This window comes from Loktanella atrilutea, assembly GCF_900128995.1.
Classification (GTDB): Bacteria; Pseudomonadota; Alphaproteobacteria; order Rhodobacterales; family Rhodobacteraceae; genus Loktanella; species Loktanella atrilutea.
Genome location: NZ_FQUE01000002.1, coordinates 1 through 109,656 on the forward strand (window position 1 = coordinate 1; position 109,656 = coordinate 109,656).

The 109,656-nt window shown below is 64.7% G+C and carries 128 protein-coding genes and 1 tRNA gene (1 of these 129 only partly in view); 85 read left to right on the forward strand and 44 right to left on the reverse strand.

The window, feature by feature from the left end; translation table 11 throughout:
- The 6 genes from BUA54_RS21365 to BUA54_RS05135 form a co-directional block, all read right to left on the reverse strand.
- On the reverse strand, positions 1-627 hold a 627-nt coding region (locus BUA54_RS21365; protein WP_218588272.1), incomplete at its 3' end, for a hypothetical protein.
- A 221-nt stretch (positions 628-848) separates the two neighbouring features.
- Positions 849-1,448, reverse strand: coding sequence for a PRC-barrel domain-containing protein (locus tag BUA54_RS05115; RefSeq protein ID WP_072856168.1), 600 nt, complete (start codon positions 1,446-1,448; stop codon positions 849-851).
- 136 nt (positions 1,449-1,584) lie between these two features.
- On the reverse strand, positions 1,585-2,175 hold the full coding sequence (locus BUA54_RS05120) for a hypothetical protein (RefSeq protein WP_084114136.1): 591 nt from the start codon (positions 2,173-2,175) through the stop codon (positions 1,585-1,587).
- A 4-nt stretch (positions 2,176-2,179) separates the two neighbouring features.
- On the reverse strand, positions 2,180-3,409 hold the full coding sequence (locus BUA54_RS05125) for an ABC transporter permease (protein ID WP_072856647.1): 1,230 nt from the start codon (positions 3,407-3,409) through the stop codon (positions 2,180-2,182).
- Between the two features lie 104 nt (positions 3,410-3,513).
- Complete coding sequence (locus BUA54_RS05130; protein ID WP_072856169.1) at positions 3,514-4,320, reverse strand: taurine ABC transporter ATP-binding protein; 807 nt, start codon at positions 4,318-4,320, stop codon at positions 3,514-3,516.
- Positions 4,321-4,378: 58 nt separating this feature from the next.
- Positions 4,379-5,383, reverse strand: a complete 1,005-nt coding sequence (locus BUA54_RS05135; protein ID WP_072856170.1) for a taurine ABC transporter substrate-binding protein — start codon at positions 5,381-5,383, stop codon at positions 4,379-4,381.
- Between the two features lie 264 nt (positions 5,384-5,647).
- On the opposite strand from BUA54_RS05135, the gene BUA54_RS05140 reads away from it, so the two are divergent.
- From BUA54_RS05140 to BUA54_RS05175, 8 genes are all read left to right on the forward strand, one after another.
- Positions 5,648-7,030 (forward strand): aminotransferase family protein, encoded by a 1,383-nt coding sequence (locus BUA54_RS05140; RefSeq protein ID WP_072856171.1) that lies wholly within the window; start codon positions 5,648-5,650, stop codon positions 7,028-7,030.
- A 112-nt stretch (positions 7,031-7,142) separates the two neighbouring features.
- Entirely contained in the window at positions 7,143-8,921 is a 1,779-nt protein-coding gene (gene xsc / locus BUA54_RS05145) for a sulfoacetaldehyde acetyltransferase (protein WP_072856172.1), read from the forward strand.
- Positions 8,921-9,661 carry a TSUP family transporter gene (locus BUA54_RS05150; protein ID WP_072856173.1) on the forward strand — a complete coding sequence of 247 codons (741 nt, stop codon included), beginning with the start codon at positions 8,921-8,923 and terminating at the stop codon, positions 9,659-9,661. Before xsc ends, BUA54_RS05150 begins: the two co-directional genes overlap by 1 nt.
- A complete protein-coding gene (locus BUA54_RS05155) occupies positions 9,658-10,698 on the forward strand; it encodes an acetate/propionate family kinase (protein ID WP_072856174.1) in 1,041 nt (346 codons plus the stop codon). The genes BUA54_RS05150 and BUA54_RS05155 overlap by 4 nt, the downstream gene beginning before the upstream one ends.
- Positions 10,695-13,529: a molybdopterin oxidoreductase family protein gene (locus tag BUA54_RS05160; protein ID WP_072856175.1), complete on the forward strand. Its 2,835-nt coding sequence runs from the start codon at positions 10,695-10,697 to the stop codon at positions 13,527-13,529. The genes BUA54_RS05155 and BUA54_RS05160 overlap by 4 nt, the downstream gene beginning before the upstream one ends.
- Complete coding sequence (locus tag BUA54_RS05165) at positions 13,514-14,281, forward strand: alpha/beta fold hydrolase (RefSeq protein WP_072856176.1); 768 nt, start codon at positions 13,514-13,516, stop codon at positions 14,279-14,281. The genes BUA54_RS05160 and BUA54_RS05165 overlap by 16 nt, the downstream gene beginning before the upstream one ends.
- A gap of 103 nt (positions 14,282-14,384) precedes the next feature.
- On the forward strand, positions 14,385-15,155 hold the full coding sequence (locus BUA54_RS05170) for a 4Fe-4S dicluster domain-containing protein (protein ID WP_072856177.1): 771 nt from the start codon (positions 14,385-14,387) through the stop codon (positions 15,153-15,155).
- Positions 15,155-16,024 (forward strand): dimethyl sulfoxide reductase anchor subunit family protein, encoded by an 870-nt coding sequence (locus tag BUA54_RS05175; RefSeq protein WP_072856178.1) that lies wholly within the window; start codon positions 15,155-15,157, stop codon positions 16,022-16,024. Before BUA54_RS05170 ends, BUA54_RS05175 begins: the two co-directional genes overlap by 1 nt.
- A gap of 89 nt (positions 16,025-16,113) precedes the next feature.
- Here BUA54_RS05175 and BUA54_RS05180 read toward each other — a convergent pair whose 3' ends face one another.
- Together BUA54_RS05180 and BUA54_RS05185 are read right to left on the reverse strand one after the other, a co-directional pair.
- On the reverse strand, positions 16,114-17,166 hold the full coding sequence (locus BUA54_RS05180; protein ID WP_072856179.1) for an ABC transporter ATP-binding protein: 1,053 nt from the start codon (positions 17,164-17,166) through the stop codon (positions 16,114-16,116).
- Positions 17,167-17,169: 3 nt separating this feature from the next.
- Positions 17,170-17,973, reverse strand: a complete 804-nt coding sequence (locus BUA54_RS05185) for an IclR family transcriptional regulator (protein WP_072856180.1) — start codon at positions 17,971-17,973, stop codon at positions 17,170-17,172.
- 144 nt (positions 17,974-18,117) lie between these two features.
- On the opposite strand from BUA54_RS05185, the gene BUA54_RS05190 reads away from it, so the two are divergent.
- The 10 genes from BUA54_RS05190 to BUA54_RS05235 are packed head-to-tail and all read left to right on the forward strand — an operon-like array spanning position 18,118 to position 29,241.
- Positions 18,118-19,362: an ABC transporter substrate-binding protein gene (locus tag BUA54_RS05190; RefSeq protein ID WP_072856181.1), complete on the forward strand. Its 1,245-nt coding sequence runs from the start codon at positions 18,118-18,120 to the stop codon at positions 19,360-19,362.
- Between the two features lie 58 nt (positions 19,363-19,420).
- Positions 19,421-20,338, forward strand: coding sequence for a carbohydrate ABC transporter permease (locus BUA54_RS05195; protein WP_072856182.1), 918 nt, complete (start codon positions 19,421-19,423; stop codon positions 20,336-20,338).
- A gap of 1 nt (position 20,339) precedes the next feature.
- Positions 20,340-21,185 (forward strand): carbohydrate ABC transporter permease, encoded by an 846-nt coding sequence (locus BUA54_RS05200; protein ID WP_072856183.1) that lies wholly within the window; start codon positions 20,340-20,342, stop codon positions 21,183-21,185.
- 1 nt (position 21,186) lies between these two features.
- The gene (locus BUA54_RS05205; protein ID WP_072856184.1) at positions 21,187-23,265 is read left to right on the forward strand and encodes an alpha-galactosidase; all 2,079 of its coding nucleotides are present in this window, start codon (positions 21,187-21,189) and stop codon (positions 23,263-23,265) included.
- Entirely contained in the window at positions 23,262-24,020 is a 759-nt protein-coding gene (locus BUA54_RS05210; protein ID WP_072856185.1) for an SDR family NAD(P)-dependent oxidoreductase, read from the forward strand. The genes BUA54_RS05205 and BUA54_RS05210 overlap by 4 nt, the downstream gene beginning before the upstream one ends.
- The gene (locus BUA54_RS05215; RefSeq protein WP_072856186.1) at positions 24,017-24,898 is read left to right on the forward strand and encodes a 2-dehydro-3-deoxygalactonokinase; all 882 of its coding nucleotides are present in this window, start codon (positions 24,017-24,019) and stop codon (positions 24,896-24,898) included. Before BUA54_RS05210 ends, BUA54_RS05215 begins: the two co-directional genes overlap by 4 nt.
- Positions 24,895-25,500: a 2-dehydro-3-deoxy-6-phosphogalactonate aldolase gene (locus tag BUA54_RS05220; RefSeq protein WP_072856187.1), complete on the forward strand. Its 606-nt coding sequence runs from the start codon at positions 24,895-24,897 to the stop codon at positions 25,498-25,500. Before BUA54_RS05215 ends, BUA54_RS05220 begins: the two co-directional genes overlap by 4 nt.
- Positions 25,497-26,324 carry an SMP-30/gluconolactonase/LRE family protein gene (locus BUA54_RS05225; RefSeq protein ID WP_072856188.1) on the forward strand — a complete coding sequence of 276 codons (828 nt, stop codon included), beginning with the start codon at positions 25,497-25,499 and terminating at the stop codon, positions 26,322-26,324. Before BUA54_RS05220 ends, BUA54_RS05225 begins: the two co-directional genes overlap by 4 nt.
- 41 nt (positions 26,325-26,365) lie before the next feature.
- Positions 26,366-28,270 (forward strand): beta-galactosidase, encoded by a 1,905-nt coding sequence (locus BUA54_RS05230; RefSeq protein ID WP_072856189.1) that lies wholly within the window; start codon positions 26,366-26,368, stop codon positions 28,268-28,270.
- The gene (locus BUA54_RS05235; protein WP_072856190.1) at positions 28,267-29,241 is read left to right on the forward strand and encodes an aldose epimerase family protein; all 975 of its coding nucleotides are present in this window, start codon (positions 28,267-28,269) and stop codon (positions 29,239-29,241) included. Before BUA54_RS05230 ends, BUA54_RS05235 begins: the two co-directional genes overlap by 4 nt.
- Positions 29,242-29,323: 82 nt before the next feature.
- Here BUA54_RS05235 and uraH read toward each other — a convergent pair whose 3' ends face one another.
- On the reverse strand, positions 29,324-29,683 hold the full coding sequence (uraH, locus tag BUA54_RS05240; RefSeq protein ID WP_072856191.1) for a hydroxyisourate hydrolase: 360 nt from the start codon (positions 29,681-29,683) through the stop codon (positions 29,324-29,326).
- Positions 29,684-29,867: 184 nt separating this feature from the next.
- On the opposite strand from uraH, the gene BUA54_RS05245 reads away from it, so the two are divergent.
- Positions 29,868-29,944, forward strand: a tRNA-Met gene (locus tag BUA54_RS05245).
- On the opposite strand, the gene BUA54_RS21865 is transcribed toward BUA54_RS05245, so the two are convergent.
- From BUA54_RS21865 to BUA54_RS05335, 19 genes are all read right to left on the reverse strand, one after another.
- Entirely contained in the window at positions 29,901-31,508 is a 1,608-nt protein-coding gene (locus tag BUA54_RS21865; RefSeq protein ID WP_072856648.1) for a recombinase family protein, read from the reverse strand. The genes BUA54_RS05245 and BUA54_RS21865 overlap by 44 nt on opposite strands.
- Positions 31,509-31,626: 118 nt before the next feature.
- Positions 31,627-31,908, reverse strand: coding sequence for a hypothetical protein (locus tag BUA54_RS20790; protein WP_143155355.1), 282 nt, complete (start codon positions 31,906-31,908; stop codon positions 31,627-31,629).
- On the reverse strand, positions 31,905-32,606 hold the full coding sequence (locus BUA54_RS05255; protein ID WP_072856192.1) for a hypothetical protein: 702 nt from the start codon (positions 32,604-32,606) through the stop codon (positions 31,905-31,907). Before BUA54_RS05255 ends, BUA54_RS20790 begins: the two co-directional genes overlap by 4 nt.
- On the reverse strand, positions 32,603-33,178 hold the full coding sequence (locus BUA54_RS05260; protein WP_072856193.1) for a hypothetical protein: 576 nt from the start codon (positions 33,176-33,178) through the stop codon (positions 32,603-32,605). Before BUA54_RS05260 ends, BUA54_RS05255 begins: the two co-directional genes overlap by 4 nt.
- Positions 33,171-33,821, reverse strand: a complete 651-nt coding sequence (locus tag BUA54_RS05265) for an HNH endonuclease signature motif containing protein (RefSeq protein ID WP_072856194.1) — start codon at positions 33,819-33,821, stop codon at positions 33,171-33,173. Before BUA54_RS05265 ends, BUA54_RS05260 begins: the two co-directional genes overlap by 8 nt.
- On the reverse strand, positions 33,818-34,057 hold the full coding sequence (locus BUA54_RS05270) for a hypothetical protein (protein ID WP_072856195.1): 240 nt from the start codon (positions 34,055-34,057) through the stop codon (positions 33,818-33,820). Before BUA54_RS05270 ends, BUA54_RS05265 begins: the two co-directional genes overlap by 4 nt.
- Before the next feature lie 29 nt (positions 34,058-34,086).
- Positions 34,087-35,229: an ATP-dependent DNA helicase gene (locus BUA54_RS05275; protein ID WP_072856196.1), complete on the reverse strand. Its 1,143-nt coding sequence runs from the start codon at positions 35,227-35,229 to the stop codon at positions 34,087-34,089.
- Between the two features lie 29 nt (positions 35,230-35,258).
- Entirely contained in the window at positions 35,259-35,606 is a 348-nt protein-coding gene (locus tag BUA54_RS05280; protein WP_143155356.1) for a hypothetical protein, read from the reverse strand.
- A 150-nt stretch (positions 35,607-35,756) separates the two neighbouring features.
- Positions 35,757-36,134, reverse strand: coding sequence for a hypothetical protein (locus tag BUA54_RS05285; RefSeq protein ID WP_072856198.1), 378 nt, complete (start codon positions 36,132-36,134; stop codon positions 35,757-35,759).
- Complete coding sequence (locus BUA54_RS05290) at positions 36,131-36,391, reverse strand: acyl carrier protein (protein WP_072856199.1); 261 nt, start codon at positions 36,389-36,391, stop codon at positions 36,131-36,133. The genes BUA54_RS05285 and BUA54_RS05290 overlap by 4 nt, the downstream gene beginning before the upstream one ends.
- Positions 36,391-37,053, reverse strand: coding sequence for a 3'-5' exonuclease (locus tag BUA54_RS05295; protein ID WP_072856200.1), 663 nt, complete (start codon positions 37,051-37,053; stop codon positions 36,391-36,393). Before BUA54_RS05295 ends, BUA54_RS05290 begins: the two co-directional genes overlap by 1 nt.
- A 124-nt stretch (positions 37,054-37,177) precedes the next feature.
- Entirely contained in the window at positions 37,178-38,170 is a 993-nt protein-coding gene (locus tag BUA54_RS05300; RefSeq protein WP_178352708.1) for a recombinase family protein, read from the reverse strand.
- A gap of 77 nt (positions 38,171-38,247) precedes the next feature.
- Positions 38,248-38,664: a hypothetical protein gene (locus BUA54_RS05305; RefSeq protein ID WP_072856202.1), complete on the reverse strand. Its 417-nt coding sequence runs from the start codon at positions 38,662-38,664 to the stop codon at positions 38,248-38,250.
- Positions 38,665-38,674: 10 nt separating this feature from the next.
- Positions 38,675-39,448 (reverse strand): hypothetical protein, encoded by a 774-nt coding sequence (locus BUA54_RS05310; RefSeq protein WP_072856203.1) that lies wholly within the window; start codon positions 39,446-39,448, stop codon positions 38,675-38,677.
- Positions 39,441-39,755 carry a hypothetical protein gene (locus tag BUA54_RS05315; protein WP_143155358.1) on the reverse strand — a complete coding sequence of 105 codons (315 nt, stop codon included), beginning with the start codon at positions 39,753-39,755 and terminating at the stop codon, positions 39,441-39,443. Before BUA54_RS05315 ends, BUA54_RS05310 begins: the two co-directional genes overlap by 8 nt.
- The gene (locus BUA54_RS05320; protein WP_072856205.1) at positions 39,748-40,710 is read right to left on the reverse strand and encodes a YqaJ viral recombinase family protein; all 963 of its coding nucleotides are present in this window, start codon (positions 40,708-40,710) and stop codon (positions 39,748-39,750) included. The genes BUA54_RS05315 and BUA54_RS05320 overlap by 8 nt, the downstream gene beginning before the upstream one ends.
- Entirely contained in the window at positions 40,707-41,063 is a 357-nt protein-coding gene (locus tag BUA54_RS05325; protein ID WP_072856206.1) for a hypothetical protein, read from the reverse strand. Before BUA54_RS05325 ends, BUA54_RS05320 begins: the two co-directional genes overlap by 4 nt.
- A 112-nt stretch (positions 41,064-41,175) precedes the next feature.
- Positions 41,176-41,409: a hypothetical protein gene (locus BUA54_RS05330; RefSeq protein ID WP_072856207.1), complete on the reverse strand. Its 234-nt coding sequence runs from the start codon at positions 41,407-41,409 to the stop codon at positions 41,176-41,178.
- Positions 41,410-41,818: 409 nt separating this feature from the next.
- Positions 41,819-42,538: a S24 family peptidase gene (locus tag BUA54_RS05335; protein ID WP_072856208.1), complete on the reverse strand. Its 720-nt coding sequence runs from the start codon at positions 42,536-42,538 to the stop codon at positions 41,819-41,821.
- 95 nt (positions 42,539-42,633) lie between these two features.
- Between BUA54_RS05335 and BUA54_RS05340 the strand changes: the two genes are divergently transcribed.
- From BUA54_RS05340 to BUA54_RS05510, 36 genes are all read left to right on the forward strand, one after another.
- A complete protein-coding gene (locus BUA54_RS05340; protein ID WP_072856209.1) occupies positions 42,634-42,879 on the forward strand; it encodes a hypothetical protein in 246 nt (81 codons plus the stop codon).
- 66 nt (positions 42,880-42,945) lie between these two features.
- Positions 42,946-43,380 (forward strand): hypothetical protein, encoded by a 435-nt coding sequence (locus BUA54_RS05345; protein WP_072856210.1) that lies wholly within the window; start codon positions 42,946-42,948, stop codon positions 43,378-43,380.
- 1 nt (position 43,381) lies between these two features.
- Positions 43,382-43,762 carry a hypothetical protein gene (locus tag BUA54_RS05350; protein WP_072856211.1) on the forward strand — a complete coding sequence of 127 codons (381 nt, stop codon included), beginning with the start codon at positions 43,382-43,384 and terminating at the stop codon, positions 43,760-43,762.
- Entirely contained in the window at positions 43,740-44,174 is a 435-nt protein-coding gene (locus BUA54_RS05355) for a hypothetical protein (RefSeq protein WP_072856212.1), read from the forward strand. Before BUA54_RS05350 ends, BUA54_RS05355 begins: the two co-directional genes overlap by 23 nt.
- Positions 44,175-44,263: 89 nt before the next feature.
- Positions 44,264-44,818 (forward strand): hypothetical protein, encoded by a 555-nt coding sequence (locus BUA54_RS05360; RefSeq protein WP_072856213.1) that lies wholly within the window; start codon positions 44,264-44,266, stop codon positions 44,816-44,818.
- The gene (locus BUA54_RS05365; RefSeq protein ID WP_072856214.1) at positions 44,811-45,368 is read left to right on the forward strand and encodes a hypothetical protein; all 558 of its coding nucleotides are present in this window, start codon (positions 44,811-44,813) and stop codon (positions 45,366-45,368) included. The genes BUA54_RS05360 and BUA54_RS05365 overlap by 8 nt, the downstream gene beginning before the upstream one ends.
- Positions 45,369-45,370: 2 nt before the next feature.
- Positions 45,371-47,590 (forward strand): AAA family ATPase, encoded by a 2,220-nt coding sequence (locus BUA54_RS05370; protein ID WP_072856215.1) that lies wholly within the window; start codon positions 45,371-45,373, stop codon positions 47,588-47,590.
- Between the two features lie 65 nt (positions 47,591-47,655).
- On the forward strand, positions 47,656-47,790 hold the full coding sequence (locus BUA54_RS21735; RefSeq protein WP_281250633.1) for a hypothetical protein: 135 nt from the start codon (positions 47,656-47,658) through the stop codon (positions 47,788-47,790).
- Positions 47,790-48,311 (forward strand): MT-A70 family methyltransferase, encoded by a 522-nt coding sequence (locus BUA54_RS05380; protein WP_072856217.1) that lies wholly within the window; start codon positions 47,790-47,792, stop codon positions 48,309-48,311. Before BUA54_RS21735 ends, BUA54_RS05380 begins: the two co-directional genes overlap by 1 nt.
- Positions 48,308-48,805, forward strand: coding sequence for a hypothetical protein (locus BUA54_RS20530; protein ID WP_143155359.1), 498 nt, complete (start codon positions 48,308-48,310; stop codon positions 48,803-48,805). The genes BUA54_RS05380 and BUA54_RS20530 overlap by 4 nt, the downstream gene beginning before the upstream one ends.
- On the forward strand, positions 48,784-49,077 hold the full coding sequence (locus BUA54_RS05390; protein WP_072856218.1) for a hypothetical protein: 294 nt from the start codon (positions 48,784-48,786) through the stop codon (positions 49,075-49,077). Before BUA54_RS20530 ends, BUA54_RS05390 begins: the two co-directional genes overlap by 22 nt.
- The gene (locus BUA54_RS05395) at positions 49,074-49,385 is read left to right on the forward strand and encodes a hypothetical protein (protein WP_072856219.1); all 312 of its coding nucleotides are present in this window, start codon (positions 49,074-49,076) and stop codon (positions 49,383-49,385) included. Before BUA54_RS05390 ends, BUA54_RS05395 begins: the two co-directional genes overlap by 4 nt.
- The gene (locus BUA54_RS05400) at positions 49,382-50,047 is read left to right on the forward strand and encodes a hypothetical protein (RefSeq protein WP_143155360.1); all 666 of its coding nucleotides are present in this window, start codon (positions 49,382-49,384) and stop codon (positions 50,045-50,047) included. The genes BUA54_RS05395 and BUA54_RS05400 overlap by 4 nt, the downstream gene beginning before the upstream one ends.
- 202 nt (positions 50,048-50,249) lie before the next feature.
- A complete protein-coding gene (locus tag BUA54_RS05405; RefSeq protein WP_072856221.1) occupies positions 50,250-50,672 on the forward strand; it encodes a hypothetical protein in 423 nt (140 codons plus the stop codon).
- 199 nt (positions 50,673-50,871) lie between these two features.
- The gene (locus tag BUA54_RS05410) at positions 50,872-51,057 is read left to right on the forward strand and encodes a hypothetical protein (RefSeq protein ID WP_072856222.1); all 186 of its coding nucleotides are present in this window, start codon (positions 50,872-50,874) and stop codon (positions 51,055-51,057) included.
- A gap of 557 nt (positions 51,058-51,614) precedes the next feature.
- Positions 51,615-52,274: a phage tail protein gene (locus tag BUA54_RS05415; RefSeq protein WP_072856223.1), complete on the forward strand. Its 660-nt coding sequence runs from the start codon at positions 51,615-51,617 to the stop codon at positions 52,272-52,274.
- Between the two features lie 216 nt (positions 52,275-52,490).
- On the forward strand, positions 52,491-52,970 hold the full coding sequence (locus BUA54_RS05420) for a hypothetical protein (RefSeq protein WP_072856224.1): 480 nt from the start codon (positions 52,491-52,493) through the stop codon (positions 52,968-52,970).
- Positions 52,888-54,966: a terminase gpA endonuclease subunit gene (locus BUA54_RS05425; RefSeq protein ID WP_072856225.1), complete on the forward strand. Its 2,079-nt coding sequence runs from the start codon at positions 52,888-52,890 to the stop codon at positions 54,964-54,966. The genes BUA54_RS05420 and BUA54_RS05425 overlap by 83 nt, the downstream gene beginning before the upstream one ends.
- On the forward strand, positions 54,967-56,595 hold the full coding sequence (locus tag BUA54_RS05430; protein ID WP_072856226.1) for a phage portal protein: 1,629 nt from the start codon (positions 54,967-54,969) through the stop codon (positions 56,593-56,595).
- Positions 56,585-56,821 carry a hypothetical protein gene (locus BUA54_RS05435; protein WP_072856227.1) on the forward strand — a complete coding sequence of 79 codons (237 nt, stop codon included), beginning with the start codon at positions 56,585-56,587 and terminating at the stop codon, positions 56,819-56,821. Before BUA54_RS05430 ends, BUA54_RS05435 begins: the two co-directional genes overlap by 11 nt.
- Positions 56,818-58,110, forward strand: coding sequence for a S49 family peptidase (locus tag BUA54_RS05440; protein WP_072856228.1), 1,293 nt, complete (start codon positions 56,818-56,820; stop codon positions 58,108-58,110). The genes BUA54_RS05435 and BUA54_RS05440 overlap by 4 nt, the downstream gene beginning before the upstream one ends.
- 10 nt (positions 58,111-58,120) lie before the next feature.
- Positions 58,121-58,486: a hypothetical protein gene (locus BUA54_RS05445; protein ID WP_072856229.1), complete on the forward strand. Its 366-nt coding sequence runs from the start codon at positions 58,121-58,123 to the stop codon at positions 58,484-58,486.
- 13 nt (positions 58,487-58,499) lie between these two features.
- The gene (locus BUA54_RS05450) at positions 58,500-59,561 is read left to right on the forward strand and encodes a major capsid protein (protein ID WP_072856230.1); all 1,062 of its coding nucleotides are present in this window, start codon (positions 58,500-58,502) and stop codon (positions 59,559-59,561) included.
- On the forward strand, positions 59,561-59,935 hold the full coding sequence (locus BUA54_RS05455) for a hypothetical protein (RefSeq protein WP_072856231.1): 375 nt from the start codon (positions 59,561-59,563) through the stop codon (positions 59,933-59,935). Before BUA54_RS05450 ends, BUA54_RS05455 begins: the two co-directional genes overlap by 1 nt.
- 61 nt (positions 59,936-59,996) lie before the next feature.
- Complete coding sequence (locus tag BUA54_RS05460; protein WP_072856232.1) at positions 59,997-60,374, forward strand: hypothetical protein; 378 nt, start codon at positions 59,997-59,999, stop codon at positions 60,372-60,374.
- Positions 60,371-61,132 (forward strand): hypothetical protein, encoded by a 762-nt coding sequence (locus BUA54_RS05465; RefSeq protein ID WP_072856233.1) that lies wholly within the window; start codon positions 60,371-60,373, stop codon positions 61,130-61,132. The genes BUA54_RS05460 and BUA54_RS05465 overlap by 4 nt, the downstream gene beginning before the upstream one ends.
- On the forward strand, positions 61,125-61,649 hold the full coding sequence (locus tag BUA54_RS05470) for a phage baseplate assembly protein V (RefSeq protein WP_072856234.1): 525 nt from the start codon (positions 61,125-61,127) through the stop codon (positions 61,647-61,649). The genes BUA54_RS05465 and BUA54_RS05470 overlap by 8 nt, the downstream gene beginning before the upstream one ends.
- A gap of 11 nt (positions 61,650-61,660) precedes the next feature.
- Positions 61,661-61,837, forward strand: a complete 177-nt coding sequence (locus BUA54_RS21170; RefSeq protein ID WP_178352709.1) for a hypothetical protein — start codon at positions 61,661-61,663, stop codon at positions 61,835-61,837.
- Complete coding sequence (locus BUA54_RS05475) at positions 61,837-62,157, forward strand: GPW/gp25 family protein (protein ID WP_072856235.1); 321 nt, start codon at positions 61,837-61,839, stop codon at positions 62,155-62,157. The genes BUA54_RS21170 and BUA54_RS05475 overlap by 1 nt, the downstream gene beginning before the upstream one ends.
- Complete coding sequence (locus BUA54_RS05480) at positions 62,154-63,029, forward strand: baseplate assembly protein (protein WP_072856236.1); 876 nt, start codon at positions 62,154-62,156, stop codon at positions 63,027-63,029. The genes BUA54_RS05475 and BUA54_RS05480 overlap by 4 nt, the downstream gene beginning before the upstream one ends.
- Positions 63,026-63,589, forward strand: coding sequence for a phage tail protein I (locus tag BUA54_RS05485; protein ID WP_072856237.1), 564 nt, complete (start codon positions 63,026-63,028; stop codon positions 63,587-63,589). Before BUA54_RS05480 ends, BUA54_RS05485 begins: the two co-directional genes overlap by 4 nt.
- Positions 63,586-64,575 carry a hypothetical protein gene (locus BUA54_RS05490; RefSeq protein WP_072856238.1) on the forward strand — a complete coding sequence of 330 codons (990 nt, stop codon included), beginning with the start codon at positions 63,586-63,588 and terminating at the stop codon, positions 64,573-64,575. Before BUA54_RS05485 ends, BUA54_RS05490 begins: the two co-directional genes overlap by 4 nt.
- Before the next feature lie 18 nt (positions 64,576-64,593).
- Positions 64,594-65,163 carry a hypothetical protein gene (locus BUA54_RS05495; protein WP_072856239.1) on the forward strand — a complete coding sequence of 190 codons (570 nt, stop codon included), beginning with the start codon at positions 64,594-64,596 and terminating at the stop codon, positions 65,161-65,163.
- Between the two features lies 1 nt (position 65,164).
- Positions 65,165-65,518 carry a DUF1353 domain-containing protein gene (locus tag BUA54_RS05500; protein ID WP_072856240.1) on the forward strand — a complete coding sequence of 118 codons (354 nt, stop codon included), beginning with the start codon at positions 65,165-65,167 and terminating at the stop codon, positions 65,516-65,518.
- A gap of 89 nt (positions 65,519-65,607) precedes the next feature.
- The gene (locus BUA54_RS05505; protein WP_072856241.1) at positions 65,608-67,017 is read left to right on the forward strand and encodes a phage tail sheath family protein; all 1,410 of its coding nucleotides are present in this window, start codon (positions 65,608-65,610) and stop codon (positions 67,015-67,017) included.
- 13 nt (positions 67,018-67,030) lie between these two features.
- Positions 67,031-67,540: a phage major tail tube protein gene (locus BUA54_RS05510; RefSeq protein WP_072856242.1), complete on the forward strand. Its 510-nt coding sequence runs from the start codon at positions 67,031-67,033 to the stop codon at positions 67,538-67,540.
- 29 nt (positions 67,541-67,569) lie between these two features.
- Here BUA54_RS05510 and BUA54_RS05515 read toward each other — a convergent pair whose 3' ends face one another.
- The gene (locus tag BUA54_RS05515) at positions 67,570-67,842 is read right to left on the reverse strand and encodes a hypothetical protein (RefSeq protein WP_143155361.1); all 273 of its coding nucleotides are present in this window, start codon (positions 67,840-67,842) and stop codon (positions 67,570-67,572) included.
- A gap of 26 nt (positions 67,843-67,868) precedes the next feature.
- Here BUA54_RS05515 and BUA54_RS05520 point away from each other — a divergent pair, with 26 nt between their 5' ends.
- From BUA54_RS05520 to BUA54_RS05580, 14 genes are all read left to right on the forward strand, one after another.
- A complete protein-coding gene (locus BUA54_RS05520) occupies positions 67,869-68,195 on the forward strand; it encodes a phage tail assembly protein (protein ID WP_072856244.1) in 327 nt (108 codons plus the stop codon).
- On the forward strand, positions 68,192-68,320 hold the full coding sequence (locus tag BUA54_RS21740; protein ID WP_281250634.1) for a hypothetical protein: 129 nt from the start codon (positions 68,192-68,194) through the stop codon (positions 68,318-68,320). The genes BUA54_RS05520 and BUA54_RS21740 overlap by 4 nt, the downstream gene beginning before the upstream one ends.
- A gap of 8 nt (positions 68,321-68,328) precedes the next feature.
- Positions 68,329-70,698: a phage tail tape measure protein gene (locus BUA54_RS05525; protein WP_072856245.1), complete on the forward strand. Its 2,370-nt coding sequence runs from the start codon at positions 68,329-68,331 to the stop codon at positions 70,696-70,698.
- 17 nt (positions 70,699-70,715) lie between these two features.
- On the forward strand, positions 70,716-71,141 hold the full coding sequence (locus BUA54_RS05530; RefSeq protein WP_178352710.1) for a phage tail protein: 426 nt from the start codon (positions 70,716-70,718) through the stop codon (positions 71,139-71,141).
- Positions 71,138-71,344: a tail protein X gene (locus BUA54_RS05535; RefSeq protein ID WP_072856247.1), complete on the forward strand. Its 207-nt coding sequence runs from the start codon at positions 71,138-71,140 to the stop codon at positions 71,342-71,344. The genes BUA54_RS05530 and BUA54_RS05535 overlap by 4 nt, the downstream gene beginning before the upstream one ends.
- Before the next feature lie 3 nt (positions 71,345-71,347).
- Complete coding sequence (locus BUA54_RS05540; RefSeq protein WP_072856248.1) at positions 71,348-72,337, forward strand: phage late control D family protein; 990 nt, start codon at positions 71,348-71,350, stop codon at positions 72,335-72,337.
- A 3-nt stretch (positions 72,338-72,340) separates the two neighbouring features.
- Positions 72,341-72,532, forward strand: a complete 192-nt coding sequence (locus BUA54_RS05545) for a hypothetical protein (RefSeq protein ID WP_072856249.1) — start codon at positions 72,341-72,343, stop codon at positions 72,530-72,532.
- Positions 72,532-72,963 carry a phage upper tail fiber protein gene (locus tag BUA54_RS05550; protein WP_072856250.1) on the forward strand — a complete coding sequence of 144 codons (432 nt, stop codon included), beginning with the start codon at positions 72,532-72,534 and terminating at the stop codon, positions 72,961-72,963. Before BUA54_RS05545 ends, BUA54_RS05550 begins: the two co-directional genes overlap by 1 nt.
- A 100-nt stretch (positions 72,964-73,063) precedes the next feature.
- On the forward strand, positions 73,064-73,390 hold the full coding sequence (locus tag BUA54_RS05555) for a hypothetical protein (RefSeq protein ID WP_143155362.1): 327 nt from the start codon (positions 73,064-73,066) through the stop codon (positions 73,388-73,390).
- Positions 73,387-73,683: a hypothetical protein gene (locus BUA54_RS05560; RefSeq protein ID WP_072856252.1), complete on the forward strand. Its 297-nt coding sequence runs from the start codon at positions 73,387-73,389 to the stop codon at positions 73,681-73,683. Before BUA54_RS05555 ends, BUA54_RS05560 begins: the two co-directional genes overlap by 4 nt.
- Positions 73,684-73,775: 92 nt before the next feature.
- Entirely contained in the window at positions 73,776-74,444 is a 669-nt protein-coding gene (locus BUA54_RS05565; protein ID WP_072856253.1) for an NlpC/P60 family protein, read from the forward strand.
- Between the two features lie 12 nt (positions 74,445-74,456).
- Positions 74,457-74,804, forward strand: a complete 348-nt coding sequence (locus tag BUA54_RS05570; protein WP_072856254.1) for a ubiquitination-like system serine protease family protein — start codon at positions 74,457-74,459, stop codon at positions 74,802-74,804.
- Positions 74,805-74,819: 15 nt separating this feature from the next.
- Positions 74,820-75,164, forward strand: coding sequence for a hypothetical protein (locus tag BUA54_RS05575; protein ID WP_072856255.1), 345 nt, complete (start codon positions 74,820-74,822; stop codon positions 75,162-75,164).
- Between the two features lie 162 nt (positions 75,165-75,326).
- Positions 75,327-79,547, forward strand: a complete 4,221-nt coding sequence (locus tag BUA54_RS05580; protein ID WP_072856256.1) for a hypothetical protein — start codon at positions 75,327-75,329, stop codon at positions 79,545-79,547.
- Between the two features lie 45 nt (positions 79,548-79,592).
- On the opposite strand, the gene BUA54_RS05585 is transcribed toward BUA54_RS05580, so the two are convergent.
- A complete protein-coding gene (locus tag BUA54_RS05585) occupies positions 79,593-80,303 on the reverse strand; it encodes a VPLPA-CTERM sorting domain-containing protein (RefSeq protein ID WP_143155363.1) in 711 nt (236 codons plus the stop codon).
- Positions 80,304-80,404: 101 nt separating this feature from the next.
- On the opposite strand from BUA54_RS05585, the gene BUA54_RS05590 reads away from it, so the two are divergent.
- On the forward strand, positions 80,405-80,749 hold the full coding sequence (locus tag BUA54_RS05590; protein ID WP_072856258.1) for a thermonuclease family protein: 345 nt from the start codon (positions 80,405-80,407) through the stop codon (positions 80,747-80,749).
- Positions 80,750-80,777: 28 nt separating this feature from the next.
- Here BUA54_RS05590 and BUA54_RS05595 read toward each other — a convergent pair whose 3' ends face one another.
- From BUA54_RS05595 to BUA54_RS05605, 3 genes are all read right to left on the reverse strand, one after another.
- Positions 80,778-81,569 (reverse strand): sulfotransferase, encoded by a 792-nt coding sequence (locus BUA54_RS05595; protein ID WP_072856259.1) that lies wholly within the window; start codon positions 81,567-81,569, stop codon positions 80,778-80,780.
- 88 nt (positions 81,570-81,657) lie between these two features.
- On the reverse strand, positions 81,658-81,957 hold the full coding sequence (locus tag BUA54_RS05600; RefSeq protein WP_072856260.1) for a hypothetical protein: 300 nt from the start codon (positions 81,955-81,957) through the stop codon (positions 81,658-81,660).
- Between the two features lie 262 nt (positions 81,958-82,219).
- Entirely contained in the window at positions 82,220-83,389 is a 1,170-nt protein-coding gene (locus BUA54_RS05605; RefSeq protein ID WP_072856261.1) for a zinc-dependent alcohol dehydrogenase, read from the reverse strand.
- A gap of 322 nt (positions 83,390-83,711) precedes the next feature.
- Between BUA54_RS05605 and BUA54_RS05610 the strand changes: the two genes are divergently transcribed.
- The 10 genes from BUA54_RS05610 to BUA54_RS05655 all read left to right on the forward strand — a co-directional run bounded on the left by BUA54_RS05610 (position 83,712) and on the right by BUA54_RS05655 (position 94,963).
- Positions 83,712-85,826, forward strand: coding sequence for a catalase (locus BUA54_RS05610; protein WP_072856262.1), 2,115 nt, complete (start codon positions 83,712-83,714; stop codon positions 85,824-85,826).
- Positions 85,827-85,947: 121 nt separating this feature from the next.
- Complete coding sequence (locus BUA54_RS05615; protein WP_072856263.1) at positions 85,948-88,269, forward strand: FdhF/YdeP family oxidoreductase; 2,322 nt, start codon at positions 85,948-85,950, stop codon at positions 88,267-88,269.
- The gene (gene fdhD, locus BUA54_RS05620) at positions 88,266-89,051 is read left to right on the forward strand and encodes a formate dehydrogenase accessory sulfurtransferase FdhD (RefSeq protein ID WP_072856264.1); all 786 of its coding nucleotides are present in this window, start codon (positions 88,266-88,268) and stop codon (positions 89,049-89,051) included. Before BUA54_RS05615 ends, fdhD begins: the two co-directional genes overlap by 4 nt.
- Before the next feature lie 158 nt (positions 89,052-89,209).
- Complete coding sequence (locus BUA54_RS05625) at positions 89,210-89,638, forward strand: DUF2383 domain-containing protein (RefSeq protein WP_084114148.1); 429 nt, start codon at positions 89,210-89,212, stop codon at positions 89,636-89,638.
- An 86-nt stretch (positions 89,639-89,724) separates the two neighbouring features.
- On the forward strand, positions 89,725-89,889 hold the full coding sequence (locus tag BUA54_RS21175; RefSeq protein WP_178352711.1) for a hypothetical protein: 165 nt from the start codon (positions 89,725-89,727) through the stop codon (positions 89,887-89,889).
- Between the two features lie 246 nt (positions 89,890-90,135).
- Entirely contained in the window at positions 90,136-90,657 is a 522-nt protein-coding gene (locus BUA54_RS05630; protein ID WP_072856650.1) for a gluconokinase, read from the forward strand.
- Between the two features lie 252 nt (positions 90,658-90,909).
- Positions 90,910-91,590, forward strand: coding sequence for a ribulose-phosphate 3-epimerase (gene rpe, locus BUA54_RS05640; RefSeq protein WP_072856267.1), 681 nt, complete (start codon positions 90,910-90,912; stop codon positions 91,588-91,590).
- Positions 91,590-92,258, forward strand: coding sequence for a phosphoglycolate phosphatase (gene gph / locus BUA54_RS05645; protein ID WP_072856268.1), 669 nt, complete (start codon positions 91,590-91,592; stop codon positions 92,256-92,258). The genes rpe and gph overlap by 1 nt, the downstream gene beginning before the upstream one ends.
- An 87-nt stretch (positions 92,259-92,345) precedes the next feature.
- A complete protein-coding gene (locus BUA54_RS05650) occupies positions 92,346-93,758 on the forward strand; it encodes an FAD-binding oxidoreductase (protein ID WP_072856269.1) in 1,413 nt (470 codons plus the stop codon).
- On the forward strand, positions 93,755-94,963 hold the full coding sequence (locus tag BUA54_RS05655) for an MFS transporter (RefSeq protein ID WP_072856270.1): 1,209 nt from the start codon (positions 93,755-93,757) through the stop codon (positions 94,961-94,963). The genes BUA54_RS05650 and BUA54_RS05655 overlap by 4 nt, the downstream gene beginning before the upstream one ends.
- Here BUA54_RS05655 and hemC read toward each other — a convergent pair.
- Positions 94,960-95,898: a hydroxymethylbilane synthase gene (gene hemC, locus BUA54_RS05660; protein WP_072856271.1), complete on the reverse strand. Its 939-nt coding sequence runs from the start codon at positions 95,896-95,898 to the stop codon at positions 94,960-94,962. The genes BUA54_RS05655 and hemC overlap by 4 nt on opposite strands.
- A gap of 81 nt (positions 95,899-95,979) precedes the next feature.
- Between hemC and hemE the strand changes: the two genes are divergently transcribed.
- Together hemE and BUA54_RS05670 are read left to right on the forward strand one after the other, a co-directional pair.
- Entirely contained in the window at positions 95,980-97,014 is a 1,035-nt protein-coding gene (hemE, locus tag BUA54_RS05665; RefSeq protein WP_072856272.1) for a uroporphyrinogen decarboxylase, read from the forward strand.
- Positions 97,014-97,631 carry an FMN-binding negative transcriptional regulator gene (locus BUA54_RS05670; RefSeq protein ID WP_072856273.1) on the forward strand — a complete coding sequence of 206 codons (618 nt, stop codon included), beginning with the start codon at positions 97,014-97,016 and terminating at the stop codon, positions 97,629-97,631. Before hemE ends, BUA54_RS05670 begins: the two co-directional genes overlap by 1 nt.
- A 29-nt stretch (positions 97,632-97,660) precedes the next feature.
- Here BUA54_RS05670 and BUA54_RS05675 read toward each other — a convergent pair whose 3' ends face one another.
- The 3 genes from BUA54_RS05675 to hemF form a co-directional block, all read right to left on the reverse strand.
- A complete protein-coding gene (locus BUA54_RS05675) occupies positions 97,661-98,197 on the reverse strand; it encodes a cell wall hydrolase (protein WP_072856274.1) in 537 nt (178 codons plus the stop codon).
- A gap of 164 nt (positions 98,198-98,361) precedes the next feature.
- On the reverse strand, positions 98,362-100,098 hold the full coding sequence (locus BUA54_RS05680; RefSeq protein WP_072856275.1) for a PhoX family protein: 1,737 nt from the start codon (positions 100,096-100,098) through the stop codon (positions 98,362-98,364).
- 208 nt (positions 100,099-100,306) lie between these two features.
- Positions 100,307-101,197: an oxygen-dependent coproporphyrinogen oxidase gene (hemF, locus tag BUA54_RS05685; protein ID WP_072856276.1), complete on the reverse strand. Its 891-nt coding sequence runs from the start codon at positions 101,195-101,197 to the stop codon at positions 100,307-100,309.
- A 93-nt stretch (positions 101,198-101,290) separates the two neighbouring features.
- On the opposite strand from hemF, the gene BUA54_RS05690 reads away from it, so the two are divergent.
- Positions 101,291-101,680 (forward strand): hypothetical protein, encoded by a 390-nt coding sequence (locus tag BUA54_RS05690; RefSeq protein WP_072856277.1) that lies wholly within the window; start codon positions 101,291-101,293, stop codon positions 101,678-101,680.
- Positions 101,681-101,707: 27 nt separating this feature from the next.
- On the opposite strand, the gene BUA54_RS05695 is transcribed toward BUA54_RS05690, so the two are convergent.
- The 6 genes from BUA54_RS05695 to BUA54_RS05720 all read right to left on the reverse strand — a co-directional run bounded on the left by BUA54_RS05695 (position 101,708) and on the right by BUA54_RS05720 (position 105,592).
- Positions 101,708-102,511, reverse strand: a complete 804-nt coding sequence (locus tag BUA54_RS05695; RefSeq protein ID WP_072856278.1) for an SDR family NAD(P)-dependent oxidoreductase — start codon at positions 102,509-102,511, stop codon at positions 101,708-101,710.
- A 12-nt stretch (positions 102,512-102,523) separates the two neighbouring features.
- Positions 102,524-103,501 (reverse strand): class I SAM-dependent methyltransferase, encoded by a 978-nt coding sequence (locus BUA54_RS05700; protein ID WP_072856279.1) that lies wholly within the window; start codon positions 103,499-103,501, stop codon positions 102,524-102,526.
- Positions 103,502-103,525: 24 nt separating this feature from the next.
- Positions 103,526-103,870: an ATP-dependent Clp protease adapter ClpS gene (clpS, locus tag BUA54_RS05705; protein WP_072856280.1), complete on the reverse strand. Its 345-nt coding sequence runs from the start codon at positions 103,868-103,870 to the stop codon at positions 103,526-103,528.
- Positions 103,871-104,011: 141 nt separating this feature from the next.
- Positions 104,012-104,614 carry an SCO family protein gene (locus tag BUA54_RS05710; RefSeq protein WP_072856281.1) on the reverse strand — a complete coding sequence of 201 codons (603 nt, stop codon included), beginning with the start codon at positions 104,612-104,614 and terminating at the stop codon, positions 104,012-104,014.
- A gap of 10 nt (positions 104,615-104,624) precedes the next feature.
- Positions 104,625-105,152 carry a copper chaperone PCu(A)C gene (locus BUA54_RS05715; protein WP_072856282.1) on the reverse strand — a complete coding sequence of 176 codons (528 nt, stop codon included), beginning with the start codon at positions 105,150-105,152 and terminating at the stop codon, positions 104,625-104,627.
- 89 nt (positions 105,153-105,241) lie between these two features.
- Complete coding sequence (locus BUA54_RS05720; RefSeq protein WP_072856283.1) at positions 105,242-105,592, reverse strand: hypothetical protein; 351 nt, start codon at positions 105,590-105,592, stop codon at positions 105,242-105,244.
- A gap of 359 nt (positions 105,593-105,951) precedes the next feature.
- On the opposite strand from BUA54_RS05720, the gene BUA54_RS05725 reads away from it, so the two are divergent.
- Together BUA54_RS05725 and BUA54_RS05730 are read left to right on the forward strand one after the other, a co-directional pair.
- A complete protein-coding gene (locus BUA54_RS05725) occupies positions 105,952-107,238 on the forward strand; it encodes a D-alanyl-D-alanine carboxypeptidase family protein (protein WP_084114220.1) in 1,287 nt (428 codons plus the stop codon).
- A 127-nt stretch (positions 107,239-107,365) separates the two neighbouring features.
- A complete protein-coding gene (locus BUA54_RS05730; protein WP_072856285.1) occupies positions 107,366-108,274 on the forward strand; it encodes an AEC family transporter in 909 nt (302 codons plus the stop codon).
- Position 108,275: 1 nt separating this feature from the next.
- Here BUA54_RS05730 and BUA54_RS05735 read toward each other — a convergent pair whose 3' ends face one another.
- Positions 108,276-109,656, reverse strand: partial view of an ABC transporter ATP-binding protein gene (locus tag BUA54_RS05735; protein ID WP_072856286.1) — the 3' portion only. Its footprint extends 215 nt past the window's final position; only the last 1,381 of its 1,596 coding nucleotides appear in the window; its start codon lies off the right edge, out of view; it ends in the stop codon at positions 108,276-108,278.

The following is a 109,656-nucleotide window of genomic DNA, read 5'->3' on the forward strand; positions in this document are numbered from 1 at the left end:
TCGAGGCCGAAGCCAACTACTATGCGCAGCGTGCCGCGCTCGATATGGTCGCATAAAGTGAAGCAAACGGTCTCCGGCAAACCCGGCGCGGTTCACCTCGCCAGTAGCAAGCCAGTTGACGAGCAAGTTGCGCATACGGGCTGAGGGGATGTAGATCGTGGCGGATTTACGTGGCCCGGTGTAATGTCCAGTACCATTCATACCACCGCACCGGATGCGCGACCGGAAAAGCCACTGTACGAGTTCCGAGAGTGCATAAGCGTCTGCAAACTCCCCCTCGGCAGCGGACCCCTTTGGCATCCCAAGAAACAAGGTAATGCTTGGATTGGGGTGCTGGTCGTACAGATAGATTGCCGTCGCACAGGCAATGTAGTCGTTAACCCCTCGTGTAGTATTGGGAACGAACTTTGCGCCTGTTGTTCCCCAGTCTCCGGGAAAGCCTTCTTTGTCGTACTCTCGAAAAGCATTGCCGAATAAGCGGCTGTGTTTCGCAATCGGCCCGGCAGTTGGCTGCTTTGTTTTCGGGTTAGGGTTCCATTTTCCCGCGAACTCTGGAGAAGTCGCGGCGACCCGAACTTGCCTTAAAGAACATTGATCTGGCTTGCGGTTAAAGCGCAACAGTGTCACACACTAGGGCAACACATCGAAGATTTGCACTTCTGTTTTTACGCATTTTCAATGGCTTAAATTGGTGGTGGAGTTCCCGATCGTCTCCACCACTCTTATCCTAATATTCAATCTCTTGCGCGGCGGGTGCCGTCAAACCGGCGCGCCCGGTCGACGACGCATTGCGCATACGAAAACGGCCGCCCCATCGGGGCGGCCGCTTGTCGCGTTGGCAATCGCGATCAGTTCGCTTCGTATGTCGGCATCTCGGTCAGCTGGTCCTTCGTCATACCGACGTAGGCACGCATGTCGCTGCCGTCGGCATTGGCCAGAACCTGCAGGCTCTCCAGCGGAATGGCGACCGGCTTGGCGCCCAGACCCAGAAATCCGCCTACGTCGACGATGACGTCGGACACGCTGCCGTCGTCACCGGTGACGGGCTCGCTGACTGCGCCAACCGTGGCGCCTTCGGTGTCATAGACCGTCAGACCCGTCAGTTGATCGACGGTGACTTCGGCCACGGCAACGTCGCTGTAACCGTCCATCGTTATTGTCGGCGCAGCAACGGACATCGAATCGTTCGACGTGCCGTCGGTGGCCGGCGTCTCGGCGGCGGTCATGCCCGTATCGGTGGGCGCCGTGGCCGCGCCGGTGCTGTCGACGGACATGCTGTCGGTCGATGTACCGTCGGTCGCGGCACCTGCCGCGGTCCCGGTATCGGTTCCGGTGCTTTGTACGGACATGGAGTCCTGCGAGGTGCCGTCGGTCGCGGCACTGGTCTGGGCGGTTGCCGCGCTGGCCATGACGAGGGCGATCGCGGTGCTTGCGAGAATAGTCTTCATCGTTAAATTCCTCTCGGGTGTGCGAGCCTGGCGTTCCAGGTTTGCTTCTGCTGGCACAACCCGCCCCCGTCGCTGCAGGGTGCATCAACTAAGCGTTATCATGCCCGGCAGCACGAGGCCGCAGCGCCACGCCGCCTTACAGCCGCAGCATCGGCGTTCCCTCCTGCCAACGCCCCTTCACCAGAAACCCGCGCGACCCGACCTGCGGAAACTGCGGTTTCCAGTCGATGAACCGGTCGTTCGTCACCACCCGCAGCCGCGCCCGTACCGCATGGGCCAGCAGTGCCGGATCGGCCGGGGTGCCCCTGTCGACGACCGTCACCCGGTCGGTCGGCAACTGCAGGATGCCCGCCATCTCCGGCCCGTCGATGAAGCGGTCCGCCAGCTTGTAGCCGACGTTGGCGTCGAAATAGACGTGCGGCCGCTCTCCGCGCGCGACCAGTTCGGCCACGACCCGTGTCAGCACCATGCGCGACGGCGTGCCGCCCCAGTGCATCACGTTGGACCCGTCCACGACGATCGTCGGCCTATCCGCCGCCTGATCGAGGCCGGTCTGATCAGGCGCCCTGCGCGGTGCTGGGCGCAGCAGCCACAGGACATCCCACAGAACGCCCCCGGCCAGCGCCACAAGCGTCACCTGCGCCAGTCGTTGCAACGCCTCCACCGGCGCCCCGCCCAGCGCCAGCAAAACGCAGAGCGTCGCCAGCGCCGCAGCTGCGGGCATCATGGGATCAGCCCTTGCCCTTCCATGGCACCATCAGGCGTTCAAGCCAGCGGATGCCAAGGTCGATGGTGAAGCCGACGATACCGATGACGATCACGCCCATCAGGACGATGTCGGTATTCTGGAACTTCGACGCGACCATGATCATCATGCCCACGCCGGTCTGCGCCGCGACCAGCTCTGCCGCGACGACCGTGCCCCAGCAGACCCCCATCGCCACCCGTGCGCCGGTGAAGATCTCGGGCAGGGAATTCGGGATGATGACATGCCGCATCACCTGCCACTTCGACGCGCCCAGCGAATAGGCCGCGTGGACCTTCGAAATCCGCACCCCCGACACGCCGGACCGCGCGGCGATCGCCATGATCCAGAGGGCCGCAAGGAACAGCAGGATGATCTTGCCGGTCTCTCCGATGCCGGCCCAGATGATGACCAGTGGGATCAGTGCCAGTGGCGGCACCGGGCGCATGAATTCCACGATCGGGTCGAACCAGCCGCGGAACCAGTCGCTCAGTCCCATGGCATAACCCAGCGGTATGCCCACCAGCGCCCCCAGCAGAAAGCCCACGACCACCCGGAACAGGGAATAGCCCAGATGCTCCCACAGGCTCGCGCCGCGGAATCCGTCGCGGGCGATGGTCACGGCCTGCGACCAGACCGCCTCCGGCGGCGGCAGCCAGATCGGCTCCATCTGCCAGCCGGCAGAGGGGGCGATGTTCAGCGTGCCCTTCGGGGTCATCAGAACGTGACCAAAGCCCGTCCGGACCGCCCCGCCCGGCGCGATGGGGCTGCCGTCGATCGCCGTGATCTCCGCCCCGTCGTCGCGGGTGATCTCGTCATTGTCCGACACCCGCAACAACGCGCTGCGGAACATGCCGATGGCGATGGAATCGTTGCGCGCGATGCCCGTGCCGGGATCGACCTCTGGATCGGCGGTGGTGACATCCGCGGGATGGACCAGCACCGTCACGGTCGCATCGTCGGTCGCCCCGTCCGGCCCGGTCAGGGTATAGTCGAAGGTTGCCGTGCCCTGAAACGGCCCCGGCATGTGCAGAAACCCCGGCAGCAGCCTGGACCCCGTAAAGGCGCCCCACAGCACGAAGATCAGAACGATGCTGATGACAGACGCGACGGTGTTCGAGGCCACCGCCGATTCGTCGCCGAACTTCACGGTCTTCAGACTGCCGTAGTCGTGCCTGGGCCGCAGCAGGCGCTTTACACCGGACCAGACCACCATCAGCAGAAGGATCAGCGCGACGTAGGCCAGGATATAGGGCAGCGCCGTGCCGACAGCCGTCAGCACCGTCAGCAACTCGCCCCAAAGGTTCGCGATCACCTGCATCAGACGGGTTCCCCGGCGCTGCCCATGATCTCTTCCTCCATGTTCCAGATCATCGACAGGATCTCCTCGCGCGTTTCTGCGAACCGCGGGTCCTTCTTGACCTCGCGCAGGTCGCGGCCCACGCCCATGTCGGCAAAGGGCAGATTGTATTCCTTGTGGATGCGCCCCGGTCGGGGCGCCATGACGATCAACCGCTCGCCCAGCAGCAGCGCCTCCTCGACCGAGTGGGTAATGAGGACGATCGTCTTGCCCGTCTCCTTCCACAGCTTCAGGACTAGACCCTGCATCTTCTCGCGCGTCAGCGCATCAAGCGCACCCAGCGGCTCGTCCATCAGGATCACGTCAGGCTCGTTCGCCAGACACCGGGCCAGCGCCACGCGCTGCTGCATCCCGCCGGACAGTTCGTAGACTGCCTTTTCCTTGAAATCCCGCAGCCCGACGACATCGAGCAGGTGATCCACGATCTCCCTCTTCGGCTTCGCCTTCATCCCCTTCATGCGGGGCCCGAAGCCGACGTTCTCGCGCACGTTCATCCATTCGAACAGCGCGCCCTGCTGGAACACCATGCCCCGGTCCGGGCCCGGCCCGGTGACGCGGCTGCCGTTCAGGGTGATCCTGCCTTCCGTCGGGGCCAGAAAGCCCGCCACGATGTTCAGCAATGTCGTCTTGCCGCAGCCGGACGGCCCCAGCACGCTCAGCAACTCGCCCGGTTTCAGGTCGATGCTGACGTCCTTCAAGGCCTGAACCGAACCGCCGTCCGGCAGGTCGAAGCGCATGGACAGGTTTTCGATGTGCAGACCGGCCATGGCAGTCTCCTTCAAAACAAAGGCGGCGCGCGGACAGGGCCGCGCGCCGCCATACGGATTACATGCCTTCGGCGGCCTGCAGCGGCCCTGTGTTCACCGCCGCCGTATAATCGTCCAGCGCCGACGGGATCGACCCGGCATCGACGAAGACCTGCGCCACGCCCTTCATGAACTCCGCCGCATTGCCGCCCAGCCACTTCTGGCTCAGCTGGTCCTCGATGCTGGGGAAGGTGAAGGTCGACATGAAATCGCGCACCGCCGCCTCGTCCATGCCGCTGTCCTGCGCGATCACGGGGACCATCTCCTCGACCGCCGCGCCGGAATTCCAGTCGGCATTGGCCTTGGCCGTCACCGACAGGAACTTCGCCACCAGCTCCGGGTTCTCGGCAACGAAGGCGGCGGGGGCAGAGGTGACGTCGAAGACGAGGATGCCAAGCTCGGTCTTCTCGTCACCGGTCAGCAGCACGTTGCCGTATTCCATTGCCGTCCGCAGCGACCCGCCGTAGCCGCACATCATGTCCACCGACCCCTGCGCCAGCGCAGCCGCGCCCTCGGGCGGCGCCATGTCCACGACCTCCATGCCCGCCGGATCGACGCCGAAGTGGTCCATCTGCTTAAGGAAGCCGTAATGCGCCGCCGTCCCCAGCGGCACCGCGACCTTCTTGCCGGCAAGCTCTCCGGCACTGTCCTTGTCGATCTCCAGCCCCGCCGCCACGACGCAGTTGTCGTTGTCGGCATAGCTCACGGCCACGTCCAGCACCTGCAGGTCCTGCCCGGCGCTCGCCGCGATCACGAAGGGCGGCACGCCCTGACTGACCGAGATCTGCACGTCACCCGACGCCATCGCGGCGGACATCGCGGTGCCGGTGTCAAAGCTGACCCAGTTCACCTTCATGCCCAGCACCTCGTCATAGGTGCCCTGCACCTTGGCGTATTCGAAAGGCATCGGCCATTCGAGGAAATAGCCCACCGTCAGCTCGCTCGCGGCCTGCGCCATGGCCTGACCGCCCGTCAGCAGCGCCAGCGCGCCGGTGGCGCCCATCATCGTCGTCCTGATCTTCATCCGTCGTCTCCCGGTTGGTTGCGCCCCCGCGTCGGGGCATGGACCGGACGGGTGCATCCCGCCTCTCGCGTGACAACTAATCACAGGCCACCCCGGTCTGACCAGAGCACAGGTGTCACCGCCCCCCCGTGTCGCGAACCGGCCGCCAGCGGTCGTGCCACGTGCCGCAAAATCCGGCGTGCGGATGCAATCTCTTGCCAAAGGCGGATGGCCCGGCCAAGAGTGGAAGGTGTCGCCGCAGCCCTCTGAACCCGGATTTGCCAAATGAACCAGCACGCCCTGTCGAACGATCCCGCCGCCGTCATCGCAGCCGACCGCGCCCACGTCTGGCATCACCTGATCCAGCACAAGCCGTTCGAGACGATCGATCCCCGCATCATCGTCGAGGGCAAAGGTCTTCGCGTCTGGGACATCAAGGGGCGCGAACACATCGACGCCGTGTCCGGCGCGGTCTGGACCGTCAATGTGGGCTACGGCCGCAAGCGGATCGCCGATGCGGTCGCCGCACAGCTCACAAAGATGTGCTTCTTCGCCGGCGCCTCGGGCACCATCCCCGGCGCGCAATTCGCAGAGCTTCTGATCGACAAGATGCCGGGCCTCGACCGCGTCTACTACGCCAATTCCGGGTCCGAGGCGAACGAGAAGGCCTTCAAGATGGTGCGCCAGATCGCGCACAAGCACCACGGCGGCCGCAAGCACAAGATCCTGTTCCGCGAACGCGACTATCACGGAACGACGATCACCAACCTCTCCGCCGGCGGCCAGCAAGAGCGCAACGCCCAGTACGGCCCCTACACGCCCGGCTTCGTGCAGGTGCCGCATTGCCTGGAATACCGCCGGCAGGACGGGCTGACCGACGACGACTACGGCATCCGCGCCGCCGACGCGATCGAAGAGGTGATCCTGCGTGAAGGTCCCGACACGGTGGGCGCGCTCTGCCTCGAACCCATCACCGCAGGCGGCGGCATCGTGACCCCGCCGAAAGGCTACTGGGACCGCGTGCAGGAGATCTGCCGCAAGTACGACATCCTGCTGCACATCGACGAGGTCGTCTGCGGCCTCGGGCGCACCGGCACCTGGTTCGGCTACCAGCAGTACGGCGTGCAGCCCGACATCGTGACGATGGCCAAGGGCGTCGCCTCCGGCTACGCCGCGATCTCCTGCTGCGTCACTACTGACGCGGTGTTCGAGCAGTTCAAGGACGACACCGATCCCCTGTCCTACTTCCGCGACATCTCGACCTTCGGCGGCTGCACCGCCGGCCCGACGGCCGCGATCGAGAACATGGCGATCATCGAGGAGGAGGGCCTGCTCGCCAACTCCGCCGCTATGGGCATCCACCTCAAGAACAACCTGCACGCTCTGATGGACAAGCACGCCGTCATCGGCGACGTCCGCGGCCAGGGCCTCTTTTGCGGCGCGGAACTCGTGACCGATCGCGGCACCAAGGACCCGCTTAACGAAAAGCAGGTCGGCGCCATTGTCGCCGACTGCATGGCGCAGGGCGTCATCATCGGGGCCACGAACCGCTCGGTCCCGGGTTTCAACAACACGCTTCTGTTCGCCCCAGCCCTGATCGCCACCACCGACGACATCGACCAGATCACAGACGCCGTAGACCGCGCCCTGACCCGCGTTCTGGGCTGATCTTCTTCTCGTCGAAAATACCTCGGGGTTCGGGGCAGAGCCCCGAGCCGATTTTTCCAGAAAAATCGGAGGACCGCCCCGCTTCACCCGCCACACGCAAGGATCCAGACCGATGAAAATGACCACCGAGGAAGCCTTCGTCAAAACCCTGCAGATGCACGGGATCGATCAGGCCTTCGGGATCATCGGCTCGGCCATGATGCCGATCTCGGACATCTTCCCCGACGCCGGCATCACCTTCTGGGACTGCGCCCACGAAGGCTCTGCCGGCATGATGGCCGACGGCTACACCCGCGCGACGGGGCGCATGTCGATGATGATCGCGCAGAACGGCCCTGGCATCACCAACTTCGTCACCGCGGTGAAGACTGCCTACTGGAACCACACGCCGCTGCTGCTGGTCACGCCGCAGGCCGCCAACAAGACCATCGGCCAGGGCGGCTTTCAGGAAGTCGAGCAGATGAAGCTCTTTGCCGACATGGTTGCCTATCAGGAAGAGGTCCGCGATCCATCCCGCATCGCCGAGACCCTGAACCGCGTCATCATGGCCGCCAAGCGCGCCTCCGCCCCCGCCCAGATCAACGTGCCGCGCGATTTCTGGACCCAGGTGATCGACATCGACCTGCCGCAGATCGTCGCCTTCGAGCGTCCCTCGGGCGGCGACGCCGCCATCGCCCGCGCCGCCGACCTGCTGTCCTCTGCGCGCTTCCCCGTCATCCTGAACGGTGCCGGCGTGGTCCTGTCGGACGGCGGCATCGAGGCCTCGATGCGGCTTGCCGAACGTCTCGATGCCCCCGTCTGCGTCGGCTACCAGCACAACGACGCCTTTCCAGGTGGGCATCCGCTCTTCGCGGGACCCTTGGGCTACAACGGATCGAAGGCCGCGATGGAGCTCATCGCGCAAGCCGATGTGGTCCTCGCCCTCGGCACCCGGCTGAACCCCTTCTCCACCCTGCCCGGCTACGGCATCGACTACTGGCCGAAGGACGCGGCGATCATCCAGGTCGACCTGAACCCCGACCGGATCGGACTGACCAAGACCGTCTCCGTCGGCATCGTCGGCGACGCCGCCACGGTCGCGACCCGCATCCGCGATGCACTGGCGGACACCGCGGGCGATGAGGGACGACAGGACCGAAGAGCCCTGATCGGCGACACGAAGTCGAGATGGGCGCAGCAGCTCTCCTCCATGGATCACGAAGACGACGATCCGGGCACCACCTGGAACCAGCGCGCCCGCGCCGACAAGCCCGGCTGGATGTCCCCCCGCCTGGCCTGGCGCGCGATCCAGTCGGCCCTGCCGCGCGAGGCGATCATCAGCTCCGACATCGGCAACAACTGCGCCATCGGCAACGCCTACCCCAGCTTCGACGAGCCGCGCAAATACCTCGCCCCCGGCCTCTTCGGCCCCTGCGGCTACGGTCTGCCCGCCATCGTCGGCGCCAAGATCGGGCAGCCCGGCGTGCCCGTCGTCGGCTTCGCCGGTGACGGCGCCTTCGGCATCGCCTGCAACGAGCTGACGGCGATCGGTCGCAGCGAATGGCCCGCGATCACCATGGTCGTCTTCCGCAACTACCAGTGGGGTGCCGAAAAGCGGAACTCCACCCTCTGGTTCGACGACAACTTCGTCGGCACCGAACTGGACGAGGGCGTCTCCTACGCCGCCATCGCGCAGGCCTGTGGCCTGCAGGGTGTGCAGGCAAAGGGCATGGCGGAGCTGACCCAAGCCTTGAACACCGCGATCACCGATCAGATGCAGCACGGCAAGACCACGCTGATCGAAGTCCTGCTGAACCAGGAACTGGGCGAGCCTTTCCGCCGCGACGCGATGAAGAAGCCGGTGCGCATCGCGGGCATCAACAAGGACGACATGGCGACAGCCCAGGTCTGATGCCCCTCGACCTCTCCCCCGGCATCGCGGCGTATCTCGCCTGCGCCCTGCTGGGGGCGGCCATCGTGCGCGGCTACACGGGTTTCGGCTTCTCGGCCATCGTGCTGTCGGCCGCCGCCCTCGTCACCAATCCCCTGCCCCTGATCCCGGTCCTGTTCCTGGCAGAGATCGCCATGACCGCCCTGCAGGCCCGCGCGATCCGGGGGCATGTCGACTGGCACCGGGCGCTGGCGCTGCTGGGTGGCGCAGCCCTGGTCCTGCCATTGGCCTTCGGCACGATGCTCAGCCTGCCGGCGGATCTGGTGCGCGTGACCGTCAGCCTCGTCATTGGCGCCATGGCGCTGCTGCTGCTGACCGGCTGGACCCTGCATCGCCCGTTGGGACGCGCCGGCCACGTCGGTGTGGGCATGGTCGCGGGTGCCGCCAATGCCGCCGGCGTCGGCGGATTGCCGGTCGCCGCCTGCCTCGGCGCGCAACCGATCCCGCCGGCCACCTTCCGCGCCACCATGGTCGTCTTCCTGACAGGCATCGACATCATGAGCCTGCCGCTGCTCGCCTGGGGCGGTCAGGTCACGGCGGATACCTTCGTCGCGGCGCTGATGGCGGCACCCGTCCTCGCGCTCGGCCTGACCATCGGCAGCCGCCGCTTCGCCGCAGCGCCGCCCGCCGCCTTCCGCCGCCTCGCCACATGGCTGCTGCTCGCGCTGTCGGCCCTTGGCCTGATCCGGGCGATGACATGACCATCCTCGTCCTCAACGCCGGCTCCTCATCGGTCAAATCTGCCCTCTTCGGACCCGACCTGGCGCCCATCGACCAGCTGACCATGGCCGAGGTGACGGACCATCGCGCCGCCATCGCAGCCATCCTCGACCACTACGCCGCCCACCGTCCCATGGCCGCGGCACACCGCGTCGTTCATGGCGGAGAGTCCCTGACCGCGCCCACCCGCATCACGCCGGATGTCCGGGCGCAGATCGCCGCATTGATCCCCCTCGCCCCGCTGCACAATCCCGCCGCTCTGGCGGGAATCGACGCGATCGCGGCCCTTGCCCCCGACCTGCCGCAGGTCGCCTGCTTCGACACCGGTTTCCACGCGACCAACCCCACCGTCGCCACGACCTACGCCATCCCCGCCACCCCCGGCCTGCGCCGCTTCGGCTTTCACGGGATCAGCTACGCCGACCTCAGTCGGCGCCTCCGGCCGCAGCCCGACCGCCTGCTGGCGCTGCACCTGGGCAACGGCGCCTCGCTCTGCGCGATCAGGGCGGGGCAGTCGGTCGCCACCACGATGGGCACCTCGCCTCTCGACGGTCTGACCATGGGCACCCGCTCCGGCGGCATCGACCCCGCCGCCGTCCTCGCCCTCGCCCGGCGGCACGGCATCGACGGGGCAGAGCGTCTGCTGAACCACGACAGTGGCCTCAAGGCGCTTGGCGGAACCTCTGACATGCGCGCGCTGGCACGGGCCGGCACCCGCGCGGCGCGCTTCGCCCGCGGCCACTTCGCCTATTGGGCCGTGCGTCACGCGGGGTCGATGATTGCCGCGATGGGCGGGATTGATGCACTGGCCTTCACCGGCGGCATCGGCCAGAATGACCCCGATCTGCGCGCCGCGATCATGGAAGGTCTGGCCTTTACCGGGCTGATCGTGGACACCGCCGCCAACGCTAGGGGAGAGGCCCGCTTGCACACCGAAAGCTCATCCGTCAGCGCATGGATCGTGCCCGCGCAGGAAGAACGCGCCATTGCGGCGGCGGCGCTCAGGCTGATCTCGTGACCGACCCCGTCCTCGACCTGTCGCGCCCCATCGGCGACGCGGTGCGCAAGACCACCTGCTACATGTGCGCCTGCCGCTGCGGCATCGACGTGCACGTGAAGGCCGGCCCCGACGGCAAGGACCGCGTTGCCTACATCGAAGGCAACCGTGACCACCCGGTGAACAAGGGCGTGCTCTGCGCCAAGGGCTCTGCCGGAATCATGCAGCACAACGCCCCCGCCCGCCTGCGCGCGCCCCTCAAACGCACCGGCCCCCGCGGGTCCGGCGCGTTCGAGGAAATCAGCTGGGACGAGGCTCTGACCCTTGCCACCTCATGGCTGAAACCGCTGCGGGACACCGCACCCGAAAAGCTCGCCTTCTTCACCGGCCGCGACCAGTCGCAAAGCTTCACCTCGCTCTGGGCGCAGGGCTTCGGCACGCCGAACTACGCCGCCCACGGCGGCTTCTGCTCCGTCAACATGGCGGCCGCCGGCATCTACACCATGGGCGGCGCCTTCTGGGAATTCGGCACGCCCGATTGGGAGCATACGAAGCTCTTCCTCCTTTTCGGCGTGGCAGAGGATCACGACAGCAACCCGATCAAGATCGGCATCGGCAAGCTGAAGGCGCGCGGCGCGCGCATCGTCGGGGTGAACCCGATCCGCACCGGCTACAACGCCGTCGCCGACGACTGGTTCGGCGTGACGCCCGGCAACGACGGCCTGCTGATCCTCAGCCTCGTCCACTGCCTGATGACCGCGGGGAAGATCGACACCGACTACCTCGCGCGCTTCACCAATGCCTCCGTCCTCGTCAACCAGGACCCCAAGTCGGCCGACTACGGCCTCTTCATCCGCGACGACGAGCTGCGCCCGCAGGTCATCGACCAGCGCACCGGCAAGCTTGCGCCCTGGAACGGCGAGGGTGTGGAACCGCAGCTGACGGGCACCTGGCGGAACGCGGGCTATACCCATCGCAGCGTCTTTCACCTGATGGCGGACCGCTACACCGACCCGGTCCACGCGCCCGAGAACGTGGCGACGCGTGTCGGTATCCCCGCCGCCCGCATCCGGCAACTGGCCGCTGACCTTGCCGATGTCGCCTTCAACCAGCCGGTCGTCCTCGACCGCCCATGGACCGACTTCCGCGGCAAGCGCCACGACCGGATGATCGGCAGACCCGTCAGCGTTCACGCCATGCGCGGCATCAGCGCCCATTCCAACGGCTTCCAGACCTGCCGCGCCCTGCACATGCTGCAGATCATCCTCGGTGCCGTGGAAACCCCCGGCGGCATGCGCTTCAAGCCGCCCTACCCCAAGCCCGCCACGGCCCATCCGAAACCGCACAGCAAGGTCGTCCCCGGCCAGCCTCTCGACGGCCCGCACCTGGGCTACCCGCAGGGGCCGGACGATCTGTGCCTCACGGAACAGGGCACCCCCGCCCGCATCGACAAGGCCTTTACCTGGGAAAACCCGCTCAGCGCCCACGGCCTGATGCACATGGTCATCAGCAACGCCCACGCGGGCGATCCCTACAAGATCGACACGCTTTTCATGTACATGGCGAACATGTCGTGGAACTCCTCGATGAACACGCGCGGCGTCATCGACATGCTGACCGACACGGACGAGGACGGCGACTACGTCATCCCGCGCATCATCTATTCCGACGCCTACAGTTCCGAGATGGTGGCCTACGCCGACCTGATCCTGCCCGACACGACCTACCTCGAACGCCACGACTGCATCAGCCTTCTCGACCGCCCCATCTCCGAGGCGGATGCCATGGCCGACGCGATCCGCTGGCCGGTGGTGACCCCCGACCGCGACGTGCGCGCCTTCCAGTCCGTGCTCTGCGACCTCGGCGCGCGCCTGTCTCTGCCGGGCTTCGTCAACGAGGACGGCACGGCCAGATACGCCGACTATGCCGACTACATCATGCACCACCTGCGCCGCCCGGGCATCGGCCCGCTGGCCGGCTGGCGGGTGGGCGATACCGGCCTGCAGGACGGACGGGGCCTGCCCAACGGCAACCAGTTGAACGAATACATCACCCACGGCGGGTTCTGGACCAGCCACATCCCGGACGAGGCTGCCTATTTCAAACCCTTCAATCGCGCCTATCAGGACTGGGCGGTGACGATGGGCCTCTACGATGTGCCGCTGCCCTACATCTTCCAGCTCTACGTCGAGCCCCTGCGCCGCTTCCAGCTTGCGGCCGAGGGCCACGGTCACCGCCAGCCCCCCGACGCCCTGCGCGGCCAGATCAGGGTCACGCTGGACCCGCTGCCGATCTGGTATCCGCCCTTCGAGGATGCCCATATCGACCCCGCCGAATATGACGTCCACGCCCTGACCCAGCGGCCCATGGCGATGTATCACAGCTGGGGCAGCCAGAACGCTTGGCTGCGCCAGATCCACGGGGTGAACCCGCTTTACGTGCCGACGAAGATCTGGAAAAAGCACGGCTTCCGCGAGGGCGACTGGGCCCGCGTCACCTCCGCCCACGGATCCATCACCGTGCCGGTGGCGCTGCAGGAGAGCCTGAACGAGAACACCGTCTGGACCTGGAACGCCATCGGCAAGCGCAAGGGCGCCTGGGCGCTCGACACGGACGCCCCGGAGGCGACGCGCGGATTCCTTCTGAACCACCTGATCCACGAACTGCTGCCGCCCAAGGGCGACGGCCTCCGCTGGGCCAATTCCGACCCGGTCACGGGGCAGGCCGCCTGGTTCGACCTGCGCGTGAAGATCGAGAAATCGGGCGCGCCGCAGGAATCCCAGCCGGTTCTGCCCCCGCTCGCCTCCCCGGTGCCGAAGGGACCGAATTCCCTCGCATGGAAGATCCGATGACCGGCCTGCCGCTCCACATCGTCACGCAAGGCGATCCCGCGCAGCCGCCCGTCGTCCTGCTGCACGGCTTCTCGATGTCGCATGCGGTCTTCGTACCCCTGATGGCCGTCCTGTCGGACCGCTACCACGTCATCGCGCCGGACCTGCGCGGCCACGGCCTCTCGCCCAAGCCTGACGACGCCTACGCCGACAGCAAGGACTGGGCCGACGACATCGCCCGAATCATCGCCCCCCTCGATCGCCCCGTCCTGCTGGGCTGGTCCATGGGCGGCCGCGTCGCGATGGACTATATCCGACACCACGGCGACGCTGACCTTTCGGCCCTCGTCCTGGTCGGCAGCTACACCGGCCCCGTGCCCGCCGCGACGAAGGCCAACCGCGGCCCGATGTTCGACGAGACGCAGCGCGAGGACGGCACCGCCAAGTTCGTGCGCGCCTGCACGAAGGACCCCCTGCCCGACGCGCTGGCACGGACCCTGCTGGACCAGGCCCTGCTCTGCCCCCACCATGTCCGCCTGGCCCTGGCCGACCGGGACGAGGATTACACCGCGGATGCCCGCACCATCGCGACACCGGCCCTTGTCCTGCACGGCGACATGGACGCCATCGTCCCCCCCGCCGCCTCCGCCGATCACAACATTCAGACCGCGACCCACATCGTCTACGCCGGCATCGGCCACACCCCCTTCCTCGAAGTCCCGGCGCGCTTCGCCGACGATCTGACCGCCTTCATCCGAAAGGCCCGCCCATGATCCTTCTTCCGGTCGAAAATACCTCGGGGGGAGTCCGCAGGACGGGGGGCTGGCCCCCCCCGATTTTTCTAGAAAAATCGGAAACGCGCCAAGGCCCGCCATCATGACCCGACTGCCGCCACCCTCGGCCGTCAAACTCGGCCTCGTGATCGACCTCGACACCTGCGTCGGCTGTCACGCCTGCGTCGTGGCCTGCAAGGGCTGGAACACGCAAAGCGACCTCGGCACGCCGCTCTCGGACCAGAACCCTTACGGCGCCGACCCGTCCGGCACCTTTCTCAACCGCGTCCACAGCTACGAGGTGACGCCGCCCGCGGGCCCGACCCAACAGGTCCACTTCCCAAAGTCCTGCCTGCACTGCGAGGATGCCCCCTGCGTCACCGTCTGCCCGACCGGCGCCAGCTACAAGCGCGGCTCCGACGGGATCGTGCTGGTGAACGAGGACGCCTGCATTGGCTGCGGCCTCTGCGCCTGGGCCTGCCCCTACGGCGCGCGGGAAATGGACCCCTCCGCCGGCGTGATGAAGAAATGCACCCTCTGCGTCGACCGCATCTACAACGACGCGCTGCCAGAGGTCGACCGCACCCCCGCCTGCGTGCGGACCTGCCCCGCCGGCGCGCGCCACTTCGGCGACCTCGGCGATCCCGACTCCGCCATCAGCCAGTTGGTTACGGATCGGGGCGGCTTCGACCTGATGCCGGAACAGGGCACGAAACCCGTGAACAAATACCTGCCGCCGCGCCCCCGCGACCGCGACACCGCCGGCGACATCGACATCCTCGCCCCCCTGCTTGCCCCGGTGGCCGCGGACGGCAAGGGGCTGGTGGCCTGGCTCGACCGGACCCTGTCGAAACTGCCCGGCGGTCACGGCTGATGCATCCGGCGCCGTCCGTCATCACCTTCACCACGCTCTCGGGTCTCGGCTTCGGCCTCCTGTTCTGGCTTGGCATCGGCCTGCCGGACCCCACGGGCTGGGTCGCAACCGCCTTCTTCGGCCTGGCCTTCCTGCTGTCGGTCGGCGGGCTCACCGCCTCTCTCTTCCACCTCGGACATCCGGAACGTGCGCATCTCGCCCTGACCCAGTGGCGCACCAGCTGGCTGTCGCGCGAGGGCCTCGCGGCCATCGCGACCCTTCTCATCGGCGGAATCTTCGCGCTGACGCGCGTCCTCGGGATCCCCGCCGCGCCGCTCGGCTGGCTGGTGTCGCTGGGCTGTCTCGGCACCGTCTTCACCACCGCGATGATCTACACGCAGATGAAGACGGTCCCCCGCTGGCGCCACTGGACCACCCCCGCCCTGTTCCTCGCCCTGTCGCTGGCCGGCGGTGCGCTGCTGGCGAACCAGCGCCACCCGGCGCTTGTCCTGCTGGCGCTGTGCGCCGTGCTGCAGCTGGTCGCCTGGACCGGCGGCGACCGGCGATTCGCCGCGTCGCACACGACGCTGGCCACCGCCACGGGGCTCGGCGGGATCGGCCGCGTGCGCGCGTTCCTGCCGCCGCACACCGGATCCAACTACCTTCTGCAAGAATTCGTCTACGTGGTGGGACGGCGGCATGTCCTGCAGCTGCGGGTCATCGGCCTGATCCTTGCCTTCGGCCTGCCCCTGCCGCTGATCGCGGCGGGTCTCAGCCACATCACCGCGCTCGTCGCCGTTCTCGCCCACGTCGCCGGCGTGCTGTGCCTGCGCTGGCTGTTCTTCGCGCAGGCGGAACACGTCGTCGGCCTGTATTACGGGAAACGCTAGCAACGGGCGCTTCTCCGATTTTTCTAGAAAAATCGGCTCGGGGCTCTGCCCCGAACCCCGGGATATTTCCAAGACAGAGAGGGGGGGCCTCAGGTCCTGATCCGCGCCTCGGTTTCCGGGTCGAAGAGGTAGACGCGGGACGCGTCGATCGCCACGCCCACCCGCGCGCCGATGCGGGATCGGTGGTCGCCGCGCTCCTCCAGCACCAATCGTTCGCCGGTGTCGCCCAGCAGATAGACGTAGGACACGCCGCCGAGGCTTTCGGTCAGGTCAACGGTATGGGTGTCGCCCGCGGGGTCCACGGTCAGATGCTCGGCGCGCAGGCCGACCGTCACCGGGCCATCGTACCGCGCACCCAGATCGAAGCGGGCCTTCATCCCCGGCACGATCACGGTGCCGTCCTTCACGTCGCCCGCCATGAAGTTCATCGCGGGGCTGCCGATGAAGCCCGCGACGAACTTGTTGTCCGGATCGCGGTAAAGGTCCATCGGCGCGCCGACCTGTTCGATCACCCCCTTGCGCAGCACCACGATCTTGTCGGCCAGCGTCATCGCCTCGACCTGGTCGTGGGTGACGTAGACCATCGTCGCGCCGATCTCCTTGTGCAGGCGCGCGATCTCGACCCGCATCTCGACCCGCAGTTCCGCGTCGAGGTTCGACAGCGGCTCGTCGAAGAGGAAGACGTCCGGCCCGCGCACGATGGCGCGGCCGATCGATACCCGCTGGCGCTGGCCGCCCGACAGGGCGGCGGGCTTGCGGTCGAGGTAGTCGTCGAGCTTCAGGATGCGGCTCGCCTCGGCGACCTTGCGCGCGATCTCGGCCCTGGGGTGGCCGTTCATCTTCAGCCCGAAGCCCATGTTGTCGCGCACCGTCATATGCGGATAGAGCGCGTAGGTCTGGAACACCATCGCCACCCCCCGCTCCGCCGGGTCGAGCCGGGTCACGTCCCGCGGCCCGATGGCGATCCGGCCCGCCGTCGTCTCCTCCAGCCCGGCGATCATCCGCAGCAGGGTCGACTTGCCGCAGCCGGAGGGGCCGACGAAGACGCAGAACTCGCCGTCCTTCACGTCAAGATCGATGCCGTGGATCACCTCCACGTCGCCGTATCTCTTGACCGCATTCTGCAACGTGACGCCTGACATGGCCTATTCCCCCGCGAGTTTCAGTGATCGTGTCCCGGTGTCGGGAAAGCTCCATTTCGCCGCGTCCCGGGCGATCGCCTGCGCCGTCTCGCGCACCTGCGGCGCCAGCGCCTCCAGCCCCGCCAGATCGGTACGGGCGGTCGTGCTGGTGACCGACACCGCACCGAGGACCCGTCCCGACCCGGTCAGCACCGGAGCGGCGATGCAGATGATGCCCGGCTCGTGCTCTTCCCGATCGAAGGCATAGCCGCGCGCACGGATCGCCTGCAGTTCGCGGCGCAGCGCGGTGGGCGTCGTCAGCGTGCCGGGCTGGAACCGGTGAAAGCTCTGCTGCGCGATGATCGCATCCGCCTGCGCCGCATCGAGGCAGGCCAGCATCGCCTTGCCGACGCCCGTGCAATAGGCGGGGCCGACCTTGCCCGCCTGGCTGAACATCTCGACCGGGTGGGCCGCGTTCCGCTTGTCGAGGTAAAGCACCTGCCCGTGGTCGAGCTGCGCCAGATGCACGGTCTCGTGCGTCACGGCCGACAGCGCCACCAGATGCGGGCTGGCGACCTGTGCAAGAGAGCTTTGCGCCCAGGCCGCATGGGCCAGCCGCACCAGCCGCGCACCGGGGGCATAGGTCTGGCGGTCATGGTCGTAGGACAGCATGTTCTGGCTGACCAGCGTCTGCAGCAGACGGTAGAGCGTCGGCTTGGGAAACGCGCTGTCCGTCAGCACTTCGGAAAACCGCACCGGGCGGCCGAAACCCGCCACCTGGTCCAGAACCTCCAGCGCCTTGCCGACCGTGCCGTCGTTGCCTGCCATCGCGATCCTCCCTGCCCTGCGATGCCGCAACGCGGCGGATCGGGGCTGTTGACAAGCCTAGGGGATTCGCGCTTAGGTATCAATATCCAAAACTTAGTTTCACATAATGAAACCTAATTTGGTCGCAATTCAGGGAGGAAACCAATGTTGCGCAACCCGATCATCACCGGACTGGCCCTGTCCGCCGCCCTTCTGGGCGCGACGTCCGCCATCGCCCAGCAGCGGGTGCTCGTCTTCAACACGGACACGTCGGACCCCGCGCCGAAGGCCGCGTTCGAGCAACTGATCGCCGATTTCGAGGCCGAGAACCCGGACATCGACGTGCAGGTGAACCTGTTCGACCATGAGGGCTACAAGACCGCGATCCGCAACTTCCTGACCGCCGACAGCCCGGACCTCGCCAACTGGTACGCCGGCAACCGGATGAAACCCTTCGTCGATGCGGGTCAGTTCATGGACGTGTCGGACGTCTGGTCCGACAACGGCCTGAACGAAAAGCTGGCCTCGGCCGAATCCGCGATGACGATCGACGGCAAGCAGTGGGGCGTGCCCTATACCTACTATCAGTGGGGCGTCTACTATAACAAATCCGTCTACGATCAGGTCGGCGCCAAGGTGCCGGAGACCTACGACCAGTTCGTCGAGAACTGCAAATTGTTCAAGGACGCGGGCATCGACTGCCTGACCACCGGCACCAGCCAGATGTGGCCGGCCGCCGGTCTGTTCGACTACTTCGACCTGCGCACCAACGGCTACGACTTCCACATGCAGCTGACCAACGGCGAGATTCCCTGGACGGACGAGCGTGTGCGCAACACCTTTGCCGCGTGGAACAAGCTGGTGGAGCCGGGCTATATCACCGCCAATGCCGCCGCGATCGACTGGCAGGACGCCGCCGCCCTGCTGAGCCAGGGCAAGGCCGCGAACTACGTCATGGGCAACTTCGCCGTGGCGACCTTCAAGGACGGTGGCCTCACGGACGAGACGCTGGGCTTCTTCCCCTTCCCGACGATCAACCCCGACGTCGCCCGGGCCGAGGATGCGCCGACCGACACCGTCCACATCCCCGCCGGCGCCAAGAACCCCGAGGACGCGAAAAAATTCCTCGCCTTCCTCGCCCGCGCCGACACCCAGACCAAGCTGAACGAGGCGCTGGGACAACTACCGGTGAACAACGAATCCACCGTGAACCAGGACGATCCGTTCCTGAGTCAGGGGTTCACCATGCTGTCGGAGGCCTCCGGCCTCGCGCAGTTCTTCGACCGTGACGCCCCGGCGGAAATGGCGGCCAGCGGGATGGAGGGCTTTCAGGAGTTCATGGCCTATCCGGACAACCTCGACGACATCCTGAACCGTCTCGAGAGCGACCGTCAGCGGATCTACAAGTAAGCCATCGGGCGGCCCCCGGAACCCGGGGGCCGCCGCACAGGCAGGGGGGGGACCGACCATGACCGCACTACCGGATGCCCACGGACCGAAAAGGTCGTGGTGGCGCGCGAACCAGCAGCGGCTGACGCCGTGGCTGTTTCTCGCCCCCGGCGCCTTCATGTTCGCGGTCTACGTGATCTATCCCATCGCGGCCTCGTTCCAGTTCAGCTTCTACGACTGGGACGGCCTGTCGCCCAAGACCTGGGTCGGCTGGGGCAACTATGCAGAGCTTTGGGGCGACCGGAACTTCATCATCTCGCTCAAGAACAACATCATCTGGCTGGTGCTCTACATGCTCGCCGTGCCGGCGGGACTGGGGATTGCGATCTTCCTCAACCAGACCGTCACCGGCATCCGCATCTACAAGTCGCTGTTCTTCTTTCCCTTCGTGATCTCTCAAGTCGTCGTCGGCCTGATGTTCACGTGGTTCTACGCGCCCAATTTCGGCCTGTTCTTCAAGCTGACCGAATGGCTAACCGGCACCGGCACCGCCGTGCTGGCGAACCCGGAATACGCGACCTACGGCATCATCGCCGCCGGCCTCTGGCCGCAGATCGCCTATTGCATGATCCTCTACCTGACCGGCCTGAACAACGTCGCTCCCGACCAGATCGAGGCCGCGCGCCTCGATGGCGCCAGGGGGCTCAAGATGCTGTGGTATGTCGTCCTGCCGCAACTGCGGCCCGCGACCTTCATCGCCGTCGTCGTCACCGTGATCGGCGCGCTGCGCAGCTTCGACCTCGTGTCGATCATGACGGGGGGCGGCCCCTTCGGTCAGACCCGCGTCCTGTCATATTACATGTACGAAAAGGCGCTCTCCGAATACGGCTACCGCATGGGCTACGGCGCCGCCATCGCCGTCGTCCTGTTCCTCATCATGATGGTCTTCATCACCGGCTTCGTCTGGAAGATGGTCCGCGACGAAAGGGGCCGCTAGGATGTTCCCCCGCCCCATCGCCCAACGGTCGCAGGCCGCCCAGTGGTCCTATGCCGCGCTTTTGCCCATAGCCCTGATCCTCTGGCTGCTGCCGCTTCTGGGCATCGCCATGACCTCGATCAAGCCCGCCTCCGACCTCGCGTCGGGCAACTACTTCGGCCTGCCGACCCACCCGGCGTTCGAGAACTACTGGTCCGTCCTCTTCGATTTCGACCTCTGGCGCTACATCCGCAACTCCTTCGTCGTGACGATCCCCACGGTCATCGGCGCCGTCGCCCTGTCCTGCCTGACGGGCTTCGCCCTCGGCACCTACCGGTTCAAGGGCAACCTGCTGATCTTCTTCCTGTTCGTGGCGGGCAACTTCGTGCCGTTCCAGATCCTGATGGTGCCGGTCCGCGACCTGACCCTGCGCATGGGCATCTACGACACGCCGCAGGCGCTGATCCTGTTCCACATCGCCTTCCAGACCGGGTTCTGCACGCTCTTCATGCGCAACTTCATCGCAGCATTGCCACGAGAGCTGATCGAGGCGGCCCGGGTCGAGGGTGTCGCCGAATGGCAGATCTTCTGGCATATCGTCCTGCCCCTGATGAAGCCCGCCATCGCCGCCCTGAGCGTGCTGGTCTTTACCTTCATCTGGAACGACTTCTTCTGGGCGACGGTCCTGACCACCAGCGCCGACACCCGCCCCGTCACCGCCGGCCTGTCGTCGCTGAACGGCCAGTGGGTCGCTGCATGGCACCTGGTGTCCGCCGGGTCCATCGTGGCCGCCCTGCCCCCCGTCGCCATGTTCTTCCTCATGCAAAAGCACTTCATCGCCGGCCTGACGCTGGGAGCCGTCAAATAGAATGACCCACTATCGTATCGACGCCGCGCGCCAGACCATCGTGCTGGCCGCCCCTTCCGACGGGCTGCCGGTCTGCACCTACTGGGGCCCTCGCCTGCCCGATGGCGCCGATCTGGCCGCCATTGCCGCCGCGGCTCAACGCGACCTGACCGGCGGAATGCTTGACGCGCATCCGGCACTGACCCTCTGCCCGCAGACCGCGACCGCCTTTCCCGGCCAGCCCGGTCTGACGGTGCGGGCCCCCGATGGCACCCCCCTGCACCCCGTCTTCGTCATCAGCGGGACGAAACGCAGCGACGCGCTGTCCCTCACCTGCACGGCAGAGGATGTGGGCCTGACCCTTACCTTCCGCTTCGCCGCCGACGCGGACACCGGCGTCATCGCCGCCACGACGACACTCGACAGCGCCACGCCCGTCCTCTGCGACTGGCTCGCCGCCCCCGTCCTGCCCGGCCCGCAACTCGCCGACGAGATGCTGGAATTTGCCGGACGATGGTGCGACGAGTTCCAGCCCGTCCGCACGCCTTGGGCCCCCGGCATCCGCGCCCGCGACAACCGCACCGGCCGGACGGGCCACGAACATGTCCCCCTGCTGTATCTGCCCGGTCGCGGCTGCACCAACACGCGCGGCGAAGCGCACGCCCTGCACTACGGCTGGCCCGGCGGCCACCGGATGCTGGCAGAGGAACTGCCCGACGGCCGCCGCCAGATCCAGTTCGGCCACGCCTCCGGCAGCGACCCCCGCCCGGCCACGCATTTCGAGACCGCGCCGCTCTATCTCGCCTATTCCGACACCGGCCTGAACGGCTGCGCCGTGGCCTTCCAGCGCCACCTGCGCGACCGCATCGTGACCTGGCCGAAACCCGACACCCCGCGCCCCGTGCATTACAACTGTTGGGAGGCGATCTACTTCGACCATTCGCTGGGCGCCCTGACCGCCATCGCCGACCGCGCGGCAGCACTCGGGGCCGAACGCTTCGTGCTGGACGATGGCTGGTTCAAGGGCCGCAACGACGACACCACGTCCCTTGGCGACTGGACCATCGACGCCACCAAATGGCCCGATGGCCTGACACCGCTGATCGACCACGTCCACGGCCTCGGCCTGACCTTCGGCCTGTGGTTCGAACCCGAGATGGTCAATGCCGACAGCGATCTTGCCCGCGCCCACCCCGACTGGATCCTCGGCCCGATGGACCAGCCGCTGGGGCGGGGCCAGTACGTACTCGACATGGCGAACCCGGACGTGCGCGACAACCTATTCGCGCAAATCAGCACGCTTCTGGACAGCCATCAGATCGAATACATCAAGTGGGACCACAATCGTGTCCTGCCGTGGGGCGACGCTGGCCAGACGCACGGCACCCTCGACCTGCTCGCCCGCCTCCGCGCCGCCCATCCGGGGGTAGAGGTCGAATCCTGCGCCTCGGGTGGCGGCCGCATCGACTTCGGCATCCTCGCCCAGACCCAGCGCGTCTGGCTGTCCGACAGCAACGACGCCCTGTCCCGTCTGCGCATCCAGCACGACGCGGCGCTCCTGCTGCCCGGCTGCGTCACCGGATCCCACGTCGGCCCGCGCACCTGCCACACCACGGGCCGCATCCATTCCATCAGCTTTCGCGCCTGGGTCGCGGCCCAGCGCCACATGGGGTTCGAAATGGACCCCCGCGAACTGACGGAACAAGAGGCAGCGACCCTGACCCGCGTCACCGCATGGTACAAGCAGAACCGCGGCTGGCTGCGCACCGCGGACATCCTGCGGCTGGACAGCGCCGACCCCGCCGTCATCGCCGAACAGCACCTCTCATCCGACGGCGCAGGCTTTGTCGTCTTCGCAGGCCACGCCGGCACCAGCGCCCAGATCGCACCGCGTCCCTTGCGCCTGACCGGTCTCGATTCGATGGCCACCTACACCATCGACCTCGCCAACCGAGATGACATTTCCACCCTCTCCCGCGGCACCCCGGCGCTGAAGTCCGGACCCCTGACGCTCACGGGGCAAAGTTTGATGTCCCACGGCATCGCCCTACCCTACGCCCTTCCCGATTCAATGTGGATCATCGAAGGACACCGCGCATGACCGCCCACTTTCCAGACCTCGCCAACGCCCACGTCTTCATCACAGGCGGCGGCTCCGGCATCGGCGCCGCCCTGACCGAGGCCTTCCTGCGCCAGAAGGCCAAGGTCAGCTTCGTCGGCCGCTCCGACTATTCCGACTTCGCGGACGAGATGAAGGACAAGACCGGCGCAAAGCCCCTTTTCATCCAGTGCGACGTGACCGACACGAAGGCGCTGCACGCGGCGATGGACAAGGCCGTGGCCGAACAGGGCCCGCTGAAGGTCCAGATCAACAACGCCGCCGCCGACACCCGCATGGACCCCGCCGATGTCACGGTCGAGGACTGGGACAAGCAGATCGCCGTCAACCTGCGCCACTACTTCTTCGCCTGCCAGAAGGCGGGCGCCCTGATGAAAGACGGCGGGTCGATCATCAACTTCTCCTCCGCCAGCTACCAGATCGCGGGCGAGCAGCTGGCCCCCTACGTGTCGTCCAACGCCGGCATCCTCGGCCTGACCCGCTCCCTCGCCCGCGACTGGGGCCCGCGCGGCATCCGCGTCAACGCGATCTCCCCCGGCCTCGTGCTGACGCAAAAGCAGATCGAGGAGGTCCATACCGAGGACGACCTCGCCGACTTCCGCATGCGCCAGTGCATCGACAAGAACCTCTACCCCGAGGACGTGCCCGGCACCGCGCTCTTCCTCGCCTCCGACCTGTCGCGCATGATGACGGCCCAGTGCCTCTTCATCGACGGCGGACTGGCCTTCACGGGATGACCGCTTCTGACGCCACATGGATCGCCGCCGACTGGGGCACCACCAACCTGCGCGTCTGGGCGATGTCCGCCAGCGGCACCGTGCTTGCGGCGGCCACATCCGACGACGGCATGGGGCGGCTCGCCCGCGACGCCTACCCCGCCGCGCTGGACCGTCTCACAGCCGACTGGCCCCGCGTGCCGGTCATCGCCTGCGGCATGGTCGGATCGCGCCAGGGCTGGGCAGAGGCCGCCTATACGGCCGTCCCCTGTCCACCCTTGTCCGACAACCTGACACCTGCGGGCGACCGGACCCACATCATCCCCGGTCTGAAACAGGCCAGCCCCGCCGACGTGATGCGCGGAGAGGAAACGCAGATCGCAGGCTTCCTCGCCCTCAACCCGGGCTGGGACGGCGTCATCTGCCTGCCCGGCACCCACACCAAATGGGTCCACATCAGCGCGGGAGAGGTCGTCAGCTTCCAGACCGTCATGACCGGCGACCTCTTCGCCGCGATCACCGGCCACACCGTCCTGCGCCATTCGACGGCAGCGGGCTGGGACGACGCAGGCTTCGCCCAAGGGGTAGAGGACGTGATCTCGCGTCCCGAGAAACTCGCCGCCCGCCTCTTCGCGCTGCGTGCCGAGGGGCTGCTCGACGGCCTGCCGGACGCCACCGCCCGGTCCCGCCTGTCGGGTCTCCTGATCGGGGCAGAGCTTGCGGCCACGAAACCATACTGGCTGGGCCAGCAGATCGCCGTGATCGGCGCAGGCACCCTTGCGGGACTTTACGTCGCGGCCCTCGCGGCGCAGTCTGCCCCTGCCACACAGGTCAACGCCGACCGCGCGACCCTCGCCGGGCTGACCGCCGCCTACCGCCGCTGGAAGGACCAGACATGACCCGCCCCATCATCGCCATCCTGCGGGGTGTCGCCCCCGAAGAGGCCGTCGCCGTCGCCCGCGCCTGCATCGACGCCGGCATCACCCGGATCGAGGTGCCGCTGAACTCGCCCCACCCCTTCGACAGCATCCGTCGCATGGCCGATGCCCACCGCGACATCGCGGAAATCGGGGCGGGCACCGTCCTGACCCCCGACGATGTGAACCGCGTGCGCGAGGCGGGCGGGACCCTGATCGTATCCCCCAACTGCGACGCCCGCGTCATCATGGCGACCAAGGCGGTGGGCATGGCCAGCTGGCCCGGCGTGATGACCCCCACTGAATGCTTCGCGGCCCTGAAGGCCGGGGCCGACGGGCTCAAGATCTTCCCCGCCTCCCTCGTCGGTCCCGACGGCGTCAAGGCGATGCGCGCCGTCCTGCCCGCCGACTGCCCGGTCTATGCCGTGGGCGGCGCGGGGCCGGACAATTTCGCCGACTGGCTGCAGGCGGGGGCAGACGGCTTCGGCATCGGCACCGCGCTCTACACGCCGGGCCTGTCGCCTGACCAGGTCGCGACGCGCGCCAAAGCAATCGTCACCGCTTACGACGAGGCTGCCAAATGATCTTCGACGATACCCCCTGTGAATTGGGCGAAGGTCCACTCTGGCATCCGGAACGCGACCAGCTCTTCTGGTTCGACATCACCCGCCACCGGATGCACACCAAGGGCCAGCACTGGGACTTCCCGGGTCACGTCTCCGCCGCCGGCTGGGTCGATTACGACACCCTGCTCGTCGCCTCGGAAATCGCCCTGCACCGCTTCGACATCGCCTCCGGCGACCACGTCAAGATCCTTGACCTCGAATCCGACCTCAGGGGCACCCGGTCCAACGACGGCCGCGCCGACCCGCTGGGCGGCTTCTGGATCGGGACCATGGGGCTGAACGCGGAAAAGGGCGCGGGCAGCATCTGGCGCTTCTACCGGGGTGAATTGCGCCGGCTCTACGCCAACGTCACGATCAGCAACGCGATCTGCTTCGCCCCAGACGGACGCACCGCCTATTTCGCCGATACGGACAAGCAGGTGATCATGCGCACCGCGCTCGACGCCGACGGCTGGCCGATCCACCCGCCGGTCACGCACATCGACCTGTCGGGCACCGACTTCCACCCGGACGGGGCGGTCGTCGATTCCGCCGGCAACCTCTTCAACGCCCAGTGGGGCGCGGGGCGCGTCGCCGTCTACGACCCCGAGGGCACCTTCATCGAGGCCTTCACGTTCCCCGCGCGGCACACGTCCTGCCCGGCGTTCGGCGGCGCGGACCTGTCGACGCTCTACGTCACCACGGCCCGGCAGGACATCGCGGACCCCGACGCCGCGCAGGGCCTGACCTACCGGATTCCCACCTCCTACACCGGCCAGCGCGAACACCGCGTCATCCTCTGACCCTGTCCTCGCTTTTTTCCAAATACTCAAAAAGGCCCACCATGCCCCGCACGCTCGGCGTCTGCTACTACCCCGAACACTGGCCAGAGGCGCAATGGGCGACGGACGCCGCCCGCATGCGCGACACCGGCCTGACCTGGGTGCGCATCGGCGAATTCGCGTGGAGCCTGATGGAGCCCGCCCCCGGCACCTATGACTGGGACTGGCTCGACCGCGCGGTCGAAACCCTCGGCAATGCGGTGCTGAAGGTCGTCATGGGCACCCCCACCGCCACGCCGCCGCGCTGGATGCTGGACAAACTGCCCGACATGCTTGCCGTCGACGCGCAGGGGCGTCCCCGCCGTTTCGGCTCGCGCCGGCACTACGATTTCAGTCATCCGGGCTACCGCGAGGAATGCCGCCGTATCGCCCGCGCAATGGGTGAACGCTACGGTCGCAACCCTCATGTCGCCGCATGGCAGATCGACAACGAATACGACTGCCACGACACGACGCTCAGCTATTCGGACGCCGCCCGACTGGGCTTCCGCAACTGGCTGGCACAGAAATACCAAAGCCCCGATGCGCTCAACCGCGCCTGGGGCAACGTCTTCTGGTCGATGCAGTACGACGCCTTCGACCAGATCGACCTGCCCAACCTGACCGTGACCGAACCCAACCCCGCCCATGTCATGGACTTCCGCCGCTACAGCTCGGATCAGGTCGTGGCCTTCAACCGCGTGCAGGTGGACGCCCTGCGCCCCCTCACAGACGCGCCGCTCATCCACAACTACATGGGCCGGACGCTGACCTTCGACCATTACAGGGTCGGCGCCGACCTCGATATCGCCGCGTGGGACAGTTACCCGATCGGCTTTCTGTCTGACCGGATCGAGGGCACGAAAAAGGAAAAGCAGACCTTCCTGCGGCAGGGCCACCCGGACAATCAGGCGTTCCACCACGACCTCTACCGCGCCGTGGGCAAGGGCCGGCTCTGGGTCATGGAACAGCAGCCGGGTCCGGTGAACTGGGCGCCCTACAATCCCGCCCCCCTGCCCGGCATGGCCCGCCTTTGGGCGTGGGAGGCCTTCGCCCATGGCGCCGAGGCGGTCTGCTACTTCCGCTGGCGACAGGCCCCCTTCGCGCAGGAACAGTTGCACGCAGGCCTTCTGCGTCCCGACAGCCAACCCGCGCCCGCACTGGCAGAGGCGGCGCAGGTGGCCGAGGAGATCGCGCAGATGCCCGACCTCGATCAGGCCACCGGCAATGTCGCGCTGATCTTCGACTACGAATCCGCTTGGGCCTGGGACACGCAGCCGCAGGGTGCGGATTTCGAGATGTTCCGCCTTGCATTCGCCGCCTACCGCGCCCTGCGGCGCGCGGGGCTGAGCGTCGACATCCTGCCGCCCGACACAGGTGACCTCTCGCCCTACAAGCTGGTCCTCGCGCCCGGCCTGATGACGCTGTCCGACCCTCTGCGCGCGGCCCTCGCCACCTACCACGGCATCGCCCTCGTCGGTCCGCGCAGCGACCTCAAGACCCGGGACATGGCGATTCCCATGCCGATGGGCCCGCATCTGCCCGACACCGACGTCACCGTCACGCTGGTCGAAAGCCTGCCGCCCTCCGACAGGATCAGGCTGCAGGGCGGCGGTGCCTTCCGTCACTGGTTCGAGCATCTGGAGGGCACCGCCCCCGTCCACCTGTCGACGAAGGACGGCCGCCCGGCGATCATGGGCGGCGATCATCTGCGCTACCTCGCCGGCTGGCCGGACGACGCGACCTTCGACGGGATCATCGGCGGATTGTGCGATGCCGCCGGCCTGCCGACGCTGCAAATGCCGGACGGATTGCGGGTGCGCGACACGGCGACGATGCGTTTCCTGTTCAACTATGGCATGACGCCCGTGGACTGGAACGGCACGACGATTCCCGCGGCCGGCGTCCACTGGGAGGCACGACCATGATTTCGCACTTCGGCACCACGGCGACCGGCCACGACATCGACAGCATCCGGCTGCACGCGGGCGATCTGTCCGTCACGATCCTGACCCTGGGCGCCGCGATACAGGACCTGCGGCTGGCCGGGATCGACCATTCCCTGACGCTGGGGTCTGACCACGTCGCCGACTACGAAGGCGGCATGCGCTACCACGGGTCGGTCATCGGGCCGATCGTGAACCGCATCAGCACCGGTCGCGTCGCGATCGATGGCATGATGTACGAACTCGAACGCAACTTCGAAAATCGCATCCACCTGCACTCCGGCAGCCGGGCCACCCACCTGCGGCCCTGGAAGATCGCCGAATCCTCGCACGACCGGGTGACGTTGACACTGCACCTTCCCGACGGAGACTGCGGCCTGCCGGGCGACCGCCATATCCGCGTGGTCTACACGGTGATCGCCCCGGGCACCCTGACGATGGAAATCACGGGCAAGACCGACCAGCCCACGCTGATGAACTTCGCCAACCACGCCTACTGGAACCTAGACGGCACGCCGACGTGGGAAGGCCACACCCTGCGGGTTGCCGCCGACCGCTACCTGCCCACGACGCCGGATTTCTGCCCGACCGGAGAGATCGCCGATGTCGCAGGCACCGACATGGATTTCCGCGAAGCCCGCAGCTTCGCGCCGGGACAGCCCGCGCTGGACAACAATTTCTGCCTGTCGGACGGCCACGTGCCGATGCGCGACGTGCTGTGGCTGACCGGCCAGTCGGGCACGACGCTGACCATGGCGACGGACCAGCCCGGGATGCAGCTGTTCGACGGCCGCCACCCGGTCGGCCCGCGCCGCACCCCCTACGAGGGGCTGGCGTTCGAGGCGCAGGGCTGGCCCGACGCCCCGACCCATGCGGACTTTCCGTCGATCCGCGTGACAGAGGAGTTGCCCTACCGCCAGTTCACGACGTTTACCTTTGGGCGGGCCATTTGACATAATATGTATCGCACGCGAAACATTTTCCGGCCAAGTCATTGATTTGCCGTCGCCGCCCCGCCGCACGGCGCGGGCGGCGTTAACTTCCGCGGTAGGTGGAATAGCCGTAGGGGGACAGCAGCAGCGGCACGTGGTAATGCGCTGCCGGGTCGCTGATCCCGAACCGGATCGGCACGAGGTCGAGGAACAGCGGCGCGTCGCCGTCCTGCCCCGTGGCCCGCAGGTAATCGCCCGCATGGAACACCAGTTCGTAGGTGCCGGCGGCGAAATCGGGCTGCGGCAGGATCGGCGCATCGGTCCGGCCGTCGGCATTGGTCGTCATGCGGGCCAGTTCCGTGCGTCCGGCATCGTCGGTGCGCGACAGCACGATCAGCAGTCCCGCAGCGGGACAGCCGCGCGCGGTATCAAGGACATGGGTCGTCAGGAATCCGGTCGTCATGGCGGTCGCTCCTCCTTGGGTCTGTTCATACCCTTGTCGCCGCCCGGACGCATCGCGTCCAGACGCCTTGCGCCCGATCAGGTCCCGCGGGGCCCTGCCGGGAAAACCTACCGCCCTGCGCCGCATCCGGCAAATTTGCGTTTGACACTCCGGTCACGCCCGCTTATCGGATGCGCCGTGGCAAGGCGCGGTAGCTCAGTTGGTTAGAGCGATCGACTCATAATCGATAGGTCGGGAGTTCAAGTCTCCCCCACGCCACCACTAATTCCCCCCCAGATCTGCTGGCGCCGATGATTTCGCCGATTGCGCCATAGACGGTTACGTCTTGGCCGGTCTCCGAAGGCGTTATGTCGATCTGGGTAATGAGCGATCTGATCGTACCAACTGCCGAATCCGACATCTGGCGACCGGCGGCGATGTCCGACGACAGAGAGGCCAGTGCCTCAATGTGGCGGCGGGCTGTTGCCGGGTGCAGCTCGATCTTCGGCACGTCGGGCGCTTCGGTCGCGAGGCGTTGCTCTGCGGCCTCCTTCTCGGCTTTGTGCTCTGCGACGAGCTGCATGCCATCGTCACCGTCCAGCACACCCTTAAGGTACATGTCGACAGATCGGTCATAGGTTTGCTTGGCCCGAATGGCTGCGCGTTCCAGCGCGGCCTTATCACGCCGGTTGGATTGCAAGAGCCGCTCCCGCTCCTCCCGATAGGCCGTCAGATAGGCGGTGATGTATTCGGGGTGTGCCAGCTCCTGTGCCAGGGCCTCGAAGATGGCGCGTTCGATGACGTCCAGGCGAGGCTGCAGGCGGTTATCGCAGGTCCCGCTTTCGCGGCTGCGCGAGCAGATCAGCCATATCTGCGAGCCCTTCCTCTTCTTGATCGACATGCCTCCGCCACAGCGGCCGCACCGCAGGAGGCCGGAGAAGGGACGTTTCGGCCTGGCCGCCGCACGTCCGATCGGACCATTTGCCCTGCGGTCCATCTCGTGCCTCACCTGGTCCCACTGGAGGTCCGAGACGATGCGAAGATCCGGCACAGGCTCATGCACCCACAGATCGCGCGGGTTTGTCCGGTTCACCCTCTTTCCCGTCTCCGGATCCCGGACCATCTTGACCCGATTCCAGACCCGCCTGCCGATGTAGAGCTCGTTCTGAAGGATGCCGTAGCCTCGCTCTTTGTGGCCATTGATCGTAGAAGCGTTCCAGGTAGCCCCGCGGGGCGGCGTGATGCCTTCGGCGTTCAGATCAGCGACGATATGGCGTGGTGACCGGCCGGCGCCGAACTCGTCGTAGATGCGCCGCACGATCGCGGCCTCGTCCTCTTTGATTGTCAGATGCCCAGGCTGCCCAGGCACGGTGGCATAACCGTACGACTTGCCTCCTGCGCTCTGACCACTGTGGACGCGCCCCTTCAGCCCGCGGTGCGTCTTCTCGCGCAGCTGCTGCAGGAACATCTCCCCCATCAGGCCCTGCAGCCCGATCTTCATCACGTCCGCCTGCCCATCGTGGACGGCGAAGATCGAGATGCCGGCGAATCGCAGGCGCTTGTGGATCCCGGAAAGGTCTTCCTGGTCTCGGGATAGGCGGTCGAAGGCTTCGACAATCACCGCGTCGAACCGGCCCGCGCGGGCATCGGCCATCAGGTTCATGATTCCATCGCGTCCCAGCAGGCTGGCCGAGGTTCGCGCGCGGTCCTCATAGACCGTGCCGACCGTCAGGCCTTCGCGCTTGGCATAGTCGCGGCAAAGCGCAACCTGATCTTCGATCGATCTGTCTGACTGATGGTCGGTCGAATACCGGGCGTAGATGACGGCCCGTCGGATAGCTGGCATTGCGACGAATCCTTTTCCTGCATCGCATCATGATCCACACGCGCACGCTCACGGGCAAGCCTGCGCACGATGGCAAGCAATTCCGGCGATGGTGCCGTCCTATGCTTGACGGGCGTGTTCACCGATCTGTCGCCAGTGCGGTGAGCATTTCGAGAACATGCGCAGGTAGAATGGTCGAACCGTCAGGGTTTCTCGCAGCCAACAATACTTGCGCCGCCGTCTTTACGTCTGGAGCGGCAGAGGCCGTGAATATCGGATCGATCCATTGTTCGGCGTCGTCCCACGCCGCCTGAATGCGCGGCGTACCTTCGCTGCGGCAAGACTCCCGCAGCTCGCTGACACTGCGCCGCAGCCTCACAATGCGGACTTGCCCAAAATGGGTGGCGTCAGGATTCATCATGACGCCAACTCCACCTGATCGATGTTGCCCATGGCGGGCGTGAAGGTCACGGCGACGACCCACGGGTTAGCCTGCCAGCCGAAGCCGCGCGACTCGTTAAGGCTGTCCCAAAGCTCCTCGAACTCCCACTTGCAGGCGTCAAGGTATAGGCGGTCACGACGCTCCTGATCGGCTCCGAATAGCCAGAACTGCCGCACCTTTCGGCTGCGGCGGTCAACGCCCTCTGCCGCGGCATCTTCTGGGCTAATCTCTTGCACCCGCTGTACCCGCACGTCGGTCACGGTCAGGGTGATCCTGCTGGCCCACCGGGGCATGAACATAGGCGGGCGATATTTGCCCAGCCACGGGCCTTTGCCGTCGACAAGATATCCGATGGACTGGTCAGGGCTTATGTCGCGGGGCGGCGTTTTATCGAGGCCCTCTCGAGTCGTCCACGCCTCACGAACCCAAAGGCGGTCCCCCACTCCCGGAGACCGCGCAAAGCGATACACGGCACCTGTTTGGTCATCTTCCCAGCAGGCACCACCGTAGGCGACATATGGTGGCGAAACATCGCGGTAACCTTCCGCCAAATCTTCACTGGGATCCGCAGCTCGCAGAACCCTGCGTGTCTGCGTCTTGCCCGTGCCAGGCGCGGCTATCTCGCGCAGCAGGGCCGTCATCACGGCGGGGCTGAATGCGATGGGGCGATCGGTCATCCCGGCACCCTTGCATGCTGGTCAAGGATCAGGTGATCGCCGTTGTCCGCCAAGCTAATTTCCATGCCGATGACCACAGCCTTCATTTCCTCTCGGGTGTCGTATTCGAGCGGTCCACTGTCGAACGGTTCGGTCGCCAAGATTTTGCGGTGCTGCCGGATCACGTCTGACAGGAGCGGTGCGTGGTCGATGCAGAGAAAGCAGCCGTCTGCGGTCTGGTTGTATGCATCGACGTCAGTGATCGGCTTTGAGCAGGATTCGCACGAGCCGAGCCGTTCCGGTGCTCCCACGTCCGCGCCAGTATCGTCCGCAATACCCTTGGCGATGACATCCGCGGCGGCCGAAATCCCGGCCGTCTTTGCAAGCCAGCGATCCATCTGGGCGATGGCGCCGACCGCCTCCGCATCATCCGGATCGGTCGACAGGACGCAATTCATCGTGATGCCGGATACGATCATGTCGCGCTCGCGCTGGATGATCTCAGCACCGGCGCGCAGGTGGACCGCCATGAGGCAGTAGGTATCGAGGCGACCCTTGATGGTCGCCGCTTCGATTTCGGTCTGGTCAGCCATCGGTCTTCTCCTTCGTCGCCTTCGCCCTCTCGCGCACCAGGTGTTCCAGCTTCGCGGTGGCCATGATGGTAGGTTTCAAATCTGCCGGGGCGTTGTCGTAGCCGCGACCGAACTTGCCGTTCAGACGCGGAGCCATAGCGGTGGGGATAGCCTCCCAGTTCGACGGGTCGGTATTGGTCTTGTCGCCGTCGAGGCATTTCAGCCGCATACCCTTCGGGATCGGGCCGTTCGCTTTTTCCCACAGCCAGCGGTGCTTCAGGACGGGGCGAGTGGCAGCGCCAGACCACGGATTTCGCTCGGCGACGATGAGGATGACGTAACCATCCTTCTTACAGATCCGCTCGTGGCCAGCGCCCCGCCAGGTATGGGGCTTGTTCCCTTTTCCGAACTGCGTCTTCGCGCTATTCGGGTTGTAGCGCATTTTCTGACCCTTGTTGGCGGGGACGTTCCCCTTTGGAAAGCAGCCGGTCCTGCCGGTCGTCCAGCCGTTGCGCTTGCAAAGGGAATTTAGGTTGGCAAGGGACACGTCGGTCCGTCCCGTCCATTCGCAGAACGCTGCATGCAGGTCACGGCGCGGCATTTGAGATAGCTTCTCGATGAACGCCAATTCCACCTTGCTGTATGTGATCTGGCGGCCCTTCACGACGCACTCTTTCCAATCTGCGGCAGGTGGCCGAGGACCTTCTCACCATGATCGGCATAGAGCTTGGCCGCCTTCAGCTGGAGTTCGGCATTGCCGGTGATCTGGTCGGCGACAGATACGAGTGCACCGGCGCGTTTGACCTCTTTCTCAATGTCTTCGGCCGTCATGGCTTCATCCGACAGGCGCTCGATCTGCGCGAAAAGGTGGTTGTTCAGATCCTGAATGCTGTTCTTCATGGGTTGCTTCCTCTGCAAATCTGTTGGGATCAGGCGGCGCCACGATTGGTGACCAGAGTCACCTTCTCGGCCGCGCGGGTGACGCCAGTGTAGAGCCAGCGTCGCCAGTCATCGCGGAACACGCCGCTCTCGTCGAAGATGGTGACGTCGCTCCACTGGCTGCCCTGCGCCTTGTGGACGGTCAGGGCATAGCCGTACATGAACTCGGCCGTGCCGCGCTTCTCCTGCCATGGCATGCCCTCGATATCGCCGGTCCAGCACTTGGTCAGAACCTCGGCCTCGATCATGTCGCGGTCCGGCATGTCGAGAGAGTTGAAGCGGATCGTATGCTTTCCGTCTGACCTCTGCATGCTCGTCTGCGGTTCAATCTCCGCGATCTCGAAGAGGCCGCCGTTGAAAATTCCAAGCTTTTTGTCGTTCTTGATGCAGATGATCCGGTCGCCAACGACCGGCATTGCGCTCTCACGTCCGATGATTTCACGGATGCGCCGATTGTAGGTGTCGCGGGTGTCGCGACGCCCGACCAGCACCTGGTCGGTCCGCTTGATGTCGCCCATGGTGATGTTCTCGCGCGGCGTAACGCGGCAGTCGCCAAAGGTTCCGGCCCGGACCTCGCGTCCTTCCCGGATATCCGTCGCGATCCTGATGATCGGATTCTCGGCGGCCTGCCGGTGGATCTCCGTCAGCATGACATCAGGTGCGACCTCGGTAAAAAAGCCTGCGCCCGTGCCGTTGTCGTTGCGCGCCTTGACCGGCGGCAGCTGGGCCGGATCACCGAGCACGAGGATCGGTCGATTGAAGCGCAGCAGGTCGGCGCCCAGTGACGCGTCGACCATCGAGCACTCATCGATAACGATCAGCGCCGCGTCGGCTGCATCGCTGCCTGCGTTCCACTTGAATTGCAACATGCCGGTCGCCTCGTCCTGCTCGACGCTGTAGATCAGGCTGTGGATCGTCCTGGCGCCCGCGCAGCCGGACTTCTTCATCACCATCGCGGCCTTGCCGGTATAGGCGGCGTAGACGGTGCGGCCTTCGATCCCGGTCGAGAAATGCCTGGCGATCGAGGTCTTGCCCGTGCCGGCATAACCGAACACACGGAAGACCGGCTTCTCGAGCGCGCGACCCATGGCGATGTCGGCCATACAAGCCTTGTGCCAGACGTCGACTGACATCAGTGCACCCGCCTGCTGCGGCGACCACGTCACAGGACGTACCCCGATGATGCCGCGATCGTCCGAAGCATCGCGGCGGCGTCGCGCCCGTATTTCTGCATTGTCGCCAGAGACGTGCTGCCGCTTTCCAACGTCGTGATCAGATATCGCATGTGCTGCAGGCCGACCGTCGCATCCTCTGCTTCATCCATGGCATCCAGTAGCTTCGCGCTCATGTCACGGGTCTGCTGCCGTCCCATTGGTTCCTCACCGGCAAGGTCGGTACCCTCGCGAGCGGCAACGAAGCCAGATACCCAGCACAACAGGTCGGCAAGGCCCAGCTGCAGGCGCTCGGCCTCCTTCTCGGTCATCCGAATGGTGATCATCTTGTCGGCCATCGTCTCACTCTCCGATGTTGGTGGCGGGGTGCCGGTCGCGGGGCCGCTCATGGCGGCACCCGCCTTCGGCGCATTTTGGGGGATGGGGGCAGTCGCATTCAGCCTGTGTCTGCCCCGATGCGCCCTGCGGCGTCTTCTGCTGAACCCACGTCACGGTGCCGCCGCCATGTTCTCATTCGCAAGATCGGTGTACTCCCGGACCAACGCCGCCATCTCTTCCTGTCGCCGGCGTTTCTTCTCCGCCATCCTCTGACGTCCGACCTCGGCCGGTGTCAGCTTCATTGCCTTAGCATCGAGACGCTCGGCCTGACGCCGCCGTTGCCGGGTCATGATCGGGGCATCAGGAATTGACTTGTTGGCCTTGCGCTTCGCCGCCAAGCGAGCCCGCGCCCTGTCTGAACCCTCGCCAAACTCCGGCTTCGGCCCACCCCGTGGAGCTGCGCCGAAGCGCAGGCGGCCGCCGTGCCGGTCGAACTGCGCCGCAATCAGAAGGGACATCGCCGTCAACGCTTCCTTCATGATTTTCATGACGTGGCCCCCTCCCCCTTCTGGGAGGTGACGAACCGCGCGAGATCGGCAACGGTGGCCTCCGGCGTAATCGCCTCGGCCGCCGCGCCATCATCGATCTCGATCGCGAACTCTTCCTCGAGCAGCATCATCAGTTCAACGCCGTCGAGGCTGTCCATGCCGAGATCCTGCATCGTCGTACCGGTGACGATCTCTTCGGCGGGCTGCGCGAAATGATCACTCAGGAGCTTTGCGAGCTTCTTTTCGACGTCGTTCATCAGGCGGCCCTCCCCTTCGCGAGGTGGACCCTAGCCTCCGGCAACCGGTCGTCGACGATGAGACGGGCGAGGATGGCCCGGGCGGCCTCCGTATCGGCCCCGGCATCGTGCGGGTTGTCGTTCGTGATCCCGAAGTACTCGCAGGCAACAGACAGCTTCACGAACCCGTTCCGGATCATCAGGCCGTCATGGTAGTAGGGATCGAGACCGCGCATGACGCAGATGTTCGGGGTATCCTCGAACCGGTCAGGCATACCTGCGCGGCGCAGCTCCGCCCGCATCATCTTGCAGTCGAACTGGGCGTTGAAGGCGACCGCGATCAGGCCCTGGTCAAGGAAGCCATTCCACAGCGCCAGCACGTCACCGATCGGCACACCGACTGACTGCAGGAAGTCGTCGGTCAGCCCGTTGATCTCGGAAGCGGGTGTCTTGCCCGCTGCAAAGGCCATGGCGTCGAAGTCTGCCATCCGCCAGCCATCGGGCCGCACGAAGGCCTTGCCGTCGCTGATGATATCGCCGGCCTCGTCGGCGACGATGTAGGCGAAGGATGCGATGCGCGGCTGGCGCGGATCATCTGCAGGGACGGGCTGGCCGGTGGCCTTGTCGCGGTACAAGGGAATACCGGTCGTTTCCGTGTCGAAGACAACGAACTTGGGCGGCATGAGAAACTCTCCTGAAAATGGGATTGGCCGGCGGTTGGGGGTGGGACCGGGGGTGCATCTCCCCGGCCCCGATGGGGCTGCGCGCTGCCAGCTACGGATCGCGCTGCCCGCCTCTTCGGTCGGATCAGCCCGCGTCGCGGGCCTCCTTCCATCCGTTCTGCCAGGCCTCGGCCAGCGCAGTATTCTCGCGCAGCTCGCCGGGCACCGCTTTCAGGGCCATGCCCATGCCGTGAGCGTCGACCCCGCGCGTCCGGGCCGCCTCGATCTCGTCCGAGGTGGGGGAGGTGTCGGTGTCCTTCTTGTCCGGCTTGTCAGCCGTCTCGTCTTGATCCGTGTCGGCGGAACCTGCAGAGGCTGCGCCGGAGTCGCTATGATTGGCGGTGTCGGGGGCGACGTCTGCGGACTTTGCCGCGGGGTCAGTGTCGCCGCCCCCCTGGTCGGGTGCCTCGGCTTCTTCGGCCTGACGGTCACCCTCCCCCCGTGTGCCCGCCGAATTGGCGGGGTCCCGTTGATCGACGAGGCTCTGCATCTTTGCCGCCGCGGTGCGGGGCGCATCGTCGTCGGCCGGAGTCACATCGCGCATGTTGGGCGCCGCGATCAGCTCCTCCCGATCGTAAACCCCCATCAGAATTTCGGGGTAGTGACGACGCGCCCAGGCGCGGCCGCCGCTGTAGCAGAGCTGCTGATCGGGGTCGTTCTTCCACAGTGGGCTGTTCTGCACGCCGATGTCCTTGCGCATCGGGCTGGTGTATTCCAGCACCTCGCCGCTATCGCGGTCGACGCCGGACACGGTGACCCGGCGCGTCGGTCCCTCGCCGTCGAAGCTGTATTTCAGCCGGCCCTTGATCGGCGCCGAGGTGTTGATCATCGCCATGATCAGCTGAGCCTCGAACGCCAGCGGCGCGTCGGCCTTGACCTGGTAGCACTTCCACGATGCCTGGTACGGATTGATGCGATACGGCGCGCACATCATGATCAGGCCCGCGCAGGCGCCGGGATTGTCGCGAAAGATGTCCTTCACCATCAGGCCGGCGGTGGACATGGCGTTGGCCTTATCCATCAGGTCGCGACCATCGGTCGGCACCATGACAAGCGCCGTGTCGGCGTTGAAGGTCATCTCCTTCATCTCTTTGCGCCGGAGATCGCGCGCGCGTTCCTTGACCTCGATGTCGGTCAGAGTTTGGGGCTGGGCATTCATGCTGCGTCCTTTGCATCGGTGGTTTCATCTGCGACCGGCGGCGTCGCGGCGGCAGCCCCCGCCGGATCGGGATCGGGGTCGTCGTTGGCGGCACCGCTGACCGGTGCGAAATCCTTGAAGACATCGAGGACCATCGCGCGCGGCGCGGCGCCGGCCGTGATGTGCCAAGCGTGGATGGTGCCGCCAAAGGCAAGGTTCGCCCGCAGCTCGTTGAGCGCAGCAGCATTGGCCTGAACGCGATCGACGTTGTCGTGCTCTGCGAACAGCGCGAGCTCGATGCGGAGCTTGCCGCCCGCGATCGTGGCGCCGTGCGAAAGCATCATCGATTTCGCGATGGATGCGGCCAGCGTCTCGTTCGGCGTCCAGGTTGCCGCCAGTTTCATCGCCTGCGCGGTCTTCTTCGTGCCTGTCATGATGGTTCTCCTATGACCGGAATGTTGCCTTGGTGGATTCGAAGACGCGGACACCCGGCAGGCTGGTGTTGCCCTTGTGGATCCGGACGATCGCGCGGACGGCCTTCTCGATCGCGGCGTCATCGAGGAAGGGACCGAGCTGCCCGAGCGTCGCCCGGAGGGCGCCGTTGTCGTCGATGGCGAAGTCCCACGATGTCCGGGCGCTGGCGGTGACGCCTTCGGCGCGGACCGGCGCAGCTTTGTTGGCGGTCGCTCCGTCGGCGATAGCGGACTGTGCCTCTGCCTCTGCGGCGGCACGTGCGGCGGCGCCTTCAGACTTTGCATTGTCAGCGCGCGCCTGGGCGGCCTCAGCCTTGCGCTTCGCATCTTCCTGAACCCGGCGTTGGCGTTCGCGCTCTTCCGCCGCCACGCGGCGGGCATGCTCATCGGCGGCGCGGCGGATCGGTAGCGCCGCGGCGGCGACACGGTCTTCCGCAATGCGAAAGAAACTGTCGATCGCTCTCCCAGTGTCGGTGATGGGTCGCTTCTGCTCCGCCCGCGCGGCATCGATGCGCTTCGACAGCGCGCCGAGGGCCGTCACATGGCGACCGGCGGTGATTAGGTCGGCTTCAGTGGTGACCTTCGCGGGGGCTCCGTCTTTCGCGTCAGAACAGGTCTTTTCGATCTCTGCCAGAAGATCGTCGAAATCGGCGGCGAGGACCTCGGCCACCGGGGCCTTGTTAGCCCCGAAGACCTGGTCGACGACAAGCGTCTGCTTTACCGGGGAATGGCTTCCATCAGGCATCTTCATGCTCCTTTTCGGGTTTGGCTGGCATCATAAGAAGGCGGACAAATTCGCGGGCGGCGGCCTCATCGCCGGCAAGTCTCATGAGGCGCTGCGCCGCGGCCTCGCCGTCGATACCGGCGCAAAGCGCGACCTCGCGAAAATCCTTCGATCGGAAGTACGCGAACCGTGATGCCCAGACGTTTCGCCGGTTTTGGTCGATGACCGGGTCCGCGTGGCACTTCGGCGGCTCGACAATATCGCGCACGATGAGGAAAAGGGCCGACGCCCACATCTGCTGCATGCCGTTGGTGCTTTGGTTACGCATCGACCCATGCCCCCATCGGTTTGGGCAGGATCAAACGGCGGCCATCGGACGGCGCGATAAAGCGACCGGACGTCCGCTCGCGACGCCATGTGATGGCACGACCGCCGGACAGGTATCCGACCTCCGCCCCACCCATGCGGTGCATGATCTCTGCGGTAATCTCGTTCAGCTCGGCGTCAGCCTCGCGGCGTGCCCGGCGCAGCGTGGCGGCACGGGCCACAAGGTGTTCGAAGTCGGCAGCATCGGTCAGATCGACAGCGCTGTCCGGGTCGTGCACCGGATAGAGGTTACGGATTGTCTCGCCGTCGGAGGCATAGTCGGGCGTCGGCTCGTCGTCGTTCGCAACGCGATCCCAGAAGGCCAGGCATTCGTTTTCGATCGTCGTCACGATGCCGTCGATGGCCGGAACATCAATTATCTCGATGCCAAGGTTGGCGCGTGTGTCGATCGTCATGGCGGCAACGGCCGCCCAGCCGCGGCCCGTCAGGTGACGTTCGGTCTCGGCCTGCAGGTTGATCCAGAGCGGGGCGTCCTGCTGGCCGTCCTCGTTCACCCACTTCGTCGCAAAGTCACCTGCGGTCATCGTCTTGATCTGAACGACTCCCGGCCCGCGCACTGGGCAATCAACCAGCACGTCGGGTGTCGCGCCGAGGCGGATTGCGGAGTCGCGGTAGTAGATCAGGCTGACGGCGCTATAGGTGAGTTTCCATTCAGGACGAGCCCGGCGGATCAGCTCGACTGCGACGGGCTCAAGCAGCGTGCCACGCAGCATTGCGTCGGTCTCGGCCTTGCGGCTCGACAGCGTGCCACGCTTCTCGTGGTAGAGGTCGAATGTCGACGTGAACGGGTGGCACTGAAACAACGCCCCGACCACCGAGGCGGTCACGTCGCGCTGACGCAGATGTAGCCACTGGTCCCGATCGGCGCATTCGATCTTGCTGACGGTGCTGTTCACGACTGCGCCCCGCGGTGGCGCAAGGTCGCGCTGCGCATATCGCCAATCGAATATCCGCGCTGGATACCCTGACGGGCGATTTCGCCAGCGGCGTCATCCTGAAAGATGCGGGTCGTGGCCGCCAAAAATTCGGTGGGCGATGTTTCGGCGACGTCCAGCGCGATGCGTGCAAGTTCCTTAGCCGTCGCTGTCATCAGGGACTGCAGGACGAGCAGCCGCAGTTCCTTGCAGCACGCAGCGTCGGCAACGATGTGGCCCGCAGCTTCGAGCACCTGGTCGGGCACACCTTCGATGTGCAGCTGACTGGCAATCTCGGCGTAGGTCCGTATGTCCTGTTCGGTCGTCGCGCTCATGACAGGCCCGCCAAGATGCAGAGGATCCCGCCACCGGCAATGACTAGGCAGATCATCCCGATTGCATCGGACACGATGGTTTCGGGAAGACGGTATGCGATGAGGCCGCGCATCAGGCGCGACCTTCAGCTGCAGCGATGCGCGCGGTTCGCGCGATCTCATTTCCGGTCGTTGTCGCCTGCGATCCCAGCCGCAGCAGATGCTGGACGCAATGCGACGAGGTGATGTCGCGCACGATCTCGATGGCGAGAGCGACACGTTGCTCCTGCGTCATCAGATCGATGCTGTCGCGGGCCATTTGGACCGCAATCGGAGCGGGACGAATCGTTTCGATTTTGGGTGTCATGTGGTTGGCCTCCGTAGCTGGATGCCTCCCATAAATCCCGCTTATCGGGAATATGTCAACCTAAAAATCCCGACATTCGGAATTTAAACAATCCCGAATGAACCGAATCAGTCAGCGCACACCTCAGCTTCCGCCGACGTTTCGCACGAGGGTGTTGGTGCTACGTTGCCATCTGCATCAGATGCAGGGCGCTGATGGGGAAAGGGGATGGGGCCCTAAAGGCCCCACCCCAACTACGACCTGCGCATTTTGCGCCTTGACACCGACGTTCCAAAAAATTCAACGTTGAGACGTGAGACGTAGCAACAAGCGGAACGGTTATTCTACGGGTGTGTGCGCAAGCGCGTGTTCGGGATTCCGTGCGCGCGGGGGTTGTCAAACTACAGAAGATTCAGCGACTATTGCAGCGTCATCCGATCTTCCCGCCTGACCAAATCACCTTCCCAACCGCGACCACATCATTGGCCGGCAAGTCCAGCGCCTCGTACAGGCGATTATCCGAGATGATTCGAACATAACCGCGCGTGGTGGATCGGGACACTCTCTTCACATGAAGGGCGTCTGCGTATCGCAGAACAAAAAGGCCATCCCAGCTAAGATCTGTCTTGCTTGAGTCGAGCATCACGATGTCGTCGTCTTGGAGGGTCGGGGCCATACTATCGCCCTTGACGCTGATGATCCGAAGGTGCCGTGGATGGCACGTTGTGATGCGGCGCAAGTAATCTCGCGGGAATGCCAGCTGCGCTGTAATTTCTTCGTGCTCAGCAACAGCCGAACCGTTTCCAGCAGATGCCTCTACGGCAAAGACATCGACCAATGCACGGTCCAATTCCCTCTCGATTGCCGCCCTCTCATTGTCGGTGAGGCGAGGGGCTTCGGCTCCTTCAAAGTCCGGTACTGGGAGTGGTCTGAGACGGAATGGAAGCTCTTCGATCTTGCGATTGCTTTCATCGCGCCCCTCGAAGAACGACAAAATATCCGGAACCTCTGCAGCTTGAATCCGGCGTTCGCCCGACATGATCTTGCTCATCTTCTGCCGGGATATCCCGACCCAGTCCGCGAGCTCACCAAGCTCGCCGTGATAACCCAAGAGCCTGGCGCGGATCCACTCAGCATCGATTTTTTCCATGAGCCAATGCTTCATTCCCACTGTCCCGATAGGCAATAACCGTTAATCGGGATTCTTCGCCTTGACTTATTCCCGGTTATCGGGATTTTAGGCGCATGGAACCCGCAAAGCATGTCATCGAAAAGTGTGGTGGTCTCGAAGCCACCGCCAGCGCGTGTGAACGCGCCGTTTCGTCCATCCGTAAGTGGATGGTAACGAAGGAAAAGCGCGGCACCGGCGGGCTTATCCCTGCCGATTGCCAAGTCATCCTCATGCGCGCCTCTGCCGCAAATGGCTGGGGCCTGAAAGCCGAGGATTTCTTCCCCTCCGATGTTGTCGGCGTTCAGGCGGAGGAGGTGTGATGCTGCGTTTTCCATACCGCCAACCTGCCTGCGACGTTCCGTCCCGCCAAGGAAACGAGGTTTTTCATGACTGACCGCACGCAGATCAACGCCCTTGTGGGTGCGCTGATCGATGGCACCTTCGGTTGCCTCGACGCTGCGGCTGAGGCGATCAATGCGCGATACGGGCGCGGAACCGCGAAGGGCACGCTCTCCAAGAAGCGGGCAGGCCTCTTGGACTGGACCATAGCCGAGGTCATCGCGCTCGAGGATGCCGCCGGTCGCTACCCGATGACCCGCATGCTGGCGCGGCGTCTCGCGCCTAAGGTCGGAGCGTCATCTCAAAACGGCGCCATGCAGGCCGGGATCATCGCCAAGGAATGCGGCGAGGCCGTCGCTGCGATCCTGTCCGCCGAGATGTCGGCCGGCGCATCGTGCCGCGGCGACGCGTTGGCGGAAATCGACGAGGCGATCGAGGCGCTGAATGCGGCCCGCGCCACCCTCGAGGCAAGACAGGACTGACATGCCAACCGCGCGCCCATCCTTTTCCCACGACGCCGCCAATCGACTGTGGACGCTGGTCTCGGCACTCGGTGACCACTTCGGCACTGGCCCCGCGGCACTGTCCGCTCTGATCCTGAACGACAGCCGCTTCTTTGCGGAGGCGCGCCGCGCTGCCGTCGGCCTCACCTCGTTCCCTTTCTCGTCGCGGCGCATGGATCAGGCGCTTGGTCATATCGCCCACATTTGGCCCAGCGATCTCGCCTGGCCAGATCATGTGGCCCGCGTCGATCCCCTCCCCTTTCCCGAAGAAAAAGAGCCGGAAGTTCGCCATCGGCTCACAAAGATGCTGGCGGACAAAGCAGCGAAGGAGGCCGGAAATGGCCCAGACGATCAAGGCTGATCAGGTCGACAACGTCACTCTGTCCGCAAAGGCGACACAGGACGGCATCGCTCAGATCAACACCGCGAAGGACAAGGCCAGCGAGCAGAACGGCACCGCGGCCAAGTACACGAAGGACTTCTGCGACAAGTATGCGCTGAACAAGCAGGCCGTCACCGCAGTCGCGCGGCTGAAGAAGAAGGACCCGGCAGAGCAGTCGCACTACCTGCGCACCTTCATCCAGACCGCCGGCCACATTGGCCTGTTTAACGGCCCGCGCGATCAGTTCGACGACGACGTGATCGAGATGATGCGCCGTGTGGTGAAGGGCGCCGACGAACAGGCCGCACGCAAAGAGGACCGACTGTCCGGACCCGCGTCGGTTCCGCCCAAGGCCGAGACGACCAAGACCACCCTGACCAGCGTAAACTGATCCGTCTGCCCGCCCTCACGGGCGGGCGTACCCCACTGACCCACCGACATTCAGACGCACAGCCGGGCTTGCCCCGGGACGGAGAACTCATGACCGGACGTATCCTTGCCCTTGATCTTGCCACAACGACCGGATGGGCCCTTGGTGTACCTGGACAGCCCATTACGTCGGGGTCGATCCGCTTCTCAGGCTCGACAGAAGATCAGTCAATCGGCTTCGCCCGGTACACGTCATGGATCGGCGAGCTTCTCTCGACACATGACGTGACCGAGGTCTGCTACGAGCAGCCGATGGACCCGCGGCACATGGTCAACAAGGTGACGGGACGGGCGACGACAAACTTCGCCACGATTCGTCTGCTGCTCGGCATGTGCGCGATCACCGAGGCGCAGGCCCGCATCTACCGCGTCCCCCGCCTGACCGAGGCCCCCGTCCAGAGCGTGCGCAAGCACCTTCTGAAGCACCGGCCTGCGAAAGGTCAGAGCAAGATCGCCGTGGCGCAGATGCTGAAAATTCTCGGCTACCGTCCGGTCGATGACAATGAAGCCGACGCTCTGGCCCTGATCCTGTATGTTTCTGCGATCCGCGCCCCCGGCGCTGACATCGCAACTCCTCTCCCGCTGCGGAGTGCGCAAAATGGCTGAGCGCAAGAGGGTCGCCGTCGGTGCGGGGAAACGCCTACGAGAAGACGACAAGATCGTCATCCGTGCGCTCTGGGCGCACGACTGGCCAACGCCCCTGATCTCGAAGATCATCAACCGGCCCCAGCCGAACATTCACATGTTCAGCAAGCGCGACAATCTCCCCGTACGCCCGCGCGCCCGGGTCTATGACAAGAGCATGGCATTGCGCGGCAACGACCAAGACCTGCTGCGCCTCGCAGAGCGCGATAGTGGGCTGAAGATCATGCAGGCCGGCAAGTGCACAGGTGCATCGGCGGCCAAGTCGCCGCTGCCATCTTGTCCTGCACCGTATCCCGAACCATTAAATAGCGCCCCGATCACAGCCGAAACGCCTGCGCCTCGGCCGTCGATCGACGCACCGCATGCGGCCTCTCCTGTTTGGACCGAGGCCCGGGACAATGCGCTGCGCGACACCGGCGGCCGTTATGCGCAGATCGGCGAGCTGGCGAAGAAATGGGGCATGCCCTCTTCCCGGTGCATCTCGCGCTATCACCTGGTCAGGGCGTCATAGGCATGGCCACGGATACCGGCGACAAGTTCGCGACCCATGCCCGCGCGGTGGCCGAGCAACTGCTGGGCGAGCCGAACAAGAACCTGTCGAAGGGCGACGAGCTGCGGTTCGGCAATCAGGGCAGCATCTCGGTCGACGTGAAGAGGGGCCAGTTCTACGACCATCAGGAGAACGAGGGCGGCGGCGTCCTGTGGTTCATCGCGAGGTCGACGGGCAAGACGGTCGACGGCGGACACGCGGTGAACTGGCTTCGCGACAACGGCTACTACGTCGAGGACGACCGGCCACCGATGCAGCAGGGAAAGGGCAGCGGCGACCGACCGCCGCCGCGCCTAGATGCCGACGGCAACTGGATCCCAAACCATGTTCCCGATGGCGCCCGCCTGACCGCCGCCTACGACTATGCGGACAAGGATGGCAAGCTCGCCTATCAGGTCGTGCGCTATGATTGGAACGATCCGGCGTCGCCCAAGGGCCACGGCAAGACCTTCCTGCAGCGCCGCCCCGATCCGCAGCATGAGGGCCGTTTCCGGTACAAGAACCAGGGCGCCGTCCCCCTGCCCTACCGCCTGCCCGAGCTGATCGAGGACGTGGCGGCCGGGTTGTGCATCTTCATCGTCGAGGGCGAGAAGAAGGTCGACATGCTGCGCGACATAGGCGTGCCGGCGACCTGCAATCACGGTGGGGCCGGCAAGTTCCCGCGCGAGCTCGCCCAATGGCTGGCCGGTGCCGAGGTTGTCGTGATCCCCGACAACGATGCGGCTGGCCGCGATCACGCGCAGATCGTCGGGGCGAACCTGAAGGACATTGCGAAGTCCGTCAGCATCCTGAACCTGCCCGAGCTGCCCCCGAAGGGCAGCGTCGACGACTGGATTCCCGCCGGTGGAAATGCCGAGGAGCTCTACCGCCTGCGAGCCGACAAGGCCGAAGCCTACAAGCCGGCGGCGCCCCAGTCAAAATTCAACGCCGTGACCTGGCTGGATATCCCTCGTCCCGGCGCTGAGCTGAAGCCCCTGATCAAGGGCATCCTGACGCAGAACGAGATCAGCCTCGTCGTCGGGGAGAGCCAGAGCGGCAAAAGCTTCCTCGCCATCGAACTGGCTATGGCCGTGGCACGTGGGGTGCCGTTCTTCGGCCACAAGTCTGAGCGAGGCGCGGTCGTCTATCAGGCCGGCGAAAGCGCCGCCGGCGTCCGGCGTCGCCGCCTGCCCGCCTATGCCCAGCACAATTTTTGCACGAACAAGGATCTGCCCTTCGTCCTGCTACAGTCCCAGATCGACCTCTTCGGTGGCGACGAGCACGCGCATGCGCTGGCGGCCGAGGCCGTCGCATGGGGCGCGGCTATGAGCCAGCCGCTGCGGCTGATCGTGATCGACACTTTCAACCGGGCCACGCCGGGTGCCAACGAGAACGACGGTCGTGACATGGGCGCCATCATCGAGCGGTGCGAGTACATCCGGCGCGAAACCGGGGCCCACGTCATGCTGGTTCACCACCTGAACGCCGGCGGCCTGAAGCCGCGCGGTCACACGTCTCTCTTCGCCGCGGTCGACTCCTCGATTTCCGTTCGAAAGGTCGACGAGGTCGTCGATGCGAACGGTCGCCAAGTCCGTGAGTGGTCGATCTCGAAGATGAAGGAGGGCGAGGACGGAATCACGGAACGCTTCGTGCTGCCGCAGGTCGTTCTTGGCCACGACCGCGACGGCGACGAGATCACGTCCTGCGTCGTAGCGGCCCCCTTGGGCGATGCCAGCGGCGAGGACGACAGCGGATCCCGGGTCAGCGGCGTGAACGCCCTGGTGCTGCGCGCGATCTACGACGTGGTGGCCGACAAGGGCACGCCTGCGCCGGCCGCGATGAAGCTGCCCAACTCTGTCCGCATCGTCATGAAGACCGAGATATCGGAACGCCTGCGGTCCGTCATGAACGACGATTCCGAACCCCTCGAGGTGAAGGACGGCGAGACCGAGGACGATGCCAAGCGCCGCCGGACCGAGGCGAACCGCAAGGCCGCCGCGCGCGCCCGCGATCAGTTGTTCGGCAAGGGGATCATCCAGATGACTGCCGACCACGTCTGGCTGACCGGCAAGAACGTGTTCGGCTTTCCACCGCCGCCGGGCATGAGCCGCCGCCCGCGCGCCGATCCTCAGCAAGGCGATGCCCAAGAAGACGGCCCCAACCCGCGCGACGACCTGCCTTTTGATCTGGGAGATTTTCAGTAATGCCCGAAGCCACACGCCAAGACGATCTCATCCTGCTGTCACGCCTCCGTCGCCGCACGAATGGCATGACGGTTGCACAGATCGCATTTCAGGACGGCGTGACGCCCGCCGGCATCTTCGGTCAGTTCAAGAAGGTCATCGCCGACGACATTGCCATGTCCGGCGAGCCCGAGGGAACGGTGCGGCGGGGTTATTGGTAATGGGTGACGTCCAGATCATCTACGCCGATCCGCCCTGGAAATTCGCCAGCAACAGCCAGGCAAAGCCGGGCCGGAACGCCATGCGGCACTACCCCGTGATGACCGACGCGGAGATATGCGCCCTGCCCGTCCGCGACTGGGCGGCCAAGGATGCCATGCTCTTCATTTGGACGACGGCCCCCATGCTGGCCCGGTCCATGGCTGTTCCGACCGCGTGGGGCTTCAAATACGTCAGCCAGATCGTTTGGGTAAAGGACCGGATCGCCACCGGCTACTGGGCCCGCAACCGGCACGAGCTCCTGCTGATCTGCAAGCGCGGTCGGTTCCCGTTACCCCGACCCTGCCCTTTCCCGGATAGCGTCATCACCGGTCAGCAGCGCGAGCACAGCCGCAAGCCCGATGCCGTGGTTCAACAGATCGAGGCTGCATGGCCAGACCACACAAAGCTGGAAATGTTCGCGCGCGAGACCCGCCCAGGCTGGACGGCCTGGGGCAACGAGATCGAGAGGTTCGCCGGGTGATTTCCGATTCCCGACATGAAGGTTGGTCACCGGCCCTTGTCCGAGACCGGATCGTCGAGGCGATGATCTGGCAGCGCCGTGCCGTCGGCCGCGTCGGGCCGGGCGGGATCCGGGGCGCAATGCCGACCTTCAGGCTCAGCTACGAGCAGCGGATGGCCGAAGGCTGGGATGCTGTGGTGCCGGTGGATGAGAACGAGGCCGAGCGCCCGATCGACCCGACGCCCGCGCAGGTCACGCGCATGCTCGCCGCGCTTCGTTGGCCCGCCGACATTCTGGTGGGGAACGACCTGCGCGATACGCGCGCCATCGACATGTCCCGCGCGGTCAGCGCGGCCTGTCAGGCCGAGGCCTACGACATGTCGTTCGCCCGCTTGGTGCGCGAGCGCGGAATCGCCCGCGTCCATGCCTACACGCTGCGCGACCGCGGCCTGTCGATCATCTCGCAGCGCCTGACAAAGATGGGGGTGCCCGCATGGCCGGACGACGCAAGATGACGCTGGACGAGATGGCCACCTTCATGGGTGGCCTCGTCCGCCGCTGCACCAATCGCAAGGGCGATATCGCCGACACGGTCCTGACGTTGAACGTCGAGGAGGCCGCCATGCTGTCCGACTGCGCCGAGGCCATGACGGTCCTCGATGCCTACGGCGCCGCCGCTCACGTCCACCGCGAAATCGAGAAGAAGCGGCAGGCCAGCGCCCGCCGGAAGGATGCAAAGGGTCCGGCCCAGATTGCCGGGGAAACAGCGATTGGAGAAAAGGAATGACATGGCTCACCCGTGAGAACATCCGGCTGCGGCAGGAGAACGCGGAAATGGCGCGCGAGCTGCGCGACATGGCGGATCGCAACAACCGGCAGGCCGATGCCATCAAACGCCTCTGGCTGATCAACTCTCGCCTGACTGGCCGAGTGGACAAGCTGCGGCAGATGCTCTCGCGACAGAAGCCGGTCGTCACGATGGATCGCCGGATGGATGCCACATCGCGGGCCGAGGCGCTCTTCGCTCCGCGTGAGAAAGCAGAAGGTCCGGATTCGCTGCAAGTGGATTCAGGCGTTGCAGGCGGTGCGACATGACCAAGTTTTCACTCAATGAAGCCCTATTGGAATTAGCAGATGCGGAAGCCGAAATTTGCCGGTCCTGCAAAGCCCCCACAGAGGAAGGTTCGCCCTACTGCATGCCCTGCGGAACGTATTGGGCCGACGTAGATGCGGGTCTTTGGGATGATCCGTGGTGGGACGATGATCTCAATTCTTCACCGCTGCCAACGAAATCGAAATGGAGAAGCCCGATGAATGACCTTCGCAATATGAAAATGGCCGACCTTGAGTTTGAAGGTGGCAACTTAGTAAAGGTGTCTGGATACCGGTACAATTACATGGACGGCAACCAGCTGCTGGCCTTGATAGCGGGACTCGGTCGGTTGTTGGCCAACCGTGCCGACCTCTCCAGCTCCAATACGGCGGCACAACTAAACGCCTGCGAGTGCCACTCGTGCTGGACCTCAATGGAGGTGAAAACCTACGTTGTCCCAGGTGCAGATTGCAGGGCTGCCACCCTGGTGCGGGCGGGGCTGGAACGGGCGGCGAAAGACTGCAAGAAAATTCGCAACGATTACGTCGAAGGGACATCTCCAGAGCGTGCTTGCCTTCGGGTAGAAAAAGCTATCCGCGCCATCGCCGACGACCCCGCCGCAGTCGCCGCTATCGTCGCCAGTGTGGGGAGCGCCAAGCCATGAGCGCGTTTGGAGCAAGATACCCCGTCGATATGGCCGCAACCCCCTGCCCAGAATGCGGACTAAATGCCGAAAAGGTGTGGCGTCCCGGCGGCGCATTTCAGCAGCGCACCGAATGCAAGTGCGGTCGCATTACGGTCTGGGTCATGTGCGGACATGATGCGACACCTGACACTACAGATGATGTGCGCAAGGAGGATCGCCCATGACCACCACCGACAACGCGGCGCCAAAGTTGGACCCCATGCCAAGGCGGGATATGGAATTGCCGCCGTCGATTGGCGAGGCGGCGCTGATCGCAGAGAACGCCCGCCTACTCACCGAACGCGACGAAGCCTATCGCCGTCGTGACGCATGGCGCGCCAAAGCCGAGGGCTATGACGATGTGCGGCTAGCCCTGCGAGAGAAAGTCGGCGCACCTTGGCCGCCCAACCTGTCGCGGCTGATGTGGGCGGGGCTGGCAGCAGATGAAAAGAAACGGGCCGATGATGCGGGAGCAGAGAACACCCGCCTGCGTAACCTATTGTTCGACGTTGAGGCTGTGCTGATCGGCCCCAGCGATGAATACGACGGATGCGCCGAAGTGTTGGCGAAGGTCCGCGCCGCGCTGTCAGAGTGGAGGGAGTGATGGGCTGGATACGCCGCCTCTTTTGCCGCCATGTTTGGAAGATGACACGCTTTCAGGCACTGGGCCCTTGGCGATCCTACGAGTGCACGAAATGCGGCGCGCAGAAAAGCGTAGATATTTGAACCTCGTCTCTACCGATCTCAAGCCATTTGCAACGCGATGCGACACAATCAGACCAAGAGAATTGAAGGAATAGGACATGGATCACATCAAAATCATTCTGCTCTACATTCTCGCCGGTTTCGTGCTGCCCTATTCGTGGCTGCGGGAGCAGCCGTTGGCCATCAGGCTTGCGTGGCTGGACAGCTTCGGCGCGGCGCATGATCGGGTCAAAGGCATCCTGCGGAAGCGCCGCGAGCGGTCCCAAAGCACCTCCGATCTGTAGTGAAGCACTAACCTCATCACCCCTGCGGACAGGTTTTGCCCCTTCGCGGACATTTCCTGTCCGGCCTGTCCGCAATGTCGCAAACAGAACAGGGTGCGGACGCAAGGTCGCGTGACGCGCGAAAAGCTGTCCGCACAACTTTTCCAAGTGAAATCAATCACGTTTTATCATTCCGGACACATCTCCGGACGCCATGTCCACAAATGTCCGCGTGAATGTCCGTCAGTTTCAGCAGCGGACACACGTTTGCGACACGTCGGACGTCGAAAACAGAGGTGTCTGCGGAGATTTCCGCATTGCATTTTTTTTGGTGAAAATTCGAACTCGCACAATCGCCAAGAAAATTAGGGCTATCATCGGCATTTTGCAGCGTCCCGCGCCTCTTGCTGTAACAATTCGTGATTTGAGATTGTTAAACAAAATCGGCCAATCCTTGCGTCGTGGCCCCCCCTGCGCGGCCTTTGCAGAACAGTTGGTAGTGGGATGATAGGTTTTTTCTCAAAAAAAACCTGATCATCCATAGCGCCCTTCATCTACCACTGCGACGGATTCCAAATATGAAATCGCTGAAGCAACTCGCGGACAAGTCGTCCCGCCAGGCAGCTGGTGCACGAGGTGCATCCGTCGCCGTGTCGATCTCCGGAGACGGCATCGAACAGATGCGCGACGCTGCGGCCAGGCTCTCAGGGCAGCAGTTCGACAAGGCCGCCGAACGCGCCCTGAACCACACCGCCCGCAAAGCACTCACCGGCGTCACGCGCGCCCTCTCGAAACAGGTCGGTCTCACGAATACGAAACTGCGCCGCCTCGGTCGCATTCAATTGAAGCGGGCGTCCGTAAAGAACCGCACCTTCGAGGCGACAATCAAATCGACGGGTCGTTTCATTCCCCTCGGTGAATTCAATCCGACGCAAATCAAAGCCGGAACGAAAGCATCGCCGTGGGGCAATCGGCAACTCTTCGATCGCGCATTCATTTTCGCCGGGTCGAAAGCCTCAGGCAAACGAATGCCGAACGGACATGTGTTCATCAACACGCGCGGCTTCAATTCCAAATCCGGGCGGAACAATGCGGCCCGGCCCCTATGGGGGCCAGCCGTTCCAAAAGAGATAGTCGAAGGCGAAAGCCGCGCCACCTTCGAAACCATTGGACGGCGCGATCTGCCAAAACGTCTCGCCCATGAGATCAAGCGGATGACCAAGGGCGCGGTGGACTGACGGCTCTCGCGGGGTTGACTGCCGGGTGGCGCATCGGCCACGCGGCTGGCGGCCGGCCGGCGCGGGGGTCGGTGCGTGACATTTTGGCACCACCCCCCCCGTTAGGGACCGTTCGGGCCAAGCCAGCAAGGGCGGTAGCCGCTGCCCCGGGACTCGCCCATTTTTTGCTTTTCTCCAAATCTGGTTCCCTTCCCGTTGATCGGATCGAATTCTGACATGGCAGACCTTCCGAAAACGATCACACAGACCCAGGCGGCTGAGCTTGTCGGCATGACGACGAGATGGGTGCGTCTCCGGGCCACGGACGGTTTTTTCCAGCGCTCAGCGCGCGGCGTGTACGACCTTCACCAATTGGTCCGCGGAATTGTCGCTTACTACGAGAGCCTGCTGGAAAAGGGGAACAAGGCAGCTTCGGCAAACCGCGCTTCGGATGCCCGGACCCGCGAAGTAGAACTGCGGATCGCCGAGCGCGAGGGGCGGCTCATACCCAGCGAGGATGCTGCGGCTGTCGTCGCAGACCTCGCGGCGCTGGTGCTTTCTGAAATGAGCGGACTTGCCGCACGGGTCACACGTGACCTCGACCTGCGGCGCAAAATCGAGGCGGAAACGGACGGTGTCATCGATCGTATCAGGGCCCGGGCAGAAGGTCGCGCGGTCGCTCTACGAGCTGGCATCGTCGATCTGGACGAAGAGTAGCCGATCGACCCCGGCGGAATGGGCACGAGCGAATCGCGTCTATCCGGAAACGGCGGGCCTGCCGGGCCCACGCGACCCTTGGCTGACGCCCTACATGATCCCGTTCTCGTCGGCGCTGCACGACGGCGGCATGTATCGCAATCGCCGCTACCGCAGAGCGGCCGCCGTCACGGCGGCTCAGTCCGGCAAGTCGGACAACATGTTGGACGTCATCGGCGCCCGGCTCGACCAGAGACCGGCACCGATCCTCTACGTCGGTCCGACGGCGGACTTCATCCGCGACCAGTTCGAGCCACGGCTGATGTCACTGCTGGATGAGGCGCAGACGCTCGCGGCGAAGGTGATCCGCGGCCGTCGGATGAAGAAAACGCTGAAGCATGTCGCGGGCGTGCCCGTCCGTTTGGCGCACGGCGGATCCTCGTCTGCCTTGAAGTCGGACCCGGCTGCGCTCGCACTGATCGACGAATACGACGAGATGCTGTCGAACGTGAAAGGTCAGGGCGACGTGCTCGGCCTGGTCGAGGCCCGCGGCGAAACCTATGCCGATTTCGTCACGGGCGTGGTGTCCACATGCAGCCGAGGCCTCATCGTGACCGACCTCGACGACGACAGCGGTCTCCGCTTCTGGTCGAAGGCCGAGCCGGACGACATCGAGAGCGCCATCTGGTCGCTCTGGCAGGAAGGCACACGACACCATTTCGCGTGGCCATGTCGCCAGTGCGAGACCTACTTCGTCCCACGCCTGGACTGCCTCAAATGGCCGAAAGGTGCGACACCGGCCCGGGCTCGCGCGGAGGCATGGGTCGAATGCCCCCACTGCGGGGGCGTGCTGATTGAGGACGACAAGGCATGGATGAACGCCCGCGGCGACATGGTCGCGCCCGGCGAGACGATCCGGTTCGTGAACGATGGCCCTGAGATTGCCGGTGCCCCTGTCGAGACCTCGACCCTGTCCTTCTGGACATCTGGCCTATGCTCACCCTTTGTCACGATCGGTCAGCGGGCGGAGACGTACCTGACGGCTCTTGCCTCTGGGGATCATTCGCGGATCCAGACCGCGCTGAATGCGTCCTTCGGTGAATGCTACGCCATCGCCGGGGCTGGCGACGTGCCTGAATGGGAGGATGTGAAGGCGACGCGCATCTTGCCGTACAAGCGCGGCGTCGTGCCCGAGCAGACCTTACGTGTCGTGGCCGGCGTCGACGTTCAGGGGACAAGCCTCTACTTCGCAATCCGGGCATTCGGCGCGCGCGGCACCTCCTGGCTGATCGACTATGGTCAGCTGTTCGGACCAACGGACGACGACCAAGTCTGGAACGATCTGACGGACGTTTTGATGACGCCGATCGATGGCTGGCAGATCGAACGTTGCCTGATCGACTCGGGCTTTCGCCCGAACAAGAAGAACCCGGGCAGCGAACACAGGGTCTATTCGTACGTCCACCAGATGTCCTGGCTATGCCATGCGACAAAGGGCAAAGACGTGGCCGCACAGCCCTACCGCACCGCGAAGATCGAGGTCAAAAAGGACGGCAGCCGGTCGAAGAAGTCGATCGAGATGGTTCACCTGTCGTCAGATTTCTTCAAAAGCCTCGTGATGGCGCGCCTGCGTATGCCACTCGATCAGCCCGGCGCTTTTTACCTGCCGGAGGATATCAGCGAGGACTACTGCCGCCAGCTGGTGTCCGAAGAACGGATCGTGGTCGACGGTAAACCGACCTGGATCAAGCGGCAGCGCGACAACCACTACCTCGATTGCGAGGCCCTGTGTGCGGCGGCGGCCTACAGCCTGAACGTTCACCGGATCCCCGATGCCAGCGAGGCAAAGGCCGACCCCAAGGGGCCGACGGTTCCGCCGCGCAGGCCAACGAAAGGGGCACCGGTCGAGGTCAGGATCCCGGCAAAGGCTGCGGCGTCGGGAGTGTCGATTGCCAGCAACGAAAGTACGTCACACCTGCGCGGGCTTGGGGCCCGCCTCAACGGAAGGTCTCGGTAGATGAGCCTGGTCGATCGTCTCAAGGGCCTGATGGGTGGTCAGGCCACGCCCGCCCCGGGCGGAGACCTGGCGACATCAAACGCCCGGCGACCGACATCTGCCTACATGCGCGGTGGCCGGGGGATCAGTTTTCAGAACTGGTTCCCGGCGATGCGACGCTCGCAGGACGAGATTGGTGTGTCGTGGCAGGCAGCCACGGCACGTGCGGTCGATGCGATTCACAACAGTGGATGGCTGGCGGGCGCGATCGATCAGGCTGTCGCCAATACCGTGGGCACCGGTTTGCGGCTCAAGCCGCAGCCGGAGACCGAGCTAATTGGTATGTCGAAGGACGAAGCCCGCGACTGGAACAAGCTGGTCGAGCGTCGCTGGGATCTGTGGGCCGGTAACCCGATGGAATGCGACATCGAAGGCCGCCGGACCTTTGGCGAAATGCAGGCGGCAGCATTTCAACACTGGCTGGCGACCGGCGAGATACTGGCCGAGGTTGCATGGAAGAAGCGGCCCTGGTCGAACACCGGGACTAAGTTCCGGCTAATGTCACCCACCCGCCTGTCGCGTCGGTCGTCAGGTCCCGACCGGTTGGTCAATGGGGTCTTCCTGGACATCGATGGCTTTGCGCTGGGATTCGAGATCAAGCCGCACCGGGACGAAGCCGCCAACATATACGGCCAACGCATCAACGCTTTGGGGGCTTACGGACGTCCGCGCATGGTGCATGTGTTTAACGGCCCGCCGGAGACGTGCCGTGGTATCACGCCGCTGGCCCCGGCGTTGCAGGTGATCCGCCAGTTCGACGAGCTGTCTGATGCCACCCTCGCTGCGGCGATCGTGCAGACGCTTTTCGCGGCGACAATCACTTCGGAGGGCACGACCGAGGAAGCCATTGAGGGACTGCTGACCCCAAGGGAGCGGGCGGAGATGGTCCGTGACGGCGTCTCGCCCATGACCGCCTATCTGGAGATGGCGGCGGATTTCTATGGCGACGGCGCGATGTTCGACAATCGGCTGAATGGCAGGGTCGCACACCTCTTCCCGGAGCAAAAACTGGAGTTCCACACCGCCGAGCACCCCAGCGGAAACTACCCGGAGTTTTCGAAGATGCTGCTGCGTGAAATCGCGCGGTGCCTCGGCCTGATCTACGAGAGCTACTCGGGCGATTACAGCGCCTCGTCGTACGCCTCGCTAAACCGGGCGTCGGCGGAGATGTTCGAGATCACGAAGGCGCGGCGCCGCTTCATTGTCGCCCCGGCCAGCCAGCCTTTCTACGAAGCATGGCTGGAAGAGGAGATCGAGCGGGGGACGATCCCCTTCCCGGGCGGAATCGTCGGCTTCCTAAACAACCGGCTGGCGGCCACCCGTGCGCTCTGGCGCGGCGGCGCGAAGCCGATCGGGGAAGAGGTGAAGCTTTCCAAGGCGCACAGCACATGGCTGGGCATGGGCGTGCTGTCCGAGCAGATGATCTGCGCTGAGCTGGGTCACGATTACGAGGACGTGCTTGCCGACCGTGCCGAGGCGATGGCGTTGCGCGCGGAATACAACCTGCCGGAACCTGTCCTGATGGGGGTCGGCGGCGGGGCGACCTCGGCCACGGCCGAAGACAATGGCGAGGATGACAATGCCCACTGAAACGGAATGCGATCGCCTCGCGCGCCTCAAGGCCGCGCGGGACGAGATCGCAATGGGGAGGTCGGTCAGCGAGGTCCGCTTCGGCGAGGACATGACCAAGTTCGGACGGGCCGACCTCCCGACCTTGGAACGCATGATCCGTGAGGCCGCCAAAGCCTGCGCGATCGAGCGCGGCGAAACACCGTCGCGCCGGTTCGCCGCGCGATCTGGAAGGAGATTTCTATGACCGGCATTGCGCTGCACCAGATCGCCGAACGGGCGATCAACCGGCCGCTGATGCTGCATCCGGACAAAGCCCGGATCATCTTGTCTGCCCTGGACGGACGTCTTCCGGGTATCGCCACGACATCGGCGACGCCGGTTCGCGAACAGCCGGAGGCAACCGCATTCTACGGCACTCGCAAACGCGGAGACGGACGCTACGCCCTGTCGCCCGCAGCGAACGGTGTGGCGGTCATCAGCATCGTCGGGTCCCTGGTCAATCGTGGATCGTGGATCGGTGCGGCCTCCGGCCTTGTCAGTTACGAGGGGATCGGGGCCCAGCTCGACGACGCTGCAAGCGATCGCGAGGTCAAGGCGATCATCCTCGACATCGACAGCCCGGGGGGCGAAGCGCTCGGTATGGCTGGGCTCGCGGCGAAGGTCAGAGCGATCAACGCCCAGAAGCCCGTCGTCGCTGTGGTCAACGACATGGCGGCCAGCGCTGCCTATGGGATCGCCAGCGGCGCCGGCCGGATCGTTGTCTCGCAGACTTCGCTCACTGGCTCCATCGGCGTCGTTCTCATGCACGCCGACCGTTCAGATCAGCTTGCCGCCGAGGGCGTGGCAGTGACGCTGATCCATGCCGGCGCCCACAAGGTCGACGGGCATCCGTTCGGACCGTTGTCCGACGCCGTCCGGTCTGACCTGCAGTCCGAGGTCCTGAAGCACTACGGCATCTTTCTGGATACGGTCGCAGCCGGGCGCGGCGGCCGTCTATCACGCGAAGCGGCGCAGGCCACCGAGGCCCGCGTCTATCTCGGCGAAGAAGCGATCGGGTTCGGCCTTGCCGACGAGGTCGGGACCTTCGAGCAGGTCGCCGCTGATCTTGCGGCATCAACCGCCCCCGCCGGGGGCACAACCACGAAAGTGAGGACGACAATGTCGCAAGACAAGAATTCCCCGGCGGCGGAAACCACCCCCGCCGCACCCGACGCCGCCGCGCTGAATGCGGCACGGGCCGAGGGGGCAACGGCAGAGCGGGCCCGGATCAAGTCGATCCTGACCAGTGACGCAGCCAAGGGGCGCGAAGGTCAGGCGCAGGCCATCGCGCTGGAAACCGATATGACCGCCGAGCAGGCGGCCCCGGTTCTCAACGCCGCCGCCCCCGGCGCCAAGCCGCAGACCATCGTTCCGATCGATGAGCGCGTCGGCGCGGAGGCGGGTGCAGGCGGTGGCCACACGGCAACGCCTGACAAGCCCAAGTCGAGCCTGGTTGACCGCGCCAAGGCCCGCTTTCCCAGCAACGTGAACTGAGGAGCACACCATGGTTCAGCAACTCGCCGGAAGCTCGTTGATCAACCCGGTCGACATCGATGACGATCTCTACTCGGGTCATATCCGCAGCAATCCGATGACCATCGCCGCCGGCACATACGCCCGGGGCGACGTCCTCGAAATCGACACGGCGACCGACAAGCTGTCGGCGCTGGTCACGGCCGCCAAGGCCTTTGCCATCATGCCGTTCACCCTGACGCTCGCGGCCGACCAGCTGCTGGCGGTCTACACCGACGGCGACTTCAACGAGGAAGTCGTCGGCCTGAACGGCGTCGCGCTGGCGCCGACCAAGACCGCCCTGTCCGGGCGCGGCATCAATCTCCGCAAGTGGGGCGCTGCCCCCGACGCGGCATAACGGGAGGATCGACATGCCCGAGAACGTCTATTACTCGACGGCCGAAATGGTCGAGACCATCCGGACCGTCCGCACCCCGCGTCGGTTTTTCCTCGACACCTTCTTCCGCGCCGAGCCTTACCTCTCAACGAAGGAAGAGATCGTCTTCGACGAGATTCTCGAAGACCTGCCGACGATGGCGCCGTTCGTGTCGCCCGTCGTCCAGGCGAAACCGCAGCGTCGGTCCGGGTTCAACGTGAAGACCTTTCGGCCCGCGTACCTGAAGCCCAAGCACTTCCTGAAGCCGGGGGACTTCATCCGGCGCGGCGCCGGCGAAGACCTGCTGGGTGATCTGACCCCACAGGCGCGCATGGACAACGCCATGGTCGACACCCTGTCGACGCAGCGTCGGCAGATCGAAGAGCGCTGGGAATGGATGGCCGCACGCGCGATCATCGATGGCAAGGTAATCGTGCAGGGCGAGGACTATCCGCGGGTCGAGATCGACTTCGGTCGCTCGCCGGACAACGAGATTGTGGTGACCGGCGCCGGGAACATCTGGTCGAACAGCGCATCCGACATCGCTGCAATGTTCGAGGACTGGTCCGTGCAAATGCTGGAACTGTCCGGACATGCCGGCACCGACGTGATCCTGTCGCCCGAGGCATGGGGCTTTTTCCGGCAGAATGCGGGTGTCCGGGCCGAGGCCGAGCTGCGCCGCGGCGTGACGAACACTCCGAACCTGCAAGCACAGGTGGCGATGGAGGGCGTCCGCTATGCTGGCGAATGGGGCGAATTCCGCCTGTGGGTCTATGCGGGGCGATTCAAGGATCAGGACGGCAACCTGTCGCGCGCCATCGCGGCGAACGACATCGTCATGGTGGCGCGTCCGTCCGAGGACGACGGGACCGGCGGCGTGCACGGCCTTCGCTGCTTCGGAGCCATCCAGGACAAGTCGGCCAACCTGATGCCGCTCGATATCTTCCCGAAGATGTGGGAGGAGGAAGACCCGTCCGGTCTGCAGGTCATGTCTCAGTCGGCGCCGCTGTTCGTCCCCGGTCGCCCGAACGCGACCCTGAAGGCGACGGTGATCTGATGGGCTATGTCGCAACGAAAGGCCTGCGCACGTCGGCCGGTGTATTCCGTACGGGCGAGACCTTGCCAGACGATCTGCCCGACGACGAGTTCGACCGGCTCGTCAAGATCGGTGCTGTCGGTGAGGCCAAGGCGAAGGCGGTGGCAACCCGACAGGCGCCATCGACCAGCCCCGCTGATCCGGTGACGTTCGACGATCCGCGCGAACAGGCGATCGCGACCGTCATTGCCGGGCTGGGTGAAAACGAGTTCACCAAAGGCGGGCTGCCGGACCTGTCCGCCATTAACAAGCGCCTGGCAGAGGGTGCCGAGCCAGTGACTGCGACGGAGCGCGACAAGGTCTGGGCGGCCCTGAGCGCCGAAGAGCAGAGCTGAACGAAAGGATGGGGCGCGCCCACAGCGCGCCCCGACATCTTCATTCGACGGATGGCAGGCCATGGTTGCGCGCTACGGTGAAATTCAGGCCCGCGCTATCAGCGCCGTCGATAGCGTCATGTCGGAAGACATCCTGCACTTCCCCTTAGTCGGCGGCATCGTCGACACGTCCCGCGAACGACTGACCTTTACCGCCGTTGTTCGCGTCGGCACGAACGAGGAGCGCAACGTCTCTGGCGGGCGGGCCCAGTCATGGGGAGGTCGCATGAACGCGGGGAAGGCACGCGCCTATATCGACCTCGCAACCGAGCCCCTGCCCTTCTTTAAAGAACACGACAAGATCAGGTTGATCGACCGCGACGGGCAGCCGTTCTTCGAAATTCTCAACATCACCGATCGGCAGTCCGGTCGCATGATCCTGCACTTGGGGGCGGTATGAGCTTTGCGAGATGGGTTCTTCGCACCGCTGCCGTTCAGGCGCTGCGCGGCCAGACACTGGTTGGTGACAACGTGCGCGACAGCGACTTCTCGGCACTCACCATCGACGGAGACGGCGAGGCGCGGACTGAAGAGGATCGCCCGTTCATCCTGGTCTACACGGATGATGGCGATGCAGCTGACGTGGATCTCCGCGATCTGCGACAGAATGGGACGACGGCCTTTGTCTGCGAGTTCGGCATTGCCTCTCCGATGGTAACCACAAATCCCGACACGGGTGAAAGCGTCATTGAGGGCATCAACATTCCCTTTACTGATGCCGCAATGGAATTGACGCTCGACCTGATTGACCGCCAGATCACGACGGCACTGACCGGCCCCGGCCGGTGGGCTGACATCTGGCGTCGGACCCATGGCAGCACGAAAAAGATCGAGCGCCGCCGGACATCGACATCGGATCATGGTGTCCGTCTGGCCGCGAGGCAACTGCGGATCATGATCGAGGCGCTGCCCGATCCGGTTCCAGGGCAGGATGTGACACCGACATCGGTCTGGCGCCTGTTCTCGGATGCAGTGACCGAACTTAACCCTGCAATGGCCGAGATCGTGAACAAGTTCCTCGGCGTCGGCCTGCCTTACCTCGACCACGAGATCGTCGCCTCATCGCGCGGCAACACCGCGGCCGAGGCGCTACATCTGGGCTACGGCCCAATTTACCCCGGGGGCGATGACCTCGTGTCAGCGGTGACGGATGAATGATCTGCCGGGCATCATCGCCAAGTTGGCGCGTGATATCGCGGAGCTGCAGCGCCAGGCGCGCGGTCGCAGCCGCGAGGGTCGGATTGTCGAGGCAGACCCTGCCACCGGGCGATACCGCGTCGCCATAGGTCGGGACGGCTTTGTCAGCCCGTGGATCGGAGTCGAAAGCCTCTCCAGCGGTGATCTGAAGATACAAGCCGAGCCTGTTGTCGGCCAGAAGGTGAAAGTCACGAGCGAGAGCGGCGACCTGACGGATGCCGTGATCGCGCTTTCCAGCTTTGCTGACGGTGAGAGGCCACACAACCAGGCGGGCGAGTTTCGCCTGACCCTGGGGGGCAGCGACCTGCTCATCACCGCCGAAGCGGTGTCACTGACGCAGGGAGCGGCCAGCATCACGATCTCTGGCGGTGCAGTCTTCATCACCGGAACCTCGCTCACCCACAACGGAACGAACGTGGGCGACACCCACACACACCCGCATGGCGATCCCGCCGGTATTACCGGCGCGCCGCAATAGGAGACTGACCCATGAAATACCGCGTCAAGACCGAGGGCTTCATCTACGGCACGTTCTACAACGTGAACAAGCACATCGACCTCACCGAGCGTCAGGCACAGACCTTCCTTGCAGAGGGCCGGCTTGAACCGGTGCCGGTCAAGGCGGCATCGAAGACCGAGTCCGCCAAGGCTGATGCGGTGAAGTAATGGATCGGGAGACCGGGGCTGTGCTGACGGGTTGGCCCGCCGTGTTGCAGTCGATCGGTGTGATCCTGACAACCCCGATCGGCAGCCGCGTCATGCGCCGCGAGTTCGGTTCGGTTCTGCCAGAGTTGGTCGATCGACCACTGAACAGCAGCACCATCCTGGCGATCTACGCGGCATCGGCCGATGCGATCGCGCGATGGGAACCTCGGTTCACAATGAACGGCGCCGAGGTGGCAGGCGTGAATGCTCAGGGCCGCATCTGGCTGATCATTCGTGGCACGTACGACGGTAATCCAGTCTCTGGAGAGGTGGCACTATGACCGTTGCGATTGACCTGTCCCGGGTTCCATTGCCCGACCTGATCCAGACCCTGTCGTTCGAGGCAATCCTTGTGGACATCAAGGCCTACGCCAATCTGGTGTATCCCTTTATTGATCTGGAATCCGACCCGGTCGTAATGCTCATGGAGGCCTTCGCCTATCGGGAGCTCCTATTGCGGGCGCGAATCAACGATGCCGGTCGGGGTGCATTTATCGCGACCGCATCCGGTGCCGATCTCGACAACCTTGCCGCCTTGTTTGGCGTCGTGCGTCTTGTGCTGTCCCCTGCGGACCTGACCGTCACGCCTGTGGTCGATGCGGTTTATGAGAGCGACACCGCCCTGCGGTATCGGGCCCAGCTTGCCCTGGAGGGGTTCAGCACCGCGGGCCCGCGCGATGCCTACCGCTTCCACGCTCTATCCGTAGATGCCCGGATCATCAGCCTGACCGTCACAAGCCCGTCCCCCGGCAGCGTTCTGGTGACATACTACGCCGCCGACGCGAATGGCGATCAGGTGACTGATCTAACAGATAAGATTTTCGATGCGCTTTCAGGTGAGAATGTGCGACCGCTTTGCGACACGGTGATTGTCCAGCCCGCTGCGATCGTAGCCTACGACATCACGGCTACGCTTGAAACTGGGACCGGCCCGGACGCGGAGATTGTCCGGCAGGCCTCACAGGACGCCGCCACAAAATATGCAGCATCACGCCGCGTCATCGGTGAGCCTGTGCCGTTGTCGGGGATATACGCGGCCTTGCATCAGCCGGGAGTCGATAGCGTGGCGCTGATCGAACCCTCTGCGGAGGTTGCTGTGATGGACGGCGAGGTTGGCGTCGTCGGGGCCATCGTTGTGACGGTTGCACCATGACGAAGTTGACACCGCCAAATGCAACGGAACTTGAAGAAGCCTTTGATGCTCTTGCCGAGCGTCGTCTGGAACTGGCCGCGCCGGTCAATACTTTGGTCGATCCGACCAGTGTCCCCGCCCGTTTTCTGCCGTGGCTGGCCTGGTCGTTTTCTGTCGATACGTGGGACGATCAGTGGACTGAAGAAGAAAAGCGATCGGTCATCGTCGCGTCGATTTTCGTGCATCGCCGAAAAGGGACAATCGGCGCGATCCGGAGAGCGATCATAGCCGCCGGCTATAATGCTCCGACGATCCGCGAGGGCAAAGGTGGCGTACTCTACAATGGCTTCTACAATTTCGATGGCACGCAAACCTACGGCGACCCGACAAAGTGGGCCGAATACTCGATCATTCTCGGGCGGCCAATATCAATCAGACAAGCGGAAAACATCAGAGACATTCTGGCCGAAGTTGCCCCTGTCAGGTGCAAGCTCGTGAACTTTTCCTACACCGAAGCCGCAAACCTATATAACAGTGCCATCTCGTATGACGGCGCGTTCACCTATGGAGCCGTCGCATGACAAACCTGATCGAAACGCCGGATTGGGTTGATGGTGTCTACCAGTTGGAGACAACTGATCCAGTTGTCGGTGGTGTGCCGAACCTCGACCTTGGGCAGGGTTTCGCCAACATCCAGGCGCAGCAGCTCGCAAGCCGCACCAATTGGCTGCGCGGTCGCGTCGACGATCTCTCGCGTGCCGACAAAATCAACGTGACGGTTGGCGCGACGGGTGATTTCCTGACCATCAACGCGGCTCTCGCAGAGTTGTCCCGCTATCGCCTGTCGTTCGGCGAAAATGCGGGCGTCCACACCATCACGTTGAAAAACGGCTATGTGATGGAGGAGCAAGTCGTCATGCGCGCTGTTGATCTTTCCAACATTAAGATCGTTTCAGAGGCATCCGTGGTTACGATTGCCCGCGATGCCTTGAATACTGATAATGGTTTTGGCGAGTTTCCTGCATTTTCGTTAATCGACGGAGCTACTTGCCCTGTCATCGGCGTTCAATTCGAAATGAACACTGCTGGCCTTTCCGCCATGAGGCACGGCATCTCTGCCTTGCGGGCCGGGGGGCCAATCATCTTCGAGGATAACTCTGGCATTCGCAACTGTGGCGGCATGGGCGCATTTTTGCGCGTCTCGACACTTCGCGCACCGTATGGTGACTTCTCGAATTGTGACACCGGCATTTTAATTGCGAACCTTTCATCCGCTAACCTTGAATATGCGGACGTGAGCGGGGCTGCGACTTACGGTGTCGATGCTGTCAGCTTGTCGCTCTGCCTCGGAAACAACATGGATGCGACCGGATGCGGCCTGGGCGGCGCTCGGCTGCAAAAAGGAAGCCGTGCCTCGTTTGTGACTGCCAACCTGCGAAAAGGTGCCGCCAACAGTTCAAGTGATCTTACGCTGCTTTCGGGCTCGATGGCGGCGTGTAGCGGTATGCTGGGCGGATGCAACCTGGCACCTAATACGCCAACGGTTTCGGGTCTCTTTTCCTTCTAACAACACCGGATATCCCCAATGAAATACGCGGTCAAATTATCGGATGGTGAATATTCAGGCGTCGTTTACGACAATTCCAGTCCCGAGATTATCGCCTACCATGCGCAGTACGGCGAAAGGCTCGAAGCTGTCGATGGCTTGGAAAACGTGGGCTCAGACGATGCCCCCGTATGGCAGCCGATCGCGACCCCTCTGTCCGCAATTCGTGCAAATGCAAAGGCAATGATGATCGATTGGATCGACCGGCTGACCGAGCAACTGCGCGCCGGTATCCCTCGCGACGAGATCGCATCGTGGCCGACCAAGGCTGCCGAGGCTCGGGCGTTCCTCGCCACCGGAACTCCGGCTCCCATCCTCCAAGTCGAGGCTGATCTGGTCGGGCTGTCGCTGACGGAGGTAGCCGAGACTATTGCTGCGCGCGCTACGCTTTACGAAACCGTCGTCGGCGCCGTAGCGGGAATCCGGCGCAACACCGCGGCGGCAATTGATGGGGCGACGGACGCGGCTGGCGTCGAGGCGGTGCTGGAGGGGGCAAAGACCACCGCAAAGGCCAAGGCGGTCGGGCTCGGCCTGGTCGTTGACGACTGACATGAGCGCTTACACCGATGTCTCGGATTGGTGCGTCCGCATCGCTGGTAGCGATACCTACCGGATCACCAAGCCACTAGTCTGGGATGTGGGCATGAAGGGATCTGGCCTGTCGGTAACCGTCCGGGTCGGAGTCATCTTCGACGTGTCTATCCCGACGCCTGTCCGCCCCTTATTCTCACCGCATGATCCGCGATATCTGAAGGCAGCTGCGCTGCACGACGACCTCCTTGTTCGCGGATGGGATCGGCTGACGGCGGCCGCGATTTTTCAAGACGCGATCAGGGCTGATGGTGTCGGCCCAATGCGGCGTCTGGCCATGTGGCTGGCCGTCAGCCTGTGGCGCTTCCGATAAGCCATTCCGGCAAAGCCCGGACGCCAAACCGCCCTTAGGCAAGGCATCGGCAGGCCGAGCGCCTGCACTCAATCTCATGGAGAAATGAAATGGTGGAGAAATTCCACGGCGCTCGGGTTTTTCAATCCGGGAATGATCCTGTGTCGGTTTCCTTGGTCAGCACGTCCACCGTTGGCCTGCTGATCGCAGTCGATCCAACCGACCTGCCATCCGGCGTTGCCATCGACACGCCGATCCTTCTGAACGCTGCAACTGACGCGGCACAGCTTCCCGCGAATGTCCGCGAGCACGTCGACAGTGTCTACGATCAGAGCGGTTGTCAGATCGTTCTGATCTTGATCGATGCCGGGGCCGAAGACAGCGAGACGCAGGCCGCCGCTGTGGGCGACGCGACACAGCTCACCGGAATCCACGCCTTCAAGAAAGCCACCTCCCTGGGCCTGCCCTCGCCGAAGATCCTCGCGGCGCCGGGTCTGACCGTGGGCAGCGTGGCAGATGGCGTTCTGACGGCAACGGTGACCGCCGGCGGTACCGGCTACACGACCGCCGATGTGACGGTAGCCGGGGCGACCGGTGGGACGGGTGCCGAGCTCGAGGCAGTCATGGCGGGCGGTGTCATCACCGGGATCAACATCATCAAGCCGGGCACCGGCTACACCGGTGCCTTGACGGTGACGATCACGGGTGATGGTTCCGATGCGACCGGTTCCGCCACGGCGGGCACAGTCCTGAATGCCGTGATTGCCGAAGCACAGGGCATCGCCGAGACGCTGCGTGGCTTCTTCTACGCAGACGGGCCGGATGGCACTGATGCGCAGGCCGTACAGGCCCGGCAACTGATCGGGAGCCGGTACGTCAAGTTCGTGGATCCCCGCGTTCTGAAGTCGGTCGATGGCACGCCCGTCGCTTATCCGTCTTCTGCGATCTGGGCAGGCTTGCGCTCCAAGATGGATCAGCTCTTCGGCCCGCACTACGAGGAGTCGAACCAGCTGATCAACGGCATTCAGGGTACGAACCGTCCGGTCACCTACGGGGTGCAGTCGAACTACCTGAACCAGAACGGCGTCAACACGATCATCAACCGCGGTAACGGGTTCCGCACCTGGGGCGCGCGGACCTGTGCCGTCGGGACCATCTGGGAATTTGCCAGCGTGGTTCGCATGGCAAATTTGGTGAACGAAAGCATCGAGCGCGCCTTCATCCAGTTTGTTGATCGGCCGATCACAAAGGGCCTGCTGGATCAGATGACCATGTCCGGGCTGGCTGTCCTGGTGTCGTTGGAAAATCAGGGCATGCTCCTGCCCGGTTCTGAGTTCGGGTTGTCGAGCGAGCAGACCGGTGATGATGGCGTTCAGGGAATCCTGAAGTTCGCCATGCGCTACGAACCGCCGGCGCCCGCGAACGACATCCGCATCGCCGCCTACCGCAACACGACCATTGCCTACGAACTGCTGTACGATCAGATCAGCGGGACCGTAGACACTGGTAACCTGATTTAAGGAGGCTCTGAACATGGCCAAGAAACTTCCCGCTTACGTCATCAAGGACGTTTCGCTCTTCGCCCCAGGCGCCCCCGGCTCCCGCATCGGGCAGTGCAGCGAGATCACGATTCCCGTGCTGGAAAAGACGATGGAGTCGTTCCGCAACGCCGGCATGATCAAGCCCATCGAGATCGCGATGGGTTACGAGACGACCGAGTGTTCCTTCACCGAGACAAGCTTCGATCCGGACATGCTCAAGCTGTTCGGCATTGGGGCCGCGTCCTCGATGGTCGCTTACGGCTACATGGCCGACGAGGACGGCACCGAGCACTCCTGCCGCTTCCAGATGGTCGGGGATGTGAAGAAGATTGACGCCGGGTCTTGGGCGTCGGGTACCAAGGGCGAGCACTCCTACGACATGACGGTGCACAGCGGCACCCTGTTCATCGACGATCAGGAAATCATCCGCTTCACGCCGCATCGGTTCTGGGTCGGCGGTGTCGAGCAGTTCCCTGGCCGGGCGAACGCGCTGCGGCTCTGAGTGATGATGGGGCCGCTATTGCGGCCCTTTCACATTGCGAGGTATTTGTACCTGACGTCGCACGACGTCATCGCGTCCAGGCGTTCCTTCGCATCCATCGCGCCAACCTTCGCGGTCGCGTCTGTCGTGGCTGTGAGAACCGCAAGCGGATCGCCACCAGCGGACACCATCATGGGGCCTGAATACTGGTCGTAAGCGACGTAAGGCTCGAATTCACGCCTTGTCGATTCCGGCAGGTAGCCAGCCTGCACCGTCTGCATATCTGCGACGACGGCGCACATCGCCAATGCGATCAATTCCACAACCTTCACCCCTCCAAGGAATCATCATGTCCACCGATGCACCCGCAACCGTAACGGTCAAGCTGGAATTCCCCGTCACCTTCGATGGCAAGACCATCTCCGAACTGACCTTCCGACGCCGTAAGGCGAAAGACCTGATCGCGACCGACCTGGTGAAGGGCGAGACCCGGAAGCACATGGCGATGATGGCCAGCATGGCCGACATCCCGCTGCCTGTGATTGAAGATCTGGACGCCGACGACTGGGAGGAGATTGCGGAGGCGACGATTCCCCTGCTGGGAAAGCGGACAACGAAGCTGGCTCAGCAAGAGATGGCAAGGCTGACGGCGGAGGCACAAGCTGGCGCCGCATGATCGCAGAGATCGCCCGGTACTTGCACCAACCCATCGACCAGGTCGAAGAATGGGAAGACGTGAAGTTCTTCCGGTACCACGCGCAGATTGATCCGATCCTGCGCGCCGAACACCCCGAGAAGTAGGACACGCCATGGCCCGTCTTTCGAGCGAACTGATCCTGTCGCTGGTCGACCGGGTATCCGGACCGTCCCGCAACGTCCGGGAGGCCATGGACAGGACGGGCAAGGCGATCGAGCGCAATCAGCGTTCGATCCGCCAGACTCAGGGCGCAATGGTCGGCTCTCTTGCCGCGGCGGCCGCAGTCGCTGCCTCGATCCGTGGGCCGGTCGTGGCCGCCATGGAGTTCCAGAGCGCCATGGCCGACGTTCGCAAGGTCGTTGACTTCCCGACCCCCGAGGCGTTCGAGGAATTCCAGCAGTTTATCCTCGACCTGTCCAAGGAAATCCCTGTCGCAACTCAGGAACTGGCCGAGCTGGCCGCCAAGGGCGGCGAGAGCGGCCTTCGGGGGGAGGAGCTCAAGCAGTACGTCGAGATGGCGGCGAAACTGAAGACGGCATTTGGTGTGTCCGCGGACGCCGCCGGCACGTTCATGAACAGCATGCGCAACGCGCTTGGGCTGGGCATGGACGACACCCTGCTGCTGGCCGATGCCGTCAACCATCTGACGAACAACATGGCGGCGAACGCGCCGGACCTGTCCGCATTCATGGTGAGCATCGCTGGCGACATTGCCAAGTTCGGCCTCGATCCGGACGAGGCTGCGGCCTTCGGCGCAGCGATGCTAGCCGCGGGACAGGCAGTGGACGTTTCCGCTACATCCTTCCGCAACATGGGCCGTGCCCTGACGAAGGGTACCAGTGCAACCAAGCGCCAACGCAGCGCGATGGACGATCTGGGTCTATCGTCGGTCGACGTGGCGAAGCGTATGCAGGAAGATGCGACCGAGACCATCATCGATGTGATGGAACGCATCGCCGCCCTGCCGAAAGAGATGCAGGCGGCGGTGACGTCCGACATTTTCGGAGACGAGGCACGAGCACTGTCGGCCCTGATGAGCAACACCGACCTGCTGCGGGAAAGTCTCGGCTACGTGGCCGACTCGGCAGCTTATGCTGGATCCGCGTACAAGGAATATGAGTCTCGATCGAAGACCTTCGAGGCAGACCTTCAGCGATTCCGTAACGTGGGCCGCGAACTGGCAATCACGCTCGGCGACGCGCTGATTCCGGTCCTGACCGAAACCATGCAAAGCGTCACGCCCTACATCACGGCGATCGCGGGATGGATCAAGCAGAACCGCGAACTGGTCGGTACGATCTTTCGTGTGAGCTCTGCCCTGATCGGTCTCCGCATCGGCTTCCTCGGCCTGAAACTAGCTGGCCTATATGGGCGCGGCGGCGCGCTGTGGCTACTGGCGCAGGGCATGGGCATGATCGGGCGGACCTCTGGTGGCCTGATTGGCGCCGCACGGTCACAGATGGCCCTGTCGGCGGCGCTGGCGGCAATGGATGGCAGCAAGGTCACCACGGTCAGCAAGGTGGGTGCCGCTCTGCGCGGTCTCGCGGGCGTCACCCGGCTGTCTCTCGTTGCGTCCGGCCTTGCCAGCGTCGCAGGGGTCGTCGCCGGGATCAGCGCGCCCCTATGGGGCGGCATTGCCCTGGCCGCATTGGCCATCGGAACGGCCGGCACTGCGATTTACAAAAACTGGGATCGCGTTGCTGCGATCATGCGCGGTGTGGCGTCGGCACTGTGGGATGCACATCCTGCTGTCAACGCCGTCAAGGCGGCGCTCGATCGCTTCCCCGAGATCGGACGCGCCGCTGGCGATGCGCTGAACTGGATCAAGACAGCCGCCAGCGATCTGTGGTCATACATCACCGGTTTCTTCGGACCCGATTTCTTTAGCCGCAACATCCTTTCGGACGGCGAGAAGGCCAGCATCGAGCAGCGTGCCCGTGACATGACGGCAGGCATCATCGCTGCCATCCAAAGTCTACCGACCCGCCTGTTGGCGATCGGCTCTGACGCCGTCCAGAAGCTGTGGGACGGGATGAAGGCGAAGTTCGCCGACCTCATGAAGTGGGTGAGAGGCATTCCCGGAGAGATTGCGAGCGCGGTCGGCACAATCAGTCTTGGCGACGGTGAGCCGAGTGCCGGCAGCAATGGGCGACGGGATCGCAGGCGGGGCAACCGACCCGCGATTTCCGGAGCCCGGGTCTATGGCGGTGCGGTGGCTGCGGGTAAGACCTACCTGACTGGCGAACGGGGCCCGGAGCTGATCACACCATCCCGCGCGGCTTATGTGGCCACGGCGGGCCAGCTGCGCAGTCTTTCTGCGCAGCGTGTCACCGGGGGGCGCAGCACGCAGGGTCCGGCTAACATCACCTTTGGCGACATCATCCTGACCAACCCTCCCGGGGCCACGGCGGAGGAGCTGAGCCGCGAGTTCGGGCGGCAAACCGGCGCGCTGATGCGCTCCCACTATTCGGATGCAAACTGATGGCAGGCATGTCGCTTATGGCCCTCGGACTCTTCCAGTTCGAGGCCCTCGGCTTCGGCTTCAACGACCGGTCGAAGTCCCAGAAAACGAGCTGGGCCAAGATTCCCGTCGCCGGCGGCATGGACCGGATGCAATGGACGGGAGGTGACAGCCAGACCGAAACCATCGGCGGAGTGGTGTTCAGCCACTTCGGTGGGCAGCTGTCGCTGGAAGGGATCAAGGCAGCTGCGGCCAATGGGCTGCAGCTGCCACTGGTCGACGCCACGGGAAACCTGTTCAACGTCTTCGGCATGTACGTCGTCGAGGATATCTCCGAGCAACAGAACGTCTTCGACGGCCAAGGCGCACCGCTGAGGAACGCCTATTCGATCAGCCTCACAAAGTATCAGGGCGGGCTGTCGCCGGTCAGCGCACTATCTGCGGTCGTGGGGCTGTTCTCATGAATTACGTGACCCCGACCCCCCAAACCGTCGATCAGGTCTGTCGCACGGCCTACGGCGACGAGAGCGGCTATGTGGAGTCTGTTCTGGATGCCAACCCAGGTCTTGCCGCCCTCGGCCTGATCCTCCCGGCCGGGACGCGCATTACGCTGCCGGACCTGCCTGACCAGGCCAAGCTGATCCCTGTCGTCACATTGTGGGACTGATCCATGTCGAGACCGCAGATCATCATCACAGTCGACGGCAAGCCCGTCAGCGGGGTCTTCACCGAGCGCCTGATGTCAGTAACGGTGATGGACGAAGAAGGCCTGTCAGCCGACCGCGTTGAACTGGAACTGGCCGACGATCCACCGGCGGAGCTGCCGAAGCCGGGTGCTATCATTTCGGTCCAGATGGGCTATGCCGGTTCGGGAGCCGCCTTCATGGGCGAATTTATAGCCGAAGAGATCGAGATCAGGGTCCTGCCCTACGCCCTGAGGATCACCGGCAAAAGCGCGGACCTGGGCGGCGATACGAAAGACCAGAAGGAACGGCACTTCGACGACATCACCCTTGGCGATCTCGTCAAGAAAATTGCCAGCGAAGGCGGGCTGAAATCATCTGTGGCTCCAGAGATTGCCTCTTTCCGGTACGAATGGATTGGCCAGATCGGTGAGAGCAATGTCGCTTTCCTCGAGCGGATCGCGAAACGCCACAATGCGCTGTTCTCGATCAAAAACCAGACCGTGATCTTCGCCGTCCGCGGCTCAGGCCTTACACCCACTGGCCTGCCCCTGACACCCTACGTGATAACGCGTGCAACGCTTGCACCGGGGTCTGCCAGTTTTGTGCGCTCCGAGCGGACGAGGTACGAGGATGTCATCGCCTGTTACATGGATCGTGCTACCGGCAAGCGCGTCGAGGTGAAGGTACCGGCGGAAAAATCGGGAACCGGATCGTTCACGATGGACCAGCCGTTCGCCAGCAAGGGCGAAGCGGAGGCCGCGGCGAAGTCCAAGGCAAAGCAGCTTCTTCGCCAAGGGTTCCAGTTCAGTGCCACGGTCGTCGGCGATCCGACGATCCGGGGTGGAAGCGTCGTCACATTCGCTAATGTCAGGTCAGGCATCGATGGGGTTGCCTTTACTGTCCGGTCCGCCGTGCACCGGTTCGATAAGCGCAGCGGTTACACGACGCAGATCAGCGGCGAATTGCAGGAGTAAAGCATGGCTGGCGAGTTTCACGGGGTTCGATTTTTCCCCGAAGGATCGGATACAGCAGCGCTCAATCAGTCTGAGATTTCGTCGATCGACGGCGGCAGGCCAGACACCAACTTCTCCGAGCTGAAATCCCTGAGCGGCGGCGATGTCGCGCCCCCGATCAATCCCATCAATACCATCATCGGAGGCCGGCCCTAATGGCTACGGAAACCCGTCGTATCATCCCGCGCAACGGCACTCTGCTGGCATGGACCAATGTAAACCCGACGCTGGCCGCCGGAGAATTTGGTGTCGAAAGCGACACTGGCAAGTTCAAGATCGGCAACGGTACGCTGCCGTGGAACCAGTTACCCTATGCCAACTCGGCGGTGGGCGGCGAAGGCCCGCCGGGTCAAGACGGTGCCAACGGTGCTCCTGGTGAAGGTGTCCCGATCGGAGGGCAGCCGGGCGACACCTTGGTAAAGACAGCATCTGACGATTACGCCGCGACGTGGGTTCCCGGGGTCGTAACCGACACGGAAAAGGCGGGCGCAGGCACGGAGATTCGGAACATCGTTGCGCTGACTCAGGCTGAGTACGACGCACTGCCGGTGAAGGATCCACAGACGCTTTACCATACGTACGACTAATGAATTCTGTCGGCTGCGGAACCGGCCTTCGATGATAGCTCCCTGCCATCCGTACACGCGGCCCCAGTGCCAGTTTCAGCAAGCGCCGAGGTATCGATGCGTGAATGAGCCGACAATCCTGCAGGCGATCAAAACCCTCATGGGAAACTCACCTGAACATTTGAACGCCCTGATCATCAGCGGCGCCGGCGGAGCTTATGTCCGGGCTGTGTTTGCTCCTCAGAGCAGCTGGCGCAAACGGGCGCTTGAAGGCACTGCGGGTGCCGTCAGTGCGATCTTTCTGGGCGGCGTTCTGGGCCACCTGATCGACGCCATTACCGGCGCCGAAACATACGCCTATCTCGCCGGCGGCTTCATCATGGGCGAAGGCGGAATTGTCGCCGTGCAGGCCGTGCGGCGCAAATTTCTGGGAGATGAGGCCAAATGACGACGCTCTATCTTGCCAACCAAACCACATCGCTCTGCGTCGTAATTCTCTGCTGGTGGCTGGCCCATCAGTACAGCCGGGATGAGCCGCCTGGGCGCATGATAGCCGTCGGCTTCTCGCTGGTCGGGTTCTCAATCCTGATCACCGCTCTCGGCCGTGGCGTGAATACCATTAACGGCGCCGATATCGTCCCCTGGATGATCGTCGTTACCAAGCTCGCCACGATCTTCACATTCGTGGCCATCTCGATCCGGAGGCATCAGGTCAACGTCTCGAAGTACGGCGACCGGTAACAGATCGTGATCGCGGGCCATTCGATAGAATTCGGCTGATCGACCTTCCCCCTTCCCAGCATGAAAGGCCCCCGCCCGCGGGGTGTTTTGCCATGAGCTACAGCATCAAGGCCATCCAGGCGCGGCTGAATGAGATCGGCTTCGGCCCGCTTTTGGTCGACGGCCTGCAGGGCCCGCGCACCGACGCGGCCGTCACGGCCTTCAAGGCATCTGTCGGTCTCTGGCCGCGCCCCTACGTCGGCCCCCTCACATGGGCAGCCCTGAACAAGGCGCCGGACAGCAACATCCCGTGGCTGGCCGAGGCAATCAAGGTCAAGGGCCTGCACGAGGCCCGCGACCTAACGCAGCTGCGTCGCTGGTTCGACAAGTCGGTCTCCTGGATCGACCCCCGCGAGATCCCGTGGTGCGGTGCCTTTGTCGCCACCTGCCATCGGCTGGCCTCGCCGGGTATTGCAATCCCCGACAACCCGCTGGGTGCCCGCAATTGGGGCACCTTCGGGGTGCCCTGCGCGCCGACGCTGGGCGCTACGCTGACCTTCAGCCGGCCCGGGTCGAGCTGGTCCGGTCACGTCGGGTTCTACTGGGGCGAGGACAGCACCGCCTTTCACGTCCTCGGCGGCAACCAGTCCAACGCCGTCACGGTCACGCGCGTCGCCAAGACGCGCTTTCTGGAAAGCCGATGGCCCGCCGGTGCCCCCAACCCCAAGACCCGCGTGCTGCTGACGACCAGCGGCGCGCCCCTTTCCGCCAATGAAGCCTGAGGAGAATTCCAGATGGCTGCTTTAGGATCGAAACTGCGCACCGCAGAGGGCGGCTACCTGCTGTTCTGGTGCCCTGGGTGCGACGGGGCCCACATGGTCGGCGTCGGTGAGGGCTCCGGACCGCGCTGGGGCTACAACGGCAACCCGGTCGCGCCGACCTTCACGCCGTCGGTTCTTGTGCGAGGCAGCATGCCGATTACGGACGAGGAGCATGCGGTCATCATGGCGGGTGGCTCGGTCGTCACGGCGCCTCTGGTCTGCCATTCGTTCGTCGCCGGTGGCCGCATCCAATTCCTCGGCGACTGCACCCATGCACTTGCCGGGCAAACCGTCGACCTCCCTGATTTCGAAACGGCCTAAGGAGGGCCTGATACGATGAACCCCGATACCTTCAACGACATCCTGACCATCGTCCTGACGCTATTCGGCCTGATCGGCAGCTATGCGGCCGCGCGGGTCGCCCAGCGGACCGGCCTCGACATCGAGCAGACCCACATCGACCGGATCAAAGCTGCGGTGCAGAACGTGGCAATTGCGGCCATGGCCGACGGCCGGACCGACGCGGCCGAGATCACGCGACTCTCGCTCGCGTATCTCGCCAGGCATCTGCCCGATGCCGTTGGCAAAGTGAAGCCGTCCAGCGATGCAATCAGCACCATCGTCAAGGCGCAGATCGAGGCGTGGCCCATTGATCTGACGCCGCTAGACGCCCGAATGTGAACCTTGCCCCACGCCGGCCCGGTTCGCCGGTGACTTGACGCCAGCCCTCTCCCGGGCTGGCGTTCCTACAACGGAGGCACCCCATGATCCTCTTTTACGTACTCATTGGCGACATCCTGACGCTCGCCTGCATCGTCAAATTTTTCTTCTAGGAGATCGCGCATGGCACTCTTTTATGGCGACCTCCAAGTCGGCGGCGCACGCATCCCCACAGCCTTAACGGCACTGGCGAACGGCAATAAGCGCACCACCGCGAACGTGGGCGACAGCATTGACCTGCTGATCCCGTCGCTGGAAGGCACCTCTCCTATCGCGGTGACTATCTCCGTGACGGTGGGTGGGGTCGAGGTATCCACCTCGCTGCCCTACATCGTGCAGTCCGACGATCAGGGCAAAGACATCCAGATCATCCGCACCATCGCGGGTGTGTCGCTGGCGACGGATGTGGTTGTGGTAGCTGGTGTATCGGAAGTGCCGGTTATCCTGACCCACCAAGGTATCACATGGACGGTGTCTGACGCCACGTTTGGCGGATATGACATCGCTGGACGACCGTTCGTCGTGGTGCCTTCTGGTGTTGCGCAGGTGACGAGCGTATCGCCTGATATTGCTGTCGAGAACATCGCTGGCACAGATCGCACGATCAACGGGCTGATGCTGAACCCCACGCGGACATCTGCATCTAATGCGCCGCATGGACTGGACAGCCGAGAGGCTGGCTACGACGCAGCATTGCTGGCAGGGACTTTTCCGCTTGATGTCGCATCTGGTGACACGCTTATGAAAGTGGTCTCTGACACAACCAGCACATCGACCCGCGTCGGGGCGTTCACATCGGTTTCGTGCCTGCACGTTCTGTCCGAGGTCCCAACGGGGTCTTTCGTCCTCGGCTCGACGGTGAAATGGGATGGGAAAAACACTCCTGCGTTTTATCCTGTCGTTGACCTCGATGCTTGGTATGCGGGAAAGGCGACCTATACTGCGCCTGCTTCAATGCCGCCTTACGCAGATATTTTCGATTGCGTAGGCAAGGCTGCGCCGACGCTTTCCTTACGGTCTGCAACGAGCAGCAGCGGTTACGAGCGGTTCCAGCCGTTCGGCCTGTCCGGTGACATCACCCCAGATGGCGGCTATGGCCTTTACCTTGGGCAGATGTTCGGTGCCGCAATGATGGGCACTGCGGTCACGGCTTACACCGAGGCGCAAACGAAAACTCTGGCCGCGCATATAATTGCTCATGGCATAGAAAATGGCGAGCCGCGTCGATACGGGCCGTTTAATGGGTTTCCTGACGGCGCACACGAGCAGTATGTGCAAGGACCGTACGCATTCGCTCTCGGGATGACTGGTCGTGCAGCCGAAATCCCGAACATCATGTCGGTTTGCCCCGGCAACTGGAGCCAAGCGTTCCTTATCACGCAAGACATGCTGACGAATGACTTTGTGCGACACACCGATGTCAATAAGCCGTTCCTCTGGCGTGAGCGCACGCTCGGGGCGCAGCCGGGAGGCAATGTTGTCACGCTTCCGCTGGTTAACAATGGCAGCACGGCATCCGGCGATTACTATCAGACAAACATTCCGGCAGGCGCGCGGGTCATCCGTGTGTCTGACGGGACGGAGGCCATCGTCGCAGCCGTCACAGGCTTGGGATCACCCGGCACCACCAGCATTGACGTCACGCTTACGGCGGCGTCGCCTTTTGTGTCCGGTGATACTGTTTACATGGTCCCTGCCGATGCAGACTTTCCGGTGCTGGGTGAATATGACTGGACGATCCGTGGTTACACGGCAACCCGTAAGCAGATGTTCACGCCCGACGCAACAACCGAATATCGTTCCTTGAACGGGTCGTGGCTCTCGCACATCCTCTCGCTGGGAATGCTGGGGTTTTACGATGAAAGCATGAATGTCCCGCGCGGATATGTTGAGCGTGTCATGACGCCAAATGACCCATCTGCGGCCAATGACTATTTCTACAACTTCACCGGCTTCACCTACCTTGGAACGCAATACCCCTTTGCCACCGAGGCATTTGACCTGCACTGGAATAACGTGTTTCCACCGCTTGAACCTCCCGTCGATATGGCAGCAGCGACGACCTCAATGCGGATGCCGCGCGCCAATAACGTGCTAGCGTCGGAGACAGACGAAAGGCAGTCGCTTCTGCAGCAGTCGTTCGCCAACAACATGTTTGTCAGCGGCACCGGCAACGAAAAAGCGTTCTTCGCGATTGTCCGCCTGCCGAAAGAACAGCGGGCATTTAGCCGGACTATTCAGCTTGTTGACGTGCTGACTGACTCATCGCGCTTTCTGAATATTCAGTATTACGGCGAAGCTGCGGGCAGCGGAACGACGCGCGGGAGGTTCGGTGCAAAATCAGGAGGTGGCTCGCCTGCCACAATATACTCCCAACCGTGGACCGAAGATTCAGCATTGCTGGTGTATCGACGTGCGGCGTCAGGCAACATGGTTTTAGATTGGTATAGCCTGATCGATGGGACGAAGTATGCGGGGGCCGAGGGTGGGAATTACCAAGCCGTCAACTCCGCTTCGACCGCGCAGACGTGGGGCGTCGGCGGCGTCCGCGCCCCGGTTGCTGGCGACGGCTTAAATTGGCCCGGAGACATATCGGCCATCGGCTATGTGGACAGCACAACTGCGGCGGGCGATGCGCTAAACGATGCGGCATGGTCCGACATCGCCAAAGGCAAGCCTTTGTCCGCAGCCCTGCCTATTGCAAGCACGCTTTGGGTCCGAGAGTTTACGGGAACCACTGCTGGACTGGCAAAGCCTGCATGGGCAACGGGCGACGTGTCCGTTCCAATGACCGTCTCCGGTGCGGCCCCCCTCAAGCCGGGTGGCGACTTCCGCAAGCAGGGTCTAACCGACTTCATGGTGTTGAACCCTTCCAGCCCTGTTGATGGGGATGTGTGGTCGATCCTGAATGGGGCAACCGTCACGCTGTCCGGCACTTGCTCCGGCCGCACTGGCAACGCAGAAGTGCGGATGCTGAACCCTGACGGCACCACCTCGCTTGATTGGACGGTTATCAGCCCAATTTCTGGCGGTGCCTTTAGTGGCACGGTAGCGGTTCCTGCCTCGACGGCAGGTTGGGTCGCACTGCAAATCAGGTCCAGCAATCAGCCCACCAAGATCACGAACTTCCGTGACAAGGTGGGTGCGGGCTTGAACGTGGTAGAGCTGGGGCAGTCGCAACGGCAGCGTATGCTCGCCAGCGTTGGCTTGGACCTTTCGTTCCCGCAGAAAAACACTGCGTCCTATGTGACAACGGACTTGGTGTCTGGCCCGAACACAACCCCGATGCAGCAAAACCTTCTAACGCGTGCAACCGCGAGCGATGGAACGCGCGCGCTGGTAAATCAGATCCGAGCGTTCTGGCCTAGTCTGCCCATTCGCATCATTGATGGCGCGGTCAACGGCACTGGCCCGATCCAGCTTATGCAGGACAGTAACGCCGCCCGAAGCTGGGCCGAACTGCAAACGAAGATCGACAGAGTGGGCGGAAAGCTCGATGCAATCGTGATGAACTGGGCCACGACAGAGTGGCGGGCGGTCAGCAATGGGATTGGTGAGGGCGATGTCGTATTCGAGGCGCTCATGCTTGGCTCTGGCCCAGCATGGGACGCCCTTGTTGCCGCTAACGGCGGGACGGCGGGACTTCACAGCTTCGGCTCTTATGTCGCTGCCGGCGCAAAGGTCATTCTTGAACCTGCAACACGCTATTCGTCACCCCTGATAAACGGTGACGTGCACAGCCCGACACGCCTTAATCAGATCAACATGGCAAATACGAAGGGGTGGACGGTCGGCCCGCCGATCTCGGACTTTGCGATTCAAGCATTCGGAACCGACCTCAACGGCCCCCATCAGGACGCGGCAAAGCAAGGCAACCGCCGCATGGGTGCTCGCTCGGCAATCGGCATCGCGCGTGCGTTTGGGAGGGACAGTTCGACCAACCCCTACTTCACCACCGTTGTCCGTAGCGGCGGAACACTGACGGTTTCAGTTGCCCTTCCAAACGGCGGCACACTCTCATCGCCCGCCCCAACTGCCCTCCGCAACTGGCAGGTTGACGATGGCGGCTCGGGTACGTTTGTTAGCACCGGATTCACCGCCGCAATATCTGGAAACACGGTTATCCTAACAAAGACCTCAGGTAGCTGGGCTGCGGGAACAAAGGTCAAGTATCTGGCTAACGGTGAACCTCGCGCAGACAGTGATGGGGCTGCGGAGGATGCGATTGTCGCCGGGATGCTCTACGAGACATGGGGGCCAAGCACCCTTGAAGTTGGCCTCCCTGTCATGGGGTCTTTGTCCGGCGGAAAGTGGGTCAGCTTCTACGAGGCGACAGCAGGATAAGAATAGCCCGCCCGTTCACACTCGGGCGGGCAATGTAATCATGGTCTACTGTTTTTTCCGACTGCGGCGCATCATGGCGATAAAACCAAGACTCCCGAACAGCAGGGGGAGTGACGCGGGTAAAGGTACGGGTGATACATCAGGAAGCGTGCCGCTTACGGTCCACTTTCCAGGCAACGAAGTTCCCTCAATCATTAAAACACCATCAGGCAAATCAAAGTCTATCGAGTAATCATTTCCGTACGAACTGAAACCCATATCTGGATTGTCATTAAACCATATGAAATTCCAGTCGGTTACGCTATAGTCGTCTGCTAAGTTAAAATACCCTTGAATACTTGATGTTGCATCCGTAATTGCGGTAATCCAAGGCCTCTTGCGATCCAATTCGTTGGCACCAGCATCAAACTGTACCCCTTTGTCTCGAAGGTCGAAGGGCAACTGGTCTGTGTCTATTTCTATAAAGAAGTCATACCTTTCTTTTTCCACGTAACTCTCTACGAATGTAGGGTTCTCGAAATTCGAGTCGTAGCGCGTTACGATTATATCAAATAACGGGTTTGTCAGATCATACCGAAGTACCTCAGCATTCGCCGCCCCCGCCGCCAGCACCATCGCCGCAGCCATCGCAAACATCTTCATCGTTCCGTCTCCCGTTGGTTGACGTAACGCTAGGGCTACTCTGCCGATTCGGGAAAGTGGCAAAATCATGGCGGACGGATATTCCTGCGACAGATCAACATCCTGAACGACCATCTAATCCGCGCCGGATCTTGAACCTTCTGCCGTACCGGCCCACCATGCCCGTCGTCGCCTAACCGCGGCGACGGGCCTTTTTGTCGTTTCAGGAGCATCGTTTGACCTGCCTTACCATCATCGCAATCACCGCGGCCATGATCATCGACGGCGACACCGTTCGCCTGCCGGGCGAGAATGCCCGGCTGACGCGGGCCGGCGATGCTCCGTTCGATGCTCCGGAGACCTGGCGGCCCGACTGCCGATCGGAGGCGCGTCTGGGCGCACAGGCGACTGGCGTCGTCCGCTCGATGATGCCGGGCGAGCTCTGCATCATCGGATACGGCGCTGGCGGCTACGGCCGCCATCTGGCCGTCCTCTACGGCGAGGACGGGCGCGACGTTGGACAGGCGCTGTTGGACATGGGGCTGGCACAGCCGGCAATGTCCTACGACTGGTGCCGGTAACTGGCGCAGCTTGCCAATTCCTACCAGCTCAAGATGTCTTAACCGGCTCTTGGTAATTTTCGTCAAGCCAAGCAGAAAGTTTCAAGCCGGTGAGTTTTTCTGTTTTTACAATATCGCGCCGGAACCGCTTGTTCAGGCGCATAGTGGTATCGCGCCACTCTCCGGTGACATGCCTGGAATCCACCGGGACTATATATTTCTGCGCTTGATCGCTGGGACGATAGTTGCCAATGGCAACACCCAAGAAATCAAAAATCTTGTTTAAGGTCCCGACTTCATCGAGCCAAAGCTCATCTGAGGTGAGGAAAAGAACTTGCTTGCGTGGGAACAAGCTGAGCAATCGACTTATCTGGTAGGAATAGTAAGACCGTTCCACGTAGGAATAGACACGGTGCACTCCCCCACGAGCTAAGCGGACACGGCTTCTGCCAAGCAGGGATACCGCCTGAGAAAATGATTTTTGCTCCGCGTTACGGGCTGTCTCCATCTTCCACGCTGAGAGTGCGCGGTATGTTGGGTGTCGCAGAATTATAATGATCCGCGCCATCGGATTGTATTCGCAAAGACGTTGCATCGCGTTTGGCCAATATAGGTAGATCGGTGTTGCTTCACCGAAAATCTTGGATTGGCTAAAGTCGAAGTGCGCGTGCAGCTGCTCGTAGGGCGGATTCGACCAGTCGTAATCTTCGCAATCAAAAAAATGGATCTCTTTTAGACCCGACAAGAACAATTGTGGATGGGAACTTAATTTGAACTGCAGCGCTGTCGTACCGCCCTTCTGAGTTCCGGCAATAAAGAAGTCTACTTTTTTCTCAATCATTCATAGGTCCTATAAGCTCTCCGGAGCTTCGTGGTCGACGACGCGAAGGTAAGTGTTGCGCCCGCATCTCTGCGGCGTGGCATCCAATTCACCGATACGAACCGTCAGTCAAGGACGGGGGTGGCACGAACCCCGCGGCGAGTTCTAGCTTTGGAAAGGCCTTCAGGAACGTCTGCGCATCGTCGATCGACATGAAGTGGTAGGCCGTAGCATTCATGCCGGCCGCCGTTGCTGGTCCGTAGCCGTAGCAATCGACGCCGAGGTTGGCCCTTAGCCAGACGTCCATCTCAACTAACATCGTGCCAAGGCCGGTCGGCGGGATGCGCACCTTGACCCGTATCGGAAATTTATGGTCCGCGCCGTTGGCGTCTCTACTGCGTCGTGCCATCCATTCCTCTAAATTAGAAACCGGTTGCTAGTTCATCATGCTGTAGATGATGACCGTCCCGCCTGGCCAATGCCAGGCGGGACGGTTTTTTCGTTTCTACACGGCGATCTTGATAAGGGGGAAATGATCGTGTCGCCCCCACGCCACCACCGTTTCCCATGCGATAGGCGACAGGACCGACGGCCCCGCATCGGCGCTGGCAGGCGGCCGGTCGTGACGTTGCGGGCCCCGCCATCCGACAGGGCCCTGCAGTCGCCCGCGATCAGGGTGTCAGCACGACCTTCACGCAGTCGTCCTTCTTGTCGCGGAACTGCTTGTAAAGGTCAGGACCATCGGCGAGCGACCCCCGGTGCGTGATCAGGAACGTCGGATCGATGCGGCCTTCCTGAATATGCTCCAGCAGCTTCGGCGCATGCTGCATGACATGCGTCTGTCCCATGCGAAACGTCAGGGCCTTGGCGAAGGCAGAGCCGATCGGAAACTTATCGACAATGGCGGCATAGACTCCGGGGATCGACACGATACCGCCCTTGCGGCAGCACATGATCGCCTCGCGCAGGACGTGGGGCCGTCCGGTTTCCTGAAACGTCGCCGTCTTGACCTTGTCATAGACCGTGTCGATGACGCCCGTGCCATGCGCTTCCAGACCGACGGCATCGATCACCTTGTCGGGCAGCATGCCGTTCGTCAGTTCCATCAGTGCGTCGTAAGGCTTCACCTGCGACCGGTCGATGACCTCCGCCCCATTCTCTGCCGCAAGCTTCAGCCGCTCCGGCACGTCGTCGATGACGAAGACACGTTCCGCCCCCAGCAATTTGCAGGACTTGAGCGTGAACAGACCCACCGGGCCGGCGCCCCAGATCGCCACGACGCTGCCGGGACCGACCTCGGCGTTCACCGCGGCCTGATAGCCGGTCGGAAAGATGTCGGACAGGAACAGCACCTGTTCGTCGGTCAGCCCGTCGGGCACCTTCAGGTGTGTCGCATCCGCAAAGGGGATGCGCACGTATTCCGCCTGTCCCCCGGCATAGCCGCCGTAAAGGTGGGAAAAGCCGAACAGGCCGGCGCCGGCCTGACCGGTGATCAGCGCCAGCTTTTCGGCGTCCGGATTGGATTCGTCGCACAAGGAAAACTGCTTGGTCTTGCACCAGTGGCAATGGCCGCAGTTGATGGTGAAGGGGACCACGACGCGGTCGCCCTTCTTGAGGTTGCCGACGCCGGAGCCGACGTCCTCTACGATCCCCATGAACTCGTGACCCATGATGTCGCCGGATTTCATTTCAGGCATGAACCCGTCGAACATATGAAGGTCAGAGCCGCAGATCGCGGTGGATGTCACCCGGAGGATGGCATCGCCGGGATCGCCGATGACCGGGTCCGGATGGGTGTCGACGCGAAAATCGCCGGTCCCGTGGTATGTGACTGCACGCATGGCCGATCCTGACATTTTATGAATTTCGGTGTGAGGAGGTAACGCCCCGCGCAACCCGGGGTTCCTGACCACACGGGCACCGCGACCGCATAGAGCGGCCTTTGGTCCAATGAATTGCCATAGAACAAGATTGTCGCGGCGCGGGCTGGTGCACTCTGCAACCACGACCCAAACTGCGTTTACTTCGCTTCGATTTGATCGGAATTCGGGCGAACCTGACGCCCCCCGGTGGAACGATCATTTGTCTGCGGTGTTGATGATTTACGAAAACGTGATCGCTGCGGCCGTCCGTTTCATATCACCCGTAGAAAGAGCCTCCGTCATGGATCAAGCCATACCGTCAAACACGCCGTCGGCCGACACCCAGTCCACCGATGAAACCGTCGAACGGGACCGCCACCCCGGCACCGGCGGAGAGACACAGCAGCGGCCCGAAAAAGGCGCCGAGCGCCTGACGACTGCGCAGGGCATCCCGGTGTCCGATAACCAGAACACCCTGAAGGCCGGGCCGCGCGGCCCGTCGCTTCTCGAAGACTTCCATTTCCGCGAAAAGATTTTCCACTTCGACCACGAGCGGATTCCAGAACGTGTGGTCCACGCCCGCGGCTACGGCGCCCACGGCTATTTCGAGACGACGGACGCCATTCCCGACCTGACGGCGGCTCACCTCTTTCAGGAGAAGGGGCGGCGGGTGCCCGTCTTTGCCCGCTTCTCGACCGTGGCCGGCAACATGGGCTCGCCCGACCTCGCCCGCGACGTGCGCGGCTTTGCGGTGAAGTTCTACACCGAGGACGGTAACTGGGACCTCGTCGGCAACAACATCCCCGTCTTCTTCATTCAGGACGCGATGAAGTTTCCCGACCTGATCCACGCGGCAAAGCAGGAACCCGATCGCGGCTTCCCGCAGGCGCAGACGGCGCACGACAACTTCTGGGATTTCATCTCTCTCATGCCGGAAGCGATGCACATGGTCATGTGGACCATGTCCGACCGCGCAATTCCCCGGTCCCTGCGGACCATGGAAGGCTTCGGCGTCCACACGTTCCGGTTCGTGAACGCGGACGGCAAGGGGCACTTCGTCAAGTTCCACTGGAAGCCGAAGGCCGGCCTGCAGTCGGTCCTGTGGGACGAGGCCGTCAAGATCAACGGCGCCGATCCCGACTTTCACCGCCGCGACATCTGGAACGCGATCGAGATGGGCGACTTTCCCGAATGGGAACTGGGCGTGCAGGTCTTCGATGACGACTTCGCCGACAGCTTCGAGTTCGACATCCTCGATGCAACCAAGCTGATCCCGGAAGAGCAGGTTCCCGTGCGGATCATCGGCCGGATGGTGCTGGACCGCCGCGTCGACAACTTCTTTGCGGAAACCGAACAGGTCGCCTTCTGCACGCAAAACATCGTGCCGGGCATCGACTTTACCAACGATCCGCTGCTGCAGGGGCGCAACTTTTCCTACCTCGACACGCAGACGAAGCGACTGGGCGGGCCAAACTTCACCCATATCCCGATCAACGCGCCGCGCTGCCCGATGCACCATTTCCAGCAGGACGGCCACATGGCCATGCACAATCCCAAGGGGCGTGCCAACTATGAACCGAACGGCTGGGCGCAGGGCGGCCCCCGCGCCGATCCGAAGGCCGGTTTCCGGTCCTTCCCGGAGGAGGTCGAGGGCGAGAAGCGGAAGGTCCGCAGCGAGACCTTTGCCGATCACTACAGCCAGGCGCGGCAGTTCTACATCAGCCAGACCGCGGTCGAGCAGGATCACATGGCCGACGCCCTCGTCTTCGAACTGTCGAAGGTCGTGGTGCCTGAGATCCGCGAGCGGATGGTGGCCCACCTGCCGCATATCGACGCCGATCTGGCACGCAAGGTGGCCGATGGTCTGGGGCTGGACGGTGTGCCGAAGGCGCATGAACCGGCGCGCCAGCCGATCACCGACCTGCCCGCGTCGGACGCGCTGTCCATCCTCAAGAACGGGCCTGACAACTTTGCCGGGCGCAAGATGGGCATTCTGGTGACCGACGGCATCGACGACGCCGCCCTCGACGGTCTGAAGGACGCCGTGACGGAGGCCGGAGGCATCGTCGAGATCGTCGCCCAGAAGGTCGGCGGCGTCGTGACGGCCGGCGGCAAGCGGGTGCCCGCGGACCAGAAGATCGACGGCGCGCCGTCCGTTCTTTATGACGCCGTGGCCATTCTGGCCACCGCCGACGGGGCAAAGGCGCTGGCGGAACTGCATCCGGCCCGCACCTTCCTCGCGGACGCCTTCGCGCACGCCAAGTTCATCGGCCACACGCAGGAGGCGGAGCCGTTGATAAAGGCGGCGGGCGTCAAGCCCGACGACGGCATGATGGCGCTTGGTGCGGCCAAGGACGCGAAGGCCTTCGTGAAGGCCTGCGGCGCCCTGCGGTTCTGGACGCGCATGGAAAAGTAAGGCCACCGGCTGCCGCGCCCCACCGGGCGCGGCAGCCCCTTTGCGACACCGGAACCGGCGGCGGTTCACCGTCGTTCATCCCGAACATCACGACGGCACAGACCTGAAGGATAGCGCGCTCATGGCCACGTCTCCGGACCGATCCGACACCGACCGTCCCGCCCATGACGCGACCGATCAGGATCCGGACACGCCCTTCGATCACTATGCCGCCGGGGGATGGGGATCGCTGCGGGGCGTGTCCGAGGCCTTTGGCGAATCCAGCAGTTCCACCCGCGCGCTGAAGATCCTGTCGAAGCTGAACAAGCCCGGCGGCGTGATGTGTTCGTCCTGCGCCTGGGCCAAGCCTGCCAAGCCCCAGACCTTCGAGTTCTGCGAGAACGGCGCAAAAGCGACGCTGTGGGAACTCGACACCCGCCGTGCGGATGCGGCGTTCTTTGCCGCGCATCCGCTTGCCGATCTGCGCGAAATGCACGACCACGACCTTGAAAAGACGGGACGTCTGACCGACCCGCTGCGCTACGATCCCGACAGCGACACCTATCAGCCCGTCAGCTGGGATGACGCCTATGCCGACATCGGCGCAGAATTGCGGGCGATGACCCCGCGCGAGGCGGTGTTCTATGCTTCCGGCCACGCAGGGCTGGAGGCGTCCTACCTCTACGCGCTGTTCGCCCGGGCGATGGGGCACCAGAACCTGCCGCAGTCGTCCAACATGTGCCACGAGACGACGAGCGTGAACCTGCAGACCTTCATCGGGACGCCGGTCGGCACCTGCACACTGGAAGACTTCGACCAGTGCGATGCGATCTTCTTCTTCGGGCAGAACACCGGCACCAACAGCCCGCGTTTCCTGCACGTGCTGAAGGACGCGGTGAAGCGCGGCTGCCGGATCGTCACCTTCAACCCCGTGCGCGAACGGGGGCTGATCGAATTCGTCGATCCGCAGAACCCGATCCAGATGACCGTGGGATCGGCCACGCAGATCTCCGAGAAATACTATCAGGTGCGGCCCGGCGGCGATATCGCGGCGATCGCCGGCCTGATGAAATGCGTTCTGGATGCAGAAGATGCCGCGCCGGGCACGGTGATCGACCACGCCTTCATCGCCAGCGACACCACCGGGTTCGAGGAGACCGCGGCGGCGGTCCGTGCGATGGATTGGGCCGACATCGAACGGAATGCCGGCCTGTCGCGCGACATGATCGCAGAGGCCGCCGAGATCTACCTTGGCGCGAAGAACGCCATCGGCATCTACGGTATGGGGCTGACGCAACACGTGAACGGCTGGCTGAACCTCGGCATGCTGTGCAACCTGCTGCTGATGCGCGGCAACATCGGCCGACCGGGGACCGGCATCTCTCCGGTGCGGGGACATTCCAACGTGCAGGGCCAGCGCACGGTCGGTATCGGCGAAAAGTCGTCGCACATGCCTGCGGACAAGCTGCGGGAGCTGTTCGACATCGACCCGCCCGCGGGAGAGGGTCTGAACGCGGTGCACGCCTGCGAGGGCATCCTCGACGGCCGCGTGAAGGCGATGGTCCTGCTGGGGGGCAATCTGGTCCGCGCCCTGCCCGACCGCGACCGGATGGAACGGGCCTGGCCCCGCCTGCGGCTGACCGTCAACATCGCGACCAAGCTGAACCGCACGCATCTGACGCCCGGGCAGGTGTCCTATCTGCTGCCCTGTCTGGGGCGGACGGACGAGGACGTGCAGGCCAGCGGCCCGCAGGCGGTGTCGATGGAGGATTCGCTGTCGCACATCTATGGCTCGATCGGCACCGCATCGCCACCCGGGCCGAAGGTGCAGTCGGAAACCGCCATTGTCGCGCGGATCGCCAAGGCGACGCTGGACCCCAATCCAAAGCTGACGTGGGACGACTGGATCGGCAACTACGACCTGATCCGCGACCTGATCGCGCAGACCTTTCCCGACAAGTTCGCCGACTTCAACGACAGGCTGTTCGAGCCCGGCGGGTTCTACAGGGGCAACCCGGCGCGAGAGCGTGTCTGGAAGACCGAAAGCGGCAAGGCGCAGTTCACGCCGCCGACGACTTTGTCGGCACTGGGCGAGGAAACCACCGCCGATGGCAAGATCATGACGCTGGTCACCCTGCGGTCGAACGACCAGTTCAACACGACGATCTACGGCTTTTCCGACCGGCTGCGCGGGCTGGAGGGTAGCCGCGAGATCGTCCTCATCAACCGTGACGAGATGGCGAGGCTTGGATTGGCGGAGGGCCAGAAGGTCAGTCTTGTCTGCGCCATCGACGACGGACATGCGCGCCGGGTCGATGACCTGACGGTGACGCCCTACGACCTGCCGGCGGGCTGCATCGCGGGCTATTACCCCGAGCTCAATCCGCTGGTGCCGCTGAGCTATCACGAAAAGAATTCCCAGACGCCGGCCTACAAGGGCACCCCGGTGGAGATCGTGGCATGACCGTTCAGGGCGCGCGCTTTCCCGTCGGGCACCCGATGACCGCCCAGCCCCCGCTGGTCAGCGAGCGGCCCGTGGCCATCGTCTGCAACGCGGTGACGCTTGGCGTGATGATGGCCAGCCCCACCGATCTGGAGGATTTCGCGCTGGGCTTCGCCGTGACCGAAGGCGTGATCCACGACCCGTCGGAGCTGCGCGAGATCGAGATCGTCGACCACGCGAACGGCACCGAGGCGCGGCTGTGGCTGTCCCCCGCGGCGGCGGTGCGGGCCGCGGCCCGGCACCGGGCGATGACAGGACCGGTGGGTTGCGGTCTGTGCGGGATCGACAGTCTGGACAAGGTGGACCGCCCCTTGCCGCCGCTGTCCGCGCATGCCGTGACCCTGACCCGGGCAGAGGCCTGTGCCGCGCCGGACCTGCTGCGGCTGCGGCAACCGGAACACGATCGAACCCGCGGCTGCCACGCCGCGGGCTTTCTGATCCCCGGGCGCGGCATCGTGCTCGCCCGCGAGGACGTCGGACGCCACAACGCGCTCGACAAGCTGGCCGGCGCCTTGGTCAAATCCGGCCTGACGCCGGCATCCGGTGCTGTGGTCCTCACCTCCCGCGTCTCGACGGAAATGGTGCAGAAGGCAGTGATGATGGGCGCGGCCACGGTGATCGCCGTATCGACCGCGACGGACTATGCCGTGCGTCTAGCCGACCGCGCCGATCTCACCCTGATCACCCGCGTCCGCGACGGGCATTGCGAGGTCCTGTCGGCCCCCCACCGTCTGCTGTCCTGACGGACCCGCGCCCCCGGCCGCATGGCAAAGACCCGCCGGGGAAGTTAACCCAATTCGGTAGAACACGATTATTGCGCAGCGCCGCGGAAACTGCCGGAACTTCGCCTGCCATCTTACGTTAGCCAGCAATCCACTGACATCTCATCGAGGGTAGACCGATGCCTACAGATACACGTCACGTGCTGCATACCATCCACACCGCCACCAACGATATCCTGTCGGGCTACGACACGATGGTCGAACGGGCAGAACCCGAGATCCTTCCGACCGTCCGGGATCTGCAGCGCATGCACCGCGAGCATGCGGCCGCGCAGGCGAACTGGCTGTCGCGGTTCGCCGAGTCCGGCGAGGATGACGAGTCCTTTCAAGGCTCCGTCAATCAGGCTGTCGTGACGATCAGGGACTGGATCACCGGGCTGGATGAAAACGCGCTTTCCGCGGTGCGCGATGGCGAACAGAAGCTGCTGGACGTCTACGATTCCACGATGACCGACTGGACCGTCGACGGCGATGCCGACATCTCTGACGGCCTGACCAGGCAGTTCGCCGAGATCGAGGACAAGGTCGCCGCGTTGCCGGAGCGCTGACGGAAAGACCCGGATCCGGTCAAGACGTGGCGGGGAACGGAAACGAAGCCGACGATTTCATGAACTCAGACACAAGGAACTCTGGAATGGACTTCAATTTCCTGCTGCCGCTTCTCGCGATGTTCACCTTGCTCGGGGCGCTGATTTTCTCTCTGGTCAACAAGAAGCAGACCGAGGATCGCAAGAAGGACCGCACCGCGCCCGCAAGCAGTCTGGCCGTCGACGGCAACCCGCATACCAAGGTGGACTGACAGCGATACGGCCCGCGTCGCACCTGTGAAGGCAGGAACGCCACCCCTTCGGGCGGCGTTTTCGTGTCCGGGCGGTGGGCGACAGGACGCGGGCGATTGCCCCGATGGTCGCGCGCGACCGCCGCGCGGTTGTTGAAACCGCCAAAGAGGGTGCTATCACTGATGGACGCGCCGTCAGTCCTGACGCCGCAGCGAAACGCGGGCCAGAAGGCCTCGGAAGGGGACCGGATGACGGAAGATGTGCCCATGATACTGGTCATGGGAGCATGCGGTGTCGGCAAGTCGACCATCGCGCGGGGTCTGGCGGACCGCATGTCCGCGCGCTTCATCGAGGCCGACGACTTTCATCCCGCCGACAACAAGGCACTGATGGCGCAGGGCATTCCGCTGACCGACGACAACCGTTGGCCATGGCTCGACGCCATCGCCGCCGATGCGCAATCCCGACCCGGCCTGTCGGTGCTGGCCTGCTCTGCCCTGCGCCGGGTCTATCGCGACCGGCTGCGCCTGACCTGCAGACCGATGCCGATCATACATCTGCATGCGGACGCCGACCTGCTGAAGGCGCGCGTCGCCGCACGGCGGGATCACTACATGCCCCCGTCGCTGGTCCAAAGCCAGCTGGACACGCTGGAACCGCCGACAGAGGACGAGATGGCCTGCATCCTGCCGGCCTTCGACACGCCCGCGGACATCGTGGCGCGGGCCAGCGGCTTCGTCATCCGACACCTCGATCGTGCATCGATCCCGGCGGCGGTCAGGGACTGAACACCCCGCGGGTCAAGGGTCGCATTGCCGGCCTGCCGCGTCTGCGAACTTGCCGGACTTCTTGCTGCGCCGACGCTTTCCCCGTCCGCCGATCATCGGCCTGCCTGCCTTTGGCGCCGAGGCTGCCGGATCGGCCTGCGACGCCGGCCGACTGCGCCCCTTCGATACGAAGACGTTGGAATCCCCGTGCTGCCCGCGCTATGACGCCGGCGGCACCGCGCCTTCGGCGGGCCGCAGCAAGGAGAGTGCCCGATGACCTTCGACCGCAGCCTCAAGATCGCGCCGTCGATCCTGTCCGCCGACTTCGCCGATTTCGGGCGAGAGATCCGCGCGATCGAGGATCAGGGCGCAGACTGGGTCCATGTCGACGTGATGGACGGGCATTTCGTGCCGAACCTGACCTTTGGCCCGCCCGCGGTGAAGGCGTTCCGCAAGCACGTGACGACGGTCATGGACGTGCATCTGATGATCTCTCCCGTCGATGCCTATATCGATGCCTATGCCGAGGCGGGCGCAGACATGCTGACCGCCCATGTCGAGGCGGGGCCCCATATCCACCGCACCCTGCAGGCGATCCGGGCGGTGGGGATGAAGGCAGGCGTCGCCCTCAACCCCGGCACCCCGGCCGAGGCCGTGACCGACCTGCTGGATGTGGCCGACATGGTGCTGGTGATGACGGTGAACCCCGGCTTCGGCGGCCAGAAATTCCTTGACATGACGGCCAAGATCGCCCGCGTTCGCGACATGATCGGCGACCGCGAGGTGCATATCCAGGTGGACGGCGGCGTCGATCCGACGACCGCCCCGCTGGTCGTGGCGGCGGGCGCCGATGTGCTGGTCGCGGGGTCGGCGGTGTTCCGGGGCGGGTCGGTGGACGCGGCCCACGTCTATGGCGAGAACATGCGCGCGATCCGCGCCGCCGTGCAGGGCTGATGGCACGCATCGTCTTCGACCTCGACGGCACGCTGATCGACAGCGCCCCCGATATCCGGGCCGTCGCCAACGCGGTGCTGGCGGACGAAAATCTGCCCCCCCTGACCATAGCCGAAACGCGGGACTTCATCGGCGACGGCACGCCCGTCTTCGTGCAACGGATGCGGGCGGCGCGGGGCCTGCCGGAGGCCGATCAGGACAGGCTGCTGTCAGCCTTCATGGCGCGCTACGACGGGGCGGTGGCGCTCAGCCGGGTCTATCCGGGCGCGACCGAGGCGCTGACCTCGCTGCGGGCGGCGGGGCATAGTCTTGGTCTGTGCACCAACAAGCCGCTGGCGCCCACCCGCCGGGTGCTGGATCACTTCGGGCTTGCTACCTTCTTCGCCACGGTCTGGGGCGGCGACAGCTTAACCGTGCGCAAGCCCGACCCCGCGCCGCTGCACGCCGCCTTCGCGGCCCTGCCAGATGGCCCGCGGCTTTATGTCGGGGACAGCGACGTCGATGCGGAATCGGCAGAGCGGGCGCAGGTGCCGTTCCTGCTGCACACCGAAGGCTACCGCAAGGGCGACATCGCCACCCTGCGCCACCGGGCCGCGTTCGGACATTTCGCAGACCTGCCAGCGCTGGTGACGCGCTGCGTCGCAGAGGACGCACCGCCGGGCCCTTAGTCCGGGCTGCCTGCGAAAATCTGCGAGGGACGCTTGCAACCGGCCCCGGCCCCGGTCAGGGTCCGCGGGACAACGACAGGCCGGGCCATGACAATTCTTTCCACATTGCAAGACGTGCTGGGGCCGCAGGGCCTGCTGACAACCGAGGCCGACATGGCCCCCTGGGCCCGCGACTGGACCGGCGCCTATGCCAGCACCCCGCTGGCCGTCGCCCGGCCCGCAACGACGGCAGAGGTCAGCGCCGTGATGGCGGCCTGTCACGCCAGCGGGCAGCCCGTCGTCCCCGTCTCGGGCAACACCGGGCTGAACGGCGGCGCGGCGGCGCAGGGTGCGCTGGTGCTGTCGCTTGACCGGATGACCGCGATCCGCGGGATCGACACCGCCGCCCGCACGGCAGAGGTGGAGGCGGGCGTGATCCTGTCCCGCCTGCACGACGCCGCTGCGGATCACGACCTGATCTTTCCCCTGACCTTCGGCGCGCGCGGGTCCGCGATGATCGGCGGCGTGCTGTCCACCAACGCGGGCGGGTCGAACGTCCTGCGCTACGGCAATACGCGCGATCTGGTGCTGGGGCTGACCGCCGTGATGGCGGACGGGCGGGTGATGGACCTGATGGGCCGGCTGCACAAGGACAACAGCGGTCTGAACCTCAAGCACCTTCTGATCGGGGCAGAGGGGCAGCTGGGCATCATCACCGCCGCCACGGTAAAGCTCTTTCCGAAGCCCCGCGCCTACGCGACGGCAATGGTCGCCGCCGCGTCCCTCGATGCCGCCCTGACCCTGCTGCACCGGGTGCAGGCGGCGACGGGCGGCGCGGTGGAGGCGTTCGAATTCATGCCCGCCGCCTTTATCGCGGGGCATCTGGCGTTGGTCGCCGGGGCGAAGCCGCCCTTCGCCGAGGCCCATGACGTCAACATCCTGATCGAGGTCGGCGCCACCGCCCCCCGTGACGCGACCCCGCTCGACGACGGCACCGTGCCCATCGTGACCCTGCTGGAAGACACGCTGGTGCAGATGATGGAGGAGGGACTGATCCTCGACGCCGTCACCGCCCGGTCCGAAGGCCATCGGCGCGAGATGTGGGCGCGGCGCGAGGCGGCGGCGGAGATCACCTTTGCCCGCCGCCCCTTCGTCGATACGGATATCGCCGTGGCCCTGCCCGACGTCGCGACCTTTCTGGCAGAGGCGCGGCGGCGTCTTCTGGTGCTCGACCCCGCCGCATCGGACCTGTCGGTCGCGCATCTGGGCGACGGCAACGTGCATTACACAGCCTATCCCAGCCGCGACGACGCGGACCTGAAGGCCGCGATCCGCGAGATGGTCGAGGACGTGGTGCAGGACCTGCGCGGATCCTTCAGCGCAGAGCATGGCGTCGGCCTGTCCAAGCTGGGCAGCATGGCGCGGCGCAAGGACCCGGTGGCGCTGGACGCGATGCGGGCGATCAAGGCGGCGCTGGACCCCAAGGGCATCCTCAACCCCGGCAAGACCATCCCGCGATGATCCACGCCTTTCGTCTGATCGGGCGTGACCCGACTCTGCGGCTGATGATGCTTGCCATGCTGCTGCAGGGCGGCTTCGCGGCCTCTGTCGGGACCTACCAGTCGCTGATCGCGGTGACGGTCTTCGGCCTGTCCGACAACGGCTATGCGCTGGTGCTGGTGGCCTCGTTGCTGGTGTCGGTCACCGCCTCAATCGGGGTCGGCATCCTGACCGACCAACGGCCCAGCCGTCGGGCGCTGGCGCTTTGCGCCGCGGGTGCCATGGCGGCGGGCGCGCTGCTGGTGCTGGCGGGGCGGTCCGCCCCGGCCTTCGTGCTGGCGCATGTGCTGCTGCTGCCGGTGACGGGGACGCTGTTCGGGCAGCTCTTTGCCGTCGCGCGGCTGGTGACGGCGCCCCTGCCCCGCGCGGACCGCGACGGGATCATGGCGATCATCCGGGCGACCTTTGCCCTGCCCTTCGTCGTGCTGCTGGCGATCTGGGGGCTGCTGTTTGACGCAGGCGCGCCGCTGATCGCGGTCTACGGCTGGACCGCGATCACCGGTGCCGTCCTGATGGCGCTGATCCTGACCCGCTGGCCGCACGACGCGCAGGCGCCCTGGACAGAGGTGAAATCCGGCCTCGGCTTTCGTGCCGCCCTGTCGGAACTGACGCACGGCCCCGTCCTGCTGCGCGTCGGGCTTGTCGGCGCGATCCACAGCGGATCGGCGCTGTCCGGCGTCATCGTGGGACTGCTGCTGAACGCGGTGCCGGGGCGCGGCGCGGGGGACGTCGGTGCCTTCTTCGCGATCTTCGTCGCGCTGGAGATCGCGGTGACGCTGTCCATCGGCGCCCTGCGGCGGCATTTCCGCCGGCTGCACATCATCGCGGTCGGGGTCTTCATCTATGCCGCCGGCATGGCGCTGCTGCCGGTGCTGGCGGGCGGTCCCGCGCTTTGGCTACTGTGCCTGCCCTACGGGATCGGGGGCGCCATGCTCTATGCGCTGGCGATCGGCTACCTGCAGGACCTACTGGGCAGCCGCGCGGGGGCCGGGGCGTCCTTGCTGGCGCTGCAGCAGATCGCGGCGCAGGGATTGGGGGCACTGGCGTTCGCCCTGGGCGCGGCACTCGGCGGCTACGGGCTGGCCGCGGTCATCGGGTCGGTCGTGATGACCCTCGCGATGCTGGCGATCCTCTGGCTCGACCGGAACGCCCCGCTCGACGCCTAGTCGAAGAAGTGCGGCCCGGCCCGGTCGAGCAGCTTGGCCGCCATCTCTCGCCCCATCCGGGGACCGTCGTCGATCGACCCGGTCATGTCGTCCGACAGCACCCGGCTGCCGTCCTCGCGCAGGATCTCGCCGCGCAGGCGCAGGGTGCCGCCGTCAAGGTCGGCCAGGCCCGCGATCGGCGTCTCGCACGATCCATCGAGGGCCAGCAGCAAGGCACGCTCTGCGGCGAGGCGGTGGCCGGTGGGGATGTGGTGGATCGCCTCCAGCATCTGCGCCGCGCGGTGATCGTCGGCGCGCCGTTCGATCCCGATGGCCCCCTGTGCGATGGCGGGCAGCATGTCGTCGGTGCCGATCGGGTGGTGCGGCACGTCGGCCATCCCCAGACGGTTCAGCCCGGCCTGCGCGAGGAACGTCGCCAGCGCCACGCCATCGTCGAGCTTTTGCAGGCGGGTCTGCACGTTGCCGCGGAATTCCACCACGTTGAGGTCGGGCCTGCGGGCGCGCAGCTGCGCCCGGCGGCGCAACGACGACGATCCGACCGTCGCCCCCTGCGGCAGTTCCGCGATCGCGCGGGCGTGGCGCGAGACGAAGGCGTCGCGCACGTCCTCGCGTTCGAGGTAGGTGCCCAGCAGCAGCCCGTCCGGCTGCAGCGTCGGCATGTCCTTCATCGAATGGACGGCGATGTCGATCTCTCCGGCCAGCAGCGCCTCCTCGATCTCTCGGGTGAAGAGGCCCTTGCCGCCGATCTCCTTCAGCGGGCGGTCGATGATCCGGTCGCCGGTCACCTTGATGACGACGATGGTGAAGGCCTCGAACGGCAGGTCGAAGGCGGTTGCAAGCTTGGCGCGCGTCTCGTTCGCCTGCGCCATGGCCAGGGGCGAACCGCGGGTGCCGATCTTGAAGGCGGCGTCGGGTGTGGGCAATGTCAGCGTCATGGCGTCAGTCGTAGCCATGTCAATCCGGGTTGACAACAGCCCGTCGCGTTGCGACGAAATCGCAATCACAAAGGACGCCCGATGCCCCAGACCAAGACGATCCTCCGCGCCCTGGCCGGAGAGACCCTGCCGACACCGCCGATCTGGATGATGCGTCAGGCCGGGCGCTACCTGCCGGAATACAAGGCGACGCGGGCGCAGGCGGGCGACTTCCTGTCGCTGTGCTACAACCCCGAACTCGCGGCAGAGGTCACGCTGCAGCCGATCCGCCGCTACGGCTTTGACGCGGCCATCCTCTTTGCCGACATCCTGCTGCTGCCGCAGGCGCTGGGGGCCGATTTGTGGTTCGTCACCGGCGAAGGCCCGCGCCTGTCCACGATCACCGATCAGGCGGGACTGGACCGGCTGGGCCCGGTGGAGGACATCGACGCCACCCTGTCGCCGGTCTACGAAACGGTCAAGATCCTGTCCCGCGAACTGCCGGCCGAGACGGCGCTGATCGGCTTCGCTGGCGCGCCGTGGACCGTCGCCACCTACATGATCGCCGGCCGCGGCACACCGGATCAGGGGCCTGCGCACAGGCTGAAGGACGAGAACCGTCCGGTGTTCGAGGCGCTGCTGGACCGGATCACCGAAGGCACGATCCATTACCTGTCCCGCCAGATCGAGGCGGGGGCCGAGGTCGTGAAGATCTTCGACAGCTGGGCCGGATCGCTGCAGGGCGATGATTTCGCGAAATACGCGGTGGAGCCCGCCCGCCGGATCACGGCGGCGCTGAAGGACCGGCATCCGGGCATTCCTGTCATCGCCTTCCCCCGCGGCGCGGGCGACAAATACGAGGGCCTGCACGCCGCCATCGGCGCCGACTGCATCGCGCTCGACGACGGCGTGACGCCTGGCTGGGCGGCGGCGCATGTGCAGACCGGCGGCTGCGTGCAGGGCAACCTCGCCTCGCGTCACATGGTGACGGGCGGCGACGATCTGGTGCGCGAAACGCGGGCCGTGGTCGATGCCTTTCGGGGCGGGCCGCATATCTTCAACCTCGGCCACGGCATCACGCCCGACGCGGACCCCGCCAACGTGCAGTTGATGATCGACACGGTGCGCGGCGCCTGATGTACGCCCCGCCCGCCTTTCGAGAGGCGCGGGTGGAAGTGCTGCGCGACGCGGCGCGTCAGATCATGTTCGGCGTGCTGGTCACGCAGACCGACGACGGCCCCGCCGTGACCCATGTGCCGATGCTGCTGACCGGCCCGGACGACACCATGGTGCTGGAAACCCACGTCGCACGCGGCAACCCGCAGTGGCGCACTTCCGGCGCATCCGTCGCGATCTTTCAGGGGCCGCAAGCCTATGTCTCGCCGTCGTTCTATCCATCCAAGGCCGAGACCGGAAAGGTCGTGCCGACCTGGACCTACATCACCGTCCATGCCCACGGCAAGACCGAGGCGGTGCACGACGGGGACTGGCTGCACGCCCATGTCACCCGGATGACCGACGCGATGGAGGCGGACCGCCCCGCGCCATGGGCCGTGACCGACGCGCCATCCGACTACATTGCGAGCCTGCAGCGCGGCATCGTCGGCCTGCGGATGTCTGTCACCCGGCTGGAAGGCGCATGGAAGGTGAACCAGCATAAATCCGACGCTGACCGTGCCGGCACCGCAGCAGGTCTTGCGGCGAGCGGCGGGATGGGCACGGCCCTCGCCCGCGTGCTGCGCCCCGGCGGCTGACGGGTCGCCCTCCCCGGTCAGCCCCCCGGTTAGCCGCCCGTCAGCCCCTCGATCGCGCGGGGCGGCGTGCTTTGCGTCACCAGCGCGGCCTTGCGCTTTTCATAAAAGGCGTTGCCGCCGGCGGTGACAGTATAGTGCATGTTGTCGTAGGAAAACCGCGCCCGCTCCTGATGAAAGAACATGGCGTTGCCGATCAGGGGATGCCGCTCGCCCGCCAGCACGGCGCGGGCGGCTTCCTGCACCTGCGGCAGGCCGCTGGCCTTCATGGGCTTGGTCATGATGCCCGGCGCGAACTGCCCCTTCTGGGACACCACGCCGCAGACCGTGTCGGGATACTGGTCCGAGGCCACCCGGTTCATCACCACGCTGCCGACAGCCACCAGACCGTCCCGGCTGGAGCGGTTGGATTCGAAGAACATGGCCCGTTCCATGCAATTGACGGCGCTGGGGGCAAAGGCCATCGACCGGATCTTGCCGACACTCCGCGCGCCGATGCCGCAGCCCGACAGCCCGACGATCAGGCCAAGGACGAGGCAGCGGCGCCACAACGGGATCGGACGTGTCATGCGGGACTCCTGCAATGGTCGGCTGACCGGACCTTAACTGCGGGGCCACCGCCCCTCAACCACGCGCGCCACGGCGACAGCGGCTGCGGCGGACCGCCGCCAAGACGCAAGACGCCACGCCCCCTGGGGGGACGTGGCGCCAGACAGGCCAGCAGGCCGGTCCGTTACTTCATCGCGACCGGAAACGGCCCCATGTAGCCGACGTAGGCGCGGGTGTCGGCCTCGTCCGCCGCCTTGTCCTCGTCGCTTTCGCCGTAGGGGTGCTGGATCACGGCGGTCAGATAGGCATGACCGTTCAGGTCCGCATACCAGTCGACAGAGGTCATCTCTGACCCGTAGGGCGAGGACATGATCCGCGTCAGGTCGCCGGTGTCGGTGTTCATCGTCCAGACCACGTCGTTCTGGTGGCCGCCGCCGGTATCCTCGCCGATCACCAGCAGCTTCTGGCCGGGGATGTAGGTCACGTTGTCGGGGTTCGCGATCCCGTCGACGTCGCACTCGTTCCCGGCGTATTCGCTGCCTTCGGCATAGTCCGAGGGCTTGCCTTCCACGACCGCCTTCATGTCGGTGGCGACGAAATCGTCATCCAGCGACAGTTCGTAGACCGCGCCGCAGGGGTTCTTGGCCACGCGCACGTCGTTGCTGCTGCCCATGTCCAGATCGTCACCGTCGGTCATGCCCTTGGCGACCTCCGAAATCGCCAGATAAAGGCTGTTGTTGTCGGGGTTATAGACGTTGCCCTCCATCTTGCGGAACTCCACCGTGGCGCCCAGCATGGAGGCATAGCGACGGGTCTCCAGACGCGAGGCCACCGCCTCCATCCCGTCCTTGACCTGCAGGCACTCGGCCCGGCCTTCGGCGGCGGAGGGCATGAAGCCCTCGGCGCAGGTGCCGTCATCGGCCATCTCGCCCACGGCGAAGATGTCCATGAAGCCTGTCTTGTCGTCGATGGCCTTCTGGATCGTCGCATCGTCCGCATGGCCCAGATCGACCCAGGTGATATCGGCGGCACCGGCACCTTCGTCGCTGGTCTGGGTCCACTTGGCGGCATAAAGCTGCCCGGCGGACAGATCGCCCGCGGTGTCGGCGACATAGCGGAACAGGCCGACGTTGGTGCCGTCATCGCTGATGTAGGCTGTCTTTTCGTCGGGCATGACGTTCGCCAGTTCCACGGCGATCCGGCCCATGGAATAGTGCTTGGCGACCGAGGCTTCGCCACCTTCCGTCACCGTCACCTCGACCGGGAAGCCGTATTGATAGGGGTTGTAGACGCGGCGGTAGTCATCCAGCGACATGGTCGCCGGATCGACCCCGAAGTAGGCGACCATCGCATAGTTGTAGTCGTCGATCTGGTCGAGCGAGGTGGCCTCCGCATGGGCGCGGGCGTCGGCGGGATATTCCTCTGACCCCAGGTGCGTGTTCCACGGCGTCACCGACCCGGCGCAGGGCACCCAGAGCCCGCCGACGGAGGCGAAGTCGATCGGCTTGGTGTCGGTATAGGTCAGGTTGCCTTCGGCATCCTGATCCACGGTCGACAGATACATCGCCGCGGGCCGCGATTCGAAATGGGTGATCGAATAGATCTTGTCGCCGATCGGCAGGAAGGACGTGAAATCCGCATCGGGCGATCCGTATTCGCTGTCGCCGTCGATCGGGTTGCCGTCCTGATCGACCAGCCGGGCAAAGGTGCCGCCGCCGATGGTGTCGCCGGACCGGGCCAGCACGTGATAGCCGATGGTGGTGTCGGCGCCGTCCACGGTGACGGTCTCGCTCGACAGGATCGACCGCTTCATCTCGTCCGTGGTGGGCACCGGAATGGCAGAGAAGTTCATCTCGGCGGCGGCCAGAACGGGGACCGACACGATGGCGGTGGCGGCAAGCAGCGTTGTGCGCAGGGTCATGGATCAGCCTTTGGCAGGTTAAGGATGCGGCAGGCTTTAGGCGCGCAGCGTGACCGGCCCATGACAGTTGCGTAACAGTTCGGTAACGCCCCCGCGCGCCCCGCCGAAACCCGCCGCCGCCCGGCGCCCCCCGCCCCCTCGTCCTCGCTTTTTCCGAAATACTCCCGCCGGAGGCTGCCGCCCCCTCAAGACGCGCGCCTGCCCCGCTTCACACCCACTTCGCCAGGGGCGGCAGGCTCATCAGCACCGCATTGGCGTCGTGCCCGGTGGTCAGGCCGAACTTCGTCCCCCGGTCGTAGACGAGGTTGTATTCCGCGTAGAGCCCGCGGTGGATCAGCTGGGTGTCCTTGTCGGCCTCGGTCCACGCCGTATCGCGGCGGCGTTCGACCAGCGGCTGATAGGCCGGCAGAAAGGCGCGACCGATGTCCTGCGTCAGGCTGAAATCGGCCTCCCAGTTGCCGGTGCAGTGGTCGTCCATGAAGATGCCGCCGACGCCCCGCGCGCGGTTCCGGTGGGGGATGTAGAAGTATTCGTCCGCCCAGGCCTTCAGCCGGGGATAGAGATCGGCACCATGGGGGTCGAGATGCGCCCGCTGCTGATCGTGGAAATGCGCCGTATCCTCGGCGTATTCGATGCAGGGGTTCAGGTCGGACCCGCCGCCGAACCACCAGGCGTGGGGGGTCCAGAACATCCGGGTATTCATGTGAACCGCCGGCGCATGGGGGTTCTGCATGTGCGCGACAAGCGAAATGCCAGAGGCCCAGAACCGCGGATCGCTGTCCATGCCCGGCACGCCGCGGGCGGCCATGGCGCGCTGCGCCGCCTCGCCCAGCACGCCGTGAACGGTCGAGGTATTGACGCCCACCTTTTCGAACACGCGCCCGCCCCGCATGACGGACATGACGCCGCCACCGGCCTCTGACCCGTCGTCGCTGCTGCGCCGCGTCACGGTGCGTTCGAACCGGCCGGCGGGCAGCCCTGCGGTCGGGCCGGTGCTCTGCGTGGCCTCCAGCCCCTCGAAGGCGGCGACGATCGTGTCACGCAGACCTTCGAACCAGGCGCTGGCCCGCGCCTTCTCAGAATCCATGGTTTCGGTCATCCGGCCCTTGCCCCGCTGTTATTGCATATCATCTTAAAGGGGGCGCATGGGGAAAGCCAAGTCCGTGCCACCGCCCCACCCGACCGGAGATCCATGATGCGACCGCTTATCGTCCTTGCCCCGCTGGCCCTTCTTGCCGCCTGTGCGACCCCGCAGGAACAGTGCCTGTCGAACGTCACCCAGGCGCTGCGGATCAATGCCTCGCTGATCGCCCAGACCCAGGGCAACCTCGACCGCGGTTACGGGCTGGAGACAGAGCAGCGGATCGCCTCCTCTGCGCGGGTCTGCTACGAGCGCCAGATCGACGGCGATATCTCTCCGAATTTCTGCGATGTGCCGGAATACCGCACGGTGACCAAGCCCGTCCCCGTCAACCTGCGGGTCGAGCGCGAGACACTGGACCAGCTGCTGGCGAAACGCGCGGTGCTGGAACGGCAGGCGGCGGCGGGCACGGCCCAGTGCCGCGCGCTTTATCCCGAATAGGCGCGCGCCCTATCCTGCTTAAGGTCGTCAGTGTACCGCGACGGCGGCCGGGTCCAGCAGGGTCCGTCCGCCGTCGACGGTGACGATCTGCCCGGTGACGAAGCCCGCGGCGTCCGACGCAAGGTATTGCACCGTATCGCAGATTTCCGCGGCATTGGCGATGCGACCCAGTGGCGTGGCGTCAAGGATCGACTGCCGCGCGCTGTCATGATCGCGCAGCCAGCCCATCAGGCTGGCCGACAGCACCGACCCCACCTGCACGCCGTTCATCCGGATCCGGTGCGGCGCCAGCGCCACCGCCATCGACCGGGTCATCTGATCCAGCGCCGCATTGGCTACGGAAAAGCCCAGCAGTTCCGGATTGGCCCGCCGGCCGGCGATCGAGGACAGGTTCACGATCGACCCGATCGACCCCTCGCTGCCCGCCTCGGCCTGTTTGATGAAGCGCCGCGCGATCGCCTGGCTCAGCCGCAGGGGCGTCGACAGGTTCTGCATCAGCATGTCCTCGACCGAGGTGTCCTCGGGGTCGAGGGGCGCCGTCCCCGCCACCTGCCGCGCCGCATTCACGAGGATGTCGACCGTGTCGAAGGCATCGACGGTGGTCGACACGAGGTTGGCGATCGACAGCTTCTGCCGCAGGTCGCCGGTGAACATCCGCACGTGATCCGCATCGGCGGTCATCTCGGTCATCTCACGCTCCAGCGCGGCCTCGTCCATGTCGGCGAGGACGACGTTCGCCCCTGCCCGAACGAAATGCCGCGCCACGGCCAGACCCAGACCATTGGCGGCACCGGTCACGATGGCCGTGCGGCCCTTGATGGAAAACGACATGGCAGACCTCTCTCAGGCTTTCAGCGGGCGGGTCGCGTGGAACAGCTTGTAGGCGCCGTCGCCGGGCATCTCGTCGACGTTGCGGAAATGCTGGCGCAGCGCCGCCTCGTAGGGCAGGTGCCGGTTGGCCACCATCCAGAGCTTGCCATGCGGGGCAAGCATCCGTGCGCTGGCGGCGATGAAGCCCTGCCCCAGCGACGGCGTGCCTTTCGATCCGGTGTGGAACGGCGGATTCATCACGATGCCATCGTAGGCGGTCCGGGGCGTCCACGCCAGCGCATCGGCCCAGTGAAACGCCGCCCGGTCGTCGGTGACATTCAGGCGGGCGCAGGCCAGCGACAGGGCCTCCGCCTCGATCAGGTCAAGCGTTGCGACACCGTCGCGCGCCAGCACCGCCCGCGACAGGTATCCCCAACCCGCGCCAAGGTCCGCCATGCGCGCCGGCAGTTTCGCCGGCAGCGCCGCGGCAAGCAGGGCCGATCCCTTGTCGACCGCACCGTCGGAAAAGACGCCGGCGGTGGTATGGTATCCGTGATCGCCCTGCGCGGGGGGCGGCGCGGCCCAGTCTGCCAGCGCGTCGGTGGCCGGGAACCAGAACAGCCGCCCCTTGGCCTTTGGCAACGAGGGGAATTCGCCCAGCCGGGCGCGGCAGTCCTTGTAAATGCTGTCGATGCCGTCGGTGCGCTGCCCGTCGACCACGACAAGCTGACCCAGCGCACAGGCCTGCGCGATCATCGACCGGGCCAGCGCCTTGGCCCGCGGCACCACGACGATCATCGTGGGCGCGGCCACGGCGTCCTGCGTCACGTCATGCCCCGCCTGCGCAAAGGCCTGTGCATCGGGGGCAAAACCCTGCGCGATGCGGATCTGTCGGTCCGCCAGCGGCGACAGGTCGTAGTCGGCAGCCGGGCGCATCACGGTCACGGGACCGTCGGGCAAGGACAGAAGCCCGTCTTCAAGGACGGTGTGCAGGCGGGATGTTGCGGCCATCGGGCGGGAACAGCGCGGGCGGCGCTATTCCTTCTCCATCGTGCATTGAAGGGGGTGCTGGTGCCGCTGGGCATAATCCATGACCTGCGCCACCTTGGTTTCCGCGATCTCGTGGCTGTAGACGCCGACGACGGCGATCCCCTTCTTGTGGACCGTCAGCATGATGTCGAAGGCCTGCGCGTGGGTCATGCTGAAGAAGCGTTCCAGCACCATCACCACGAACTCCATCGGGGTGAAGTCGTCGTTCAGGATCAGTACCTTGTAAAGCGGCGGGCGCTTCGTCTTCGGCTTTGTCTTCAGCACGACACCGCTGTCGTTCTGACCGTCCTCGTCATTGCCGCTCGCCATGAGCTCGTATCGCGTCCGCATCAAGACTTTGATCCTGCACACATGTCCGTTGGAAGTGTCTATATAGTCGCTTTGGACGTCATGAAAACCCCCTAACCCGATGGGCCGAAAGCGACGCGGACCCGTGGCCGCGTCGCGGAACGTCGCGCGGTGCCGGGCCTTTCAGCCGGCGAACATGCGCCGGATCTTGGCCAGCGCGCGGTCATAGTCTTCCTTGAACCCGATCGGTTCGAAGAAGCGGCCCTGCGCGTCGAACAGCAGGACAGAGGCGGAGTGGTCCATCGTGTAGCCGCCATCGTCGAGCGGCACCCGGCGGGCGTAGATGCGAAAGGCGTCCTCGGCCTTGTCGATCTGGTCGCGCGGGCCGGACACCCCCACCACGCCCGGCACGACGGAGACATAGTCGCGCATGGTGTCCACCGTGTCCCGTTCGGGATCGACCGTGACGAAGAAGACGCGCAGCGCCAGCCCGTCCTTGGCCAGATGATCCTGCCATGTCGCCACGTCGCCAAGGGTGGTCGGACAGACTTCCGGGCAGTGGGTGAAGCCGAAGAACACGGCAGAGGGCGCGCCCTTCAGCGTCTCGGCGGTGAAGGGTTCCCCGGTCGTCGTGGTCAGGGCATAGTCCCCCTGCCCCAGCGTTCCGGTCAGATCGAGGGGGTCGGCGCTGTCGGCCCGTGCCAGTTGCATCCAGACGACGACAACCAGCGCCAGTCCGACCAGCGCCCAAAGCCCGGCGCCGGCGACTTTCATTCCTCTGGTCATGGCCCCCTCCCTATTGCGACATCTTGGCGATGGCGGGCCCGACGGGCAGCATCACCTCGACCGTACCGGCCTGTGCAAAGGTCAGCGTGACGGGGACCGTCTCGCCCTCTGTCAGAGGGCCGGTCAGGTCCATGAACATCAGGTGATAGCCGCCCGGTTCCAGCGTCACGGTCTCGCCCGCGGGGATCGGCAGGCCGTCGGGCAGTTCGCGCATCCGCATGACGTCGCCGTCCATCGCCATCTCGTGCACCTGCGCCGTGCCGGCGATCGGAGTGCTGGCAGAGACGAGGGTGTCGTCGGCGGTGCCGTCGTTGGTGACAGTCAGGAATCCGCCGGCCACGGGGGCGTTCGGCAGCGTGGCGCGGGCGAAAGCGCCCGCGATGGTCAGATCGCCCAGCGTCACCGCCTCCGCGGTCGTAGGGGCGGCACCCTCCGCCATCGGCATGGCGTCGTGGGTCATCGGCATGGCGTCGGACTGCGCCAACGCGGCTGTGGTGGTGGCGGCGGTCAGCGCGGCCATAATCAGCAGGGTTTTCATGGAAATCTCCGTTTTGCCCCGGATGCGCGCGGACGCGCCGCGGCCCGCCCCGGGGAGGGTCTGGACATGCGCCCGACGGGCGCGCGGGATCAGACCGGAAACGGCGGCGCCCTTGGCCGGGCGCGGGAACTGCCGCCCCACGGTGTGCGAACGAGGGCCGACAGGGCGGACAGGTCCGTGTCCACGGCAAGGCGGAACATCCGCGGCGCGGGCTGCACCGGCGCCGTGTCCGGCAACAGGCGACAGAAGGGACAATGATCGTGCCCCTCTGCCCCGCTGCCCCCGCAAAGATCGTCGAGTGACCCGCCCGCGGCCAGAAACGCCTCTGTCGTGGCGGGATGCGCGGCGGGCGCCTTCTGCGCGGCAAAGACGACACTGGTCAGCGCGATCAACAGGATCGCGGCGCAGGTCGTGACGGCGTGATGCAGACGGCGGGTCATGGCGCGAGAATAGCACCGTTTTCGACATCCGGGAATTGCCGTCTTGTGCCGCGGACGGTTCCGATAAACACCACCCGTTGCGATACACCGGCCAACCCCCACCACATCTTGACGCATTGCACAAAGACCACAGTCGAAGTCCATGAAAATCAGGGGTTTTCCAAGCGATCCCGACTGTGCTAGCGTCATTCCAACAAGGCGGTCACCGGGAAAATCCGGGGCTTCGAGGCAGTACCTACAAAGAGGCAAGAGACGTGCAAAATCGTCCCCACACGCGCCACCTGCGCGCCGTTACCCTGTTCCTTCTGCTTGCCCTGACGCCGGTGGTGGCCTTTGCGGCGCCCTATGCCGCCTTCGTCATGGATGCCCGCACCGGAGAGGTGATCTACGCGCAGAACGCCGACACCCGGCTGCACCCGGCCTCGCTGACCAAGATGATGACCCTCTACATCGCATTTCAGGCGATCCAGCGGGGCGAGATCACGCTGGACACCGACGTCACCGTCACCCGCAACGCCGCCAGCGAGCCGCCGTCGAAACTGGGCCTGAAGGCCGGCCAGAAGATCAAGCTGCGCTACCTGCTGCGCGCCGCCGCCGTCAAATCGGCCAACGATGCCGCCACCGCCATCGGCGAGGCCATCGGCGGGTCCGAAGAAGCCTTTGCCACGCGGATGAACCGCACCGCCGCCGCGATGGGCATGACCAACACGACCTTCAAGAACGCCAACGGGCTGACGCAGGACGGCCACCTGTCCACCGCCCGCGACATGAGCGTGCTGGGCCGTCACGTCATCTATGATTTTCCGCAGTATTATAACCTCTTCTCGCGCCGCACCGCCGATGCCGGGATCGCAGAGGTGCGCCACACCAACCGCCGCTTCCTCGACAGCTATCCGGGTGCCGACGGGATCAAGACCGGCTTCACCAATGCCGCGGGCTTCAACCTCGTGGCCTCTGCCCAACGCGGGCAGGAGCGGATCATCGCGACCGTCTTCGGCGGCACCTCGACCGCGCAGCGCAACGGCAAGATCAAGGAACTGATGGACATGGGCTTTGCCAAGGCCCCCGCCAGCGCCACCCTGAACCGGCCGGAGCCGCCCGCCGCCGCACCGGCGCCCGCCCCCGCCGCGGCCGCCGCCTTGATGGCGTCGAACACCGGACCCGCCACGAACGGCGGGGCGGGCAAGACCGTGCGCGTCAGCGGCCGCGTCACCCGCAGCCTGCGCCCCGAGGCGCGGCCCATGCAGGCCGCACCGGCGGTCGATCTGGCGGTCGATACGGACATGATCAACTCGGTTCTGGCAGAGGCCGTGCAGGTCGCCGCCGTGGCGCCCGGTGCCATTGCCGCCCCCGGTTCCATCCAGCCGCAGGCGCCCGAAGTCGTCACCCGCATCTCGACCTCCGGTGGGCGGCACTGGGGTGTGAACGTCGGCCGCTACAATTCGCGCTACGACGCGGAAAAGGTGCTGCTGCGCGTCGCCCTGAACGAGATGAGCACGCTGGACGGGGCCGTGCGCCGCGTCACGCAGAACGCCCGCGGCTTCGACGCGAACTTCATGGGCCTCACGCGGGAAGGTGCCGATCTGGCCTGCCGCCGGTTGCAGGCCCGGAATCAATCGTGTTTCATGATCGGGTCAGAGGGTTAACATCCTCACCCGCGACAATCGGATGGTCGATTTGGACGATCGTTTGCCATCTGCGATTCCGACGCTGCCGGGCAACCGGTGGCGTCGATTTCGTTTCGGCGCCCGGTGCGGGCGGGAATAGGGTACGATGCTGCTTCTGACGATCTGGCCGATCTTTGCGCTGATCTGCGTGGGTTACGTTCTTGCGCGACGCGGTTTTCCCGATGCGGGTTTCTGGCCCGCGGCAGAGCGGATGAACTACTTCGTCCTGTTCCCCGCCCTGCTGGTATCCAGCCTGCAGGACGCGCCGGTGCGCGATCCCGCCCTGCTGCGGCTGGGCGGTGCGGCGGCGGCGACGGTCTGCATCGCGGCGCTGGTGCTGAACCTCGCACGGTGGCGCTGGCCCGTCCCCCCTGCCCGCTTCGGCCCCGCGCTGCAGGGCGTCGTGCGGTTTAACACCTACCTCGGCCTCGCCATCACGGCCAGCCTTGCGGGACCCGAGGGTCTGGCGCGGGCGGCGGTGTTCCTTGCCGTCGCGGTGCCGGTGGTGAACGTCCTGTCGATCCTCGCCCTGACCGAAGGCGGCAGCGCCCGGACGCCGCGAGTCCTGCTGGGGACCATGCTGCGCAACCCGTTGATCCTCGCCTGCCTCGCGGGGCTGGCGGTGGCGTTGGCGGGGCATGGCCTGCCGTTCGGCATCGACAGGTTCCTCGCCCTGCTGGCGCAGGGTAGCCTGCCGCTGGGCCTGCTGTGCGTCGGTGCAGCCCTGCGCCCCGCGGCAATGCGGCTGGACCTTGCGGCAATGACCGGCAACGCGGTCCTGCGGCTGCTGTTGATGCCGCTGCTGGCGGCGGGGGTGGCACTGGCCTTCGGCCTGTCAGGGGTCGAGGCACAGGTGCTGGTCATCTTCTCGGCCATTCCGACGGCGACGACGGCCTATGTCCTGACGCGGCAGATGAACGGCGACGGCCTGCTGATGGCGGGGATCATCACGACGCAGACTTTGGCCGCCGCCGCCACCCTGCCGCTGGTCCTGCTGCTGCTGGGCCGCAGCTAGGTCAGACGGCCCGCCCCTCGAAGGCGGCGGCCATCAGGGCGCGGGTGTAGTCGGTCCGCGGCGCGTCGAAGATCTCCTGCGCCGTCCCTGCCTCCATCACGTCGCCCTGCTTCATCACGATGACCTTGTGCGACATCGCGCGCACGACCTTCAGGTCGTGGCTGATGAAGACATAGGCCAGACCGTGCCGCTGCTGCAGGTCGCGCAAAAGGTCCACGATCTGCACCTGCACGGTCATGTCGAGCGCCGACGTCGGCTCGTCCAGCACCACCAGCTTTGGCCGCAGGATCATGGCCCGCGCGATGGCGATGCGCTGGCGCTGACCGCCCGAGAATTCGTGCGGGTAACGGTCCATCAGGGCGGGGGTCAGCCCGACCTCCTGCATGATCTCTGCCACCATGTCCCGGTTCTTGCGACCGGGGTCGATGTTGTGGATCGTCAGGCCCTCGGCGATGATCTGTTCCACCGTCATCCGGGGGCTCAGGCTGCCGTAGGGGTCCTGAAAGACGATCTGCATGTCGGACCGCAGGGGCCGCATCTGGCGCTGGTTGAAACCCGCGATATCCTGCCCCTGAAAGATGATCCGCCCTTCGGACCCGATCAGCCGCATGATCGCCAGCGCCAGCGTTGTCTTGCCCGATCCCGATTCGCCCACGATGCCGACGGTTTCACCGGCGCGGACCGAGAGGCTCGCGTCGTTCACCGCCTTGATGTGGCCCACAGTGCGCTTCAGCAGGCCGCGCTTGATCGGGAACCAGATCTTCAGGTGCTCGGTCTTAGCGATGACCGACGCATCCTGCGACACAGGCTCCGGGCTGCCGACCGATTCGGCGGCCAGCAGCATCTGCGTATAGGGATGCTGCGGGTTGGCAAATATCTCGGCCGTCGGCCCGGTCTCGACGATCAGCCCGTCCTTCATCACGCAGACGCGGTCGGCGATCTTGCGCACGATGGTCAGGTCGTGGGTGATGAACAGCATCGACAGGCCGGAGGATTGCTTGAGGTCCGCCAGCAGGTCGAGGATCTGCGCCTGTATCGTGACGTCGAGCGCCGTGGTCGGCTCGTCCGCGATCAAGAGGTCGGGTCCGTTCGCCAGCGCCATGGCGATCATCACCCGCTGCCGCTGCCCGCCGGACAGCTGGTGGGGATAGGCCTCCAGCCGCTCCTCCGGGTCGCGGATGCCCACCTGGCGCAGCAGTTCGAGGACGCGGGTGCGGACGGCGTCGCCGCGCAGGCCCTGATGAAGTTCAATGGATTCCCCAAGCTGCCGCTGGATCGTGTGCAGGGGATTCAACGAGGTCATCGGCTCCTGAAAGATGAAGCTGATGTCGTTGCCGCGCACCCGCATCAACTCGCGCTCCGCCGCGCCGACCATCTGGGCG

Excerpts from the sequence above, each read along its gene's own strand:
- BUA54_RS05115 (WP_072856168.1), bottom strand. The coding sequence starts at position 1,448 with ATGAAGACTATTCTCGCAAGCACCGCGATCGCCCTCGTCATGGCCAGC.
- BUA54_RS05120 (WP_084114136.1), bottom strand. The coding sequence starts at position 2,175 with ATGATGCCCGCAGCTGCGGCGCTGGCGACGCTCTGCGTTTTGCTGGCG.
- BUA54_RS05125 (WP_072856647.1), bottom strand. The coding sequence starts at position 3,409 with ATGGTGGTCTGGTCCGGTGTAAAGCGCCTGCTGCGGCCCAGGCACGAC.
- BUA54_RS05130 (WP_072856169.1), bottom strand. The coding sequence starts at position 4,320 with ATGGCCGGTCTGCACATCGAAAACCTGTCCATGCGCTTCGACCTGCCG.
- BUA54_RS05135 (WP_072856170.1), bottom strand. The coding sequence starts at position 5,383 with ATGAAGATCAGGACGACGATGATGGGCGCCACCGGCGCGCTGGCGCTG.
- BUA54_RS05140 (WP_072856171.1), top strand. The coding sequence starts at position 5,648 with ATGAACCAGCACGCCCTGTCGAACGATCCCGCCGCCGTCATCGCAGCC.
- xsc (WP_072856172.1), top strand. The coding sequence starts at position 7,143 with ATGAAAATGACCACCGAGGAAGCCTTCGTCAAAACCCTGCAGATGCAC.
- BUA54_RS05150 (WP_072856173.1), top strand. The coding sequence starts at position 8,921 with ATGCCCCTCGACCTCTCCCCCGGCATCGCGGCGTATCTCGCCTGCGCC.
- BUA54_RS05155 (WP_072856174.1), top strand. The coding sequence starts at position 9,658 with ATGACCATCCTCGTCCTCAACGCCGGCTCCTCATCGGTCAAATCTGCC.
- BUA54_RS05165 (WP_072856176.1), top strand. The coding sequence starts at position 13,514 with ATGGAAGATCCGATGACCGGCCTGCCGCTCCACATCGTCACGCAAGGC.
- BUA54_RS05170 (WP_072856177.1), top strand. The coding sequence starts at position 14,385 with ATGACCCGACTGCCGCCACCCTCGGCCGTCAAACTCGGCCTCGTGATC.
- BUA54_RS05175 (WP_072856178.1), top strand. The coding sequence starts at position 15,155 with ATGCATCCGGCGCCGTCCGTCATCACCTTCACCACGCTCTCGGGTCTC.
- BUA54_RS05180 (WP_072856179.1), bottom strand. The coding sequence starts at position 17,166 with ATGTCAGGCGTCACGTTGCAGAATGCGGTCAAGAGATACGGCGACGTG.
- BUA54_RS05185 (WP_072856180.1), bottom strand. The coding sequence starts at position 17,973 with ATGGCAGGCAACGACGGCACGGTCGGCAAGGCGCTGGAGGTTCTGGAC.
- BUA54_RS05190 (WP_072856181.1), top strand. The coding sequence starts at position 18,118 with ATGTTGCGCAACCCGATCATCACCGGACTGGCCCTGTCCGCCGCCCTT.
- BUA54_RS05195 (WP_072856182.1), top strand. The coding sequence starts at position 19,421 with ATGACCGCACTACCGGATGCCCACGGACCGAAAAGGTCGTGGTGGCGC.
- BUA54_RS05200 (WP_072856183.1), top strand. The coding sequence starts at position 20,340 with ATGTTCCCCCGCCCCATCGCCCAACGGTCGCAGGCCGCCCAGTGGTCC.
- BUA54_RS05205 (WP_072856184.1), top strand. The coding sequence starts at position 21,187 with ATGACCCACTATCGTATCGACGCCGCGCGCCAGACCATCGTGCTGGCC.
- BUA54_RS05210 (WP_072856185.1), top strand. The coding sequence starts at position 23,262 with ATGACCGCCCACTTTCCAGACCTCGCCAACGCCCACGTCTTCATCACA.
- BUA54_RS05215 (WP_072856186.1), top strand. The coding sequence starts at position 24,017 with ATGACCGCTTCTGACGCCACATGGATCGCCGCCGACTGGGGCACCACC.
- BUA54_RS05220 (WP_072856187.1), top strand. The coding sequence starts at position 24,895 with ATGACCCGCCCCATCATCGCCATCCTGCGGGGTGTCGCCCCCGAAGAG.
- BUA54_RS05225 (WP_072856188.1), top strand. The coding sequence starts at position 25,497 with ATGATCTTCGACGATACCCCCTGTGAATTGGGCGAAGGTCCACTCTGG.
- BUA54_RS05230 (WP_072856189.1), top strand. The coding sequence starts at position 26,366 with ATGCCCCGCACGCTCGGCGTCTGCTACTACCCCGAACACTGGCCAGAG.
- BUA54_RS05235 (WP_072856190.1), top strand. The coding sequence starts at position 28,267 with ATGATTTCGCACTTCGGCACCACGGCGACCGGCCACGACATCGACAGC.
- uraH (WP_072856191.1), bottom strand. The coding sequence starts at position 29,683 with ATGACGACCGGATTCCTGACGACCCATGTCCTTGATACCGCGCGCGGC.
- BUA54_RS21865 (WP_072856648.1), bottom strand. The coding sequence starts at position 31,508 with ATGCCAGCTATCCGACGGGCCGTCATCTACGCCCGGTATTCGACCGAC.
- BUA54_RS20790 (WP_143155355.1), bottom strand. The coding sequence starts at position 31,908 with ATGATGAATCCTGACGCCACCCATTTTGGGCAAGTCCGCATTGTGAGG.
- BUA54_RS05255 (WP_072856192.1), bottom strand. The coding sequence starts at position 32,606 with ATGACCGATCGCCCCATCGCATTCAGCCCCGCCGTGATGACGGCCCTG.
- BUA54_RS05260 (WP_072856193.1), bottom strand. The coding sequence starts at position 33,178 with ATGGCTGACCAGACCGAAATCGAAGCGGCGACCATCAAGGGTCGCCTC.
- BUA54_RS05270 (WP_072856195.1), bottom strand. The coding sequence starts at position 34,057 with ATGAAGAACAGCATTCAGGATCTGAACAACCACCTTTTCGCGCAGATC.
- BUA54_RS05275 (WP_072856196.1), bottom strand. The coding sequence starts at position 35,229 with ATGTCAGTCGACGTCTGGCACAAGGCTTGTATGGCCGACATCGCCATG.
- BUA54_RS05280 (WP_143155356.1), bottom strand. The coding sequence starts at position 35,606 with ATGGCCGACAAGATGATCACCATTCGGATGACCGAGAAGGAGGCCGAG.
- BUA54_RS05285 (WP_072856198.1), bottom strand. The coding sequence starts at position 36,134 with ATGAAAATCATGAAGGAAGCGTTGACGGCGATGTCCCTTCTGATTGCG.
- BUA54_RS05290 (WP_072856199.1), bottom strand. The coding sequence starts at position 36,391 with ATGAACGACGTCGAAAAGAAGCTCGCAAAGCTCCTGAGTGATCATTTC.
- BUA54_RS05295 (WP_072856200.1), bottom strand. The coding sequence starts at position 37,053 with ATGCCGCCCAAGTTCGTTGTCTTCGACACGGAAACGACCGGTATTCCC.
- BUA54_RS05300 (WP_178352708.1), bottom strand. The coding sequence starts at position 38,170 with ATGACCTTCAACGCCGACACGGCGCTTGTCATGGTGCCGACCGATGGT.
- BUA54_RS05305 (WP_072856202.1), bottom strand. The coding sequence starts at position 38,664 with ATGACAGGCACGAAGAAGACCGCGCAGGCGATGAAACTGGCGGCAACC.
- BUA54_RS05310 (WP_072856203.1), bottom strand. The coding sequence starts at position 39,448 with ATGCCTGATGGAAGCCATTCCCCGGTAAAGCAGACGCTTGTCGTCGAC.
- BUA54_RS05315 (WP_143155358.1), bottom strand. The coding sequence starts at position 39,755 with ATGCGTAACCAAAGCACCAACGGCATGCAGCAGATGTGGGCGTCGGCC.
- BUA54_RS05325 (WP_072856206.1), bottom strand. The coding sequence starts at position 41,063 with ATGAGCGCGACGACCGAACAGGACATACGGACCTACGCCGAGATTGCC.
- BUA54_RS05330 (WP_072856207.1), bottom strand. The coding sequence starts at position 41,409 with ATGACACCCAAAATCGAAACGATTCGTCCCGCTCCGATTGCGGTCCAA.
- BUA54_RS05335 (WP_072856208.1), bottom strand. The coding sequence starts at position 42,538 with ATGGAAAAAATCGATGCTGAGTGGATCCGCGCCAGGCTCTTGGGTTAT.
- BUA54_RS05340 (WP_072856209.1), top strand. The coding sequence starts at position 42,634 with ATGGAACCCGCAAAGCATGTCATCGAAAAGTGTGGTGGTCTCGAAGCC.
- BUA54_RS05345 (WP_072856210.1), top strand. The coding sequence starts at position 42,946 with ATGACTGACCGCACGCAGATCAACGCCCTTGTGGGTGCGCTGATCGAT.
- BUA54_RS05350 (WP_072856211.1), top strand. The coding sequence starts at position 43,382 with ATGCCAACCGCGCGCCCATCCTTTTCCCACGACGCCGCCAATCGACTG.
- BUA54_RS05355 (WP_072856212.1), top strand. The coding sequence starts at position 43,740 with ATGGCCCAGACGATCAAGGCTGATCAGGTCGACAACGTCACTCTGTCC.
- BUA54_RS05360 (WP_072856213.1), top strand. The coding sequence starts at position 44,264 with ATGACCGGACGTATCCTTGCCCTTGATCTTGCCACAACGACCGGATGG.
- BUA54_RS05365 (WP_072856214.1), top strand. The coding sequence starts at position 44,811 with ATGGCTGAGCGCAAGAGGGTCGCCGTCGGTGCGGGGAAACGCCTACGA.
- BUA54_RS05370 (WP_072856215.1), top strand. The coding sequence starts at position 45,371 with ATGGCCACGGATACCGGCGACAAGTTCGCGACCCATGCCCGCGCGGTG.
- BUA54_RS21735 (WP_281250633.1), top strand. The coding sequence starts at position 47,656 with ATGACGGTTGCACAGATCGCATTTCAGGACGGCGTGACGCCCGCCGGC.
- BUA54_RS05380 (WP_072856217.1), top strand. The coding sequence starts at position 47,790 with ATGGGTGACGTCCAGATCATCTACGCCGATCCGCCCTGGAAATTCGCC.
- BUA54_RS05390 (WP_072856218.1), top strand. The coding sequence starts at position 48,784 with ATGGCCGGACGACGCAAGATGACGCTGGACGAGATGGCCACCTTCATG.
- BUA54_RS05395 (WP_072856219.1), top strand. The coding sequence starts at position 49,074 with ATGACATGGCTCACCCGTGAGAACATCCGGCTGCGGCAGGAGAACGCG.
- BUA54_RS05400 (WP_143155360.1), top strand. The coding sequence starts at position 49,382 with ATGACCAAGTTTTCACTCAATGAAGCCCTATTGGAATTAGCAGATGCG.
- BUA54_RS05405 (WP_072856221.1), top strand. The coding sequence starts at position 50,250 with ATGACCACCACCGACAACGCGGCGCCAAAGTTGGACCCCATGCCAAGG.
- BUA54_RS05410 (WP_072856222.1), top strand. The coding sequence starts at position 50,872 with ATGGATCACATCAAAATCATTCTGCTCTACATTCTCGCCGGTTTCGTG.
- BUA54_RS05415 (WP_072856223.1), top strand. The coding sequence starts at position 51,615 with ATGAAATCGCTGAAGCAACTCGCGGACAAGTCGTCCCGCCAGGCAGCT.
- BUA54_RS05420 (WP_072856224.1), top strand. The coding sequence starts at position 52,491 with ATGGCAGACCTTCCGAAAACGATCACACAGACCCAGGCGGCTGAGCTT.
- BUA54_RS05430 (WP_072856226.1), top strand. The coding sequence starts at position 54,967 with ATGAGCCTGGTCGATCGTCTCAAGGGCCTGATGGGTGGTCAGGCCACG.
- BUA54_RS05435 (WP_072856227.1), top strand. The coding sequence starts at position 56,585 with ATGCCCACTGAAACGGAATGCGATCGCCTCGCGCGCCTCAAGGCCGCG.
- BUA54_RS05440 (WP_072856228.1), top strand. The coding sequence starts at position 56,818 with ATGACCGGCATTGCGCTGCACCAGATCGCCGAACGGGCGATCAACCGG.
- BUA54_RS05445 (WP_072856229.1), top strand. The coding sequence starts at position 58,121 with ATGGTTCAGCAACTCGCCGGAAGCTCGTTGATCAACCCGGTCGACATC.
- BUA54_RS05450 (WP_072856230.1), top strand. The coding sequence starts at position 58,500 with ATGCCCGAGAACGTCTATTACTCGACGGCCGAAATGGTCGAGACCATC.
- BUA54_RS05455 (WP_072856231.1), top strand. The coding sequence starts at position 59,561 with ATGGGCTATGTCGCAACGAAAGGCCTGCGCACGTCGGCCGGTGTATTC.
- BUA54_RS05460 (WP_072856232.1), top strand. The coding sequence starts at position 59,997 with ATGGTTGCGCGCTACGGTGAAATTCAGGCCCGCGCTATCAGCGCCGTC.
- BUA54_RS05465 (WP_072856233.1), top strand. The coding sequence starts at position 60,371 with ATGAGCTTTGCGAGATGGGTTCTTCGCACCGCTGCCGTTCAGGCGCTG.
- BUA54_RS05470 (WP_072856234.1), top strand. The coding sequence starts at position 61,125 with ATGAATGATCTGCCGGGCATCATCGCCAAGTTGGCGCGTGATATCGCG.
- BUA54_RS21170 (WP_178352709.1), top strand. The coding sequence starts at position 61,661 with ATGAAATACCGCGTCAAGACCGAGGGCTTCATCTACGGCACGTTCTAC.
- BUA54_RS05475 (WP_072856235.1), top strand. The coding sequence starts at position 61,837 with ATGGATCGGGAGACCGGGGCTGTGCTGACGGGTTGGCCCGCCGTGTTG.
- BUA54_RS05480 (WP_072856236.1), top strand. The coding sequence starts at position 62,154 with ATGACCGTTGCGATTGACCTGTCCCGGGTTCCATTGCCCGACCTGATC.
- BUA54_RS05485 (WP_072856237.1), top strand. The coding sequence starts at position 63,026 with ATGACGAAGTTGACACCGCCAAATGCAACGGAACTTGAAGAAGCCTTT.
- BUA54_RS05490 (WP_072856238.1), top strand. The coding sequence starts at position 63,586 with ATGACAAACCTGATCGAAACGCCGGATTGGGTTGATGGTGTCTACCAG.
- BUA54_RS05495 (WP_072856239.1), top strand. The coding sequence starts at position 64,594 with ATGAAATACGCGGTCAAATTATCGGATGGTGAATATTCAGGCGTCGTT.
- BUA54_RS05500 (WP_072856240.1), top strand. The coding sequence starts at position 65,165 with ATGAGCGCTTACACCGATGTCTCGGATTGGTGCGTCCGCATCGCTGGT.
- BUA54_RS05505 (WP_072856241.1), top strand. The coding sequence starts at position 65,608 with ATGGTGGAGAAATTCCACGGCGCTCGGGTTTTTCAATCCGGGAATGAT.
- BUA54_RS05510 (WP_072856242.1), top strand. The coding sequence starts at position 67,031 with ATGGCCAAGAAACTTCCCGCTTACGTCATCAAGGACGTTTCGCTCTTC.
- BUA54_RS05520 (WP_072856244.1), top strand. The coding sequence starts at position 67,869 with ATGTCCACCGATGCACCCGCAACCGTAACGGTCAAGCTGGAATTCCCC.
- BUA54_RS21740 (WP_281250634.1), top strand. The coding sequence starts at position 68,192 with ATGATCGCAGAGATCGCCCGGTACTTGCACCAACCCATCGACCAGGTC.
- BUA54_RS05525 (WP_072856245.1), top strand. The coding sequence starts at position 68,329 with ATGGCCCGTCTTTCGAGCGAACTGATCCTGTCGCTGGTCGACCGGGTA.
- BUA54_RS05530 (WP_178352710.1), top strand. The coding sequence starts at position 70,716 with ATGGCCCTCGGACTCTTCCAGTTCGAGGCCCTCGGCTTCGGCTTCAAC.
- BUA54_RS05535 (WP_072856247.1), top strand. The coding sequence starts at position 71,138 with ATGAATTACGTGACCCCGACCCCCCAAACCGTCGATCAGGTCTGTCGC.
- BUA54_RS05540 (WP_072856248.1), top strand. The coding sequence starts at position 71,348 with ATGTCGAGACCGCAGATCATCATCACAGTCGACGGCAAGCCCGTCAGC.
- BUA54_RS05545 (WP_072856249.1), top strand. The coding sequence starts at position 72,341 with ATGGCTGGCGAGTTTCACGGGGTTCGATTTTTCCCCGAAGGATCGGAT.
- BUA54_RS05550 (WP_072856250.1), top strand. The coding sequence starts at position 72,532 with ATGGCTACGGAAACCCGTCGTATCATCCCGCGCAACGGCACTCTGCTG.
- BUA54_RS05560 (WP_072856252.1), top strand. The coding sequence starts at position 73,387 with ATGACGACGCTCTATCTTGCCAACCAAACCACATCGCTCTGCGTCGTA.
- BUA54_RS05565 (WP_072856253.1), top strand. The coding sequence starts at position 73,776 with ATGAGCTACAGCATCAAGGCCATCCAGGCGCGGCTGAATGAGATCGGC.
- BUA54_RS05570 (WP_072856254.1), top strand. The coding sequence starts at position 74,457 with ATGGCTGCTTTAGGATCGAAACTGCGCACCGCAGAGGGCGGCTACCTG.
- BUA54_RS05575 (WP_072856255.1), top strand. The coding sequence starts at position 74,820 with ATGAACCCCGATACCTTCAACGACATCCTGACCATCGTCCTGACGCTA.
- BUA54_RS05580 (WP_072856256.1), top strand. The coding sequence starts at position 75,327 with ATGGCACTCTTTTATGGCGACCTCCAAGTCGGCGGCGCACGCATCCCC.
- BUA54_RS05585 (WP_143155363.1), bottom strand. The coding sequence starts at position 80,303 with ATGGTCGTTCAGGATGTTGATCTGTCGCAGGAATATCCGTCCGCCATG.
- BUA54_RS05595 (WP_072856259.1), bottom strand. The coding sequence starts at position 81,569 with ATGATTGAGAAAAAAGTAGACTTCTTTATTGCCGGAACTCAGAAGGGC.
- BUA54_RS05600 (WP_072856260.1), bottom strand. The coding sequence starts at position 81,957 with ATGGCACGACGCAGTAGAGACGCCAACGGCGCGGACCATAAATTTCCG.
- BUA54_RS05605 (WP_072856261.1), bottom strand. The coding sequence starts at position 83,389 with ATGCGTGCAGTCACATACCACGGGACCGGCGATTTTCGCGTCGACACC.
- BUA54_RS05610 (WP_072856262.1), top strand. The coding sequence starts at position 83,712 with ATGGATCAAGCCATACCGTCAAACACGCCGTCGGCCGACACCCAGTCC.
- BUA54_RS05615 (WP_072856263.1), top strand. The coding sequence starts at position 85,948 with ATGGCCACGTCTCCGGACCGATCCGACACCGACCGTCCCGCCCATGAC.
- fdhD (WP_072856264.1), top strand. The coding sequence starts at position 88,266 with ATGACCGTTCAGGGCGCGCGCTTTCCCGTCGGGCACCCGATGACCGCC.
- BUA54_RS05625 (WP_084114148.1), top strand. The coding sequence starts at position 89,210 with ATGCCTACAGATACACGTCACGTGCTGCATACCATCCACACCGCCACC.
- BUA54_RS21175 (WP_178352711.1), top strand. The coding sequence starts at position 89,725 with ATGGACTTCAATTTCCTGCTGCCGCTTCTCGCGATGTTCACCTTGCTC.
- BUA54_RS05630 (WP_072856650.1), top strand. The coding sequence starts at position 90,136 with ATGATACTGGTCATGGGAGCATGCGGTGTCGGCAAGTCGACCATCGCG.
- rpe (WP_072856267.1), top strand. The coding sequence starts at position 90,910 with ATGACCTTCGACCGCAGCCTCAAGATCGCGCCGTCGATCCTGTCCGCC.
- gph (WP_072856268.1), top strand. The coding sequence starts at position 91,590 with ATGGCACGCATCGTCTTCGACCTCGACGGCACGCTGATCGACAGCGCC.
- BUA54_RS05650 (WP_072856269.1), top strand. The coding sequence starts at position 92,346 with ATGACAATTCTTTCCACATTGCAAGACGTGCTGGGGCCGCAGGGCCTG.
- BUA54_RS05655 (WP_072856270.1), top strand. The coding sequence starts at position 93,755 with ATGATCCACGCCTTTCGTCTGATCGGGCGTGACCCGACTCTGCGGCTG.
- hemC (WP_072856271.1), bottom strand. The coding sequence starts at position 95,898 with ATGACGCTGACATTGCCCACACCCGACGCCGCCTTCAAGATCGGCACC.
- hemE (WP_072856272.1), top strand. The coding sequence starts at position 95,980 with ATGCCCCAGACCAAGACGATCCTCCGCGCCCTGGCCGGAGAGACCCTG.
- BUA54_RS05670 (WP_072856273.1), top strand. The coding sequence starts at position 97,014 with ATGTACGCCCCGCCCGCCTTTCGAGAGGCGCGGGTGGAAGTGCTGCGC.
- BUA54_RS05675 (WP_072856274.1), bottom strand. The coding sequence starts at position 98,197 with ATGACACGTCCGATCCCGTTGTGGCGCCGCTGCCTCGTCCTTGGCCTG.
- BUA54_RS05680 (WP_072856275.1), bottom strand. The coding sequence starts at position 100,098 with ATGACCCTGCGCACAACGCTGCTTGCCGCCACCGCCATCGTGTCGGTC.
- hemF (WP_072856276.1), bottom strand. The coding sequence starts at position 101,197 with ATGACCGAAACCATGGATTCTGAGAAGGCGCGGGCCAGCGCCTGGTTC.
- BUA54_RS05690 (WP_072856277.1), top strand. The coding sequence starts at position 101,291 with ATGATGCGACCGCTTATCGTCCTTGCCCCGCTGGCCCTTCTTGCCGCC.
- BUA54_RS05695 (WP_072856278.1), bottom strand. The coding sequence starts at position 102,511 with ATGTCGTTTTCCATCAAGGGCCGCACGGCCATCGTGACCGGTGCCGCC.
- BUA54_RS05700 (WP_072856279.1), bottom strand. The coding sequence starts at position 103,501 with ATGGCCGCAACATCCCGCCTGCACACCGTCCTTGAAGACGGGCTTCTG.
- clpS (WP_072856280.1), bottom strand. The coding sequence starts at position 103,870 with ATGCGGACGCGATACGAGCTCATGGCGAGCGGCAATGACGAGGACGGT.
- BUA54_RS05710 (WP_072856281.1), bottom strand. The coding sequence starts at position 104,614 with ATGACCAGAGGAATGAAAGTCGCCGGCGCCGGGCTTTGGGCGCTGGTC.
- BUA54_RS05715 (WP_072856282.1), bottom strand. The coding sequence starts at position 105,152 with ATGAAAACCCTGCTGATTATGGCCGCGCTGACCGCCGCCACCACCACA.
- BUA54_RS05720 (WP_072856283.1), bottom strand. The coding sequence starts at position 105,592 with ATGACCCGCCGTCTGCATCACGCCGTCACGACCTGCGCCGCGATCCTG.
- BUA54_RS05725 (WP_084114220.1), top strand. The coding sequence starts at position 105,952 with ATGGATGCCCGCACCGGAGAGGTGATCTACGCGCAGAACGCCGACACC.
- BUA54_RS05730 (WP_072856285.1), top strand. The coding sequence starts at position 107,366 with ATGCTGCTTCTGACGATCTGGCCGATCTTTGCGCTGATCTGCGTGGGT.